We start from the raw sequence: 112990 nt of genomic DNA on the forward strand, positions 1-112990 counted from the left end.
CAGCAGCGGGATGCCACGGTCCAGCAGGCGGCGGGCGCGCTGCAGCAGGGTGTGCAGCGTGGGGTCGCCGCTGTCCAGCGCCGCCAGCGCGTCCTGCGGCGGCGCTGCGGGCAGGGCCGGGCTGGGCCGCGGCGCCTGGCGCGGGGCGCGCTGGACCTGCAGCCACAGCCAGTCGCCGCGGCAGCGCCGCAGCCGTCTGGGCCGGCCGTCGCGGGCCATCTCGGCCAGGGTGTCGGGGGCCAGCTCCAGCAGCTCGGCCAAGGGCAGGGCGCTGGGGCCGACCAGGCCCAGGGCGGCGCAGGCGGTGCGGTCGGCAGCGGCCAGCAGGCCGTCATCGTCCAGCGCCAGCCGGCCTTCGGCCACCGAGCCCAGGCCCTCGGCCTGTTCGTGCACCGCCAATAGCCAGGGGGCCGTGCAGCGGGTGGCGAACAGGCGTTGCTCGACCATGCGGGCGGCGGCGCGCGCCAGGCCCAGGGTGTGCGGGTGCCAGCGGCGGCGCTCGCCGGAAATGTCCAGCACGCCCAGCAGCCGGCCATCGGGGGCATGGATGGGCGCGGCAGCGCAGCTCAGAAAGCCGTTGCGCGGCAGGTAATGCTCGCCACCGCGCACCAGCACGGCCTGGCCCTCGGCCAGCGCGGTGCCGATGGCATTGGTGCCGCGCCATTGCTCGTGCCAGCTGGCCCCCGGGCGCAAGGCCACGCGGGCGGCGCGGTCGGCAAAGCCGTCGTCGCCCAGGGCTTCGAGCAGGGTGCCCCGGGCATCGGCCAGGATCACCAGGCTGCTGCTGCCCTGCACCTGCTGCTGCACGAACTCCAGCACCGGCCGCGCCTGGGCCAACAGATCGCCGCTGGCGGCGCGGGCGCGGGCCAGCTGGGCGGCGCTGGCATGTGGGGCGCTGGCGGGCGCGGCGCCCAGGGGCTCCAGGCCGAAGGCGCGGCTGCGCCGCCAGCTTTGCGCCAGCAGCGGGTGCAGCAAGCCTTCGCCCAGCTCACCCTGCTGTTCCAGCTGCCGGCGCGCCAGGGCCAGGTGGTGGGCGGGCGGTCCGGTGTCGATGACGGCCATGGGGTCTCCGATCGTTGTGGGCAGGCTAGGGCGCTGGGGCGGCCTCGGCCAGGGTTTGAGCCGTTCGGGCAGGGGCACTGTCCCGTTTTGGGACGCTGTGCCAGCGCCTGGAACAGAGCGACCCATTGCAGCGCCACCGGCTGACGCGCGGCTTGCGCCTTTGTGCTTGAAACGCTCGACCCAAGCCCTGGCACGGACCCTGCAAAGGCAGCCCCAACCGGGCGGGCAGATCGCGGCCACCGTCCGGACCCTCCACCTGCTTCCGCCGCCTCAGGAGACCCGCCATGCTGTATGCCCAACCCGGCGCCGCCGGTGCCCCGCACGCCTTTGCCCCGCGCTACGACAACTTCATCGACGGCCGCTGGCAGCCGGCGGCCGACGGCCGCACGCTCGAGGTCATCACGCCCATCAGCGGCAAGGTCTACACCCAGGTGGCGCGCTCGGGCGAGATCGACATCGAACGCGCGCTCGATGCCGCCCACCGCGCCGCGCCGGCCTGGGGCGCCACGCCACCGGCCCAGCGCGCCCAGGTGCTGCTGCAGATCGCCGACCGCATCGAGGCCAACCTGGAACGCCTGGCCTATGCCGAGACGGTGGACAACGGCAAGCCCATCCGCGAAACCCTGAATGCCGACCTGCCGCTCGCGGCCGACCACTTCCGCTACTTCGCCGGCTGCCTGCGCGCGCAAGAAGGCGCGCTGAGCGAGATCGACAAGGACACCATCGCCTACCACTTCCACGAGCCGCTCGGCGTGGTGGGGCAGATCATTCCCTGGAACTTCCCCATCCTGATGGCGGCCTGGAAAGTGGCGCCCGCCCTGGCGGCCGGCAATTGCGTGGTGCTGAAGCCCGCGGAGAGCACGCCGGTCAGCATCCTGCTGCTGACGGAGCTGATCGCCGACCTGCTGCCCCCGGGCGTGCTGAACGTGGTGAATGGCCTGGGCCGCGAGGCCGGCCAGGCTCTGGCCGCCAGCCGCCGCATTGCCAAGCTGGCCTTCACGGGCAGCACGGCCACCGGCCGCCACATCGCCCAAGCCGCCGCGGCCAACCTGATTCCGGTGACGCTGGAGCTGGGGGGCAAGAGCCCGAACATCTTCTTTGACGACATCGCCGCCCAGGACGACGCGCTGTTCGACAAGGCCATCGAGGGCCTGGTGCTGTTCGCCTTCAACCAGGGCGAGGTCTGCACCTGCCCGAGCCGGGCGCTGATCCAGGCCTCGATGTACGACCGCTTCATGGAGCGGGCCCTGAAGCGCGTGGCCGCCATCAAGCAGGGCAACCCGCTGGATACCGAGACCATGATGGGCGCGCAAGCTTCGGCCCTGCAGCTGGACAAGATCCTCAGCTACCTCGAAGTGGGCAAGCAGGAAGGCGCCAAGGTGCTGGCTGGCGGCGCGCGCGCCCAGCTCGGGGGCGAGCTGGCCGAGGGCTATTACGTGCAGCCCACGCTCTTCCTGGGTCACAACCAGATGCGCGTGTTCCGCGAGGAAATCTTCGGCCCGGTGCTGGCTGTGACGACCTTCAAGGACGAGGCCGAGGCCCTGCGGATCGCCAACGACACGCCCTACGGCCTGGGCGCCGGGGTGTGGACGCGCGACGGCAGCCGGGCGTACCGGATGGGTCGCGCCATCCAGGCCGGCCGGGTGTGGACCAACTGCTACCACGCCTACCCGGCGCATGCGGCCTTCGGCGGCTACAAGGAATCGGGCATCGGCCGCGAGACCCACAAGGCCATGCTGGAGCACTACCAGCAGACCAAGAACCTGCTGGTGAGCTATAGCGACAACCCGCTCGGCTTCTTCTGAGCGGGCGTCTTGACTTGAAGTGCAGTTGAACTTGCAGGCTGGCGGCCCTTTCCTTCCTGAACCGGATTGCCATGAGCCACCCGCCTGCCCTTCAAGCGATTGACCACGTTCATGTTCATGTGCGCGACCGCGCCGCCGCCGAGGCCTGGTACGCCCAGGCCCTGGGCCTGCGCCGCCTGCCCGAGCTGGCGCATTGGGCGGCCGACGGCGGGCCGCTGACGCTCAGCGACCCGGCCGGCGTGCTGCATCTGGCACTGTTCGAGCGCCCGGTGCAGCCGCACCACGCCACGCTGGCGCTGCGTGTGGATGCGGCCGGCTTCGCGGCCTGGCGCGCCCACCTGGCCCAGGTGCTGGGGCAGGCACTGAAGGTGGTGGACCACCGCGAGTCGATCTCCATCTACTTCACCGACCCGGACGGCAACCCCTTCGAGATCACGACCTATGAAGTGGCGTGAGATGAAGCTCGGCCAGCATGCCGCGCCGCGAAGCACCGGCGCGCTCGATCGTGGGCAGCGCCAGCGGCAGCCGGCGCCGGCCCAAGCCCATCGCCCCGACCCACGGCGGACAAAAGCCTGTCCAGGCGCTTAGCGGTACCTCTCCGGCTCCGGCGAATCCGTCGGTTCCTTCAGCACGCGCGCCATCGCCGTCGGCATCGGCAGGTTCAGGTTGACGTTCTGCGGCGGCACCGGGCTCTGGAACCAGCGCTTGTAGAGGCTGTGAATCTCGCCGCTGCGAAACAGCTGGCGCAGGGCCTCGTCCACCAGCTTCTTGAATTCCGGGTCGTTCGGCGGCAGGGGCAGGCCATAGGGCTCGACGGACAGGGCCAGCTCCGAGACGCTGTAGGCCTCGGGCTTGCGGGCGCTGGCCAGCAGGCCGCGCAGCAGCACGTCGTCCATGGCGAAGGCCACGGCTTGGTCGCTGTCCAGCAGGCGGATGCTGTCCACGTCGTCCAGCCCGGCCAGGATGCGCATGTTCAGGTTGCGCTCGCGGTTCAGGTCCTGCAGCAGCTGGATGCTGGTGGTGCCGATGGTGCTGGCCACGGCCAGGCCGCGCAGGGCGTCCACATCGGGAATCGGGCGGCTGCGCTTGGAAAGCAGGCGGCTTTCGGCCACGAAGTAGGTGAGCGAGAAGCCGACATTGCGGGCCCGCTCGGCCGTGTTGGTGGTGATGCCGCACTCGATGTCCACCGTGCGGTTGGCCACCAGGGGCAGGCGCGTGCCGCTGGTGACGGCCATCAGTCGCACCTCCAGATCGGCCAGGCCGGGCTGACGGCGCAGGTGGTCGATGACGCGGTAGCAGATGTCCATCGTGAAGCCGATGGGTTGCAGCTGCGCGCCCAGGTAGGAAAAGGGTACCGAGGCGGTGCGGTAGCCCAGGGTGATGACGCCGGAGTGGCGCAGTTTGGCCAGCGTGGGGGAGGGCGACTGTGCCAGGGCGGAGCCCATGGCCAGACAGAGCAGCAGCGCGCGAAGAACCATCTCGACAGCTTCCCCAAAAGTGATGCGGCCCCGGCATGAGGCCGGGGCCGTGATTGTCAGCGTCGGAGCGCAGGCAGCCGTCCCCGCGGCAGCCGCCTGCGCTCCGCCCTCCCTGCTGCGCTCGAGGCTTTAGAAGTTGTGGCGCAGGCCGCCCGCCACGGAGCGGAAGTCGCCGCCGTACACGCCGGCCTTGCCGTCGTCCACCTTGGTGAAGAAGGCGTACAGCTTGGTGCGCTTGCTCAGGTTGTGGTTGATGCCCAGGGTGTATTGGGTGGCGTCGCTGTCGTTCACGCTGCCCACCTTGCCGGCGCGGCCGACGTTCAGGTGGAACTCGTTGGCCCCCGCCACATACATGCCCACCAGGCGCACATTGGTGCGGCTGCCCTTGACGCTCCAGGCGTCGTCGTCGCGCTGCAGGTAGCCGCCGAAGCCCAGATTGCCGGCCATGTAGAAGGCGCGGAAGGCGGCTTGGGTGGCGTCGCCGTTCTTCTCGTAGCCAGCGCCCAGCTGCAGGCCGCCGACGGTGTAGTTCCAGGCCACGTCGTAGCTGTTGTTGGCGCCGCCTTCCTTCAGCGAGGTGGCCAGCTCCAGGCTCATGCCTTGGGCCATTGAGGGCAGGCGGTAGGCGATCTTGTTGCTGTTGCGACCCACGTAGGCGTAGAGCGCGTCCGAGGAGGTGCCGGTGTCGTGGTTGTGGTTGCTGATGTAGTCGGCGGTGGCGTAGTAGGCCTCGCTGGTCATCTGGCCCAGACGCAGCGTGCCGAAGCTGCCGCTCAGGTTCACTTCGGCCTGGCGGCCCCAGTAGGTGGCGGCGGCGGCACCGGTGTCGGCGCTCAGGCCCGATTCGAGCTGGAAGCCGGCCTTCAGGCCGCCGCCCATGTCCTCGCTGCCCTTCAGGCCCCAGCGCGAGCTGTTGTTCTGCAGCACGTTCTTGGCCGAGGCGCTGCCGACCTTCTGGTTCTCGACGCTGAGGTTGATGCGGCCGTAGACGGTGACCGAGGACTGGGCCTGGGCGGCGCCGGCCAGCAGGGCGAAAGCGGCCAGGGCGGTAAAGCGGATCTTGTTCTGCATGGTGTGCTTGTTGTGGAAGTTGGAAAAGGCGCTCAGCGGATGACGGCCAGCGCGTCGCGCTTGCCACCGTTGTAGGTGTAGAGGGTCAGGGCGCCGTTCTTGATGTCGCCCTTGTTGTCGAAGCTGATGGTGCCGGTGACACCCTTGTAGCCCTCGGTCTTGGCCAGCACGGGCAGGTACTTGGCGGGGTCGGCGCTGCCGGCCTTGACCATCGCGGCCACCATGACGTTCACCGAGTCGTACACATAGGGCGCGTAGACCTGCACCTCGGTGTTGAACTTGGCGCGGAAGCGGTTGTTGAAGTCGACCATCGCGGTCTTGGCCTCGCCTTCCACACCACCGGCCTCGGCGCAGTACACCTCGGCATCACCCATGGTGCCGGCGGCCAGCTTGGGCAGCTGGGCCGAGCAGATGCCGTCGCCGCCAATCATCTTGGCCTTGATGCCGAGCTGCTTCATCTGGCGCAGCATCGGGCCGGCCACGGCGTCCATGCCGCCGAAGAACACCACGTCGGGGTTCTTGGCCTTCAGCGTGGTCAGGATGGCGCTGAAATCGGTCGCCTTGTCGTTCGTGAACTCGCGGCCGACGATCTTGCCGCCGGCGGCCTTGACGCCCTTCTCGAATTCGTCGCCCACACCCTGGCCGTAGGCGGTGCGGTCGTCGATGACGGCAATGCTCTTGCCTTTGAGCTGCTGCACGGCGTAGCGGCCCAGCGTGCCACCCAGGTGCACGTCATCGGCCACCACGCGGAAGGTGGTCTTGAAGCCCTGGCGGGTGTACTTGGGGTTGGTGGCCGAGGGGCTGATCTGCGGGATGCCGGCGTCGCTGTAGATCTTGGAGGCCGGGATGGAGGTGCCGCTGTTCAGGTGGCCCACCACGCCGTTGACCTTGTTGTCCACCAGCTTCTGCGCGGCCGAGGTGCCCTGCTTGGGGTCGCCGCCGTCGTCTTCGGCCAGCAGCACCAGCTTGACGGGCTTGCCGCCGATCTGCACGCCCTTGGCGTTCAGCTCGTCGATGGCCATGCGGGCGCCCAACTCGTTGTCCTTGCCCAGGTGGGCGATGGCGCCGCTGGTGGGGCCGATGTGGCCGATCTTGACGACTTCCTGGGCCTGGGCGGCGTAGCTGAAGGGCAGGGCCAGCAGGGCGAGGCCGACGGCGTTGAGCGACAGGCGACGCGACGCGCCGTGGGGGGTGTGTTGCATGGGATAGAGCTCCTCAGTTGGATGGGGTGTCGCCACACAGCGCGACTGGGGCCCATTCAGCAGCGTTCGTGCCAGCTTCTGTTTCCGCTTGTATTTCCCTTTTGCAACAAGAACTTACGGTTCCCGGTGGGGTGAAACCTGGGAATCACCCGGAGAGGGTCAACCAGAGCTGGCGTGTCAGGCGCAACACGGCACGCAGGCCCGGACCGTGCAGGAATTCGCACCCGCATGGCCGCCGCCAGGGCGCACCCTGCCCAGAGCGGCTGCGCGCGCATGGAATTTGCAGTGATGGAGCTTTGCTACATGTAGTTTGGCTACACGACGCATGACTTTTCCGGGCTGTCGTGCAAACTGAAAGGGTTAACAAGCAAAGGGAATACCCTTGAAATGTGCCGAAATGGCCACGACACCAAGGGTTCCACCCGAGCGGAACGCGTCGCTTCGGGATGGTCTGTAATCTAGTTTTAGTACAGAATTTGTTTCGTTCCGACCCGAATGGTGCGCGATGGCAAGGTGGGCTTGACCACGACGCGCCGATCCCCCACAGCCTAGGAGTGCGAAGCATGAAGAGTTCGAGCGGCGGGCGTGACCTGTTCAAGGTCAACGCGATCACGGCCGGTTGCCTGGTGGCCTTGATGGCCGGAGGCGTTCAGGCGCAAGAGGCACAGAAGCTGGACACCGTGGTCGTCACCGGTATCCGCAAGGGCATCGAAGACGCGATCTCGGTCAAGAAGAACAAGGACAGCATCGTCGAAGCCATCTCGGCCGAAGACATCGGCAAGCTGCCGGACACGACCATCGCCGAAGCCCTGGCCCGACTGCCTGGCGTGACCACCCAGCGCACCCGCGACGGCAAGGCTTCGACCATCAGCATCCGCGGCCTGGGCCCGGACTTCAACGGCTACCTGCTGAACGGCCGCGAACAGACCAGCACCGGCGACAGCCGCGCTGCTGATCTGAGCGTCTACCCGGCCGAGCTGATTGCCGGCGCCACCGTCTACAAGACCGGCGACGCCGCGCTGCTGACCGCCGGTCTGGCCGGCACCATCGACAACCGCCTGATCGACCCGCTGGCCTTCAAGAACCGCGTGATCGCTGGCGCCGTCGAGAAGACCGAATCCGGCCGCGGCCTGGAAGTGCCCAAGGGCACCGGCAACCGCTACAGCCTGAGCTACATCGACCAGTTCGCCGACCGCAAGATCGGTGTGGCCCTGGGCTTCGTGCGCGCCGACGGCACCGCCTTCCAGCAGACCCGCGGCGGCTGGGGCACCGGCACCGTGGACGCCACCCTGGCCGGCGGTGGCACCGCCACCGGCGTGAAGATCCCCGACTGGGGCAATGGCGTGGACTTCAAGAACCGCCGTGTGGAAGACGAGCGCACCGGCGTGGCCGCCATCCTGTCGTACAAGCCGAGCAAGGAGTTCCACACCCAGCTCGACGTCTTCTACGCCAAGATCGACAACTTCGCCAAGGAAGCCCGCATCCAGGGCGGCCTGAGCGGCCCGATCACCAACGCCACCGTGCAGGGCGGCGAGGCCATCAAGGGCACCTTCCAGCTGGGCGCCAGTCCCAACGGCCTGATCAACCGCCACGAGTCGATCTTCCAGGACGACACGCTGAAGTCGATCGGCTGGAAGAGCAAGTTCATGTTCGCCCCCGACTGGGCCGCGACCGTGGACCTGAACCACAACAGCGCCGAGCGCATCGAGCGCAACATCGAGGCCTACGGCGGCATCCTGGCGGCCGACACCCTGACCTTCGACCGCAGCGGCGGCGGCGCGCCCCAGTTCACCCTGGGCCGCAAGGCCGAGTACACCAACCCCTCGTCGGTCTTCATCCGTGACCAGAGCGGTTGGAGCGGTGTGAACGGCCTGCCCCAGGCCGGCTACTCCAAGGGCCCGACCATCAAGGACAAGGTCAAGGGCCTGCGCGTCGACGTCGACCACAGCATGGAAGGTGCCTTCACCAACCTGCAGTTCGGCCTGGCCCTGAACAAGCGCACCAAGGACCGCATCACCGACGAGGGCGTGATCGCCTCGGTGGCCGGCAATGGCGGCCAGCCCTTCGCCTATCCGGCAGGCTCCTACGTGGAAGCCAATATCGGTGGCACCGGCTTTGACATGCTGACCTTCGATCCGCGCGAGACCCTGTGGGAAGGCGCGCGCATCATCCGCAAGTTCAACGACGACATCCTGTCGAAGACCTGGGGCATCGAAGAGAAGGTCACGACCGCTTTCGTCAAGGCCGATCTGGAGACCGAGCTGGGCTCGATCCCGGTGCGCGGCAATATGGGTGTGCAGTTGGTGAATACCGACCAGTCGTCCACCGGCTACCGCGCCAACATCGGCTCGGGCGTGGTGCTGACCAACCCGGCCATTGGCCTGAGCAAGGACGGCAAGAAGTACACCGACCTGCTGCCCTCGATGAACCTGTCGGGTGACCTGGGTTCGGGCAATGTGCTGCGCTTTGCGCTGGGCCAGCAGATCGCCCGCGCCACGCTGACCGACCTGCGCAACTCGGCCGCCATCTCCGAGGACAAGGAGTGCGGCGCCACCCAAGGCGGCGTCTGTACCGATCCGACCTATGGCCGCTTCATCGGCTCGGCTGGTAACCCGCACCTCAAGCCCTTCAAGGCCTGGGCGCTGGACCTGTCGTACGAGAAGTACTTCGGCACCAAGGCCTATATGAGTGCCGCGGTGTTCTACAAGAAGCTCGACAGCTACATCACCACCAGCACCAACCTGTCGTACGACTTCACCCGCGAAGCCCAGGCCCTGAACCTGCAGCGCCCGCTGAGCGGCTCGTACACCGGCATCTTCACCAGCACGGTGAACGGTGATGGCGGCCGCCTGAGCGGCTTCGAGATCGCGGCCTCGGCCCCGTTCTCCATGATCAGCTCCTGGCTCGACGGCTTCGGCGCGAACTTCAGCTATTCGGACACGAGCAGCTCGGTCAAGCTGCCCAATCTGCTGGGTCTGAACCCGAACCAGCAGGTGCCCGCCGGCAACATGCCGCTGCCGGGTCTGTCCAAGAAGAACGCCAAGATCACGCTGTACTTCGAGCGTTGGGGCTTCAGCGCCTTCGTGGCCAAGAACTACCGTTCCGACTACGTCGGCTCGGTGGCGAATGACGCCATCGGCGGCTACCCGACCCCGCGTCTGATCGACGGCTCCAGCTGGGTCTCGGCCCAGGTCGGTTACGAGTTCCAGGACGGCCCCGCCAAGGGCCTGGCCATCCGCGTCGAGGGCAACAACCTCAACAAGCCCGTATACCGCCAGCTGCGCGCCGATGGCTCGGTCGAGAACGAGAACAAGACCGGTGCGGACCTGATCCTCAAGTTGAGCTACAAGCTCTGAGCCTGAGGATTTCGTAGGTCACTTCAGGCCCCCTGCCTCCGGGTGGGGGGCCTGTTCATTGGAGGAGACGAAACGTGGAAGCTCTCAAGGACATCGTCATCGTGGGTGGCGGCACGGCGGGCTGGATGACGGCCGCGGCCCTGTCCAAGGTGTTGCGCGGCAAGTACCGCATCCGGCTGGTGGAGTCGGACGAGATCGGCACCGTCGGCGTGGGCGAGGCCACCATCCCGATGATCAGCCTGTTCAACCGCATGCTCGAACTCGACGAAGACGAGTTCATGCGCAAGACCCAGGCCTCGTTCAAGCTCGGCATCGAGTTCGTCAACTGGGGCCGCCTGGGCGACCGCTACATCCACGGCTTCGGCGTCATCGGCCAGTTCAACTGGACGGTGGACTTCCACCACTACTGGCTCAAGCAGTGGCAGGCCGGCAAGGCCAAGGAGCTGGCGGCCTATTCCATCAACACCGCCGCCTGCCACGCCAACAAGTTCATGCGCGCGCGCGCCGACATGCCCAATTCGCCGCTCGGGCAGATCGCGCACGCCTTCCACTTCGATGCCTCGCTGTATGCCAAGTTCCTGCGCGGCTATGCCGAGGAGCGCGGCGTCGAGCGCATTGAAGGCAAGATCATCGAAGTGCAGCAGCGCCCGGGCGATGACCATGTCACGGCGGTGCAGCTGCACAACGGCCAGCTGGTGGAGGGCGAACTCTTCATCGACTGCTCGGGCTTCCGCGCGCTGCTGATCGAGGGGGCGCTGAAGACCGGCTACGAGGACTGGTCGCACTGGCTGCCCTGCGACCGCGCCCTGGCCGTGCCCTGCCTCTCCAGCGCCGAGCTGACCCCCTACACCCGCGCCACCGCCCGCCAGGCCGGCTGGCAGTGGCGCATCCCGTTGCAGCACCGTGTGGGCAACGGCCATGTGTACTGCAGCAAATTCATCAGCGACGACGAAGCCGCCGCGGTGCTGCTCAGCAACCTGGACGGCGCCCCGCTGGCCGAGCCACGCCCGATCAAGTTCCTGACCGGCCGGCGCCGCCAGACCTGGAACAAGAACGTGGTGTCGATCGGGCTTTCGAGCGGCTTCCTGGAGCCGCTGGAATCGACCAGCATCCACCTGATCCAGATGGGCATCGCCCACCTGCTGACCTACTTCCCGGCGGCGGGTTTCAGCGATGCCGAGCGCGACCGCTACAACCGCACCATGGAGCAGGAATTCAACTGGGTGCGCGACTTCATCATCCTGCACTACAAGGCCACCGAGCGCACCGACTCGCCGTTCTGGAACTACTGCCGCACCATGGACGTGCCGGAGTCCCTGAGCCAGCGCATGGAGCTGTTCCGCAGCAGCGGCCGGCTCTACCAGGAAGGCGACGAACTGTTCCGCCCGATCAGCTGGTTGCAGGTACTGCACGGGCAGCGCGTCGAAGCCCAGAGCTACCACCCGCTGACTGATCTTTTGCCTGAGCCGGAGATCCAGGAGTACCTTGATGGCGTGGCCGATGTGATCCAGCACTGCGTGGACGTGATGCCCACCCACTCGGCCTTCATTGCCGAGCACTGCGCGGCCCCCAAGCTCTGAACCCCTGCCCAAGGAGAGGAACAAATGATTCGTTGGACGCTTTCGCTGGCTTCGGCCGCACTGGCTGTCTTGCTGGCGGGCTGTGCCGCCCCGGCCGCGAAGGAAACGGCCACGCTGACCTATGAGACCAAGCCCGAGGGCGCCAGCCTCTTTGAGGCGGGTCAGCCCATCGGCATGGCGCCGCAGACGCGCAGCTACAAGCTGGAGGCCGGCGCCAGCACCATCAAGACGCCCGAGGTCACGGCCGTCTGGCCCAGCGGTGCCAAGACGGGCTTCTACACCTTCCTCAAGCCTGGCGCGGACGACATGGCCACGCTGGAGCGGCCGTCCAAGGCCCCCGACCTGCAGAAGGATCTGGACCATGCCGCCAAGGTGGTGGCCGGCAAGGAGGCCGAGCAGCGCCGCCTGAAGGAAGAGGCCAAGCGCGAGCAGACCCGCAACTCGGCGCGTTGCCAGCAGCAGCAACAGAAGGGCCAGCAGGTCGCCATCAGCGACTGCTGACGGCATTTGCCCGATGCTGCCGCTGCCACGCCCGGCCTCGGGCAGCTTCTTCAACCCGCAGGCCCAGGTGCGGCGCCTGCCCTTGGGCGACGGCCAGTACGCCTTGGTCATCGACGACGCCCTGGCCGAACCCGAGGCGCTTGTGAACTGGGTGGACGACCATGTCTTCGAACCTGCCGAGGACAACGCCTACCCCGGCCAGCTCATGCTGGCGCCGCCGCCGCTGACCGAGAGCCTGGACGGGCTCTTCATGCAGAAGGTGCGGGGCGCTTTGGGCGGGCGCCGCACCGTGGAGCGTTACGCGCGCTTCAGCCTGGTGACGCAGCCGCCGCAGGCATTGCGCCCTTGCCAATGGCTGTGCCACCGCGACCGCGTGGCGGCCGACCCGGGCCGGGTGCTGTTCGCAGCCTCGGTGCTCTATCTGTTCCCCGACCCCCGGCTGGGCGGAACCCGCTTCTTCCGCCCGCGCTGCAGCGCCGCAGAGCTGGAGCGGCTGCTGGCGGACGCCCAGGAACTCGACGGCCCGGCCTTCCAGGCACGCTACGGCATTGCCCCCGGCTACATGGGGGCGGGCAATGCCTACTTTGAATGCACTGCTGAAGTGGCGGCGGCCTGGAACCGCCTCGTTTTCTACGACGGTGCTGTGTTCCACTCCGCGGTGATCGAGCGGCCGGACCTGTTGAGCGAGGATGCCCGGCAGGGGCGGTTGACCCTGAACGGCTTCTACGCCTGCACCCGCGCCCTTGCATGAAACCTGCCGCCTTCCTGCTCCTGTTGCCGGCCCTGGCTCTGGCCCAGGGACCGACCCGCACCGTCGAGATCGAGTGGGGCGATGCGCGCCGCTTCGAGTCCGAGCAGACCCTGGCGCCGGGTCACACCGTGGAGGCCTGCACCCCGCTGGAAAAGACCCAGCAGGTGCACTGGACCTTCCATGCCGATGGCAACCTCAGCTTTGCGCTGTTCCACCGCATCGGCAAGCGGCCCATCTACGCCGAGCGGCGGCAGCGCACGCGCAGCCTGCAGGGGGCCTTCAACCCCCAGCAGGCGGTGCGCCACTGCTGGTCCTGGACGAACGCGGGGTCGCAAACCGTGCAAATGGCCTTCATGTTGCGGCACTGATTGGGGTGAACCATCAGCCGAGGGCGCTTGGGGTCGGGCACACAATCCACCGTGCAAGTCGCCGTCGCGCCAGACGACGGGCCGCCTCCGGGGCGGTGCAACGAGAAGCGGCTGCATTCGGGTGAGGGCCAGACCCTGAGAGTGAACGCATGCGGAGTTGGATTGGTGGGACCTTGTTGGCGCTGTGCGTGGGGCTGGGCGGAATGCCCGCAGCCTCGGCTTCGAGCTGCAAGCAACTGCGCGCCTCCGGCAACCCGCAGTACCCACCCTATCTGTGGCGCGACCCGGCCAACGAAGAGGTGCTGGTCGGCGCCAATGCCGAACTGATGGCTTGGCTGTCCAAGGAAATCGGCATCCCCATCGAGGTGCGCTTCGTCGGCCCGTGGAGCCGTGTGCAGGAAGAGGCCCGTGCCGGCCGCCTGGACCTGCTGGCGGGTGCGTTCTTCACCCTGCCGCGCACCGAGTTCATGGACTATGTGTACCCGCCGTTCCGCGAGACGCGCTCGGTGGTGATGGTGCGCGGGGACAAGAAGCTGAACTTCAAGCGCTGGGACGATCTGATCCCGCACCAGGGCATCACCGTCATCAACAACAGCTTCGGTGAACAGTTCGACCGCTTCGCGGCCGAGAAGCTGCGCATCACCAAAGTGGCCAGCCTGGAGCAGGCCATCCGTATGGTGGAGCTGGGGCGTGGCGACTACCTGCTCTATGAAGACAGCCCGGCCGATGCCTATCTGGCACGCATGGCGGTGCAGGGCTTCCGCACGCTGATGCCGGCGGTGGCGCAGGAACAGCTCTACGTCACCCTTTCGCAGCGGTCGGAATGCAACAGCCCGGAACTGCGCGGCGCGCTGACGCGGGCCATGTACAAGCTGCAGCGCGAGCGCCTGATGCCGGAGTTCGTGGCGCGCGCAGTGAAACGCTGGCAGGCCGAAGGGGCCGCAGCACCCAAGCCCTGAGTCTGCTATCGCACCCCGTAGCGGGCCCAGATCCGTTCCTGGGCTCCATTGCGCTGCAATGCGGCGTGCGCCTGTAGCAGACGCTGGCGCTCGTCTTCGCTGACGCCACCGCTGGCGGCCAGCCAGACCTCGCCGGATTCCAGCGTCAGGCCGACCTGCAAGCCGGCGGGGTCGCGGCCGCTGAGGCGGGCGTTGTAGAGGTTGACGAGGTCGCCGCCGTAGATGGCGTCGGCCATGCCGTGTTCGAGCATACGCAGCATGTCGTCCACGCTCGCAGCCTGGGCCACCCGTTCATCGGCAAAGCCATGGCGGCGCAGCTGGGCCAGATTGGGCGAGCCGCGCAGCACCACCAGCTTGCGGCTGCGCGCCTGCTCCACCGTGTCCACCCGGGGCTCTCCGGCCCGGGTGATGAAGGCGAAGTGCTGCACGTGCAGCTTCACCAGCCACTGGTACTGCGGTTCGCGCTCGGGGGTGCGCGTCAGCGGCAGGATCAGGGTGCGCGGCTGGGCCAGGGCCATCTGCATGGCGCGCGCCCAGGGGAAGAACTGCACCTTCACCGGCCAGCCGGCCTGGGCCATCAGCGTCTCCGTCAGCTCCACCAGGAAGCCCGGCCGGTCCCCCTGGCCTTCGATGGCGAAGGGCGGCAGGTCGCCGGTGACGACCTGCAGCGGCGCGGGGTCGGCCTTCAGCGCAAAGGGCAGGGCAGAGAGTCCAAGCAGCAGGTGGCGACGGTCCGGCATGGTGCGTGCAGCAATGGCAGGCACCCATTCTGGCCGCCGCAGGCCGGCGGGCTGGGGGGTCTTACACCAAGCCCGGCCAGTGGTCCCCGCCCGCTGCCTGCCAGCGTTGCAGCAGGGTTTGCAGCAGATCGGCCGGCAAGGGGCCGGCTGCCAGCGCGGTCTGCGCGCTGCGCAGATTGCCCATGCTCTTGGTGCCCAGCAGCAGGCTGCTCACGCCGGGCTGGAAAGCGGCGAAGCGCAGCGCCAGCTCGGGCCAGGGCAGGCCGAAGTCGGGCAGGGCCAGGGCCTGCCAGCGGTCAAAGTAACTGCCCTCGCAGAAGTCGTCCGGGCGCTGTGGCTTGGCCCAGGCCAGGCCGGCCAGGGCGCGCTTGACCAGCACGCCCTTGGCCGTGGGCAGCTGCGCAGCGTTGGCCCGGTCCACCAGGCTGAGGCTGCACTGCACGCTGCCGAAGCGCGCATCGGCCAGCGCGTGTGCGAGTTCGGCGTTCTCGCCCGAGTAGGCGGCCACGCGCAGCTTGCCGGCGCGCACGCAGTCGTGCAGGGCCTGCGTCACCTCGCCGCGTTGCAGCACGTCCAGCGGGCAGCTGTGCAGGTGGCCGATGTCGATCCAGTCGGTGCGCAGCAGCTTCAGGGCGCGTTCCACGCCTCGGACGATGCAGTCGTAAGTCCAGTCCGGCACACCCTCGACGCCGTAGCCGAACTTGGTGCTGAGCACGAACTCCTGGCGGCGGCCGGCCAAATGGCGGCCGATGCGCTCCTCGCTGCGGCCATAGCCGCGTGCGGTGTCGATCAGGTTGATGCCGAGGTCCAGCACGCCATTGAGCAAGCGGCCGATCTCGGCCTCGTCTTCAAGACCATCGAAATGCATGGCGCCGAAGCCCAGCGGGCTGACGGCGAGGCCGGTCTGGCCAAAGGGTTTGGGGCTCATGGCGTCGAGATCAGCAGGCGGCCGAACAGCGGCGGCAGGGTCAGGGTCAGCGTGCCGTTGGCGGCGCTGCGGGGCTTCAGGCTGGGGTCCAGCAGGTCTTGCCAGCCCGAGCCGGCGGGCAGCTGCAGCCTGACCTCGCGCGGCTCGCGGGCGTTGTTCATGGCCACCAGGGCCTGGGTGCCGCCCAGGGTGCGGCGCAGCACGACCACCTCATCCGTCAGCAGCAGCGGGGCCTCCAACGTGCCGCGGCGCAGCACGGCGTGCTGATGGCGCAGGGCCAGCAGGCGCTGGAACTCGGCGCGCAGGGCCAGGTCGGGCTGGCCACCTTCGTCCGCCCACGGGTAGGGTGCGCGGTTGTAGGGATCATCGCCACCGCCCACGCCCACTTCGTCGCCGTAGTAGACGGTGGGGGCGCCGGGGAAGCCGACCTGGAACAGCAGCGCGAGCTTGAGGCGCTGCTTGGCCTCAAGCAGCTTGGCCGGGTCCTCCGCGGCGTCGGTATGCGGGTTGCCGTGGATGCCGAAGTGGTGCAGCGCGCGCGCCTGGTCGTGCGTGGAGAGCAGGTTCATGTTGGCGTGCAGCATGGGCGCGGGGTAGGCCTCGCGCGTCAGCTCCAGGCTGGGGATGATTTGCCGTGCCTTGCCGCCGGCCGCGTAGTCGAGCACGGCGTTGCGGAAGATGTAGTTCATCGTCGAGTCGAACTGGTCGCCGAGGAAGTACTTGCTGGCGTCGAACCAGGTCTCGGCCACGGTCAGCGCGTCCGGCTTGGTCTGCTTGACGGTGGCCGACCACTGGCGCCAGAAGTCGTCCGGCACCCAGGGGGCCACGTCCATGCGCCAGCCGCTCGAGCCGGCCCGGAGCCAGCGGCGCGTCACCGAATCGGCATCGCGGTAGGCAAAGCGGCGCCAGGCCTCGCTGGCCTTGTTGAGCTCGGGCAAGTCCTTCACGCCCACCCAGCCCTGGTACTGCTCGTTCGGGTCGCTCTTCGTGGTATCGAACAGGAACCAGTCGTAATAGGGGCTCTGCGGGTTGGGTTTGCCGCCCGCAAATGCCCCCGCACTCGCGCCGTCCTTGCCACCAAAGTTGCCGAAGCGGTCGAAGTAGGGCGAGTCCGAGCCGACATGGTTCAGCGAGGTGTCCAGGATCACCCGCAGGCCGCGCTTCTTGGCCTCGCGCGCCAGACGCTCGAAGTCGGCGTTGGTGCCGAAGCCGGGGTCGATGCGGTGGTAGTCGCCGGTGTCGTACTTGTGGTTGCTGGCGGCCTGGAACACCGGGGTCATGTAGAGGGTGTTGGCGCCCAGGGCCTTGATGTCGTCGAGCTTCTCGATGATGCCGGCGAGGTCGCCGCCGAAGAAATCGTTGTTATGCACCGCGTCACCCGCCTCACCCGGGCGACGGGGTTTCTCAAGCCAGCGCGCGTGGCGCTCGATGTCATGCGTCTGGTAGCGCTGGCGGCCGGGCTGCGGGTCGTTGGCCTTGTTGCCGTTGCGAAAGCGCTCGGGGAAGACGTAGTAGTAGACGACGTCGGCGGCCCACTCGGGCACGCGCAGGTCCTTGAGGTGGATGGTCTGGCGGTAGCGGCGCACCTTGGCCAGGTTCTCGGGCAGGCGTTCCACCACGCCCGGGCCCATGCTGCCGCGCTCGCGCGTCCAGTAGACGCTGTCCTTGTTGTTCTGCAGCGCGTAGCGCCCCTGCTCGGTTTCGACTTCGAACCAGTAGCCGTAGATGCCGATGTCGGCGAAGCGGTACTCGCCCTCGAAGCGGCTGCCCAGACCGTGCGGCTTGGGCAGCAGGGCCACGCGGGCCAGCGGTTCGTAGTGCAGGCGTTCCTGGTTGCCCTCCAGCTGGCGGCGCTCCACCACCAGGTGCACCGCCCGCAGCCCCGGCACCTCGGCGGTGACGGCAAAGCGCAGCGTGCTGCCCAGGGGCTGGGCGCCGAAGGGGGATTTGTGCGCGAGCTGGCGCGAGTCGAAGCGCAGGCTCAGGGCCACGGGGTCGGTGATGGGCGCCTGCACCACGTCCGGCGCCGTCTTCGGGCCCAGCTGCAGCTGGGGCCGGCCTTCGGCGTCAAAGCGCAGGCTCAGCGTGTGCTCGCCCTCGAATTGGCGCACCAGGTTTGCATGGCCGCCCTGTGCCACGGTGGCCGGAGCGCCCTGGGCATTGGCCGCCACGATGCTGGCGGGGCTCCAGTCGGCGTCGGCAATCTTGAACTCGTGCCGGTTGTTGAGCTGCAGGTTCAGCACCCAGGCGTCGCAATGCCAGCGGAACTGGTAGTCCTCCAGCGCGGCCCAGTTGTTCATGCTGCCGCGCAGGAACAGTTCGGACGCGGGCTTGGGTGCGGGGCGGCAGTCGGCTTGGGCGTTCATGCCAAACAGGCTGCTGAGCAGCAGGATGAAAAGGGCTCGCATCGGGGTTGGCTCACTTCACACGTTTGTAGGCGCTGTAACCGCCGCCGGGGCTGAGTTCCGGTACGAGGACTCGCACCTCGTGTGGCGCCAGCGTGAGGTGCAGCAGGCCGGTGCTGATCTGAGTCTTCTGCCCAGTCAATTGGTCCACCAGCATCCAGATGTTCATCAACTTGGAGTTGCCCAGCATCACGGTCTCGGTCACAGCCTCCTTGGCCGGATTGGCGACCACGATGACGGTGTCGCGCGCGCGGTCGGTGTGGCGCTCGAAGGCGAACAGGCGCTCGGCGGTGACGGGGCGGTAATCGCCCACGCGCAAGCTGCGCTGGGCCTTGCGCAGGGCAATGAGCTTCTTGGTCCAGACGTAGTCCGGGTTGTCGTCGCGCACCTGGTCCCAGCGCATCGGGGCGCGCATCTCGGGGTCGTCGCCGCCGCTCATGCCGAGCTCGCTGCCGTAGTACAGATTGGGCGCGCCGGGCAGGGTGAACTGCAGCAGCTGCGCGAGGCGGCGCTGGGCGGGGTCGGGCAGGGCGGTGGCCAGGCGCGGGGTGTCGTGGTTGTCCAGCATCAGCCAGCTCTTGAGCAGGTTGTCGACACCGCTCTCCGCCACCATGCGGTCCACCATGCGCTGGGCCAGCGCAGGCGAGAGCCGCCCGTCGGCCAGGCGCAGCAGGATCTCGCGCAGCGTGAAGTTCATGACGCCGTCCACCGCCGGGAACCACTCCTTCGGGTAGTTGGCGATTTCGCCCACCACCAGGGAGCCGGGTTTCTCGGCGTGCGCGGCTTGCGTGAGCCCGTGCAGGAACTCGAAGCCCATGTCCACCGCCACGTCCAGGCGCCAGCCGTCCACGCCCTCGCGCAGGTAGCTGCGCACCACGGAGTCCTTGGCGCGGAACACATGGTCCTGCACGGCGGGGAGCTCCAGGTTCAGCTCGGGCAGGTTCTCGGCCAGCCACCAGATGCGGGTGCCGCTCTGGTATTGCGGCCCGAAGTAGAACCAGTCGCGATAGTCAGAGCCCCCGGCCGCTTTGCGGCCACCCCCCGAGGGGGTTCGCGCCGGCCTTGGGGCGGCCCGGCGGCCGACGCGCTCGGCCAGGTGCTTGGCCTCGGCGTCCTTGAACCTGGGTGCATTGCGGCCCATGTGGTTGAACACGCCATCCAGCACCAGCTTCATGCCGCGCGCGTGCAGGTTCTGCGCCAGTGCCTTCACATCGGCGCGGGTGCCGAACTCGGGCGAGACGGCGGCGTAGTCGAAGGCGTCGTACTTGTGGTTGGTGTAGGCGAGGTGGATGGGGTTCAGGTAGAGCACATCCGCGCCGAGCTGCTGCACATGGTCCAGCCTGGCCGTCAGGCTTTGCAGGTCGCCGCCCCAGAACTCGATCTCATGGCTCCAGAGCTTGGCCTCGGGCAGGTACTGGCCGCGCTTCGGCGTTTCGTCCCAGCGCCGCAGGATCTTGGGCGCGGGGTAGAGGTGGCGCTTGGCATCCAGGTTGGCGGGTGGAGCAAAGCGGTCCGGCAGCACTTGGTAGACGATGGCGCCGTTGCGCCAGTCCTTCTCGCGGGCTTCGAAGCGGCCCTTGAGTTCGGCGTCGTATTTGTTGGCGGGGCCTGCGTGAGCTTGGGTGGCGATCGCAGTGAGGGCGGCGAGCAGGAGTGTCTTCATGGTCCGTTGTTCCTCGAAAGACCCCGCCGGGATGCCGCCCCGGCAGGCGGGTCACTTTCTTTGCTGCGCCAAAGAAAGTGACCAAAGAAAGGCGCTCAATGCGCACAGTCGCCCTAGGGGCGAACGGTGATGGCGGTGCTTGGGCTCACACTGGCATGAGCCCTCATCTGACTTCGACGGTTAGGACGACGAAGGCACCCGGAGTACCGGTCGTCCTGGGCAGCGAGGACCATGGCCGCTGCGCTCCGAAGAACAGACCCCCAACCCGCGTTGACGGATCGACCTCCGCTCATTGGGGATCCCGTCATCGCAGAAAGCCCGCGATGGTTTGCGTGGGTCTAGTCGGCCGGTACCCCGGCCAGCTTAGCGGGCAGGTTTTCGCAGTCCTAGGAGGGGTGTGGGAGCCATGTGAGCCGGACGTGCAGTCGCGGCCGACCCTAGGTCGGCTGCGTGCATTCAGCGCCTTTCTTTGCCCCGCGTTTCTTTGGCGCAGCAAAGAAATGCGGGTCGGGGTGTGGGGTTGAAGACCCCACGGGCTGCCACACGAAAACACAATCAGCCCTTGACCCCACCCGCCGTCAACCCCGACACGATCCACCGCTGCGCCATCAAGAACACGAGCGTGATCGGCAAGCCGCTCAACACCGCCGCCGCCGCGAAATCACCCCACAAGAAGCGCTGATCGTTCAGGTAGTACTTGGAGCCCACCGCCAGCGTGAGGTTCGATTCCTCGCGCAGCAGCACCGAGGCCACCGGGTAGTCAATGATGGTGCCGATGAAGGCCAGCACGAACACCACCACCAGGATGGGCACGGCCATCGGCAGCAGCACGTGGCGGAAGGCCTGCCAGTGCGTGGCGCCGTCGACCTTGGCGTTCTCCTCGATCTCCACCGGGATGGTCTCGAAGTAGCCCTTGATGGTCCAGATGTGGGTGGCCACGCCGCCCAGGTAGGCCACGATCAGGCCGGCATGGGTTTCCACGCCCAGCCAGGGGATGTAGGCGCCGATGGTCTCGAAGATCGCGAAGATGGCCACCAGCGCCAGCACCACCGGGAACATCTGCAGCAGCAGCATCGACGACAGCAGCCCGCCCTTGAAGGGGAACTTCAGGCGCGCGAAGGCGTAGGCGGCGGTGGTGGAAATCATCACGATCAGCGCCGCCGAAATCGTCGCCACCTTGATCGAGTTCCACAGCCAGCGCAGTACCGGGAAGGGCGGTTGCACCAGGGCGCCGTCCGGCCCTTGGAAGCTGATGCCCAGCGCCAGCTTCCAGTGTTCGAGCGAGATCTCGGTCGGAATCAGGCTGCCGGTGGCGAAGTTGCCCGGCCGCAGCGAGATGCTGACCACCGCCAGCAGCGGGAACAGCGTGATGGCGATCAGCACCCACAGAAAGGCATGGGCGGCGAAGGTGCGCCACTTCTGGTTCTTGCTTTGAACGATGGCCATTAGCGTGCCCCCGAAGCATTGGCGCGCGTCAGGCGCAGGTTGATGATCGACAGCACCGCCACCAGCACAAAGATCAGCGTCGAGATCGCCGCGGCGAGGCCGAAGTCCTGGCCCGAATCGCGGAAGGCGATGCGGTAGGTGTAGGAGACCAGGATGTCGGTCTGCCCGGCCGGCAGCTTGGTGTTGAGGAAGTCGGGCCGGCCGTCGGTCAGCAGCGCGATCAGCACGAAGTTGTTGAAGTTGAACGCGAAGGCGCTCACCAGCAGCGGCATCAGCGGCTTGACGATCTGCGGCGCGGTGATCTTGAAGAAGTTCGTCAGCGGCCCGGCGCCGGCCAGCGCGCTGGCCTCGTACAGATCCGCCGGGATGGCCTTCAAGAGGCCGGCGCAGATCAGCATGATGTAGGGGTAGCCCAGCCAGGTGTTGACGATCAGGATCATCGACTTGGCCAGGAAGGGGTCGGCAAACCAGGCCGGCTTGATGCCGAACAGGGCGTCCAGGATCGCGTTGATCTCGCCGAAGTTCTGGTTGAACAGACCCTTGAACACCAGGATGGAGATGAAGCCCGGCACCGCATAGGGCAGGAAGAGCAGGGTGCGGTAGGTGGTGCGAAAGCGCAGGCCTTCCCAGTTCAGCAGCACGGCCAGGCCCATGCCCACCGCGGTGGTGAAGACCACGGTCAGCAGCGCGAACACCACGGTCCAGATGAAGATGGAGACGAAGGGGCCGCGGAAGTCGGCATCGCCGAACAGGCGGGCGTAGTTCTTCCAGCCCACCGCCACCTTGAAGCCGGGCTGCAGGCGCTCGCCGGCGGCGTTTTCGAAGAAGCCGGTGTCGCGGTTCGGGGCGTAGCGGGTGCCGGTGGCGGTTTCGGTAACGGAGCCGTCCGGGTTCGCCGTCCACACCGGCTGCCGCGGCGCGAAGGCGCGCACGCCGACGTAGTGCAGCGCAGGCCCGCCCTCGGGCAGCTGCAGCGCCAGTTCGCGCAGCACCTTGCGGTGTTCCAGCACTTCCTTCAAGCCCAGGGACTGGTTGACCGCGTAGCTGGCCTCGGCCGGCGTCTTCATCGTGATGACGGGCGGCAGCTTTGCGGTGCGCAGCGCCAGCGGGCCGGAGACGTAAGCCGGCGCGCCGTCCACCGTGCGGCGCAGCACCAGGCGGAACTCCTGGCCGTCGGCGTGCAGCTCGCTGATCAGGGCCTGGTCCTCGTCATGCGCGGTCTGCTTGAGCAGGTAGTCGCGCGAGCGCTCCTCGGTCAGCAGGTTGCTACTGGAGTAGTTCGTGAAGCCCAGCTGCGCCGTGTAAAGCAGCGGAAAGGCCACGAACAGCAGCATGCCGGCCACGCCCGGGAACAGGTAGCGGTAGGCGAAGCTGACGTTGGTGCCGTAGATGACGAAGGCGCTGGCGAACAGGGTCAAGAGGCCCAGGCCCAGCAGGTACTGGCCGGTGGCGACGACGCTGAATACCAGGTAGAGCGACGCCAGCGCGGCGGCGCCGGTGAGCAGCCAGCGGCCCCAGGCGGGCAGGCCGGTGGCGGGGCGGGGCAGGGTGGCGGCGCTGTTCATCGGACCACCTTCATGCGGGCAGCGGCGCCGTCCAGCGCATCCTTGGGCGATTGCAGCCCGTTGGTGATGGCCTCCAGTGCCGCGTCCATCGCGGTCCAGAAGCGGCCGACCTCGGGGATGTTGGGCACGGGGCGGCCGGTTCGGGCGTTTTCCATGGTGGCGCGGATGTTGGGGTCGGCCGCCAGCTCGGCGTAGAAGGCCTTGTTGGCGGGCACGCCCAGAGGCACGTCGGCGTTGACGACCTTGAGCTGCTCGGGGCGCAGCAGGTGGTTTTCCAGGAACTCGCGCGCCACGTCTTCGAGCTTGGAGCTGGCGCTGACCATGCAGCCCAGCACGCCCACAAAGCTCTGGCTCGGTTGCCCGGGCACCACGGCAGGGATGGGTGCAACGCCGAAATTGATCTTGGCGCGGCGTGCGTTGTCCCAGGCCCAGGGGCCGCTGACCATCATGGCGACGCTGCCGCGTGCAAAGCCCGCTTCCATCTCGGCGTAGCGCGCACCCTTGGGCATCACGCCGGTCTTGACCAGGCGGTCCAGCATCTCGGCGCCCTGCACCGCGCCCGGGGTGTTGACGCCGACCTGGGTGGCATCAAAGTCACCTTTGGCGTTCTTGCCGAACACGAAACCGCCCGCGCCGGCCAGCATGGGCCAGCTGAAGAAGCTCTTGTTGAAGTCCCACAGGATGGCCTTCTTGCCCTGCTTGGCCAATTTGGCGTCCAGCGCGATGACCTCGTCGAAGCTGGCTGGCGGCACCGCCACCAGGTCCTTGTTGTAGATCAGGCCATTGGCCTCGATGGCGATGGGGTAGCCCCAGAGCTTGCCGTTGTAGCGAAAGGCCTCCCAGGCGCTGGGTTCGATCTCGTCGCGGATCGCCTTGGCCGGGCGCAGCGGCACGATCAAGCCGGCCTTGGCCCATTCCCCCACGCGGTCGTGCGGCCAACAGAAGATGTCCGGGCCCTTGCCCGCCCCAACAGCCTGCTGGAACTTTTCCGGTGCGCCCTCGGGGTGCTGCACGTCCACCTTGACGCCGCTGAGCTTGGTGAAGGCGTCACCCACGCGCTGCAGGCCGTTGTAGCCCTTGTCGCCGTTGATCCAGACCAGCAACTGCAGGGGCTCGGCCCGCACCGCGGGCAGAGCGGCGGCCAATGCGGCCGCAAGCAAGAGGCGCTTCATGCGGCCGCCTTCTCATGGCGGGCGCCCAGGCGCGGGAAGGCCTGGCCCTGGGCATCGAACAGGTAGGCGGCGTCGGCCGGCAGGTGCAGCTTCAGCTCCTGGGCGCTGCGGATGCGCGAGCGGCCATCGAATTCGCAGGTCAGCGCGTCTTCCACGCCCGGGTAGGCGCAGTAGGCGAAGGTGGCGCCGCCGAGCGACTCCACGAAGGTCACCGTGGCCGAGAGCATGTTCGATTCGCTGGGCTGCAGCGTGAAGTGCTCGGGGCGCACACCCAGCGTGAGTTTGTCGCCGGGCTTGGCACGGCTGGCGTCCACATGAGCTTCGATGAGGGCGCCGCTGGCCAGCCGCACCGTGGCGCGCAGGTCGTTGCCGCTCACCAGTTCGGCCTCGATGAAGTTCATCTTCGGGCTACCGATGAAGCCCGCCACGAACAGATTGCAGGGGTGCTCGTACAGCTCCAGCGGGCTGCCCACCTGCTCGATCTTGCCGGCGCTCAGCACCACGATGCGGTCCGCCAGGGTCATGGCCTCGACCTGGTCGTGCGTCACATAGACCATGGTGGTCTTCAGGTCCTCGTGCAGCTTGGCGAACTCGTAGCGCATGCGCACGCGCAGGGCGGCGTCCAGGTTCGAGAGCGGTTCGTCGAACAGGAAGACCTCGGGCTTGCGCACGATGGCGCGGCCGATGGCGACGCGCTGGCGCTGGCCGCCGGAAAGGTCCTTGGGCTTGCGGTCCAGCAAGTGGTCGATGTGCAGGATCTTGGCGGCGTGCCGCACCGAGCGCTCGATCTCGTCCTTGGGCACCTTGGCCAGCTTCAGGCCGAAGGCCATGTTGTCGTACAGATTCATATGCGGGTACAGCGCATAGCTCTGGAACACCATGGCGATGCCGCGCTCGGCCGGCGGTACGTCGTTCACCAGCCGGCCGCCGATGCGCAGCTCGCCGCCGGTGATGTCTTCCAGGCCGGCGATGGTGCGCAGCAGGGTGCTCTTGCCACAGCCCGAGGGGCCGACGAAGACCATGAACTCGCCGTCACGGATCTCCAGGTCAATGCCATGCAGGATGCGCACGTCGCCGTAGGCCTTGGTCACTCCTTTGAACTGCACATCCGCCATCGTGGTCTCCGTGGGCGCTGGTACGGGGGTGCGCCGCTTGTTGGTGGGGCCAATATACCGAGGCAAATGTAGTTTCACAACATTGGCAACCCGTAGTCTCCGTGCCGCATCCATGCAGACTCTGCGAGAGATGTTGGCAAAATCCGGGTTATCCCGATGTAGTCAAACTACACGCGGCGCGGCGACTCGGCGATACTGAGTCCACGCCGCCGCGGCTTGCTGCGTCCTGAGTGCAGGGTGCGCGCGCCGCGGTGATCTTGCCCACGGCCCCGCTGCAAGCGATAGGGGCCTTCACGCGGTTGATTCCCATGCACGTGACGACGGCCCCCATGTCCACCACCCAGCGCACCCGTCTGCAATCCGCCTTCAAGGCCGCCCTGGCCGCCGAACTGGCCCAGGCCCCCTTGGACCGCGACAGCGCCCTGCGCGCCGCCGCCACGGCCTGCCGCGCAGTGCTGTCCGAGCGCTGGGCCAAGACCCAGGCGCAGGACGCCAAGCGCGGAGCCAAGGCCAAGACGCGCCGCGTGCACTACCTGTCGATGGAATTCCTGATGGGCCGCGCGCTGCACAACGCGCTCGCCGCCCTGGGTCTGACCGACACCCTGGCCGAAGCCCTGGCGCCGCTGGGCCTGCAGCTCTCCGACGTGCTGGAGCGCGAGCCCGACGCCGCGCTGGGCAATGGCGGCCTGGGCCGCCTGGCCGCCTGCTTCCTGGATTCCTTCGCCGAACTGGGCCTGCCCAGCTTCGGCTACGGCCTGCGCTACCAGTTCGGCATGTTTGCCCAGGGCATCACCGAGGGCCGCCAGGTGGAGCGCCCGGACGACTGGCTGCGCCTGGGCACGCCCTGGGAGCAGCCGCGCCCCGAGTGTCGCTACACCGTGCGCTTCGGCGGCCGCGTGGTGGTGGAAGGCGGCCAGCGCCGCTGGGTGGGCGGCGAGGAGGTGGTGGCGCAGGCCTACGACTTCATCGTGCCCGCGCACCACAGCGAGCGCGTCTCCACCCTGCGCCAGTGGCAGGCCAGCTCGGTCAAGCCGATCGACTTCGAGGCCTTCTGCCGCGGCGACTTTGAGGGCGCCAACCGCCACCGCGTGGCGGCCGAGGCGCTGAACTGGGTGCTCTACCCCGACGACAGCACCGACGCCGGCCGCGAACTGCGCCTGAAGCAGGAGGCTTTCCTGGTCAGTGCCACGCTGCAGGATCTGATCGCGCGCCATCTGCGCGAGTTCGGCAGCCTGCAGGGCCTGGGCCGCGCCAATGCCATCCACCTGAACGACACCCATCCGGCCCTGGCGCCCGCCGAGTTGATGCGCCTGCTGCTGGATGAGCATGGCCTGGGCTGGGACGAGGCCTGGGCGATCACCCGTCAGGCGGTGAGCTACACCAACCACACCCTCATGCCCGAGGCGCTGGAGACCTGGCCGCTGCGGATGTTCGAAGCCCTGCTGCCGCGCCATCTGGAACTGATTTACGAGATCAACCAGCGCTTCCTGGACGGTGTGAAGGCCCAGGTGCCGGGCGACACCGCGCTGCTGCGCCGCGTCTCGCTGATCGACGAGGGGCCTGAGCATGGCGGCGGCGAGCGCCGCGTGCGCATGGCCGCGCTGGCCGTGGTGGCCTCGCACCGTGTCAACGGCGTGGCCCAGCTGCACTCGGACCTGTGCGTGCAGACAATCTTTGCCGGCTACGCCCGTCTCTTCCCGCAGCGCTTCCACAACGTCACCAACGGCGTGACGCCGCGCCGCTGGCTGATGCAGGCCAACCCCGGCTTCTCGGCCCTGCTGGACGAAACCCTGGGCGAGGGCTGGCGCACCGACCTGGGCGAGTTGGCCAAGCTGAAGAAGAAGGCTGGCCAGGCCAAGCTGCAAAAGGCCTTCCTGGCCGTCAAGCAGGCCAACAAGGACAAGCTCGCGGCGCGCATCCGCCAGGAGCTGGGCTTGGTCGTCAACCCCACCAGCCTCTTCGATGTGCAGATCAAGCGCATCCATGAATACAAGCGCCAGCTGCTCAACATCCTGCACGTCATCGCGCGCTACCAGGCCATCGTCGCCAACCCGCAGGCGGACTGGGTGCCGCGCACGGTCGTGATCGCCGGCAAGGCCGCCTCGGCCTATCACATGGCCAAGCTCATCATCCAGCTGGCGCATGACGTGGCCCGCGTGGTTAACAGCGACCCGCGCGTGGGCGACAAGCTCAAGCTCGCCTTCCTGCCGAATTACGGCGTCAGCCTGGCCGAGACCATCATCCCGGCCGCCGACCTCTCCGAGCAGATCTCCACCGCCGGCACCGAGGCCAGCGGCACCGGCAACATGAAGTTCGCCCTCAACGGCGCCTGCACCATCGGCACCTGGGACGGCGCCAACATCGAGATGGCCCAGCACATGGGCGTGGACGAGATGTTCGTCTTCGGTCTGCGCACCGAACAGGTCGAGAGCATCAAGGCCCTGGGTTACGACCCGCGCCTGTATGTGGAAGAGAACCGCCAGCTCAAGGCCGTGATCGACGCCCTGGGCGACGGCAGCTTTGCCAACGGCGACACCCAGCGCTATCGCGCCATCGTCGACAAGCTGCTGCAGGTGGACAACTACCTGCTGATGGCCGACTTTGCCGACTACGTGGCAACCCAGGCCAAGGTGGACGAAGCCTTCCGCGACCGTGCGGCCTGGGCCGAGCGGGCGCTGAAGAACGTGGCCGGCATGGGCTGGTTCTCGTCGGACCGCACGATTGCCGAGTACGTTGAGCGCGTCTGGTCGGTGGACTCCTTGGCCTGACCATGCTTTCCGCCGCCGCGCTCGAGGCCCTGCAGCAGGGCCGCCATGGCGATCCCTTCGCCGTGCTGGGCCCGCACGCGGAAGTGGGTGCGGTGTGGCTGCGCGCCTTTCTGCCCGGGGCGCTGCAGGTGCAGCTGCTGCTGCGGGGCGCGGTGAAGGAGCTGCCACGACGCGCCGGCAGCGATCTCTTCGAGGCCGCGCTGCCGGCCCACCCCGGCCACGATTACCGGCTGCAGGTGCGCTGGTTTGACGGCAGCGAATCCACCCAGGCCGACCCCTATGCCTTCGGTGCGCTGCTGAGCGACGCCGAGCTGGCGCGCTTGCGCGACGGCAACGAGCCCCGAGCCCACGAGCTGTTGGGTGCGCACCCGCTGCAGGTCCAGGGCATCGAGGGTGTGCGCTTCGCCGTCTGGGCGCCGAACGCGCAGCGGGTCTCGGTGGTGGGGCCGTTCAACGGCTGGGACGGCCGCCGCCACCCCATGCGCCTGCGTCATGAGGCGGGGGTTTGGGAGCTCTTCATCCCGGGCCTGCAGCGCGGCGATCTCTACAAGTACGAACTGCGCACCCATGAGGGCGTGCTGCTGCCGTTGAAGGCCGACCCCTACGCCTTGGCCGCCGAGCTGCGCCCGGCCACGGCTTCAAAGGTGCAGGGCTTGCCGCCCCAACGCGCGCTGCCGCCCGAGCGCGCGGCGGCCAACCGGCGCGACTCGCCGATCTCGGTCTATGAGGTGCACCCGGCGAGTTGGAAAAAGGCTGGCGAGCGCTTCCCCACCTGGGACGAACTGGCCGCCGAGCTGATTCCCTATGTGCAGGGCCTGGGTTTCACCCATCTGGAACTGCTGCCCATCAGCGAGCACCCCTTCGATGGCTCCTGGGGCTACCAGACCCTGGGCCTCTTCGCCCCCACGGCGCGCTTCGGCCCGCCCGAGGGCTTCGCCCGCTTTGTGCAGGCCTGCCATGCCGCGGGCCTGGGTCTGCTTCTGGACTGGGTGCCGGCCCACTTCCCCATGGATGCCCATGGCCTGGCGCGCTTCGACGGCACGGCGCTCTTTGAGTACGCCGACCCGAAAGAGGGCTTCCACCGCGACTGGAACACCCTGATCTACAACTTCGGCCGGGCCGAGGTGCGCAGCTTCCTGACCAGCAGCGCGCTGTTCTGGGTGGAACGCTTTGGTGTGGACGGCCTGCGCGTGGACGCCGTGGCCTCGATGCTCTACCGCGATTACTCACGCCCCTACGGCGAATGGGTGCCCAACCACCAGGGCGGGCGCGAGAACCTGGAAGCCATCAGCCTGCTCAAGCACGTGAACGAGCAGGTCAGCCTGGCCGGTGGCATCACCGTGGCGGAGGAGAGCACCGCTTTTCCTGGCGTCAGCCGGCCCACGTTCGAAGGCGGCCTGGGCTTCCACTTCAAGTGGAACATGGGCTGGATGAACGACACCCTGCGCTACATGCACCAGGATCCGGTGCACCGGCGCTGGAACCATGGCCAGATGAGCTTCGGCCTCGTCTACGCCTTCAGCGAGAACTTCATGCTGCCGCTCAGCCACGATGAGGTGGTGCACGGCAAGGGCTCGCTGCTGGACAAGATGCCGGGTGACGCCTGGCAACAGTTCGCCAACCTGCGCGCCTACTACGGTTTCATGTGGGGCCAGCCCGGCGCCGGCCCCCCCCCCCGCCCCCCCCCCCCGCGGGCGGCCGCCGCCTGGTGCAGGACCTGAACGTGCTGTACCGCGCCGAGCCGGCGCTGCACCGCCTCGACTGCGAACCTGCCGGCTTCGAGTGGCTGGTGGCCGACGACGCCGACAACTCCGTGCTGGCTTGGCTGCGCCACGACAGCCAGGGCCGCATGATGATGGTGGTGTGCAACCTCACCCCCGTGCCGCGCGAGGGCTACCGCATCGGCTGCCCGGGCGCGGCCTGGCGTGAGCGGCTCAACACCGACAGCGAACACTACGGCGGCAGCAACCTGGGCAATGGCAGCGGCCCGCTGACCGTGGAGCCCATCCCCGCCCATGGCCGCAGCCACAGCCTGGCGCTGACGCTGCCGCCCCTGGCCACTGTTTTCCTGAGCCCTTGCTGATGCGCCTGCCCGACCAGCTCCAACCCGGCCGCGTGGCCCCCCTGGGCAGCGCGCTGCGCGATGACGGCGTGAACTTCGCGGTGTTTTCCGAGCACGCCACCGCGGTTGAGGTCTGCCTGTTCGATGCCGAGGGCCAGCGCGAGCTGCGCCGCTACCCGCTGCATGGCCCCGAGGACGGCATCTGGCACGGCTTCCTGCCCGGCGCCCAGGCGGGCCTGGTCTATGGCTTGCGCGCCCACGGGCCCTACGAGCCCGAGCGCGGCCACCGCTTCAACCCGCACAAGCTGCTGCTGGACCCGCAGGCGCGCGAGATCGTGGGGCGCTTTGGCTGGCGCGCCGAGCACCATGGCTATGTGCTGGGCGACCCCGAGGGCCCGCGCAGTTTCGACGCGCGTGACAACGCCCTGCACGCGCTGAAAGCCCGCGTGGCCGCCGCGATGCCCGGCCCCGACCCGCGCGCCAATGCGCCGCACCACGCCACTGCGGATCTGGTGATCTACGAGGTCCACGTCAAAGGCTTCACGCGCCAGCTGCCAGCGGTGCCCGAGGCCCTGCGCGGCACCTATGCGGGCTTGGCGCACCCCGCAGCCATCGCGCACCTGAAGCGCCTGGGCGTCAACGCCGTCGAGCTGCTGCCCATCCACTACGCCATCGACGAGCCGCATCTGGCCGACAAAGGCCTGCCGAACTACTGGGGCTACAACTCGCTGGGCTTCTTCTGCCCCGACCCGCGCTGGGCGCACGCCAAGGACCCGTCCGACATCCGCGCCGAGTTCCGCGCCATGGTGCAGGCCCTGCACGCCGCGGGCATCGAGGTGCTGCTCGACGTGGTCTACAACCACACGCCCGAAGGCAACGAGTTCGGCCCCACGCTGCACTTCCGCGGCCTGGACAACCGCGCCTACTACCACCTGCAGGCCGACGACCCCAGCCGCAACGAGAACTGGACCGGCTGCGGCAACACCCTGAACTGCGCCCACCCGCGCGCGGCCCAGCTGGTGCTGGATTCGCTGCGCTGCTGGGTGCAGGAATACGGGGTGGACGGCTTCCGCTTCGACCTGGCCCCGGTGCTGGGGCGCACGAAGCAGGGCGGCTATGACCCGCAGGCGGCCTTCTTCACCGCGCTGCGCCAGGACCCGGTGTTGGGCGCGGTGCATCTGATCGCCGAGCCCTGGGACGCCGGGCCGAACGGCTACCAGGTGGGCCACTTCCCCGGGCGCTTCCTGGAGTGGAACGACAAGTACCGCGACGCCGCACGTGGCTATTGGCTCAACACCGGCGTGAGCCGCGGCGAATTCGCGCGCCGCTTCGCGGCCTCCAGTGACGTCTTCCACCACGGCGGCCGTCGGCCCACGGCCAGTGTCAACTTCGTCAGCTGCCACGACGGCTTCACGCTGCGCGACTTGCTCAGCTACAGCCGCAAGCACAACCACGCCAACGGCGAGGACAACCGCGACGGGCGCGACAACGAGTTGTGCGCCAACCTGGGCGCCGAGGGCCCGAGCGACGACCCGGCGATTGCTGAGAAGCGCCGCCGCCTGCAGCGCGCCCTGCTGGCCACGCTGGCCTTCTCTCAGGGCACGCCGATGCTCAATGCCGGCGACGAGTTGGGCAATACCCAGGGCGGCAACAACAACGCCTACTGCCAGGACAACCCGACGACCTGGCTGGATTGGGCGTCTGCCGATGCTTCGCTCATCGAGTTCGTCGGGCGCTGCTTTGCCTTGCGTGCCGAACTGCCGCTGCTGCGCCATCCGCTCTGGTTCACCGGCCCGGGGGCCGGACAGGCCCATGTGCATTGGCTGCGGGCGGATGGGGGCGAGATGCAGGCCAGTGATTGGCAGGTGGGCGGGGAGGGCGCGTTCGCCTGTGCCCTGCACGCCGGACCCATGCCTTGCGAGCGCCTGCTGCTGTGCTTCAACCCGGAGGGGGAGGGGCGGCGGTTTGTGCTGCCCGGCGGTGCGTGGGAGTTGTTGTTGGACTCCAGCGTTTGCTCCTGCTTGAGCGGTGGCGCTATTGAGGTCGCGGCGCATGGGCTGGTGCTGTTGAGGGGCGTTGATGGCCCGGCGTGAAAGCCCGCAGGGGCTTCACCCCTGCACCCGAGTTCCTTTTCTTTGCTTCGCCAAAGAAAAGGAACCAAAAGAAAGGCGACCCCGATGCCTACGCCCCTGGCTGCGCCAGGGGTGCCCTGCGCTGCTCAGAACCCAGGGCCCGCGCAAAACTCGCTGCGTTCGCGGAGCTCACTCCGCTCAGACAGTTGCGCGAGTCAGTTCACAAGGCGTGCCTGCGGCACGCGGCCCTGGGTTCTTGCGCTGCTCGGCTTGGCATAGGGGGAACTCCAAACAGCCGAACAGCCAGCAGCCGAATACCGAACAGCCCGGACTTCAACCAACGCGCCGTTTCCCGGCTGTTGGCTGTTCGGCTGTTTGGGCTGCTGCCCCTATGCGTTGCCGAGAAGCGCAGCTTGGCTGGGCAGCGTGCGCCAGCACGCGTTCTCTTCAAACTCGGCCCGACTGTCTGAGCGGAGTGAACAAATTGAACGCAGCGAGTTTCGGGCCGGCCCAGCCAAGCGAGCATCGCAGGGGACTCCTTGGCGAAGCCAAGGGGCTGCGCATCGGGGCCGTGTTCTTTGCCTACTTTCTTGCACGAGCAAGAAAGTCGGTCGCCTGCCGGGGCGAAATCCCGGCGGGCTGTGTCGATCTGAACCTACCAGCTAAAGAGCGCTGACATGAACCTCAACCAACGCGCCAGCGGCGTCCTGCTCCACATCACTTCACTCCCCGGCCCCCACGGCATCGGCGACCTGGGCCCCTCGGCCCTGCACTTCGTCGATTGGCTCGAAACCGCCGGCCAGCGCGTGTGGCAGCTGCTGCCCACCACGCCCATCGGCCCGGGCGATTCGCCCTACCAGTCGGTGTCCGCCTTCGCCGGTAGCCCGCTGATGGTGGCGCTGGAGCCGCTGGTGGAAGCCGGCTGGCTGCCGCAGCCGCAGCCGCCGCAGTTCCCCGCGCATCAGGTGAACTTCGCCCAGGTCGTGCCCTGGCGCATGCAGCAGTTGCGTGCCGCGGCGGCCGGCTTCTTCACCAAAGCTACGGAGGCGCAGCGCCAGCAGTACGCCGCCTGGGCGCAGTCGCAGGCCAGCTGGCTGGACGACTACAGCCTCTTCATGGCGCTGGAATCCGCCCATGGCGGCAAGTGCTGGTGGGACTGGGCGCCCGAGCTGCGCAGCCGCAAGAAGGCGGCACTGACCAAGGCCCGCAAGGAGCACGCCGACGAGATCGCCTTCTGGTGCTTCGTGCAGTGGCAGTTCGACGTGCAGCTCGCCGCCGTCAAGGCCTACGCCAATGGCAAGGGCATCGCCATCATGGGCGACCTGCCGATCTTCATCGCCCACCACAGCGCCGACTGCTGGGCCGCGCCCGAGTTCTACGAGCTGGATGCCAACTTCCAGCCCACGGTGGTGGCCGGGGTGCCGCCCGACGCCATGAGCGCCGACGGCCAGCGCTGGGGCAACCCGCTGTACCGCTGGGACAAGATGGCCAAGGACGGCTTTGCCTGGTGGACGGCGCGCGTGCGCCGCGCCCTGGCTCAGGCCGATGTGTTCCGCATCGACCACTTCCGCGGCTTTGCCGGCTACTACGAGATCCCGGCCAGCTGCCCCACCGCCCAGGAAGGGCAGTGGGTGCCCGGGCCGGGCAAGGCCCTGTTCGATGCGATCGCCAAGGAGCTGGGCCCGCTGCCCATCGTGGCCGAGGACCTGGGGCTGATCACGCCCGACGTCATCGAGCTGCGCGACGGCTGCGGCTTCCCGGGCATGAAGATCCTGCAGTTCGGCTTCGGCGCCGAGGGCGACCACGAGTTCCTGCCGCACAACTACGCGCGCGAAACCATCGTCTACACCGGCACGCACGACAACGACACGGTCAAAGGCTGGTGGAACGCCGCCAGCCCGCGTGAACGCGAATACGCTGCCTGCTACCTGGCCTGCGGCGCGCACGATGTGCACTGGGCCATGATCCGCGCCGCCGCCAACTCGGTGTCCAACCTGGCGGTGTTCCCGCTGCAGGACATCCTGGGGCTGGACAGCGCACACCGCATGAACACGCCCGGTACCCTGGGCAGCAACTGGGGCTGGCGCTTCACATGGGACATGGTGGGGGCCGAGCCGGGGCGGGTGCTGGGCCTGATCACCGCCGCCAGCGGCCGCGGCCCCTTCAGCCTGCTGAAACTCCCAGTTTGAAAACGCTTTCAAGCCGCTGACAATGGCGGCCTGCCTGCCCGGGAATCGCCATGACGCCGTTTGATCTGTCCGTGCTGCTCTTCATGCAGCTCACCGTCATCCTGCTGAGCTGCAAGCTGCTCAGCTGGGTGTTCGTCAAGCTCGGGCAGTCGCCGGTGGTGAGCGAAATGATTGCCGGCGTGCTGCTGGGGCCCTCGCTGCTGGGTCTGCTGGCGCCGGGCCTGAGTGCCGCGCTGTTCCCGCCGGCGAGCAAGCCGATCCTGTTCGCGCTGGCGCAGATCGCCTTGGCGCTCTACATGTTCCTGGTCGGCTGCGAGTTCGACCATGGCCTCATCAAGGGGCGGGTGGGCAAGGCGGCGTCGGTGTCGGTGGCCGGCATCGCGGCACCCTTTGCACTGGGCGCCGGCCTGGCCTGGTTCCTGGCCGGCCGCGAAGACCTGTTCCCCGCCGCCACCGAGCCCTTCCAGGCCATGCTTTTCCTGGGCGCGGCCATGTCCATCACCGCCTTCCCGATGCTGGCGCGCATCATTCATGAGCGCGGCCTGACCGGCACGCCCCTGGGCGCGCTGACGTTGGCGGCCGGTGCGGTGGACGACGCGGCCGCCTGGTGCGTGCTGGCCGTGGTGCTGGCCAGCTTCAAGGGCCAGGCCTCGATCGCCGTCTGGGCCATTGGCGGCTCCATCGTGTTCGCGCTGGTGGTGCTGGGCCCGCTGCGCCTGTTGCTGCCGCGCTTGATCGGCAAGGTGGAGGGCGAGCTGAACAGCACCCAGCTGGTGCTGATCCTGGCCCTGCTGATGCTGGCCGCCTGGTGCACCGACATGATCGGCATCTACGCCGTGTTCGGCGCCTTCCTGCTCGGCCTGGCGATGCCGCGCGGTGCCGTCACAGACAGCCTGCAGCGCCAGTTGATGCCGCTGACCACCGCCTTGCTGCTGCCGACCTTCTTCACCTACTCCGGCCTGAACACCCAGATCAATCTGCTCAGCAGCCCGGAACTCTGGGGCCTGGCCACGGTGGTGCTGCTGTGCGCGGTGCTGGGCAAGGGCGGCGCCTGCTACGCCGTGGCGCGCTGGCAGGGCATGGACCGCTCGGAAGCGGCGGCCGTGGGCAGCCTGATGAACGCCCGCGGGCTGATGGAGCTCATCATCCTGAACATCGGCCTGCAGGCCGGCCTCATCACGCCCACGCTGTTCACGGTGATGGTGATGATGGCCATCGTGACCACGCTGATGGCGACGCCGCTGTTCAACCGGGCCTACGGGCACCGGCAGATGAGGGTGCAGCTGGCGGTTTAGCGCCCAGCCGAGGCTACAGTCGCGCCCCGCGCGGGCTTGGGGTCCGCCAGGAGTCCAGATGTCCTTGCCCGTCCAGCCCGTCAGCGTCCAGCTACCCGAAGACGAGATGCGAATCCGCTTTGAGGCCGACGAAACCATCGTGTTCGCGTCGTCCTCCGGGCACTGCAATCTGGATTGCAGCTACTGCGTGGCTTCGCCGGTGGTCAAGCTGCAACCCTCCCTCGACTACGACGACCTGATGTTCCTGAAGGAACGCGTCGGCGGGCGGGTCTTCTTCATCTTCTCGGGCCGCGGCGACTTTTTCGCTGGCTACAAGAAGTCTGATCGCCTGCTGGCCCGTCTGCTCGAGAACGAGGATGTGTCCGTGGCGTTGGACATCAACGGCGTGGTCATCCACTGCTTTCCAGAGCTGACGGTTGCCCAGCGCGCGCGTGTGCGGCACGTCAATCTGACCTTCCACTATCGCCAGCTCAAGGAGCACCGCGCCCTCGAGGTCTGGCGGCGCAATGCCCTGACGCTGCTGCAGCTGCACGACAACCCGGATTTCTTCGTCAACTTCATCCTGGCCCCTACCGAGAGCGAAGACTGGAACGAAGCGCTCCATTGGTATCGCGAGCACTTGTTTGCGGCGTTTCCGAAGCGCTTGGTGCTGATCAACGACGTGCTGACGCCCTTTGGTGCGGAGCAGGAAGCCCGCCTGAGGGCGCTGCAGCAGGCGCATGCCGACCTCCTTTACACCGTGCGGCGCGGAAATTTCGCCAGCCTGCTGAGTGCCTTCGACCATGTGTCCTGCCCCGCCGGGCAGAGCTACTTCCGCGTCTGGAACGATGGCGCGGTGGAGGCCTGCCCGAACGTGGCCGAGTTGCGCCACCATGGCAACCTTAAGCACCGTGAGTTCTGGCCGCGCACCGAGCCCTTCCTGTGCGGCGATGTGCGGCATTGCGACTGCTACCACATCGCTTCGTCGGGGCGCATGCAGTTCTTTAAAGGCGGTCTGCCGCCGGGTGCGAACCGGGTGATCCCGCTCCAGCCCGCCTGATCAGGTCGCTTCGGCCGCCGCCGCGCCGGCAGGCGCGCGCAGCACCTCGATCTCAAAGCGGAAGCAGCTGCCCACGCCGGGGCTGCTTTCCACCGCGATGCGCCCGCCCATCAGGCCCACCAGGCGCTGGGCGATCGACAGGCCCAGGCCGGTGCCACCGAAGCGCCGCGCGATCGACACATCGGCCTGCGCATAGGGCTTGAACAGCGCTTCCTGCTGCGCCGGCGTCATGCCCGGGCCGGTGTCCGTCACGGCCACGGCCAGGCGCAGCGCCGCGCCGGGCGCCACCATCAGCTCGGGCCAGTCGGCGCGCTGGATGTCCACCCGCACCTCGCCCTTGGCGGTGAACTTGATGGCATTGCCCACCAGGTTGACGATGACCTGGCGCAGGCGCAGCGCGTCGCCCAACAGCTGATGCGGCACGCCGGGTTGCACGCGCGCGGCCAGCTTCAGGCCCTTGGCATGGGCCTGAGGCAGCAAGGGCTGCAGCGCGTCCTTCAGGCAGTCGTGCAGGGCGAACGGCGCCTGCTCCAGGCTGATGCCGCCGGCGTCCAGCTTGGCCAGGTCCAGGCTGTGGTTCAGCAGCTCCAGCAAGCCACGGCCGGATTGCAGCGATAGATCGAGCAGCTTGCGCTGGCGCTCGTTCAGCTCGCTGCCCAGCACCAGCTCGGTCAGGCTGATGACGCCGGCCAGCGGCGTGCGCATCTCGTGCGCCAGGTGCGCGGCCAGATCGGTCTGGGCTTGGGCGCGGGCCTGGGCTTGGCCAAGCTGGCGCTCGAGCTCGATGCGCTGCTCGATGAGCTCATGCACGTCCTGCCCGCTCAGCAAGCCCTGAGGGCCCTTGGCCTGCGCACCCTCCAGAGGGCGCAGCTCCAGCTGGTACCAGCGCGGCCCGCGCGGTTCGTGCAGCAGGGCCAGGTGGCGCCAGGTCTGGTTGGCTTGCAGCTGGCCCAGGGCTTCGGCGGCCCGCGGGGCATCGCCCAGCAGACGGGCCAGGGCGCTGACCTGGGTCCAGCCGCTCAAACCCGCCAGCACGGCCTCGGCCAGGGCATTGGCCTCGACCACGCTGCCGCTGCGCGCGTCCACCACGGCCAGCAGGCCGGGGGCCTGGTTCCAGAGGGGGGGCAAGCTGGGCATGGCCGCTTTTTACACGCTGGCTCAGCGGCTGGCGCGCACCCGTCGCAACTCGTCGAGGATCAGCAGGGCCGCGCCCAGGGTGATGGCGCTGTCGGCCAGGTTGAAGCTGGGGAAGGCCCAGCCGGCCCAGTGGAACTGCAGGAAGTCCACCACATAGCCATGCCACAGGCGGTCGATGCCATTGCCCACGGCGCCACCCAGGATCAAGGCGAGCGCGCTGGCGAACAGGGTCTGGCTACCGTGGCGGCGCAGCATCACCGTGATGAAGACCGCCGCGGCCACCGCCAGGCCCGTGAAGAACCAGCGCTGCCAGCCTCCGGCACCGGCCAGGAAGCTGAAGGCCGCCCCAGTGTTGTGCGCACGCACGAGGTTGAAGAAGCTGGTGACCTGCTTGCCCTCGTGCAGCTGGAAGGCGCCCAGGATCAGCACCTTGGTGAACTGATCCAGCACGATGACGATGGCCGCCAGCAGCAGCCAGCGCCACCAGTTCGGAGCGGGGGCCGCCATCAGGCGTGGCTGCGCGCTTCGCCAGCGCCGTGCAGGTTGTCGTCGCAGCGGCCGCAAATGGCCGGGTGCTCGGGGTTGCGGCCCACATCGGCGCGGTAATGCCAGCAGCGTTCGCACTTGGCTGCGCCGCTGGGCGTGACCTCGACGGCCAGCGCCGTGCCCTCGACCAGTTCCACCTTGGAAACGATCAGCACGAACTTCAGGTCGTCGCCCAGTGAGCGCAGCGCGGCCAGGTCAACGCCCTCAGCCGTGAGCTTGATCTCGGCCTGCAGCGACGCACCGATGCCGCCCGCGGCGCGCACGGCTTCAAGCGCCTTGTTGACCTCGGCGCGCACGGCCAGGATGCGATTCCACTTGGCGATCAGCGCTTCATCGGGCGCGGCAAAAGCCCAGAACTGTTCTTCGAACAGGCTGCGGCCGGCGCCGGCCACGCCGGGCTGGCCGGCCTTGGCGAACAGCGGCCAGGCTTCCTCGGCGGTGAAGCTCAGGAAGGGCGCCATCCAGCGCAGCATCGCGTGCGTGATCTGCCACAGCGCGGTCTGGGCCGAGCGGCGTGCCAGGCTCTTCGGCGCGGTGGTGTAGAGCCGGTCCTTCAGCACATCCAGGTAGAAGGCGCCCAGGTCCTCGGAGCAATAGACCTGCAGCTTGGCCACCACGGGGTGGAATTCGTAGGCCTCGTAGTGGCCCAGGATCTCGGCCTGCAGCTGGGCGGCGCGGGCCAGCGCGTAGCGGTCGGCCTCGAACAACTGATCGGCCGGCACGGCATCCACCGCGGGGTCGAAATCGCTGACGTTGGCGAGCAGGAAGCGCAGGGTGTTGCGCACGCGGCGGTAGCTGTCCACCACACGGGCGAGGATCTTGTCGTCGATCGCCAGGTCGCCCGAGTAGTCGGTGGCCGCCACCCAGAGGCGGATGATTTCGGCGCCCATCTTCTCGGCGACCAGCTGCGGCGCCAGGGTGTTGCCGAGCGACTTGCTCATCTTCTTGCCCTGGCCGTCCACGGTGAAGCCATGGGTCAGCAACGCCTTGTAGGGCGCACGGCCGTGCAGCGCGCAGCCCAGCAGCAGGGCCGAATGGAACCAGCCGCGATGCTGGTCGTGGCCTTCAAGATAGATGTCGGCCTCGGGGCCGGTTTCATGGGCCAGGCCGGCGTGGCTGCCTTTGAGCACATGCTCGAAAGTCGAGCCGGAGTCGAACCAGACCTCGAGGATGTCGCTGCTCTTGGCGTAATTCGCGCCGTCGGCACCGATCAGGTCCTCCGGCGTCAGCCGGCTCCAGGCCTCGACGCCGCCGGCCTCGACGATGTCGGCCGCGCGGTCCAGCAGGGCCATGGTGTCGGGGTGCAGGTCGCCGCTGTCCTTGTGGATCAGGAAGGGCAGGGGCACGCCCCAGGCGCGCTGGCGGCTGATGCACCAGTCCGGCCGGTTGGCGATCATGTCGCGCAGGCGGGCGCGGCCGTTCTCGGGGTAGAAGGCGGTGGCATCGATGGCGGCCAGGGCGAGCTCACGCAGGGTCTGCGTCGGCTGTTCCTTGGCGAACACGCCCTCGGTGCCTTTGTGCGCGGCGTCCATGCGGATGAACCACTGCGAGGCGGCGCGGTAGATCACCGGCGTCTTGTGGCGCCAGCAATGCGGGTAGCTGTGCGTGATCGTCTGCGTGGCCAGCAGGCGATCGGCGGCCTGCAGGGTGTCGATGATGACCGGGCAGGCCTTCCAGATGTTCTGGCCGCCGAACAGCGGCAGGTCTTCGGCATAGCGGCCATCGCCCTGCACGGGGTTCAGGATCTGGTCATGGCGAAGGCCATGGTTCATGCAGGAGAAGAAGTCGTCCAGGCCATAGGCCGGCGCGCTGTGCACGATGCCGGTGCCATCCTCGTCGGTGGCGTAGTCGGCCAGGTAGACCGGCGCGGTGCGCGCGTAGCCGGGGTCGGTGCTGGCCAGCGGGTGGTGGAAGTGCAGGCCGGCCAGGGCCTCGCCGACGCAGGTGGAGACGACTTCTCCTTCCAGCGCCCAGCGCTTCAGGCAGTCCTCCACGCGCGCCTGCGCCACGATGAAGTGGCCCCTCGGGGTCTTCACCAGCGCGTAGCGCAGCTTGGGGTTCAGGTTCAGCGCCTGATTAGCCGGCAGGGTCCAGGCGGTGGTGGTCCAGATCACCGCGCTGGCCTCCACCGGGCTTTCGAGCCCGAAGGCGGCGCCCAGCTTGGCCGGCTCGGCCGTGGGGAAGGCCACGTCCAGGGTCTGGCTCTTCTTGTCGGCGTATTCGATCTCGAATTCGGCCAGCGAAGAGCCGCAGTCGAAGCACCAGTACACCGGCTTGAGGCCGCGGTACACGAAACCACGCTCGATGACCTTCTTGAACGCGCGGATCTGGCCGGCCTCGTTCTTCGGGTCCATGGTGGCGTAGCGCCGCTGCCAGTCGCCCAGCACGCCCAGGCGCTCGAAGCCCTGACGCTGCAGGGCGATCTGCTCGGTCGCGTAGGCACGGCTCTTGGCCTGCATGTCGTCACGGCTGAGGTGACGGCCATGCGCCTTCTCGATCGCGTTCTCGATCGGCAGGCCATGGCAGTCCCAGCCCGGCACATAGGCGGCGTCAAAGCCCATCAGCTGGCGGCTCTTGACCACCATGTCCTTGAGCACCTTGTTGACGGCATGGCCAATGTGGATGGCGCCGTTGGCGTAGGGCGGGCCGTCGTGCAGCACAAACTTGCGGCAACCCTGGCGCGCGGCGCGCAGAGCCTGGTAGAGCTCGCCGTCCTGCCAGCCCTGGATCCAGCCCGGCTCGCGCTTGGGCAGGTCGCCGCGCATCGGGAAGGGGGTGTCGGGCAGGTTCAGGGTGCTGCGGTAGTCAGGCGTACTCATGGCGGGTGTGCGGCGGCGGCCGCAGAAGCAGGGATGGATCGGCAGGAGGGCAGGGCGGCCTGGTGCGGAACCAAAGGGCCGCAGCCGATCAAATTCGGTCGCGCGTGGTCTGGCGGCGTTCGGCGGCGTGACCGTCGAACCAGGCACGTGCGGCGGCCACATCGGCCGCAATGGCGGCCGTCAGGGCATCCAGCCCTTCGAAACGGGCCTCGTCACGCAATTTGTGCAGCAGTTCCACGCGGGCGAGTCTACCGTAGCCCCCCTCCAGCCCCAGGTGTTCGGGCCAGTCCAGGCAGTGCACCTCCAGCAGCATGCGGCCGCTGTCGTCCACCGTGGGCCGGTAGCCCAGGCTGGCCACGCCGGGCAGGGGTTCGGGGCCCAGGCCATGGGTCTGCACCACGAAGATGCCCTGCGCCGCCGGCTTGGGGTGCTGGAAGCGCAGGTTCAGGGTGCGGAAACCCGGGCCCAGCTGGCGCCCCAGCTTGGCGCCGTGCAGTACGTGGCCGGAAACGGAGTAGGGGCGACCGAGTAGGGCCTGTGCCCGCTCCAGATCACCCGCGGCTAGGGCCTCGCGCACGGCCGAGGAGCTGACGCGCAAGCCATGCACCTCGTAGCTCATCATGCGCGCCACATCGAAGCCGAACTGGCTGCCGAGGGCATCCAGCGTGGCGTAGTCGCCTTGACGCTTGGCGCCAAATCGGAAGTCGTCACCCACCAAAACGTAGCGGGCGCCCAGGCCCTGGGCCAGCACTTGCTCGACGAAATCACGGGGCGACAGCGCGGCGAGCTGCGCGTCAAAGCGCAGGATCACGACCTGATCAATGCCGCAGCGCTCCAGCTCGGACAGCTTGTCCCTCAGGGTTGCGATGCGGGCCGGCGCCAGTTCGGGCTTGCCGGCCAGACGGGCAAAGTAATCGCGCGGATGGGGCTCGAAGCTGAGCACGCAACTCGGCACGCCACGGTGCTGGGCTTCATTGCGCAGCAAGGCCAACATGGCCTGATGGCCACGGTGCACGCCGTCGAAGTTGCCGATCGTGAGCGCGCACGCTGGCGCGATGGAGGGGTGGTGGAACCCGCGGAAGACCTGCATGGCGCGGGATTATGGTCGCCGCCCGTGCACCCGCCGAAAACGAACAAGCCGCCCGGTGGGCGGCTTGTGCAGCGGTACTGGGTGCAATCAGGCTTGCTTGCGACGGCGGCCGGCCCAAAGGCCCAACGAGGCCAATCCCACCAATGCCAGCGAAGCAGGTTCGGGCGTTTGATTGCCCGGCGGCGGCACCTTCACGCTGCCAGTGACGGAGAGCAGCTTGAAGTAGTCATTGCCCGCGCACAGCGACTTGTCGACTTCAGTACCGCTGCTCTTGGTGCAGGTGCCACCGAAATTGGCGTTATAGGCCGACACCAACCACCAGCTTGAGGTCACGCCAGTGGAGATGGTGAGGTTGCCGCCCGATCCCGACGGCGCCAAGTCATTGACATCGGCGTAATTGCCAACCAAGGTCCAGCCCGAACTGCCGCCCATCATCCCGGCTGCAGTTTGGCCGAACAAAGTGCCCCCATTGTTCGTGGCATTGATCGGGGCACCACTGCCAGTCCAGGCGAACACGCTGATGTCAGCGTCGGTGTCCGACCAGCCAATGCTCAGCGCGCTCAGGCTGATGCTGTTGGAAAACTTGAACAGCACGGCGTCGGTCAGACCGTTGTTGTCGATCGCGTGCTCCGGGTTGGTGCCTTCTCCGGGGTCAGTGGAGCCTGACTTGCCGTTGTTGACCCCAAAACCACCGCTGTAGGCCGTCAGCGCAGCAGTGGCCCAAGTGGAGTCGGAATCCGAGTTCGAGTAGGCGCGAACGGTGGCTTCGATGCCATCCTTGGTTGCTTTGCAGGAGTTGCCCATCGCACTGCCATCGCCAACGGCGGCACAAGTGCCATCCGAACGAGTCCAAGTCGTAGCAGCCAGGCTCGGGAGGGCTGCGGCTGTGAGCAACACTGCTGCTGCCAGCTGGGCAATTCGCATATTGGATTTCATCTTGGTTCTCCGTGTCTTAAGCGGGTGGCTTGCGCCTTTTCTGGTTTTAAGCAGATTCCGCGCCATATACAGATTTATCTTTTTGAATCAACGACTTCTGAATTTTCTAGGGGCCGTCATTGCTTCGATTGAGGGGGACTGTAAGGTTTTGCGACGCCAGGCACAGCCCTTACTTGAGGGTGTTGGCCAGTTCGCGGGCCGCGACCGCGCTTTCCAGCCCCGTCGGGTTCACGATTGCGGCTTGAATTTCCAGCTTCGCTTCGGCGCGCCGCCCTAGTGCTGCCAGCACGGCGGCCAAGTGGTATCGCACCTCGGCGTTGTCTGGCATGCGCAGCCGCACATCGCGAAGGAGCGTCAGCGCCCGTTCGGACTGCTTGCCCAGGTGCAGCGCCCAAGCAAAGGTATCCAGAGCGAATGCATTCTGCGGGGCGGCCTTGACGGCTTGCTCTGCCGCAGCGATGGCGCCGTTGGTGTCCCCTAGCCGCAGACGCGTATTGGCCAGGCTGTTCAGCGCGACGGAGTGTGAGGGCCGCAGCTTGACCAGGCGTTGGTAGACAGTCGCAGCTTCCGCAAACATCTGTCGGCTGGCCAAATGATCGCCCAGGGCCAACAGCATTGAGGTGTCTCCCCCATGCTTGAGCAGCCAGGTGTCGGCGAACTCTCGTGCACCGCGTCCGCCGTCGTGTCGGGCCAGATGCAAGAACAGCCTCATGGCAGTGGCCGTGCTGGGCTGCAATTCATGGGCCTTGCGAAGTGCAGCCAGCGCCGCTTCAGGCCGCTTGCGCGCCATCGCCACATCGGCTGCCAGCAGGTGGGTGAGCGCGAGTTTGGGCTGAATTTCCAGCAGCACGCGAGCTCGAGCCTCGGCACTGTCGATCGCGCCATCCCGCAGCTCAATGCTCGCCATCAGCAGCAAACCTTGGATGTGCTTGGCATCGGTGCCCAGGACCTTGCCCAAGGTGTGGCGAGCGTTGGCCAGATCGCCAGCTGCCACTTGCAGGCCGGCGATTTCCGCCAAGATGTCGGCCTCAAAGCCGGCCAGACGGCTTGCTTCCAACAGCGGCGCCTTGGCGCTGGCCAAGTCGCGGTTCGCCAGGTGGCTGCGGGCCAGCGCAATCAAGGCGGGTACGCTCTGAGGGGCCTTGATGCTCAGCGCCCGAGCGACCTGGACTGCCTTGGCCGCGTTCTCGCGCCTCAAATGAAAGTCGATCAGAGTGAAGTCAGGCCGCAGTTCTCGGGGGCGCGCCAGCAGAATGGCCTTTTCGAGCAGGCGCTCCACCTCTGGCCACTGCTGTTCCATTTGCGCCAGCGAGGCCAGTTCCAGCAACGGCTCAACGGCGTTTTCATCGGCCTGCTGCAGAGCCTGCAACCGGGCTTTCGCTGCGGCCAGATTGCCGAGCTTGGCATCCAGACGCGCCAAGCCAACCTGGGCTTGCGCCATGCGCGGATCCAATTGCAGTGCCGTTTCATAGGCGCTACGGGCGGCCTTGGCATCGCCCAACGCGGACTTCACCAGGCCCATGGCCAGGTGCAAATTGGCTTGCTTGGGCCTGGCTTTGAGCAGGTTCTGCAAGATCGGCAACGCCTTGCCCGGCTGCTGCTGACGCAAATAGATCATCACCAAGGAAAAACCCACCTCGCCCTGAGCGGGGCTGCGAGACCAGACCTGTTCCAGTTCTGCTTGGGCGGCATCGAACTTGCCGGCTCGCAACAAGGATTGGCCGAGCACGGTCCGCAGCTGCAGTGCCTCGCGTCCAGCCATCGCTTGCTTGAGTAGCTGGGCCGCCTTTTCGTGCCGGCCTTGCAGGCTGTGGCCGGAGGCCAGCAGTGCCAAGGCTTGGCTGTCTCGCGGCTGCAGACGCAGGTAACTCTCAAGCATCACGATGCCGTTTTCGACCTGATCTTGCGAGAACAACACTTGGGCCAGCAGCTTGGCGGCCGGGCTGCGCGGTTGCTGCTTGACCAAGGTTTCCAGCAAGGGCTGGGCCTTGTTGAGCTGCCCCAGGCTGTGGTGGGCCAGGGCGCCCAGTAACAGCAGTTGCGGGCGGTAGCGCAAGAACTCGATCGACACCGGGTCCAGGAGGTCAGTCACCTCGCGCATCGCTTGCAGGGCCGAGTCGCGTTCGCCCGTGTCTTCGGCCAGCAGAGCCCGCAGGTATGCCGCCCGCGGGTCGCGTGGGTGGGATTGACGCAGGCTGTCCAGATCTTTGCCTGCCGCGGCGAGCTGCCGTTGATCGATATAGAGCCCTGCGCGGGCCACCAGAGCCTCGAGGTGCTTGGGGTCCAGGTTCAGTGCCTTGGAGTACGCCGCCAGCGCATCTGCCATCTTGCCGCGCACATGCAGCACGGAGCCGAGCAGGTAATGTCCCTGGGCATTGCCTGGTTCGAGCTCGATGACCTTGTTGGCTGCCAGTTGGGCCTCGCTGAACTGGCCGCCGCGCAGGCGCAGCGGCACCTCGGCGGCCCAGCTGTCGGTCGTCGCGGGCAGCAGTTGGCGCGCCTGGGCGATGCTGGCCAGAGCCTCGCGCTCGCGGCCGAGATCGCTCTCGGCTTGGGCGCGGACAAGGTGTAGTTCGGCTGCGCGCGTCACTGGTAGCCCATTGGGGCTGAGCTTGGGGTCCTCCAGCAGCACGGCGGGCTTGCCCTGGTCCAACAGCGCACGCGCCAAGGGCACGACGACCTCGGACGGGCTGGCGCCCAGCCGCAACGCCTCCTGCAGGGCAACTTCCGCGGCTGCCGGGTTGCTGTCTTCCAGCAGGGCCTTGCCCAGCAGGATGTGGGCCGGCAGCAATTGCTTGTCCTGCTGCAGCGCGTTCTTCAGCTGGATGATGGCGCCAGATACATCACGTGCCTCATAGCGCTTGAGCGCGTCTTCCAGATAGCGACCCGCCGCGCGGGGGTCCTGCGCCTGGGCGGTGCCCAGCACGGCACCCAGTAAAAGAGCGGTGATCAGTGGACGAACGCGAAGGCTCATGGGGCAGGTTCGGCAGCAGGGCGGCGGATGATAGGTGCGGGGCGGGGCATCAGAAGCGCTTGTCCAGAGTGAGCGTGTCGTTCTCGCGCTTCATCTGGAAGCGGCTCAGGAAGCTGTTGCCGAGCAGCGCCACCGGCATGGAGGACATCAGCACCATGGCCTCGACGCCACCGACCTCGACTTCGCCGATGCGCACGCTGTCCAGCGTCAGCACATAGGCTTGAGCGACACCGTTGGCGGTGCGGGCCTGGATGCGCTGTCCGTTCTGGTAGCGCAGGCCCATGCGGCGGGCGTCGTCGATGCCGATGGCCACGTTCGTGGCGCCGGTGTCGACCAGAAAGCGCACGGAGTGCCCGTTGATGCTGCCTTGCGTGACGAAATGGCCGCCTTCACCGGCCGACAGCACGATGCGCTTCGGCGCCAAAGCGGCGCGCTGCGCCACCGGAGCAGCGCCCAGACGCAGTTGCAGGCGCTGGCCGTCCACCTCCACTACCGCCAAGTCATCGCCGACCTCGATCAGCTTCACGCCTTCGACGGTCTGCCCTAGGCGCACCGTCTTGACCTGACCCTGGATGACCAGCAGCGCGGCGGACCTGCCGAGGCTGCCGTTCAGGCTGACGTTGGGTGCCGCCGCTGCGCCGGTGGCAATCAGCAGGCTCAGCAGCAGGGCGGCACGCATGGGGCTCAGTCGCGGAAGTTGTTGAAGCTCAGCGGCGTGTCGTCGATCTCTTTGCGCAGCAGGGCGATACAGGTCTGCAGCACGTCCTTGTCCTTGCCGGTGATGCGCACGGCATCGCCCTGGATGGCGGCCTGCACTTTGAGCTTGCTGTCCTTGATCTTGGCGACGATCTTTTTGGCGAGGTCGGACGGGATGCCGGCGCGCACCTTCCAGGTCTTGCGCACCTTGTCGCCGCCCAGCTTCTCGATCTTGCCGTCGCGCTCGAAATAGGTCAGCTCGACCTTGCGCTTGGTCATCTTGTCGATCAGTACCGCCTCCAGCTGTTCAAGCTGGAAGTCCGAATCGGCGGTCAGTTCGATGGTGGCGTCCTTTTCCTTGCCCTTTTGTTCCACCTGAGCCCCGGTGCCCTTGAAGTCGAAGCGCGTGTTGACTTCCTTGGCGGCGTTGTCCACGCCATTGCGGATTTCAACCAGATTGGGTTCGAGGACGGCGTCAAAAGAAGGCATGGTGCGAATTCGATTCGTAGAAGGGGACCAGAGACAATTCTCGGCGATGCCAACCCCTTCCCCCGCCCCCCAGATCGAGTGCGACGTCGATCTTCGTCCGTACAACAGCTTCGGCCTGCCCGCGAAGGCGCGCCGCCTGGTTCGCATCGGCTCGGACGCCGACTTGCACTGGGTCGTCAACCACCCCGACTGGGGCCGCGCCAGCAAGTTCATCCTTGGCGGCGGCAGCAATCTGGTGCTGACCAAGGACCTGCAGCCGCTGGTGCTGAAGGTCGAGGTGCCGGGGCGACGGATCTTTGACGCCGGCGCCGACTGGGTCGTCGAGGCCGGGGCGGGCGAGCGCTGGCATGAGTTCGTGCGCTGGACCCTGGAGCAGGGCGCGCCCGGGCTGGAGAACCTCTCGTTGATTCCCGGCACCGTAGGCGCGGCGCCGGTGCAGAACATCGGTGCCTATGGGGTCGAGGTCAAGGATCGCTTCGAGAGCCTGGACACGCTGGACCTGATGAGTGGCCGCGTCGTGACGCTCGGGCGCGAGGCCTGCCATTTCGGCTACCGCGACTCGGTCTTCAAGCAGCATCTGGCCGGCCGCAGCGTGATCCTGCGCGTGCGCTTCCGCCTGCCCAAGGCCTGGCAGCCAGAGCTGGAGTATGTGGATTTGCAACGCGCTGCCGAGCAGGCCGGGGTGAAGGAGCCGACGCCCGAACAGGTGTCGGACTGGGTCTGTGCGATCCGCCGCGCCAAGCTGCCCGACCCGGCCGTCATCGGCAATGCCGGCAGCTTCTTCAAGAACCCCATCGTCAGCGAGGCGGTGTGCCGCGAGGTCATCACCCGCGACCCGCATCTGGTGCACTACCCGCTGCCGGACGGTCGCTTCAAGCTGGCCGCTGGCTGGCTGATCGATGCCTGCGGCTGGAAGGGCAAGTCGGTGGGTGGGGCCGGCGTGTACGAGAAGCAGGCCCTGGTGCTGGTGAACCGGGGCGAGGCGCGTGGCGGCGAGGTGCTGACCCTGGCCCAGGCCATCCAGGCCTCGGTGTTCGCGCGCTTCGGCATCCGGCTGGAGCCCGAGCCGGTGGTCGTCTAAGGGCGCACCCAGTCCACGCTGTTGATGGACTGGGGCAGGGCCTGGTGCTGCGCGCGTGGGCGCGGCGCCTTGGCAGTGCCGTCAGTAAAGGCGTCCAGCCACTGCCAGGCCGGCAGCAGGCGATAGCGCCCGGGGGCGGAGAGATCCCAGGCCGGCGCCAGATCCACTACCACCTGCCGGCGCGCACCCGCGCCGAGCAGGAAGTAGTCCGTCGCTTCGGGTTCGCCGCGCTTGAGCTGGGCCCCTTGGTAGGCCAGGGCGCGGCCCTCGTGTTCGATTTGCAGCCAGCGCGCCCACCAGCCCGGTTCGAAGGGCGTGCCCCAGCGCAGCAACCACAGAGCCTGCGCACCGGGGTTGTGCAGGCGCACGCGCAGACGCTGGCCAGGGCGGGACCATGTCAGTTCGCAGTTCAAGACGGGGAGGGCTGAGGCCGGCATCGATACACAGCCTGCCAGAAACAGGCAGCGCCTACGCGTGATCAGGCACGGGCAGGCGCTGCGCATGGGGCGGAGCCGATCAGTTCTGACGCGGCGTGTTCTCGGCGAAGTACTCGTGGTTGTCCGAGTTGTTCAGCGCCTTGATGGGGTCGGTGATCGCCAGCTGCTTGGCGGCCGACTGGCCGTAGGCCCAGTCGTCGGTGCCAGCGATGACGGTGAAGTGCATCATCTCGTGCACCAGGGTGCCGCCCTTGGAGTCCGTGCCCGTCATCGGGGCGTTCCAGAAGGCGCCGCAGACATAGATCTTGTAGGGCTGGTTCGGGTAGACGTAGGCGAAGGTGCCTTTCTTCTTGCAGCTGCAGTCCAGGGTCAGAGCCTGGGTCTGGAAGGCGTCGCGGGCCTTAACGAAATGGTCACGAGCGGTAGCCCAGTTACCGCTGCTGTAGGCGCCGAACCAGCTCGTGTAGCGCGCCGTGGCCGAGCCGCTGCCGCCCAGGTAGCTGGCCGATTCCGAGGCGTAGTTTGTGGCGGCGGTGACGGCCTGCTGCAGGCTGCTGATCTGTGAGGACGAGCAGCGGCCGGTGTAGCTCAGACCGGCCGCGGCCGGCTGCACCAGGCTGGGCAACGGGCCGCTGCTGGCCGTGACCTTGCCGCTGCGGCCTTCCAGCCACAGGTACAGGGGCTCGGACTTGAGGGCCTGGGCCGGCGAGTTGGCGTGGCCCTTGGCGGCGTAGCGAATGGCATAGCGGCCATTCACGCTCAGGTCATAGGTGCCAGTGAGCTCGACGCTGTAGTTCAGCGTGGCGCCGGCTTCGAGCTTGAGATGGTCGCCGGCTTCGGGCTTGGTCCGCTTGATGATGGCGCCGTGGTAGCTCACGCGCTGCCCGTCGCGTTCGATCTGGAACAGCGGGCCGTCGATGTCGTCGCTGGGCAGCTGCCAGCTCAGCAACTGCACAGGGTGGCGGCAGGTGTTGGTGACGGCCACGTCCACCTTGACGTCCACGTCGCCGCGCAGCACCGGGGTGGTACTGTTCAGACGCACGTCCACGCACTGGCCCGGCGCGGCGAGGGCGCCGGAAGAGACCAGGGCGGCCACCAGGCCGCCGCTCACGAGTTTCCAAGTCGTCATGGGGATTCCTGCGCGCCGCAACGACGCTCTGTCTTGAAGAGGCGCGAATTGAAACTTCGTGCAACGGCAAGACAGCTTCGGAATCTCCCTAGATCCCGCGCAAGTCCGGGGCGGGAAGACCCTCTCGGGCCTTGTGCTTACATGCCCACGTAGTTCGGTCCGCCCCCGCCCTCAGGGGTGATCCAGACGATGTTCTGGGTCGGATCCTTGATGTCGCAGGTCTTGCAGTGCACGCAGTTCTGGGCGTTGATCTGCAGGCGGTCGCCGCCGTCCTCGTTCTTGACGAATTCGTACACGCCCGCCGGGCAGTAACGGCTCTCGGGCCCGCCGTACTTGGCCAGGTTGGTGGCCACGGGCACGGCGGCGTTCTTCAGCGTCAGGTGGGCCGGCTGGTTTTCCTCGTGGTTGGTGTTCGAGATGAACACCGAGGAGAGGCGGTCGAAGCTGAGCTTGCCGTCCGGCTTGGGGTAGGCAATCGGCGCGCACTCGGCCACGGGGCGCAGGGCCTCGTGGTCGGCCTTGTGGTTGTGCAGGGTCCAGGGCGGGCTGGCCACACCGATCTTGGGCAGCAGCCATTGCTCGATGCCGGTCATCAGCTGGCCCACCGTCTTGCCCTTCTTGAACCAGAGCTTGAAATTGCGGGTCTGCTGCAGTTCTTCGTTCAGCCAGCTCTTCTCGAAGGCGGCGGGGTACTCGCTCAGTTCATCTTGCGCGCGGCCGGCGGCCAGGGCGGCGGCGGCGGCCTCGGCGGCCAGCATGCCGCTCTTGATGGCGGCATGGCTGCCCTTGATGCGCGCGGCGTTCAGGTAGCCGGCGTCGCAACCCACCAGGGCGCCGCCCGGGAAGACGGTCTTGGGCAGCGCCTGGGGCGTGCCGTTGTTGATGGCGCGCGCGCCGTAGCCGATGCGCTTGCCACCTTCGATGTGCGCGCGGATGGCCGGGTGGGTCTTCCAGCGCTGCATTTCCTCGAAGGGGCTCATGTGCGGGTTCTGGTAGTCCAGGCCGATCACAAAGCCCAGGGTGACCTTGTTGTCTTCCAGGTGGTAGAGGAAGCCGCCGCCGAAGGTGTCGTCCACCATCGGCCAGCCGGCGGTGTGCACCACCTTGCCGGGCTGGGCCTTGTCGGCCGGGATCTCCCACAGCTCCTTGATGCCGATGGCGAAGGTCTGCACGTCCTTGCCCTCGGTCAGCTTGTACTTGGACAACAACTGCTTGCCCAGATGGCCGCGCGCACCCTCGGCAAAGATCGTGTACTTGCCGTGCAACTCCATGCCGAGCTGGAAGGCGTCGGTGGGCTCGCCTTCCTTGCCGATGCCCATGTTGCCGGTGGCCACGCCCTTGACGCGGCCCTGCTCGTCGTACACCACTTCAGCGGCGGCGAAGCCGGCAAAGATCTCCACGCCCAGGCCTTCGGCCTGCTGGGCCAGCCATTTGGTGACGTTGGAGAGGCTGACCACGTAGCAGCCGTGGTTGTGGAAGTTGCGCGGCACCAGCCAGTCGGGCGTGCGGGTGTGGCCGGCCTCGCTCAGGAACAGGATGTCGTCGCCGCTCACCGCCTGGTTCAGCGGGGCCCCCAGCTCCTTCCAGTTCGGGAACAGCTCGGTGATGGCGCGCGGGTCCATCACGGCGCCGCTGAGGATGTGCGCACCGGCTTCGGAGCCCTTTTCGAGTACCACCACCGAGATTTCGGGGTTGATCTGCTTGAGGCGGATGGCCGTGGCCAAGCCGGCCGGGCCGCCGCCGACGATCACGACGTCGTACTCCATCGATTCACGGGGACCGAATTGGGCAAGGATCTCGTCGTTGGTCATGGCGATGCGGGGGGGTTCTCAGAGGCGGCGGATTCTAGGGAGCCCAAGAATAAAACGAACGGTCGTGCTTTTTTCTTAGAGGCAGAGCCCCAGAAGCACTGCGGGAAAGCCCCGTGCTAACGTGCCCGCACGCCCTCTAGCAGGGCCTTCCACAGGACAAGAACCATGAGCTATTCGATCGATCTGTCGGGCCGCGTGGCCCTTGTCACCGGCGCTTCCAGCGGTCTGGGCGCGCAGTTCGCCCGCACGCTGGCTAAGGCGGGCGCCGCCGTGGTGCTGGCCGGTCGCCGGGTGGAGCGTCTCAAGAGCCTGCGCGCCGAGATCGAGGCCGAGGGCGGCGACGCCCATGTGGTGACGCTGGACGTGACCGATCTGACCTCCATCAAGGCCGCCGTGGCCCATGCCGAGACCGAGATGGGCACGCTCGACATCCTGGTCAACAACTCCGGTGTCTCCACCAGCCAGCGCATCGTCGATGTGAGCGAGCAGGACTGGGACTATGTGATGAACACCAATCTGCGCGGCGCCTTTTTCGTCGCCCAAGAGGTGGCCAAGCGCATGCTGGCGCGCGCCAAGGGTGCGGCGCCCGGCAGCTTCACCGGCGGGCGCATCGTCAACATTGCTTCCATGGCGGGCCTGCGGGTGCTCAGCCAGATCGGCATCTACGCCATGAGCAAGGCCGGCGTGGTGCACATGACGCGCGCGATGGCGCTGGAGTTCGGCAAGTACGGCATCAATGTGAACGCCATCTGCCCGGGTTACATCGACACCGAGATGAACCACCACCACTGGGAAACCGCGCATGGCAAGCAGCTGATCGACATGCTGCCGCGCAAGCGCGTGGGCCAGCCGCAGGATCTGGACACGACCCTGCTGATGCTGTGTGCCAATGAGAGCCGCTTCATCAATGGCGCCATCGTGCAGGCGGACGACGGATTCGGTGTGTGAGCGTGCAAGTTCGTGACCTGACGCCTATCGAGGCGCGCGTGCTGGCCGTGCTGGTGGAAAAACAGCACACCGTGCCCGACAGCTACCCGCTCTCGCTCAACACCCTGACCCTGGGCTGCAACCAGAAAACCGCGCGCGAACCGGTGATGAACCTCGGCGAGCCCGAGGTGCTGGAGGCGCTCAACAGCTTGAAGGACCTGAGCCTGGTCTACGAGGTCAGCGGCAGCCGGGTGACGCGCTTCGAGCACAACCTCAAGCGCGTCTACGGCGTGCCCGGCCAGGCCGAGGCCCTGCTGACCGTGCTGATGCTGCGCGGCCCGCAAACGGCGGCCGAGTTGCGTCTGAATGCCGAGCGCCTGCACCGCTTTGCCGACATCTCTTCGGTCGAAGGCTTTCTGGAGGAACTGGCCGAGCGCGAGCCGCCGCTGGCCATCAAGCTTCCGCGTGCCCCGGGCGCCCGTGAGGCGCGCTGGGCCCAGTTGCTGTGCGGGCCGGTGGAGCTGCCGGCCGCCAGTGCCTACGTGGCGCCCGCCGCGGCGCGCGATGCCGAACTGGAGGCCCTGCGCGCCGATGTGGATCAACTCAAGCGGCAGGTGGCGCGGCTGATGAGCGAGCTGGGGCTGCAGGAATGAGCGCGCGCGCCTGGACGGCCGAATGCGTGAAGCGGATCGAGGCCGATTTCCAGCGCAGCGCCGACACCCATCTGATTCCTCTCGAGCTGCCCGCTTTCCCGGGTATCGACTTCTATCTGAAGGACGAGTCCATCCACCCCAGCGGCAGCCTCAAGCACCGCCTGGCGCGCTCGCTCTTCCTGTACGCGCTGTGCAATGGCTGGCTGCGCGAGGGAGCGCCGGTGGTGGAAAGCTCCAGTGGCTCCACGGCGGTCAGCGAAGCCTACTTCGCCCGCCTGCTCGGCCTGCCCTTCATCGCCGTGATGCCCGCCACCGTCAGCGAGGCCAAGCGCCGTGCCATCGAGTTCCAGGGCGGGCGCTGCCATCTGGTAACCGACCCGACCCAGGTCTATGCCGAGGCGGCCCGCCTGGCGCTGGAGGGGGGCGGCCACTACATGGACCAGTTCACCTACGCCGAGCGCGCCACCGACTGGCGCGGCAACAACAACATCGCCGAATCCATCTTCAAACAGATGGAGCGCGAGCGGCACCCGGTGCCGAGCTGGCTGGTCTGCAGTGCCGGCACCGGCGGCACACTGGCCACGCTGGGCCGCTTCGTGCGCTACGGGCGCCATGCCACGCGGGTGTGTGGGGCAGATGCCGAGCGCTCGGTGTTCTTCGAGCACTACCAATGCCGCGACGCCGGGCTGACGATGGACTGCGGCTCGCGCATCGAGGGCATCGGCCGCCCGCGCGTCGAGGCCAGCTTCCTGCCCGATGTGATGGACGCGATGGTCAAGCTGCCGGATGTCTGGTCGGTGGCGGCCATGCGTGTGCTGAGCGACTGGCTGGGCCGGCCGGTCGGGCCTTCCACCGGCACCAATCTTCTGGCCGCGCTGGCCTGCGCGCGCAGCATGCTGGGCCAGCGCGGCTCCATCGTGACCCTGCTGTGTGACAGCGGCGAACGCTACCGCGACAGTTACTTCGACGCTGGCTGGCGCGCCAGCGCTGGCCTGGCCTGCGAGGCCGAAACGGTGGCCCTGGGCGAATGGGTGGCGGGCGGCAGCCTGCCGCCGGAGCTGGCGCAGTCCTGGCAGTGCGCCGGGGCGCTGGCCTAGGGAGGCCGCGTGCGGCGCCGCAGCCTGCTGGGTAGTGCCCCGCTGCTGGCGCTGGATGTGGAAGCGCAGCAGAACGAACTGCTGCTCGTCAATGCACCCTATCCGCCCTTCGTGCTGGAGGCGGGCGACCCGATGGGCGAGGGGCTGGACGTGGACATCGCCCGCGCGGCTCTGGCCCGCAGCGGATACCGGCTGCGGGTGGAGCTGGTGCCCTGGCGGCGTGCCCTGCAGATGCTGGAAGCCGGCGAGGCCGATCTGACCACCACCATCAGCCTGAGCGGCGAGCGCGAGCGCTTCCTGCTCTTCAGCGAGGGCTACCGGCACAGCGTGCGCTACCACTTCTACAGCCGGCGCGGCAGCGGCCTGCGCATCGAGCGCCTGGAGGACCTGGCGCAGGTCAGCCTGGGCTACTCGGCGGGCTTTTTTTACCCGCCGGCCATCAAGCAGGCAGTGGGGCGCAGCCTGGTTGAGGGGCGCGACCTTGGCGTGACCGTGCGCATGCTTCATGCGGGTCGTTCGGACCTGATCGTCGTCAACCACTTGGCCGGGCTGTGGACCATCCGCCGTCTCGGCCTGGAGGCCGACCTGGAGCGCCAACCCTTCAGCTACAGCAGCGGCAGCCCCACCTACATGGCCCTGAGCCGCCGGCGCCACGAGGACGGAGCCCTGCTGCACACATTGAATGAGGGGCTCCGGGCGCTGCAGAAAGACGGGACTCTTGCACGGCTCGAGGCGCGCTACTTGCCTCCGTGAAATCCGCAATGGCTATGCTCCAACCCTGGGAGTAAGCGATGCGGATGCGATTGAAATTCTGGCTGGTGGCCTGGCTGACGCTGGGTGTGATGGTGTGCGTGCAGGCGGCCGAGCTGCCGCGCCAAGGTCTGGTGATGGCGCTCGGGGGCTCGGTGCGCTTCGACAACCAGGCCGTCTGGACCCGCTTCATCCAGGAGGCCGGCGGCAAGGGCGCGCGCATCGCCATCTTCGCCACGGCGGCCGGCAACCCCGACCGCAGCGCCCAGCGCCTCAAACGCACGCTCGAACATTACGGCGCCGTGTCCGAGATCATTCCAGTCGCCCCGCGCCTCAAGGGCGTGGACTGGAAGAGCCTGCGCGACGACCCGCGCCTGGCCGAGCGCGTGGCCACTATGGACGCTGTGTTCTTCACCGGCGGGGCGCAGGCCCTGATCGTCGACACCCTGCAGCCCGACGGTCAGCCCAGCCTGATGTTGCAGGCCATCCGCAAGGTGCACCAGCGCGGCGGCGTGGTGGCCGGCACCAGCGCCGGTGCGGCAGTCATGAGTGCCTGGATGTTCCGCGACGCCCCCAACACGCTGGCCGTGCTCAAGGGTCAGTTGCGCGAGGGTCAGGAGATCGACCGCGGCCTCGGTTTCGTGGGGCAGGAACTGTTCATCGACCAGCATTTCTTGCGCCGCGGCCGCATTGGCCGCCTGCTGCCGATGATGCATGCCAAGGGCTACCGCTGGGGCCTGGGCATCGAGGAGGACAGCGCCGCGCTGATCTGGGGCAGCCAGATCGAGGTGGTGGGCGCACGGGGCGCGCTGCTGGTGGACCTGAGCAAGGCCGAACGGGATGAGCGTCTCGGCCCCTTCAATCTGCGCGGCGCACGCCTGAGCTTCCTGGATCGCGGGGATCGCCACGACTTGGCCACCGGCGTCACCACGCCCTCCGCGCCGAAGCTGGCCGAGCAGCGCATCGACCCCAATGCGCCGGACTTCAAGCCCTATTTCGACCAGGAACCCTTCTACCCCGACATCCTGGGCGACAACGTCATCGTGCGCGCCATGGTGCATCTGGTGGATGGGCGCGAGCGTGAGCTGCGCGGTCTGGCCTTCAATGGCAGCGAGCTGCGCGGCCTGCCGGCGCCCAAGCCGCTGCGCGCCGCGCGCGCGGACGCCCCCAAGCCCGAAGAGCTGGGCTTCGAATTCCGGCTCTACGTGTTGCCCGAAACCCTGGGCTACTACACCGGCGCCATGGGCGGTGAGGACTACACCGTGATGCGGGTGGGCCTGGACGTGATGCCTGTGCGCATGCAGGTGCCGCTCTACCAGCCCTGGCCGGCCCAGAAGGCGCTGAGCCGCAAGGGCGCCGCGCCCGTGCCCGAACGCATGAAGGGGGCGCAGGCCGCCCGCCGCAACGCCGGATGACGCGGCTGCGCCGAAGCGTGCTGGGCTGGGGCGGTGCTTTGGGGCTGGCCCCCTGGCTGGCCCCGGCACCGGTGCATGCCCAGGCACGGCGCCTGCTGCTGGTCAGCCACGTGCTGCCGCCCTACACGCTTCCAGAAGGCAGTGCCCTGGGCCCGGGCATCGACGTGGACTACGCCCGGGCCGCTTTGCGTGCGGCCGGCGGCCAGTTCGAGCTGGAGGTGTTGCAAGTGCCTTGGCGGCGCGCGCTGCAGATGTTGGAACTGGGCGAGGCGGACTTCACCACTTCCGTCCACATCACCGACGAGCGCGCGCGCTACCTGTCCTTCAGCGAGACCTATGGCGCGAGCGTGCGTCACTACTTTTTCGGTCGGCGCGCCGAAGGCCTGAAGGTCCAACACCTGGACGAACTGGCTGGCTACCGCATCGGTGTGGTGGCAGGGCATGCCTTTCCCGAGCCGCTGACGGCCGCCCTGGGAAGCCGCCTGGAGCGCGCCAAGGACCTGCCGACACTGCTGCGCATGCTGGTGGCCCAGCGGGTGCAGCTGGCCGTCGGCACCGATTTGCCAATCACCTGGACGATCCGAGAGCTGGGCCTGCAGTCCGAACTGGAGCAGCAGCCCCTGGTGCACGATTCCGGCCGGCGCACGCAGATGGGTTTTTCGCGCGCCCGTCCGGGGCATGAGCAGGCGCTCGAAGCCATGAACCGCGGCCTGCGCCTGCTGGCGCGCGGCGACAGCTGGAAGCGCCTGGAAGCGCGCTACCTCGGCGCCTGAGGCGCCGGGGCGGGCATGATGCCGGCGGCTGCACCACCGGGTCAGTCCGCTTGGCGGGCCCCGTCACCTGCGCTCCACTTCCATCGCCCATGAGCCTGCTTTCGCGCCGACAGCTGATGTCCGTTCCCCTCAGCCTGGGAGCCGCTGCCCCCTCGGCTACACCCGCCAGTACTTCCGCCAGCACTTCCGCCAGCACGCCGGCCCACGCGGCCACGCAGCCCGGCCCCGTGCTGGCCATTGGCGGCGCGCTGCGCCTGGACCACGCGGCCGTTTGGAATCGCCTGGTGCTAGAAGCGGGCGGCCCGGGTGCGCGCATCGCGGTGTTCGCCACGGCCTCGGAAAACCCGCAGCGCACCGGCGAGCGCATCGTCAACACCCTGAAGCGCTACGGCGCCCAGGCCGAGTTCATCCCGCTGGCGCCCAAGCTGCGCGGCGTGGACCTGGCCGCCCTGCGCGACGACCCGGCCCTGCTGCAGCGCATGGAGGGCATGCAGGGCGTGTTCTTCTCGGGCGGGGCGCAGGAGCTGATCACCGCCAGCCTGCAGCCCGGCGGCCAGCCGAGCCCCCTTTTGCAGGCCCTGCGGGCCTTGCAGTCTCGCGGCGGGCTGGTGGCCGGCACCAGTGCCGGCGCGGCGGTGATGAGCGAATGGATGTTCCGCGACGCCCAGGATGTGCTGGCCGTGCTCAAGGGCCGGCTGCGCGATGGCCATGAACTCGACCGTGGCCTGGGCTTTGCCGGGCCGCACCTCTTCATCGACCAGCACTTCCTGAAGCGCGGACGCATTGCCCGCCTGCTGCCGGCGATGTACGCCAAGGGCTATCGCTTCGGCCTCGGGGTGGAGGAGGACAGTGCGGCGCTGATCCGCGGCGGGGAAATCGAAATCCTCGGCTCGCGCGGTGCGCTGCTGGTGGACCTCGGGGCTGCCAGCCGCTCGCTCGGCCGGCCGCATTTCAATCTGCGCGGTGCGGCGCTTACCTACCTGGACCGTGGCGACCGCCACGACCTACACAGCAACACCACCACTCCCCACCCGGACAAGCTGGCTGGCCGCATCGACCCGCGCGCCGTCGACTTCAAGCCCAGCGTGGGGCGCGTGCCCTTTTTCCCGGACATCCTGGGCGACAACGCCATCGTGCATGCCATGGCCCTGCTGCTGGACAGCCCCGAGCAGGAAGCCAAGGGTCTGGCCTTCAATGGCCGCGCCCTGCTGGAGCGCAAGGCCGTTGCGGACGACGGCGGCCACGATCCCGACCCCACGCTGGGCTTTGAATTTCGCCTCTACAAGGGCCCCGACACCCTGGGCCACAACACCGGCGCCTGGGGCGGCGACGACTACTCGGTGCAGCGCGTCTATCTGGACGTGACCCCCGTGCGCCTGCAGTCGCCGCTCTACCGGCACCTGAAGACCTGAACCGATGCGCCTCCAAGAACACCCACTGCACGGCAGCGCCAGCGGCACCCGCCGCGTCGTCACCTCGCTCCATTACGGCCAGGGCTCGCGCCGCGCCCTGCTGCAGGCCAGCCTGCACGCCGACGAAGTACCCGCCATGCTGGTGGCCCAACACCTGCGCCGCCGCCTGGCCGAGCTGGAGCAGCAGGGCCGGTTGCTGGGCGAGATCGTGCTGCTGCCGGCCTGCAACCCGCTTGGCCTGGGCCAGCAGATCTGGGGCCGGCACCAGGGCCGCTTCGAGCTGGACAGCGGTCACAACTTCAACCGCCACTACCCCGACCTCGTCGACGAGGCCCTGCAGCGCACCGCCGGCCGCCTGGGGGCCGATGCCCAGGCCAACACCGCGCTGTTGCTCCAGGCCATGCAGCAGGCCCTGGCCGAGCGCCGCCCGCAGACCGAGCTGCAATCTCTGCGTCAGATCCTGCTCGGCCTGGCGCTGGGCGCCGAGGTGGTGCTGGACCTGCATTGCGACAACGAGGGCGTGATGCACCTCTACAGCACCCCGCAGCAGGCCGAACAGACCGCCCAGCTGGGCCAATGCGTGCAGGCCCGCCTGGCCCTGCTGGCCAACGAAAGCGGCGACGCGCCTTTTGACGAGGCCTGCTCCGGCCCCTGGCTGCGCCTGCAGCAAACCCTGGCCGGCCGCCACCCCGTGGCGCTGGGCTGTTATGCGGCCACGGTGGAGCACCGCGGCGTCTGCGACGTGCGCCACGAACTGGCGGCGCAGGATGCCGAGGGCCTGCTGCAGTTCCTCGGCCTGCAGGGTTTCATCGCCGGCATGGCCGCGCCGGCGCCCTGGGATTGCCCGCTGCGGCCGCTGGCCGGCTCCATGCCCATCACCACGCCGCATGCCGGTGTGCTGGTCTACCACGCCGAGCTGGGCGCCGAGTTGCGGGTGGGTGACTTGATCGCCGAGCTGATCGAGCCGGTGAGCGGAGAATCCACGCCCTTGCGCAGCCCGGTGGACGGGCTGCATTACGCGCGCGAGCAGCAGCGCTGGGTGCAGGCCGGGCAGTCCATCGCCCGCGTGGCCGGCACCGAGGCCACCCGCACCGGCAAATTGCTTTCAGCCTGAATCAGAAGAATCTATGCAAAGCCTGACCGTCGAAGACCTGCACAAGAAGTACGGCGACCGCGAGGTCTTGAAGGGCGTGTCACTGGCCGCCAAGCCGGGCGATGTGATCACCCTGATCGGCTCCAGCGGCTCGGGCAAGAGCACCTTTCTGCGCTGCATCAACCTGCTCGAGCAGCCCCACCAGGGCAAGCTGAAGCTGGGCACGGAGGAACTGCAGCTGGTGCCCGACCGCGACGGCAGCCTCAAGGCCAAGGACGCCAAGCAGCTGCAGCGCTGGCGCGCCCGCCTGGCCATGGTGTTCCAGAACTTCAACCTCTGGGCCCACCGCACCGTGCTGGAAAACGTCATCGAGGCGCCGGTGCATGTGCTGGGCCAGCCCAAGGAACAGGCCATTGCCAAGGCCGAGGCGCTGCTGAACCGCGTCGGCGTGGCGCACCGCAAGGACGTCTACCCGGCCCAGCTTTCCGGCGGCGAGCAGCAGCGCGTGGCGATTGCCCGCGCCCTGGCCGTTGAGCCCGAGCTGATGCTGTTCGACGAACCCACCTCGGCCCTCGACCCCGAGCTGGTGGGCGAGGTGCTGAAGGTGATGAAGGACCTGGCCGCCGAGGGCCGCACCATGATCGTGGTGACGCACGAGATGGGCTTTGCCCGTGAGGTCAGCAACCACACCCTGTTCCTGCACCAGGGCAAGGTGATCGAGGAAGGTCACCCCAAGGATATCCTCGTTAACCCGAAGAGCGAGCGCCTGAAGGCCTTCCTCAGCGGCGGCCTGAAGTAGGCGCTACTTGCCGCCCAGCACGCGCGCCGGCAGGAAGAGCAGGGCGCGCAGGGCGGCGAACAGGGCTTCCACGCTCAGGCCGATCAGCCGGAAGGGCAGGCTGATCAGCCAGAGGATGGGCCAGAGCACCAGCGCCAGCAGGGCCAGCGGCCAGCAGAGCACGAAGAGCAGCAGCCAGAGCAGGAACTTGAGCATGGCCGCAGCCTACGCCGGGGTGGCGGGTGTGCGGGAGGTCATGCAGGGCTGAGTTGGGCCTGCAGGGCGCGCCGAGCGGCCTGGGCCCACGGGCTGGGCTGCTGCGGCGGCATGGGCAGCCGGCCGGCCGCAGGCGCCGGCAGCGCCCACTCGGCGCAGGCATGCACGAGCTTGATCACATGCTCGTCGTCCTGGGCGCCGGCGGCTTCGAAGTAGAGCGGCCAATCGGTCGACTCAGCAGACTCGGATTCGGGCGCGGCCGGCTCACCCGTCCAGCGGCTGGCCAGCAGCGCGGCGGCGGCATCGATGGCAAAGCGCCGCACCACCTCCTTCGGGCGGGTCACATAGGGCAGCAGAACGCGCAGGGCGCGGCTGCCTGTCACCCCATGCAGCAGGGTGAAGTTCCCACTGGCTGCATAGGCGCGGGCCAGCCACTCGGCCAGTTGGCGCAGGCCATCGGCCGGGGCCTGCAGCTGCAGGCGGGCGGCAACCTGGGCAAAGCCTGGTGTGGCGGCCCAGGCCTGCATGCGCTCGTCGATCAGCCCGGCGGGCGGCGCGGCGGGGGCGGGCAGGGCGCGGATGGCAGCGAGCCAATCGTCCAGCGCCAGATCGGGCGTTGGCAGCGGCTGGCGCCACAAGGGCGCGTGCTGGCTGGCCCACAGGCCCAGGGCGAGTGCGAGCTCGCCGCTGTGGCCGCTCTGCCAGGCGTGCGCGGTGCGGATCAGCAGATGAAAGGCCATCGAGGCGCCGCCGTCCAGCAGTTCGGGCAGCGTGGCCTGCAGCAGGGTCTCGGCGGGCTGCCGGTCCAGTTCGGCATCGAAATGCGCCACCAGCAGGGGCAGGGCCTCGGCGCGGCCGCGCAGCGCGCGCCAATCGGGCAGCAGGGCCGGCGCGGGCCAGGGCAGCACCAGGGGTTCGAGTTCACGAACCTGGGCTTCGCTGAAGGCCTGCAGGCGTTCGCTCGAAGCCCCCAAGGCCCACAGCGCATGCTGGGCCATCGGCAGGTGCGAGACCAGGCGACCCTGGTAGAGCGGATGCCAGGCGGCGCGGCCGGCGCTGAGCAGGGCATGCAGGGGGTGCTGGGCGTTGAGCGACATGGTGCTTGCAGGTGGAGGGTGAGGTCACGCACTCTGCAAGCTCAAGTGAGCTTCAAGTCAAGTGCAAAATGCCAGCGCAGCCCCACAAGGAGCGCGACATGCAAGACGGTGAGGGCGCCAGCTGGCTGGCGATTGGGGAAATGGCGCAGCGTGCCGGCCTGGCGGCCAGTGCCCTGCGCTACTACGAACAGCAAGGCCTGATTGCCGGCGGGCGCAGTGCCGGCGGGCGGCGCCAGTACCCGCGCCATGTGCTACGGCGCCTGGCCTTCATCCGTGCCGCGCAACTGATGGGGCTGACGCTGCCTGAGATCCGAGCCGCCCTGGCCAGCCTGCCCGATGAACGCACGCCCACCAAGGCCGACTGGGAAAAGCTTTCGCGCCAATGGCTGCCGCTCATCGAGGCGCGCATGGCCGAGCTGCAGCGCCTGCACGACAAGCTGACCGGCTGCATCGGCTGCGGCTGCCTGTCACTCAAGGCCTGCAAGCTCTATAACCCGGACGACCAGGCGGCGGCGAAGGGGGCGGGGGCGCGCTACTTGGCAGGGGATTTGCCGGGGCTGTGAACGGAAGCGAATGTGGCCGAGTGCTTCGCTGTGGGTATCGCTGTTGGCATCAAACTGCCGGACATGGGGCCGATGCGCGCTGCATTCGGCCGCAGGCGCGCTGAACCGCAGCCCTGCTGCAGGTGAAATCGATGGCTCCGCAGGCACCAGGCGTCAAGGTACGGATCCGATTTCTGGGCCATGGCGGCCGTCCGGTGACCGAGCGGCAATGGCTGAAAGCCCTGCTGCCGGCCGCCTGGGACGAGCCGGCCCGCATGCAGATCCGAGCCTTGGCCGCGCAGCACCTGGCCCTGTTCAACGCCGATCGGGTGTTTGTGTACCCGATCGCGCTCGATCTGATCCGGACTCGGTTGCTGGACCTGGGCCTGGGCGGGCGCTTCCAACACTTCGCCTGGGAGCTGCCGGTCCAGGCGATCCCGCCACTGTGCGAGCACTGTCTGGCCTGCTGGCTCGGCAAAGCTCCGGAGCCGCCCGCCTGCTTCAGCCAGGGGTTGGCCCGGGTGTTTCGCTCCCCGCATTGCGGCAGCCTGATGCTGGACGACCCGCAGGCCGGCAAGGCGGGCCTGCGGCAGTTCATCAGCGTGCCGGAGTCTGCGCAGCGTTTCGGGCTGACCCCGGGAGCTGGGATGGGGCCCTAGTTCAAAGTCAGCGCGGGGGCGTAGCTGGCACCCTTGAGCATGGCCTCGCAGGCGAGCCGGGCGGTGCTGCCGATGCCGTAGCCGACCAGCAGCTGGGTGCCGGCATAGGCGCTCAGGTCGGTGTCCACCGGCACGACCGGGGCGCTCATGGTGGGGGACAGCGGCCCCAGGTAGGCGGCCGGCATGGCGGCGCAGCCGCTGAACAGGCTCCATTGCCCGCCCGACCAGGCCCAGATGTCGCTGCCCATTGCCGGGGGCAGCAGGGCGGCGACAAAGAAGCCACCCGTCAGGCCCACCACGGCCGGCGGCAGCGTGGCGGAAAGCTGCAACTGCCGCGCCTGCAGCGGGCCTTGCGACCAACTGCCGGGCTGCGGTGCGCCGGTGCCCACCAGGGTATAGAACTCGGTGTCCGCCGGTACGGGCAGATTGATGAAGCTCTGGCCGTTGCACTGAAAAGGTGCGGCATCGCGCTCGGCGCGGGAAATGACCAGCTCGGCGCGGCTGCCCACACCGCGCGCCTGCAAGGCGGCGAAGGCGGTGTCGCTCAGCGCTTCGATGTAGGACACATGGCGCATGGCGCCCGGCGTGTTGACGCGAATGGCCACGTCCGACCAGGTCATGCGGCCGGCATGCTGGCCCAGGGCCTGGCCTTCCACCACGCGCTGGCCCGCTGCATAGGGGCCGTTCAGCGCGACGTGGAACAGGATGACGGTGAAGTCGGGCTGCGCGTCCGGACGGATCTGCAGCTGGCTGCCGGCGAACTCCGGCTGGACCGCGGTAATCGTGCCGCTGACGGGCGCCAGCACGGCGGTGCTCGCGTCGGGGCCGATGAAGTAATGCTTCATCGAGCGGCAGCGCTCTACGTCGTCCGAGTAGTCATGCCCCGCACTGGAACGGAACTTGGACAGCTGCACGATTCTGGAGAGGTCGATGTAGTGGGTGTGGATGAAGCGTGGCACGCCCAGTTGGTCGAGGTCGTAGGCCGCGTTCGCGCTCAGCGGCAGCGCCAGCAGCGCGGCGCACAGTCGCAGAGCGCAGGAGGGCCTCAAGGCTGCGGCCGCCTGAGCAGCCAGGACAGGCCGATTGCCAGGCAAAGCGCAAACAGCAAGCCGCTCCAGATCTCGTAGGGCAGGCCGAGCAGGCGGTAGGCACCGGCTTCGTTGCAGTTGGCGGTGATCATGAACACCGCCGGGAAGCGCTCTTCCAGGTCGAAGAACTGGATGATGCGATCCGCCGCGCCCATGGCGCAGCTCTCGGATTGCGCCGCCACTTCATGCTGGTAGGTGGCCGCCACCAGACCGGAGACGGACAGCAGCACCAGCGGCACCGCCACCACCCGCACCGCCACTTCGCGCGCCGGGCTGCGCAGCAGCAGGGCCAGGCCGCCGCCCAGCAGGCAGACGGCCGAGATGACGATGAAGAGGGCGCGCTGCAGGATGCACCAGGGGCAGGGCTTGACGCCGTAGACATGCTGCGCCACCAGCGCGCCGCCCACCGCGGCCAGGCAGGCCAGGCCGAGCAGGACGAGCAGGCGCGGGTGGTGGTTCAGCCAGCGCACAGCGGCCATCAGGCCAGCTCCGCAATCATGTCGATCTCGACGCAGGCGCCCATGGGCAGCTGCGCCACGCCATAGGCGGCGCGGGCGTGGGCGCCAATCTCGGGACCGAAGATCTGGCCGATGAGCTCCGAGCAGCCGTTGGTCACCAGGTGGTGCTCGGTGTAGTCGGGCGTGGAATTGACCAGGCTCATCAGCTTGACGATGCGCTTCACACGGCCGAGGTTGCCGCCGCAGGCGGCCTGCAGCGTGCCCATCAGGTCGATGGCCACCGCCCGCGCAGCCTGCTGGCCGGTGGCGGTGTCCATGTCCTTGCCCAGCTGACCGACCCAGGCCTTGCCGTCCTTCTTGGCGATGTGCCCGGAGAGGAAGACCATGTTGCCGCTGCGCACGAAGGGCACGTAGGCGGCGGCGGGGATGGCGACCGGGGGCAGGGTGATGCCGAGTTCGGCAAGGCGGTCGGCGATGGCTTGGGTGGGCATGGTGAAACCTCGAACGGGAAAGGGAGCGGGCGGCATCGTACTGGCCGGCCGCCCTCAATCCGGCAGGCTCAGCACCACCGGGCCGCGGCCCAGGCCTTGTTCCACGGCCTCGTGGGCGGCGGCAATCTCGGCCAGCGCGAAGCGTTGCGGCGGCAGATGGCGCAGTGCACCGCTCGCCAGCTGGATCGCGGCCTGGCCCACCGCGCCCGCTCCGCCCTGCACCCGCACGGTGTGCCGGCCAGGGGCGTGGGGCCGCCGTGCACGGCCTCCCAGGCCGTCAGCGCCGGGATGCCCAGGCAGGCGCCGACTTCGAGAGCAACGGCCTCCGGCAAGGGGTGCACCAGGGCTTCGGGCAACGGCAGCTCGCAGGGCTCCAGCACCTCGCGCGCCGGGCCGGGTCGGGTGTAGCGCATGGCCTTCATGCGCGCGGCTCCCAGAGCACGTTGACGATCTGCCAGCGCCCCGGCTCGGTTTCGCTCAGCTGCAGGTAGTCGATCCACTGCTCGGCATCCACGCGCAGGCTGGCCGCGCCGCGGAAGACATCCAGCACCTTGACCTCGCGGCGCGCAGTCTCGGGCTGCTGGCCGGCGCGGCTGCGCGTGGCCTGCACCAGGCCGAGCGCGCCGATGTGCTCGACGCGGCGGCGCCCATCGGGCAGGCGCTTGAGCACGCGCTTGGCCAGGTCGGGATGCAGCGCGCGCTCCATGCGGGCGGCGTCGCCGGAGTACCAGCCCTCGATGTAGTCGAGCGCGGTGGCGACGAGTGGGGCATGGGCCGGGTCGGCAGCGGCGTACGCGCTGCTTGCCAGCAGGGGGCTGGCGGCTAGCATCTGGCGGCGTTTCATGGCGTCGGAAGCGATGGAAGTGACGAGGGGCGCGAGCCTCCCATGCGCCGTCCCGGCTGTGAAGTACGCAGTTTTTTGTGCCTAGGTTCCCTGTAAGTCACCATGCCCAAGCTCGCTGCCGCCCCGCCCACCGACCTAGCCTGGAAGTCCTGCGCGGTCTCCACCGCGCTGGAGGTCATGGGCGGGCGCTGGAAGGCGGTGATCCTGTTCTACCTGCTCGGCGGCACGCGCCGCTTCAGCGAGATCCAGCGCTACCTGCCGGGCGTCAGCCAGCGTGTGCTGACGCAGCAGCTGCGCGAGCTGGAGGCCGACGGCGTGCTGCATCGCGAGGCCTACCCGGAGGTGCCCCCGCGGGTCGAGTACTCGCTCACCGAGTTCGGCCGCAGCCTGCGCGAACCCCTGCTGGCGCTGCGCGACTGGGGTGAGCGGCACCGCCAGCAGGTGGCCGCCCTGCGTCAGCCTTGAAAGCCCCGGCCTGGCAGCCCGGTGCCGCGCTGGCCCTGCTGCTGGGCCTGCTGGGTGGGCTGGCGGGTCTGCAGTTCCTGCCGCGCCTGTTGCTGCCGGCTGAGCATGCCGGCTTGCTGGCCGCAGCGCTGGGCCTGGGCGTTTGGGTGGGGTGGAGCCGCCCTGGCCGCACGCCCATGCTGCTGATGCTGGGTGTGCTGCTGGGGCTCTCGTGGGCGCAGCAGCGCGCCAGCTGGCGCCTCGCAGATGTGTTGGCCCCCGCGCACATTGGCCAGCCGGTCTGGGTGGAGGCGGAGGTGGATGGACTGCCGCAGGCCCTGGCCGGCTACGGCGGCGTGGGCGGCTGGCGCCTGCCGCTGCGGCTGCTGGAGCGGCCCGGTGGCGTGCCCGAGCAGGTCTCGGTGAGCTGGTTCCCTGGTGCGGGGCGCGAGCAGGCGCCGCGGGCGGGTGAGCGCTGGCGTCTGCAGCTGCGCCTCAAGCCGGTGCACGCCCTGCAGAACCCCGGCCTGCCGGACACCGAGCTGTGGCTGCTGGAGCGCGGTGTGCGCGCGCAGGGCTCGGTGCGGGCCGGCGAACGCCTGGCGGCGGCGAGTGCCTGGAACCTGGCCGCCGCCCGCGAGCGCATCCGCGCCGCCATCCAGGCGCGTGTGAGCGAGCCGCGCGCCCGTGCCGTGCTGGCTGGCTTGGCCATTGGCGACCAAGGCGGCATTGCCGCTGGCGACTGGGCCCTGCTGCGCGACACCGGCGTCGTTCACCTCTTTGCCGTATCGGGGTTGCATATCACTTGGTTCGCCTGGCTGGCGGCCGCCGGGGTGCACGCGCTGTGGCGGCGCAGCGCCTGGCTGTGCACGCGCTGGCCGGCGCCGGCCGCGGCGCGCTGGCTGGGCCTGGCGGCGGCGCTGGGCTATGCGCTGCTGGCGGGCTGGGGCGTGCCGGCGCAGCGCACCGTGGGCCTGCTGGCCGTGCTGGTGCTGCTGCAAAGCAGCGCGCGCATCTGGCCCTGGGCGCTGGCGCTGAGCCTGGCCGGCGCGGTGGTGGGCCTGGCCGACCCCTGGGCGCTGGTGACGCCGGGTTTCTGGCTCAGCTTTGCCGCCGTGGCCCTGCTGATGCAGGCGGCCCCCGCCGAGGACGAAGCCACCGCGGGCTGGCGGCGCCTGCCACAGCTGGCCTGGCAGGGCCTGCGCGTGCAGTTGCTGGCCAGCGCCGGCCTGGCGCCGCTCACGCTGATCTTCTTCGGGCAGGTCTCGCTGGTCGGCCTGCTCACCAATCTGGTGGCCGTGCCCCTGGTGACTTCCGTGCTGGTGCCGCTGGCCCTGGGGGGGCTGCTGCTGGCCCCGCTGTGGCAGCTGGGTACCTGGGGCGTGCAGGCCCTGTTCGCCGGGCTGGAATTGGCCCAGCGCTTGCCGGGTGCGGTGTGGTGGGCGGCGCAGGCGCCCTGGTTCATCGAGGCCCTGGCCCTGCTGGGCGTGGCGCTGGCCCTGCTGCGCCTGCCGCGCGCTGTTCGCGCCCTGGGGCTGGCGCTGCTGCTGTCGCTGCTCTTGTGGACGCCGGCGCGGCCCGCGCCCGGCCGCTTCGCGCTCACGGTCATCGACGTCGGCCAGGGCAGCGCCGCCTGGGTGCAGACCGCCGGCCACGCACTGCTGTTCGACGCCGGTCCACGCTGGGGTGGCGACAGCGATGCCGGTGCGCGGGTGGTGCTGCCCCTGCTGCGCGCCGCCGGCGTGAACCACCTGGACGCGCTCGTCATCAGCCACGACGACGCCGACCACAGCGGCGGCGGTGCGAGCGTGTTGGCCGGCCTGCCGGTGGCCGCGCGCTGGGGCTCGCTGCCGCCGCGGCATGTGCTGCAGCCGGTGCAGCCCTGCCGTGCGGGTCTGGCCTGGGAGTGGGAGGGCGTGCGCTTCGAGTGGCTGCACCCCGGCGGGCCAGGCGAGGCCGCGGCGCGCGACAACGCGCGTTCCTGCGTGCTGCGCGTGCAGGACGCCGCCGGCCAGGCCCTGCTGCTGACGGCAGACATCGAGGCCGCCCAGGAGCGCGAGCTGCTGCAGCGCGCGGCGCCGTTGCGCGCCACCGTGCTGCTGCTGCCCCACCATGGCAGCAAAAGCAGCAGCAGCGCGGAGTTCCTGGCCGCCGTGCAGCCGCAACTGGCCTTTGCCCAGGCTGGCTTCATGAACCGCCACGGCCACCCGGCCGCGCCGGTGCGCGAGCGCCTGGCCGTGGCCGGGGTGCCGCTGCTGACCAGCGCGGAGTGCGGCGCCTGGCAGTGGCTCAGCAGCCAGCCGCCCGGCCCGCAGGGCTGCTGGCGGCTGCAGCGGCGCCGCTACTGGCTGACGGCGGCACCGGCTGGTGCGCTGGACGACGAACCCGACTGATTCCCGCCCAGCGCGCTCCGCGGGGAAGCCAGCGCCAGGGCGCCCGCTGCAAGGGTGGGGGGGCCTCGCTGTGGGGCTGTCAGGAACTCTGCAGCTGGCGGGCGCGCTGCACGGCCTGGGCGCGGCTGCCCAGGGCCAGCTTGGCGTACAGGCGGTTGATGTGGGTTTTGACCGTGGCCAGGGACAGATGCAGCTGGTGGGCGATCTGCTCGTTGCTGAGCTGCTGGCCGATGAATTGCAGCACCTGCCATTCGCGCGCCGTCAGGTCCGCTGGCGGCGCCCGGGTGGCGATCGGTGCTTGCGGGCCGAGCAGGCGCTCGATGAGGGGCTGCAGGCCGGCCAGCAGGGCGGGCGGGGTGGCGGGTTGGCGCTGCAAGCTGTGCAGCAAGGGCAGGGCCGGGCCGGCCAGCCAGAACAGGTCCAGCACCTCGGCGGCCGGGTGCTGCAGCCAGGCTTGCAGAGCCGCGGCATCGCCCCTGGCCAGGGCCTGCACCAGGGCCAGGCGTTGTTCCAGCCTTTGCAGCTGGCGTGCGGCCAGGGTGTTGCGCAGCGCCTGCAGCTCCGGCAGGGCCGGGCCCTGCAGCAGGCGGTGGCCGGCGGCCAGCACCTGGCTCTGCAGGCCGTAGAGGTCGTCGGCGGGCTCGGCGGGCTCGCAGGGCGGCAAACCCCGGCCCTGGCTGCTCTCCAGCCAGGCCAGCTCCAGCCGCCACTTGCGCGGCAGGTAGCGCAGCAGGGCGGTCTGGCGCAGGGCCAGTAGCTCGGCGCTCAGGCCTTCGCGGGGGCCATCCACCAGGGTCCGCAGGGCCGCCAGGGCCTGGCTGGCAAAGCCCTGGCTGGGCGGGGCGGGCTGCGGGCCCTGGCTCAACGCCAGGCGCCAGGCCAGGCGCTGCAGGGAGTCCCAGGCGGGCAAGTCGGTGGCTTCGGGGCATTGCGCCACCAGGGCCTGGGCGTGCGCAAGGGCCGCGGCGCGGGGTTCGGGCTGACCCAGCTCGTCGGCGCAGCGCGCCAGCAGGTGCAGGGCGTCGAGTTGCAGCAGGGGCAGGTGGTCGCGATCGGTCTCGCGCAGCAGCTGCTGCACCAGGGGCAGGGCGCGTGCGGGGTGGCCGCTTTCGAGTCAGGCGAAGCCGAGCGCAAAGCGCGCGTGCAGGCACAGCGGGTGCTGGGGGTCGCGCGCCTGCAGGGTGTCGAAGGCCTGCTGGGCATGGCGCAGGGCGTCGGCCGGCACGTCGTACATCTGGGCGCAGCGCGCCTCCACCAGGTGCTGCAGCGCGGCATCGGCCAGCGGGGCGCTGCGACCCAGGCGCTCGGCCTCGTGCGGCAGGCGTTCGGCTTCCAGCAGCCACAGGCGCTGCAGGGCCTGTCGTTCGGGCGGCGCCAGCCCGAGCGGCGCGCCCGCGCGCAGCGCCTCGCCCAAGGCGGCGCGGCCGGGTTGCCACAGGCGGGCCCAAGCGGGGGTGTCCAGGGTGGGCAAGATGGAGTGGGGTGGAAAGTGCTGGGCGCGATTCAACCCTGGGGGTGGACGCGCGCACGGGCCGAAGTTTTCAGAATTCTCCCGTGCCCGACTCTCCGACTGCTGCCGTGACCCTTCTTGACGAACAACGCCAGGCCGCCCAGCTGGCCTTTGCCGCCAGCGGCGCCGAACTGCGCGTGGGCGACCCCGCCGCGCTGCCCTGGCCGCTGCCGGCGCTACGCACCGGCCAGGGCCTGCAGGTGCGGCAGCACATCGACTCCGGCTTGAGCGCCACGATCGAATGCGTCGAGGCCGACGGCCGGCTCTGGTGCGTCAAGCGCGCGCGGCCGCAAGCACGGGTGCGCAACGTCGATGGCCAGACCAGCTTCCTGAACGAGGTGCAGCGCCGCGCCGACATCGAGGCGCTGAAGCGCCGTGACCCCGGGCGCTGGGGCGCGCTGGTGGACACCGCCTATGCCGACTACCGCGCCGGCCTGATCGTCTCGCCCTGGATCGAGGGCGGCGCGGTGTGCGAGTGGGGCGAGCGCACGCTGGGCCAGCTGTTCGAGGCCGCCTGCGCCCTCTGGCTCGAAGGCCTGTTCGAGTGGGATCTGTGCGCCGGCAACCTGCTTGACGACGGCCAGCAGCTGCGCCTGTTCGACTTCGGCTACTGCTACCGCTTCGACCCGCTGCGCCAGTTCAACAGCGCCGGCCGCGGCGACGACCAGCCGCTGTTCCACCCCGCCGAGCGCTTCGAGACGCGCTGCTACAGCGCCCTGCTGCTGCAGCTGGAGCGCACGCAAGGCCAGGCCGCCGCGCTGGCCGCCTTCCGGCGCGCCAAGCAGGCCGCCCTGCCGGCCTACGCGCGCATGCGTGCCGCGGTGGCGGCGCGCGGCGCCAGCGCGGCGGTGCTGGATTGGCTGGATGCGATCTGCACGCGTTGGCGCGAGGCCCTGCGGGGCGATGCCGAGGCGCTCTACCTGGCCGAGGCCTGGCGCTCGCACCGCCTGGATCTGGACGACGACCTGCGCGGCCAGAGCTGCACCCCCACCACCTTGGCGCGCGCCGACTGGCTGCTGGCCACGGCGCAGGCGCACCCTAAGGCGCTGCGCGAGGCGCTGTTCTGGGGCGAGCAGGCGCTGAGCCCGGCGGCCCTGCAGGCGCATTTGCGGGCGCTGCGGGCCGACGCCGAGCGGTTTCAGCTTGGGCGGGGGGTAGCAGAGGCGCAAACCCCAAGCTGAGCCCGCCGCCTAGAACCGGTAACCCAGCTCCAGCAGCGCGTAGCGGCGCGGCAGCGGCAGGTCGTAGGGGATGCTGCCCGGGGCCGGGCTGGGCTCGCGTGCGTCGGCGTCGGCCAGGTTGTTGAGCAGCAGGCTGGCCTGCCAGCCCTGCAGCGCGCTGCGGCGCCAGTGCAGGCCCAGGTCGGCCAGCGTGTAGTCGGCCAGGGCGGGGCGGGCATCGCCGGCGGCGCGGGCGCGGCCGGCGATGTGGCGGGCCTGCAGGCTGGCGGCCCAGTCGCCGTTCAGCCGTGCCTCCAGGGCCAGCTTGGCCATGCGGCGCGGGGCATCGGCCGAGCGCAGGCCGGTCAGGCGGTCGCGGCTGATCTGCTGCGACCAGCTCGCGTCCACCCGCCAGGCCGGGCCGGGCTGCCAGCGTGCCTCGGCCTCGAAGCCATGGCCGTCCTGGGTGCCGAGGTTCTGCGTGGTGGCGCCGGAGCTCGGGTCGGCATGCGGCACCAGGCGCAGGATGTCGTGCATGCGGTAGCGGAACAGGTTCAGGCGCAGTTGCAGACTGCGGTGGGCCTGCCAGTCGGCCGTCAGCTCGGTGGTGGCCATGTGCTCGGGCCGGGCGTCGGGGTTGCCCAGGTTCACCGGGTTGTTGATGTTGTGCAGCTCGGCAAAGCTGGGCGCACGGAAGGCGCGGCCGTGCAGGGCCTTGAGCGTGAGGTCATGGCGGGCATCCCACACCAGGGCCAGGCGCGGGTTGGTGGTGTGGCCGAAGTCCGAATAGCGGTCGTGGCGCAGGCCGGCGGTCAGGGTCCAGTCCTGCGCCAGCTGCCATTCGTCCTGCAGGGCCAGGAAATGCAGGTCACGCTGCTGCGGCGTCACGTAAGGGCCGCTGGCCGAGACATCCACCAGGCTGCCCAGCGGCACCGGGAAGCTGCCCACCCCGGGCAGCACCTGGAAGTTGAAATTCTTCACTTCACGCGTGGCGTAGAGATCGCTGCGGCGCCAGCCCGCCAGCAGACGCAGGCGGTGTTGGGCCCAGCCGCCATAGAGCAGGCTGCCCTCCAGATCGTGCACACGGCTGTTGCGCCCCGGGCCGCCCAGCATGCCCTCAGGGTAGAGGCCGCCGAAGGCGCCAGGCGGAAAGAGCTGGTAGAGCGAATCGATCTGGGTGTGCGTGATGCTGGCATGCAGCTGGGCGTCCCAGTCGGGCAGCCAGCCACTGTGCTGCCAGTCCAGCGCCAGCACGGCGAAATCGGTATCGGCCCAATCGCGGTCGGACAGGGCCTGGGCCAGGCCGGGGCCGGAGCCGATGCCGCGGCGGCGCTTCAGGCTGGCCTGGGCCTGCCACTCCTGCCAACCCAGGCGGAGCTGCAGGTCGAGGTCGCGGTGCCGGGTGCTCATCGGCCCAGGCGCGCGCGAGGCCTGGGTGCCGAACGCGGCGTCCAGCCCGGTCTGGGCGTCCGCGCGGAGGGTCTCGGCCTGGCCGTCGCTGCGGCCGGCGCGCAGCCAGGCCAGCCAGGACCAATCGCCGCTGCGGCCGCTGTGACGCAGGCTGGCGGCGCGGGTGTCGAAGGCGCCAGCCTGCAAGCCGAGCTGGGTGCCGGGCTGCTCGCCGGCGCGCCAGGTGGTGATGGCGATGACGCCAGCCAGCGCGTCGGCACCGTACAGCGCCGAGCCGGGGCCGCGGATCACTTCCACGCGTGCCACCTGATCCAGCGGCATCGAGACCCACAGCTCCTCCGGGCTGCCGAGCAGGATGCTCTGGCGCCGCACGCCGTCGATCAGGATCAGCACCTGCTGGCTGAACTCGCTCTGCACGCCGCGCAGCTGGAAGCGCGGTTCGTTGATGTAGTAGGTGCGCGAGACATGCAGGCCGGGCACGCGCTGCAGCAGCTCGGTCAGGTCGGTGGCGCCGCTGGCGCGGATGTCCTCGGCCGTGAACACTGTGGCCACCGCCGGGGCGCGGCGCAGGCTTTGCTTGTTGCCGGTGGCGATGCTGACGGTAGCGGCGTCGCCATAGGCCAGGGCCAGCTCGTCGTCATCGGCGGCCAGCGCCGGGGTGCCGGCCAACAAAGCGGCGAATGCACAGCAAAGGGTTCTGCGGCTTGCCATTCAAAACCTCCAGCTGCCTTCCAGCGAGACGCTGCGCGGCGCCTGCGGCAGGTCGTTGACGATGCGACCCGGCGCCAGGCTGGGTTCGCGCACATCGGCATTGCCCAGGTTGCGAAGCTGCAGGGCCAGGTTCCAGGGCTGGGCCTGCGGGCTCCAGCGCAGCGCCAGGTCGGCGCTGAGGTAGCCGCGCAGCGGCGCGCGGGCGTCGCCGGCGGGGCGGGCGCGCTCACCCACTTGCAGCAGCTGCAGGCCTAGGCGCCAGTCAGGCGCGGCAGCCCAGTCCAGCCCCAGCAGGGCCCGCTGCTCGGGGGCGTAGCCGGGGCGCTGTCCGGTGGCCAAATCGCGCCCGCGCTGCCAGGAATAGCTGGCCTGCAGCTGCAGGCCGGGCAGCGCCTGCCAGCGTAGCTCGGCTTCGCCGCCGCGGCCGGTCTGGCCGCTGGTGTTGTTGAAGGTGGTGCCGGTGCCCGGGGTGTTGTTGGGCGTGGGCCGGATGATGTCTTGCATGCGGAAGCGGAACAGGTTCAGCAGCAGCTGCAGATCGCGTGCCGGCTGCCAGTGCAGGGCCAGTTCGCTGGTGGCGATGGTTTCGGGTTTGACGTTTGGATTGCCGCGCGCCACCGGGTTGGTGATGGAGTAGAGCTCGGCAAAGCCCGGAGCACGGTACGCGCGGCCGTGCAGGGCTTTGAGCGTGAGGTCGTGGCGGGCGTTCCAGACCAGCGCCAGGCGCGGGTTCGTTGTGCCACCCACGTCCGAGTAGTTGTCGTGACGCAGGCCGGCGGTTAACAGCCAGTCAGGTGCCAGTTGCCATTCGTCCTGCAGGTAGAGGTGGTGGTGGCGGCGGCTGTGCGGCAGCAGGAAGGGGGTGCCGCTGTTGCTGAAGACGGGCTGCGGGATGGGCAGGCCGTTTGCGGCGTAGCTGAAGTTGCGCCACTCTGAAGTGCGGTACATGTCCAGGTCTTCGGCGCCGGCGCCCAGGCGCCACTGATGGCCGCGCCAGGCCGACCAAGCCAGAAAGCCATGCAGGCGCCAGCGCCGCTCCCAGGTTTCAGGCGCGCCGATCATGCCGTCGGGGAAGCTGCCGGTAGGGAAGCGCGCGCCGGGCGGAAAGATCTGCAAAGGGCGCGGAAACAGTTGCTGATAGGCCTGGAAGTCCAGCGTGGCGCCGGCGCCCAGGCCCTCGCGCAGCTGGGGCTCGCTCCAGCCCAGTTCGGCGTTCAGGCGGCGCGTGCGCTCCAGCGATTCCGGGTCCAGCGCCAGGGCGATGCCGGCGCCGCTTTCAAAGTCGCGCTGCAGGGCCTGGGTGCGCAAGCGCCAGCGCTGCCAGCCCAGCTCCAGGCCCAGGGTGGTGGCGCGGTTGTGCAGGTTCAGCGTGCCGGGCGCCAGGCTGGCCCGGCTGCCGAAGGCGGCGTCGTTGGCGCTTTGCGCGTCACGCTCGATCTGGGCCTCAAAGCCATCGGTTCGGCGCTGGTGGGCGTGCACGGCGTAGTCCCAGTCACCCTGGCTGCGGCCGCTCTGCAGCCACAGCTCGCGGCTGCCAAAGCTGCCGCCACGCAGGCCCAGCTCGCTGCCGTTGAGCTGGCGCCCGCCCTTGGTAATCAGGTTGATCACGCCGGAGTAGGCCTCGGCGCCGTACAGCGCCGAGCCCGGCCCGCGCAGGATCTCGATGCGGGCCAGGTTGTCGATCGGCAGGCCGCGCCAGCCGGCAGAGCCGCGGTCGCCGCGGCTGCTGGTGGTCAGCGGTTGGCCGTTCCACAGCAACAGGATCTGTTGGTTGTACTGGGAGTACAGCCCGCGCATCACCCACAGCGGCACGTAGAACGAGGCGTGGCGCGAGACATGCAGGCCCGGCACCCGGGCCAGTACGTCTTCCAGGTCGGTTGCGCCCATGGCGCGCATGTCTTCGGCGGTGATGACAGTGGCCACCGCCGGCGCCTGGCGCAGGCTCTGCGGCGCCCCGGTGGCGATGCTGATGGTGGCGCTATCGCCATAGGCCAGGCTCAGCTCGTCATCCTGCGCCGCAGCGCCCGCGCCCAGCAGGGCGGTGCAACAGATCCAGATACGCATCACGCCTCCTTGCCGCTGCGCTGCGGCGCCACGCGCGGCAGGGTCAGGATGACTCGGGTGCCGGCTCCTGGCGCACTATCCACGCTGACCCGCCCGCCCAGCAAGCCGTTCACCAGGGTGTGCACGATCTGCATGCCCAGGCCCGAGCCGCCCTGGCCGAACTTGGTGGTGAAGAAGGCCTCGAAGACGCGCAGGCGCACGTCCTCGCCCATGCCATGGCCGTCGTCGGAGCAGACGATCTGCACATGGTCCTCGCCCCAGGCGTGGCATTGCACCTGCAACACGCCACTCGGGCGGCCTTCGAAGCCGTGCAGCAGCGCGTTCTGGGCGACGTTGGTGATGACCTGGCCGAGCGGGCCGGGGTAGCTGTCCAGCTCCAGGCCGGGGTCCAGCTCGGTTTCGATGCGGTAGGGCGTGGCCTTGAACATCGGCCCCAGGCTGCCCAGGATCTCGCGCAGCACTTCGTCGGCCTTGAACTTGCGGCGCATCTCGGTGGTCTGGTCGATCGCCAGCTGCTTGAAGCCGCGAATGATGTTGGCAGCGCGCTGCACATTGCGGTGCACGAGCTCGGACGATTCCACGCCATGGTCCAGCCCGCCCTGCAGCTCGGATTTGCGCAGCTGGCCGGCTTCAAAGCGGGTGCGCAGGTGGCGCTGTTCGGCTTCCAGCGCGGTGGCGGCGATCAGCGCATTGCCCAGCGGCGTGTTGAGCTCGTGCGCCACCCCGGCCACCAGGCTGCCCAGCGAGGCCAGCTTGTCGCTCTCCACCAGCTGCTTCTGCGCTTCCTGCAGGGTGTCCAGGGCCTGCTGCAGCTCGGCATTGGCGCGCGTCAGCGAGAGCGTGCGGTCGTTCACCCGCTGCTCCAGCGTGGCGGCGTGGCGGGCCAGCTCGTCGTTCTTGGCCTGCAGCTCGGCCTCGCGCTGCTCCAGGGTGTCCATCATGCGGTTGAACACCTGGGCCATGCGCTGCAAGTCGCGCGGGCCGCGCGGGCGGGCGCGCAGGCCCGGCCCGGTGCTGCCGGCCTGGGTCATCACCTCGGCCAGCTCGCCCAGCGGTTCGGTCAGGCGCAGCGTGAGCCGGCGCAGCACCCACAGCAGCAGCAGGGCGCAGGCCAGGGCGACAGCGAAGTTCACCAGCACCAAATGGCGCGTCAACTGGGTGAGCGCCTGCTTGCTGAGCGTGATGCGCACCTGGCCCAGCAGCTCGGAGCGCGCCGCCTCGGCCTCGAAGGGGCTGGCCTCGCCCGCCTGGGTACGCACCGGGGCCACGAAGCTCCAGGCTTCGTCGCTCTCGGCCTCCAGGTAGGCGCTCTCGGGCAGGTTGAGCGGGCGCGAGGCCGCCAGGGCCGGCGCCTCGCCGCGCGCGGCGAGCAGCTCGCCGCTGCCCAGCAGCAGCTCGAAACGCAGCATGTCCGGGTAGTAGAAGGCGCGCTCGATGGGCGCGGCGGCGTTGTCAGGGCTTTGCGTCAACAGCGCCAGCTGGCTCTGCTGGGCCAGGCCGACGGCCAGGCTCAGGCCCTGCTGGCGCAGGTTCTCACGCACGCGTAGCGAGCCCTGCCAGGAGCTCAGCAGGGCCGAGAGCGCGGCGATCAGCACCACGCCCACGCCCACCGCCACCGTCAGCTGGCGGCGGAAGGTGGTGCGGCGCAGGCGCGCCAGGGGCTGCAGCAGCGGGTTCATCGTTCAGGCAGCAGCAGGTCGTAGCCGCGTTGCAGCTGCGGGTTGAGGTCCAGCCCCAGATGGCTGGCGGTGCGGGTGTTCAGCGCGGCCTGCACCTCGCGCAGCGCGCGCAGGCCGCGCGGCGCGCTGGCGCTGCGGGCCAGCAGGGCGGTGGCGGTCTGGCCCAGGCTGCGGCCCAGCTCCAGGTTGTTGGGGAAGAGCGAGAACAGCGCGCCGCGCCGCACATGGGCCAGGTTGCTGGAAAAGAGGGCGATGTTGCGGTCCCAGCATTCCTGCAGCACCAGGGGCAGCACGGTGGCTTCGTCCACGGTGGCGGGGTCTTGAGGCAGCCACAGGGCGTCCTGCGCGCCCGCCTGGCCAAAGAAGTCCTGGTAGGCACGCAGCGCCTGCTTCAGGTCGTCCACTTCCAATGCGCGCAGTTCCAGCCCGAGGGCGCGCGCGGCGTCCTGGGCCGGGCGCATCAGCCAGCCGCTGTGGCGGCCGCTGTACACCACGGTGACGCGGCGCACCCCCGGCAGCAGCGCACGCAGGCGCTGCAGCAGCAGTTGCGGGTCGGGCGTCAGGCTGTGCAGGCTGGTGGCGCGCTGGTCGCCTTCGGCAGGGCTGATGATGCCGCCGCCCACCACGTCGACGCCGGCTTCCAGCGCCAGCGCCACGCGCAGGCCGGCGCGGCCCAGGGCCACCACCACGCGCGGGCGGCGCCGCTGCAGCTCGGCCGCCAGCCCGGTTTGGGCGCTGGCGTCGGACTGAACCGGCACCAGCAGCTTGTCGCTGCGCACGGCCAGGCGTTCGTCAATGCCCTCGACGATCTTGCTGAACACCGAACGAAAGGGCTCGCCGATGTCCGGATAGATCACCGACACCGGCGCATCGGCCGCCCAGGCCGCACCGGTGCCGCCCGAGCCGCCTGTGCCCAGGAGCAGGGCAGCGCGCAGCAGTCCGTCACGGCGGCGCAGTCCAGGGCAGGGCGGAGGGGCGGAATTCGGCACAGGAAGGCAGCCTACCGCGTCCGTCGGCCCGCTTCGGCGCCGCCGCGCCTTGATGCGCATCAAGCCCCATGGCCCGCACAGGGGGCTCGGGCCGTGCCAGCATCGCGTCCTGCCGTTCACCACCGGGTTCACCATGCAGCTGCACTTCCTCGGCGCCGCCGACACCGTCACCGGTTCCCGTCACGCGGTCGACCTGGCCGGCCGGCGCATCCTGCTCGACTGCGGCCTGTTCCAGGGCTTCAAGACCTACCGCGAGCGCAATTGGGCGCCGCTGCCGCTGCCGGCGGATTCGATCGACGCCGTGGTGCTCAGCCACGCCCATTTGGACCACAGCGGCTGGTTGCCGGTGCTGATGCAGCAGGGTTTTCGCGGGCCGGTGATCGCCAGCCCCGCCACCTGCGCACTGGCCGAGGTGCTGCTGCTGGACAGCGCGCACCTGCAGGAGGAAGACGCCCGCCGCGCCAACCGCGGCGGCTGGAGCCGGCACCGCCCGGCCAAGCCCCTCTACACGGTGCAGCAGGCGCGCAAGGCGCTGCAATTGCTCAAGCCCCTGGCGCCGGGGCGCACCGCCAAGGTGGGCGGCGTGCAGGTGGAGCTCAAGCCCGCCGGCCACCTGCTGGGCGCCAGCAGCGTGCGCCTGCAGGCCGGGGGCGCCAGCCTGGTGTTCTCGGGCGATCTGGGCCGTGGCGACGACCTGCTGATGCCGCCCCCGCAGCCCCAGCTGGAAGCGGACGTGCTGCTGATCGAGAGCACCTACGGCAACCGCCTGCACCCGCTGCAGGACGTGCAGGCCCGGCTGGGCGAAATCATCCGCACCGTGGTGCGCCGCGGCGGCTCGGTGCTGCTGCCAAGCTTTGCCGTGGGCCGCGCCCAGGCCCTGCTGCTGGTGCTACAGCGCCTGCGCCAGTCCGGCGAAGTGCCGGAGGACCTGCCCATCGTGCTGGACAGCCCGATGGCCCGCACCGCCACCACGCTCTACCAGCGCCATGGCCGCCTGCTGCGCGTGCCGCCGCGCGAGGTCGCCAACCTGACCGACGGCGTCACCCTCATCGAGACGCCGCAGGAATCGCAGGCGCTGATGCGCTCGCGCTGGCCCAAGGTCATCATTTCCGCCAGCGGCATGGCCACCGGCGGGCGTGTACTCGGCCACCTCAAGAACATGCTGCCCAATCCGCGCCATCACGTCGTCTTTCCCGGCTTCCAGGTGGCTGGCACGCGTGGCGCGCAGCTGGTGGCGGGGGCGGCCTCCGTCAAGATGTTCGGGGAGTACGTCGCCGTGAAGGCCGAGGTCACCCACCTCGAAGGCTTCTCGGGCCATGCCGATGCCGACGGCCTGCTGGCCTGGCTGCGCCAGTTCCACCAGCCGCCCGAGCGAACCTTCGTGGTGCACGGCGAACCCGACGCGGCCGACGCGCTGCGCCTGCGCATCCAGGACGAATTGGACTGGCGCGTCACCGTGCCCGAGCAGGGCGCGCGCATCGATGTTTGAGCCGCAGGCCCTGATTGGCCTGGGCGTGGCCGTGGGTGGTGGCCTGCTGATTGGCCTGGACCGCGAGCGCCGCAAGGAAGAGCGCGGCGGCGACGCCGGCCTGCGCAGCTTCGCCGTCGCCGGCCTGACCGGCGCCCTGGCCCAGCACCGGCCCGAGCTGCTGGCCGTGGGGGCGCTTTTCATCGCCGTACTGGCCGCGCTGGCTTACTGGCGCAACCCCGGGCGCGACCGCGGCATGACCACCGAGCTGGCGCTGTTCGCCACCTTCCTGATCGGCGTGCTGGCCGTCAGCCAACCCGCGCTGGGTGCGGCCTGCGCCGCCGGCCTGGCCCTGCTGCTGGCCGCGCGCGAGCGCCTGCACCGCTTCGCCACCCTGGGCCTGAGCGAGCAGGAACTGCACGACGGCCTGCTGCTGGCCGCGCTCACGCTCATCGCCTTGCCACTCATCCCCGCCGGCCCCTTGCCCTGGCTGGGTGGCATCAGCGCGCGGCCGCTGGCGGCCCTGGTGCTGCTCATCATGGCCCTGCAGGCCGCAGGCCAGGTGGCGATGCGCCGCATGGGCGCCGATGCCGGCCTGCTGATCTCGGCGCTGTTCTCCGGCTTCGTCTCCAGCACCGCCACCATCGCCTCGCTGGGCAGCCGCGCGCGCGCCGAGGCGGGCCATGCTGCCGCCCTGGCGCGCGGCGGCGCCATGTCCACCGTCGCCACCTGGCTGCAGGCCCTGGTGATGGTGACCGCCCTGGCTCCCGCCGCCCTGCCCACCGTGGCCCTGCCAGTGCTGCTGGGCGCCGCCAGCGCCGCCACCCTGGCCCTGCTGGGCCGCAACGGCCAGCACCTGCCCGCGGTGGCTGAAAAAGGCAGCGCCCTGCGTCCACGCGAGGCCCTGCTGGTAGCCGTCTTCCTGGCCGGCGTGGCCTGGGCCGTCACCCAGGCCCGCGCCGCCTTCGGTGCCGGCGGCCTGCTGGCTGGTGTGGGTGTCAGTGCCCTGGCCGATGCCCACGCCCCGGTGGCCTCCCTTGCCGCCCTGCACGCTGCCGGCCAAATCCCCGCACCTTTGCTGCTGCAGGGCGTGCTCCTGGCCATCGGCGCCAACAGCCTGACGCGCATGGTGGTGGCCTGGGTGGCCGGTGGCTGGGTGTATGCCAGAAGGGTGGCGGCGGCCCTGGTGGGGAGCTGGGGGCTGGCGGCGGTAGCGGCTTGGGGTTTGAGCCGGCTCTGAAGGCATGCGGCAACCAGCGCTTGCCAAAGTCGCGCACCGGTTGCCTTTCTGCAGCATCTTGTGCCAAAGCGTTCTGTTCGCCATAAGACAAGCCGTCGATGGCAAGTCCACTGCCGCGGGGCTTCCGTAGCAGCTCTTCGGCCGTCAAGTCTTGGCTCGCGGTTCCCAGGGCTCGCTGCGTTGAGTGCCGGCCGCTGTCTGCGTGCCTTCGCCGGATGACTTCCACCTTGTTGCGTCCTGAAGTGACGCACCTCCAGCAGGCTCAATGGCTGGGCAGCATCCGCATGGCCTGTCCGCCCAGCTTTCCCTTTCTCACCGCGCTGCCGATCGATCTGGGCACGTACACCCGCAAAGTCACCTTGCCCGGTGTGCTGGTTCCAGAGGGCGGAGTCATGGATATCAGCAGCCCGCAGGGTGGCACCGTCACCGAAGTGCTGGTCATGGAGGGCGATGAGGTGCAGGCTGGCCATGCGCTGATTCGCCTGCGGGCCGAGCGCTAGTTGGCCGGATGCGAACTGGGCCAGTTGCGGGCCGCTGCTATGGCGCAGCGTCGCCCGAGCATGCAAGTCGAGCTACGACACCGGAGGCGCATGCGCGCCTGGTAGGTCTGCACCTCCAGCAGGCCGCGCAGCCACGGCGGGCGTCAACGCCGAGGCGCAGAGGTAGTGATCGCTCTGCGCCAGGGCAGTCGTCATCTCAGGGGGTTTGACCGGCCTTGCGCAGCTGCCCCAGGCGCTCGCCCAGGGTGATGACCGCCAGCGCGTAATAGGCCGAGCGGTTGTAGCGCGTCAGCACATAGAAGTTGCGGCTGCCCAGCACATAGGTGGGAGGCGCCACGCCGCCGTTCTCCAGCTGCACCAGGGCCCAGGGGCCGGGGTGGGGCAGGGCTTGTGGCGGCGTCAGGCCGGCGGCTTCCAGCGTGGCGGCGCCCCAGGTGGGGTCGATGTCCGGTGCCAGCAGGCGCGCGCGCTCGGTGGCGTCGGCCGGTGGCTCGGTGTAGACATGCGTGGCCAGGCCGGCCTGCCAGCCATGGCGGGCCAGGAAATGCGCCACCGAGCCGATCGCGTCGGCCGGGTTGCCCACCAGGTCGATGTGGCCGTCGCCATCAAAGTCCACCGCATAGCTGCGCCAGCTGCTGGGCATGAACTGACCGTACCCCATGGCGCCGGCAAAGCTGCCCTTGAAGCTGAAGGGCTCGCGCGCCTCCTGGCGGGCCAGCAGCAGGAACTCGACCAGCTGCTCGCGGAAGAAGGGCGTGCGGTCGCTGCGGCCGCCGGGGAAGTCGAAGGCCAGGGTGGCCAGGGCGTCGAGCACGCGGAAGTTGCCCATGATCTGGCCGTAAAAGGTCTCCACGCCCAGGATGCCCATGACGATCTCGGCGGGCACGCCGTAGTCCTTCTCGGCGCGTGCCAGCGACTCGGCGTTCTGCTCCCAGAACTGCAAGCCGGCCTGCAGGCGACGCGGTTCCACGAAGCGGTCGCGGTAGGCGGCCCAATCCTTGGCCTGGCCGGGGGGCGCGGGCAGGATGAACTGCGCGGCGCGCGGCTGGTACTGGGCCTGACCCAGCAAGGCCAGAAGCTCAGCCTCGTTCCAGCCGGCCAGCGGGGCACCTGGGCGCGCTTGCGTTTGCAGCCATTCGCGCACGTCGCTGCGCTCGGCGTAGCGGCCGGGCTTCATGCCGTGGGCGGGCTGTGCGGCAACGGAGAGCGGGGTCGGAGTCCGGGCGGGGGCGGCTTTTTTCTTGGGCGCCGCCAGAGCGGGGCTGAGCAGCAGGGCGCCGGCAAGGGCAAGGGTGAGGGCGGGTGCCAGGGGCAGGGCAGGGAACACGAAAACGATCAGGAAGACGGCGAGGAAGGGGGCGGAGTGTCGCCCAGGCCTCTGGGCAGGCTGCGCTGCAGGCCCCGCCACCAGGCCTGGCGCCAGCGCAGCGCCTGCCAGGGGCCGAGCTCGGCCTGCGGGCCGTAGCGGCGCTGCTCCAGCTGGGCCAGCTGGGCCTGCAGCGCGGCGGCGCGCGCGCCCCAGTGCTGGCCGGCCAGAGCGGCCCAGCGCAGTGGGGCCTGATGGGGCTGGGCCTGCGTCAGGCCCGCGCGCTGCAGCGCCTGCAGCGTGCGCTGGTGCAGCCGCACCCAGGGGTTGTGCTCGTGGGCGCGCCAGCGCATCCAGGCCAGGGCACCTAGTGCCAGGCTGCCGATGGCGATGGCCACCGCGTGGCCCAGCGCCGTCCAGTCGGCCTCCTCGAAGCCGAGGCGGCGCAGCAGGTCGAACTGCTGGTCGCGTGCATAGCCCAGCACCCACTGCTGCCACTGCAGGTCCAGCGCCTCGCCGATGCGACGCATGCGCGCCCACAGGGTGGGGTCGATGGCGTCCAGCGCACCCTGCAGGGCACCTGGCGGCGGGCTAAGTCGAATGCCGCGTTCCACTCGCTCGGGGGCCACAGCAGCTGTGGGGTCCGCGCGTTGCCAGCCCACCAGGGGCTGCCAGTACTCGATCCAGGCATGGGCGTGGCTGTTGCGCACTACGGCCCAACCGTCCTGCAGTTGCGGGTCCACGCCCTGGTAACCCGTCACGATGCGCGCCGGCACCCCGGCCGCACGCAGGGCCACCACGGTGGCGGCTGCGTAGTGTTCGCAGAAGCCGGCGCGGCGGTCGAACCAGAATTCGTCGATCAGGTGCGGGCTGAGTTCGCCGTATACGCCAGGGGTCAGGGTGTAGCGGAAGGGTTCGTGGCGAATGTGCGCGAATAGCACCGCTACCAGCTTGTCCGGGCTGCGGCCCTGTGCCTGTTCGCGCGCCCACGCCGTCATGCGCGGGTTCAGCCCGGGCGGCAGGCGGCGCGCCGGGCGCAGGCTGGCGTGCTCCTCAAAGGGGCCGAGTCGGCTGCCGCGCGCGTAGGCCTGGTGCTCCAGGCGCAGGCGTTCGGTGATGGGGCGGTTGGCGATCCAGCTTAGCTCCGCGCTGCGGCGCAGGCTCAGGTTCGGCGCGTTGGGGAGCTGCCAGCGTTCGCCAGGCTGGCCGGGGCCGTGCTCCAGCACCGGCAGCAGAGCCACCCGCTGGGGCTCCACCAGCATTTCGTAGCGCAGCGCGGGCTCGGGGCCTGGCTGCCAGGCCTCGGGGGGCAGGGGCACGGCGCTGGGAGGGAGGGCGCGCCAGGTCAGTCCGTCGAAGTCAGTCAGAACTGGGCCGCGGAAGTAAACCTGCTGCAGCGGCGGCAGGCGCTGGTTGTCCAGGGTGCGTAGGCGCAGGTTCACGGCTTCATCGCTGGCCAGGGTGGCGACTTGGCCGAACTCCATCTGGTCAGACAGTCCGGTACCTGCCGAGGCGCCGGGCACGCCCCACAACGGTGCCATGCGCGGGAACAGCAGGAACAGCAGCACCATCACCGGCAGGCCGTACAGCGTGGTGCGGGCGGCCTCGCGCGCGGCGATCTTCAGATGCGGCTGGCCCAGCGGCATCTGTGCCAGCACCAGGCTGGTCAGCAGGCCCCAGACCGTGGCCACCGTCCATAGCGCCACCCACAGCGCCTGCGAGTGCAGGAACTGCGTCAGCACCAAAAAGAAGCCGAGGAAGAAGACCACGAAGGCGTCGCGCCGCTTGTGCATCTCCAGCAGCTTCAAGGCCATCAGCAGGGTCACCAGGGTGAGGCCCGCATCCCGGCCAACCAGCACGCCATGGCTGATCTTGGCCGCCGCACAGGCGCTCGCCAGGATCAGCATCAGCAGCCAGCGGTTCGGCAGCGGCCGCGCGCCCCAGGCCAGCCAAACGCGCCAGCCCAGCAGCAGCAACAGGCTGGCGCCGGCCCAGAGCGGGATGCGCAGCAGGTGCGGCGCCACGGTCATGGCCACCACGCCGACGAGGAAGAGCGTGTCGCGGGCGTCGCGGCTCAGGCGCTGCATATCAAACCAAGGCCAGGCGTTCCAGCGCCTGACGTCGTTGCTCGGCGCCCTGACCGGGTGGCAGTTCGTAGCCGGGCAGGCGCAGGCCCCAGTCCTGGCCGTGGGAGTCGGCTGCCAGCACCCAGGCTGTCAGGCGCTGCCAGCGCTTCTCGGTCTCCAGCCCCTGGGTCTGCGCAGCTTCCAGCCAGCGCTGGCTGCCGCGCAGTGCGGCGCCGCGTTCCACCACCCAGAGCGGGGCATTCGGGTCGCTGGCCTGGGCCTCGCGCTTCCACAGCACATCGCGCAAGCGGTCGCCATCGCGCCAGCCGCGCAGCTGGTGGAAGTCTTCATCACCCTGGCCGCTGCCGGCCTGCGGCGGGCCTTCGATGGCGCTGCCGGTCGGCAGGGGCGGGCAGGGAGTTTCCGCGGCCGGGTAGACCCATTGCTTGCTGGCCGGGCGCCAGTAGCTCCAGGCCACGAAAAGGCCAAGCGGGAAGCGGGTTTCGATGCGCAGCAGCGGCAGCTCGTGCAAGCCGCGGGCCGGCGCACGCCAGGCCAGGCGCAGCTCGGCGTGCCCTTCGGCCGGCACATCCACCCAGGCCAGCGTGGCGTTCTCGGCCTCGGCCAGGCGCAAGCCCACGCCAAAGCGCGCTCGGTCCGGGTTGTGCAGGCGCACCGCCAGCGGCAGGTCCTGGTCGGCATGGCCGGGCTCGGGCGGCTGCAGGGCCAGGCGCAGGCCGCGCAGGTTGGCGTGCGTGGTGTGCATCGAGGCCAGCCCGGCGCCACAGAGCAGGAAGGTCAGCGCGTACCCGAGGCTGAGCTGGTCATTGATCGAGGCCACCAGCAGCACGGCCTGCGTCAGCAGGAAGGCCGCGCCGACCCGGGTGGGCACGATGTAGAGATTGCGCTGGGTCAGCAACTGGTCGTCGCGGGGCGGGTGGCGGGCGCTCCACCACCGCTTCCACCGTTCTCGCCAGCGCTGCTGGATCCAGTTCACGGCAGCGGCACCGCCTCGACCAGGGCGCGCACCTGCTCCACGCTGCCGCGGCCCGAGCCGGCGCGCGCCTTCAGCCGGTGCGCCAGCACCTGCACGGCCACCGACTGCAGATCCTCGGGAGACACATGCGCGCGCCCGGCCAGCAGGGCCTTGGCACGCGCGGCGCGCAGCCAGGCCAGGCCGGCGCGGGGCGAGAGCCCCTCCACGAACCACTGTCCACTGCGCGTCGCGTCCAGCAAGGATTGCAGGTAGTCCAGCAGCGCCGGGCTGACATGCAGCCCCCGCGCCAGTGCCTGGGCGGCCTGCAGCTGGGTGGGGCTCATCACGGCCTGCAGCTCGGCCAGCTGCTCGCGGCTGTCGCGCCCGCTCAGCAGCTCGCGTTCGGCCGTGCGGTCCGGGTAGCCCAGGCGGATGGTCATCAGGAAGCGATCCAGCTGCGACTCGGGCAGTGGGTAGGTGCCCAGCTGCTCGCTCGGGTTTTGCGTGGCGATGACGAAGAAGGGCGAGGGCAGGGCGTGGCTCTGGCCTTCGATGGTGACCTGGCGCTCCTCCATCGCCTCCAGCAGCGCGCTCTGGGTCTTGGGGCCGGCGCGGTTGATTTCATCGGCCAGCAGCACCTGGGCGAACACTGGGCCGGGCTTGAAACTGAACTGGCCGGCACTGCGGTCGAATACGTTCACGCCCAGCAGGTCCGAGGGCAGCAGGTCGGCGGTGAACTGCACGCGCGCAAAGCGCAGGCCCAGGGTCAGCGACAGCGCCTGCGCCAGCGTGGTCTTGCCCACGCCGGGTAGGTCTTCGATCAAGAGGTGCCCACCCGCCACCAGGCAGGCCAAGCAGTCGGCCACCTGGGTCGGCTTGCCCTTGATCACCGTGCTAATCTGGTTTTGCACCTGCTGCAGCAGGGCCGTATCCAATGAGGGTGAGTGCATCGCCCGCACCTTAGCAAAGTCTTGAGCACCGCGTTCTTCACCCATCCGTCCTTCCTTCTGCACCAGATGGGTTCAGGGCACCCGGAATGCCCTGAGCGCCTGGAGGCCATTGCCGAGGCGCTCGAAGCCACCGGCCTGATCGAACACCTGGCCCTGCAGCAGGCCCGGGCCGCCAGCTGGGACGAGCTGGCCCTGGCGCACGACCCGGACTACCTTGCCGAGCTGCGCGAACGCCTGGCGGCCGTGACCCAGGTGGTGCAGCTGGACCCCGACACCGCGGCCAACCCGCACACGCTCACCGCCGCGCTGCACGCCGCCGGCGCGGCACTGCAGGCCACCGAGCAGGTCATCAGCGGCCAGGTGCGCAACGCCTTTTGCGCCGTGCGCCCGCCAGGCCACCACGCCATGCGCGCGCGCGCCATGGGCTTTTGCTTCTTCTCGAACCTGGCGGTGGCAGTGCGCGCCGCGCTGCGCCGGCACGGCCTGAAGCGCGTGGCGGTGATCGACTTCGACGTGCACCACGGCAACGGCACCGAGGACGTGCTGGCCGACGACCCCAGCGTGTTGATGGTCGGCCTGTTCGAACACCCGCTGTACCCCTTCAGCGGCGTGCCGCCCCGGGGCGGCAACATGCTGAACCTGCCGTTTCCGGCGCACACCGGCTCGCAGGAAATCCGCGAGGCCATTCGCGCGCACTGGCTACCGGCGCTGGAGCGCTACAAGCCCGAGATGCTCTTCATCTCGGCCGGCTTTGACGCCCACCAGCTCGACCCCCTGGGCCTGCTGCGGCTGACCGAGGTGGACTACGCCTGGATCACCGAGCAGCTGGTGGATGTGGCCGCGCGGCATGCGCAGGGCCGCATCGTCTCCTGCCTGGAAGGCGGCTACCACCTCCATGCCCTGGCGCGCAGCGTCTGTGCCCATTTGCGCGTGCTGGTGCAAGCCGGCGGCGTGTCGATTTGATTGAGAGCTTATGAATGATTGGATGAACCAGCTGGACCACCGCGGCGTGGGGCTGGAAGCCCTGGCCCTGGCCCTGCTGCTCGCGGCCGTGGGCCTGCTGGTGTGGCTGCTGGCGCGGCGCTACCGCGAAAGCTCCCAGGTGCTGGTGGGCCAGCATGGCTTTGACGGGGCCCTGTTCCCGGTGCTGGCACTGGGCGGCGCTTATGCGCTGAACAAGCTTTGGCCGCTGCTGGGCGCCAAACCCGTGCTGCTGAAGCTGGCCCTGCCGGTGCTGATCAGCCTGCTGGTGATCCGCGTGGTGGTGCGCATCCTGCGCGCCGCCTTCCCGAGTTCGCGCTGGGTGCATGTGGGCGAGCGCTGGGTCAGTTGGTTGGCCTGGGGCGGCTCCATCCTCTGGATCACCGGCCTGTGGCCGGCGGCCATGGAGGAGCTGGAGGCCATCAGCTGGAAGCTCGGCGGCAGCACGGTCAGCCTGCGCAGCCTGCTGGAGGCCGCCGTTTCAGTCGCCTTCGTGCTGGTGGGTACGCTCTGGCTGTCGGCCGTCATCGAGGCGCGCCTGCTCAAGGCCGCCACGGAGGACCTGAGCGCGCGCAAGATCATCGCCAACCTGGTCAAGGCGGCGCTGCTCTTCGTCGGCTTGCTGCTGGCGCTCTCCAGCGCCGGCATCGACCTCACCGCACTGGGCGTGCTGGGCGGCGCGCTCGGCGTGGGCCTGGGCTTCGGCCTGCAGAAGCTGGCCAGCAACTACGTCAGCGGTTTCGTCATCCTGGCCGAGCGCTCGCTGCGCATCGGCGACATGGTCAAGGTCGATGGCTTCGAGGGCCGCATCACCGACATCAAGACCCGCTACACCATCGTGCGCGCACTCAATGGCCGCGAGTCCGTGGTGCCCAACGAGCTCTTGATCACGCAACGCGTCGAGAACAGCTCCTTGGCCGACCCCAAGGTGGCGCTGACGACCCAGCTGAGCATCGGCTACGACTCGGACGTGGATCAGCTGCTACCCCGGCTCCAGGCCACCGTGCAGGCCGTGCCGCGCGTGCTCGCCGACCCGCCGCCCGCCGTGCAGCTCAGCAACTTCGGCGCCGACGGCCTGGATCTGCAAGTGGTGTTCTGGATCGGCGACCCGCAAAACGGCAGCGGCAGTGTGCGCAGCGACGTCAATCTGGCGCTGCTGCGCCTGCTGCGGGAGCAGGGCATCGAGATTCCCTTCCCGCAGCGGGTGGTGCACCAGCGTTGAACGTCGGGCTCAATAGGGCCGCGAGGTGCTCGCAGCAATCAGCAGACCAGAGGGGCCTGGCTCGCACAAACCCGGAGCGCGCCGCGCGGCCGCTTGTGGTGGGATGCGGCATGGTTTTGGGACCCCTTCTGTGCTGCGCCGGTACCTGCTGATCCTGTTCCTGCTGTTCGGTTCTACGGCCCATGCGGAAACCATCGCCTGGGCGGTGGCCGATGGCCCGCCCTTCCATTTGCCGGGTAGCGTGCCCAAACCGGCGCGCCCGGTGGAGCTGGGTGAGGGCGTGAACGACCTGCTGATCGCCTACCTGGCCGAGGAGCTGCCGGGCTTTCATCACCGGTTGGAGCACCTGTCGCGCCCGAAGATGTGGCGGCTGATGCAGGCCGGTGAGCCGATCTGCTATGTCGATGCCTTCAAGACGCCCGAACGCCTAGGCTTCGCCTATTTTTCGGCCGTGACCGTCGGTGTGCCCCAGGTGCTGGTGACGCGGGCCGGCACTCCGGGGCTCGAAGGAGAGCAGGTTCTGAAGGAGCTGCTGCAGCGCAAGGATCTGCGCGGCGTGTTCGAGATGGGGCGCAGCTATGGCGCGCACCTGGATCCGATGCTGGAGGCGGCGAAAGTCTCGCGCCAGCCGCTGCCCAGCTCCGCCCAGGTGCTGCGCATGCTGGAGGCCGGGCGCATGGACTATCTGGTCGAGTACCCGATGGCGCTGCAGTACTACGTGGAGCGCCTGAGCCCGGCGCCGGAGCTGGCGTTTTTCGATCTGTTCGAGGAGCGCGACCCGCCACCCGCCTACGTGGCCTGCACACGCTCCGCCTGGGGCAAGGGCGTGATCGAGGCTGTGGATGGCGCCATTCGCCGCCTGGCCCTGCGCCCGGAGAGCCGGCGCGCCTTCCTGCGCTGGCTGCCGGCGGATGTTCGCCAGGCCCATGGCGCGCGCATCGAGCGCTTCTACCGTGAACGTGCGCTGCAGCGTGATGTCGAGTAGCGCAGCGTCTGGGCCAGCGTCTGGGACAGCTCGGGCGGCCCGGTCCGGCGGGCTGAATGCCACCGTCTTTCACATCCCCGTCTGCCCGTTCTCGCAGCGGCTGGAGATCCTGTTGCAGCTCAAGGGGCGGCCCGATGCGGTGCGCTTCGAGCGCGTGGACATCACGCGCCCGCGCTCATCCGAGCTCTTGGCGCTCAGCGGCGGGAGCAGCAAGCTGCCGCTGATGCGCCTGGAAGACGGCACCGTGCTGCGTGAGAGCCTGGTGATCCTGCGCTACCTGGAGATGGCGCTGCCCGAGCTGCCGGTGGCACGGCAGGATGCGCGCGCGCATGCGCTGGAGAACCTGCTGGTGTGCGAGGAAGGGCGCCTGGGCGATGCCGGCTACCGCTACGTGATGAACCAGGACCCGGCGCGGCGCGAGGAACTGCGCCTGGCACTGTTGGCCGTCTATGCGCGCCTGGACGAGGCGCTGCGCCAGCACAACCCGGACGGCCTTTGGCTGTTCGATTCCTTCGGCTGGGCCGAGACCGTCTTCACGCCCTTGCTGCAGCGCTTCTGGTTCCTGAGCTACTACGAGGGCTTCGAGCTGCCGACGGACCCGGCCTATGCACGCGTGCGCCGCTGGCAGGACGCCTGCCGGGCTCACCCCGCTGCCCACCAGGTCAGTGAGGAGGAGATCGTGAAGCTCTATCACGACTACGCCCGCGGTGCTGGCAATGGCGCGCTGCTCCCCGGGCGTGAGCGCTCGTCCTTCGTCTTCGAGCCCGATTGGCGCAGTCGCCCCTGGCCGCCCCGAGACAAATGGGGCCCTGCGCCCACGGACGCCGCGCTGGGCCTACTGACCTGAACCGCTGGTCAGCCCGCGGCGGGCACGATCAGCACCACCCGCCGGTTCTGGGCACGGCCGGCGTCGGTCTGGTTGCTGGCAATGGGGCGGCGCTTGCCGAAGCCCTGCACCTGCAGGCGCTCGGGCGGCAGCCCGGCCGCCAGCAACACCCGCGCCACGGCTTGGGCGCGCCGCTCCGAGAGCTGCTGGTTGAAGGCCTCGGAGCCAATCTCGTCGGCATGGCCCTCGATGCGGCAGTGGGCGAACTCCAGGCGCACCAGCGCGCGGCCGATGCGGTGCAGCTTGATCATGGCCTCGGAGCCCAGGCTGTCGGAGCCGAACTCGAACTGCGATTGCGCGCCCAGGTCCAGCAGCCAGCCTTCCTCGGTGCGCTGGAAGCCGAGCTGGCGTAGCGGCTCGTAGACCTCGACCGGCGCGAGCGGCAGGCCGGCGCCGGTGGGCTCGGTCGGCAGCGGGGTGCTGCAGGCGCCCAGAGCCAGCAGCAGGGCGGCGCCCAGCGGGCGGAGGGTGCGCAGGCGCAATTCAGGCCGTGGCTTCATCGGTCAATTCCCTGGGCGAGGCCCGGCGGGCCCGCTTGTTGGCATACATGGCTTCGTCGGCGCGCGCCAGCAGGGCGTCGACATCGGCGCCATCACTGGGGTAGATGGCCCAGCCGACGCTGACGCTGGGCTGCAGGCTGAGCTGCGCATCCACCGGCAGGGGCGCCTGCATGGCGGCCTGGATCTTGGCCACCAGCAGCGGCAGGTGCTCGCGTTGCAGCAGCGGCTCCAACAGCACCGCGTACTCGTCGCCGCCCAGGCGGGCCACGCAGTCGCTGTCGCGCAGCGCCCCACGCAGGCGCGCTGCCACTTCCTGCAGCAGGCGGTCGCCGATCGCATGGCCGTGCAGGTCGTTGACGCGCTTAAGGCCATCGGCGTCGATGAAGAGCACGGCCAGTTCGTGTTCCCCGGCGGCGCGTTCCAGCGCGCCGGCCACCTCCTGGCGGAAGCGGGCGCGGTTGGCCAGGCCAGTCAGCGTGTCGCTGAAGGCCTCGCGGCGCAGCAGCTGGTTGTGCTGCGCCAGCAGCTCCTGCTGGCGCAGCAGCGCCGCCTCGTGCGCCTGCACCATGCCCAGCAGGGCGTTGAAGTCCTCGGCCAGCGCGTGGAACTCTTCGATGTCGGCGCCGGGGGCGCGGCGGTCGAAGGCGCGGTCGGCGCGGATGCTGCGCGTCAACCGCCGCATGGTGTCCAGCGGCGTGGTGATCTGACGCTCGACCCGCCGCGCCAGCGCCAGCACCAGGCCGGCTGTGCCGGCCACGGTGGCCAGGGCCACGCCCAGGTAGGCGGCCAGCAGCCAGAGCAGGGGGGCGGCACTGGTCTGCACATGCACGCGGCCGCGCCCCGGGTCTTCGGGCAGCACGGGAGCCTGGGCCTGCAACGGCAGCCACTGCGCCAAGCCGGCCTCCAGGCTGCTGGACCAGCCGCCGGCGCGCTCGACCGCAGCGAACACCCGCCCATCGCCCAGCTCGATGCGGATGGCGGCCAGTTCCTCACGGTTCAGCACCGCCTGCATGGCCTCGCGTGCCGCTTCGGCATCGCGGAAGGTCACGGCCGCCTCGACGCTATAGGCCACGGTGCGGGCCAGCAGATCGAGATGGCGCTTGGCCTGCGCCTGCAGCACCGCCAGCGAGCCCAGCGCCCCCAGGCCGCCCACGCACAGGGCGGTCCACAGCGCGGCGCTGCGCAGGCCGCGGTGCAGGGTCTGTTCGAGCGTGCGCCTCATGCCGTTCTCATGCTGCCGGCTTGCGCGCCCGCGTCAGCAGCAACACGCGCGGATTGACGCGCAGGCCGCTGCGCGCCAGCGCGTCGGTATTGATCTCGAAGGCGGGCTGGCCGCGCCCCTCGCCGAAGCAGACGGCGCCGCCAAGGGTGCAAAAGCCTGCCCCGAGGCCCAAGGTCAGCACGGGACGCTCGGCGTTCTCCCGCAGGGCCTGGGCCTGGCGCTCCTCGGTCCAGCCTTCGAAGAGCATGGCGTCACAGCTGGCCGGCAGCTCGGCGTCCACCGCCACTTCACGCAGGCTCAGGCGACTACTGAGCGGGTGCTCGGGCAGGGCGGCCGCCAGCGCCTTGGCTTGCGGGCCGCCGGCACTGACGCACAGCAGGTCCGGCGGGCGCGGCCAGCGGGTGAACTCCAGCAGTCCGAGGGCCAGCGCCGCCACGCCAGGCCGATCGGGCGCAGCCGCCTCGGCGGCTCGCGCCGGGCCCAGGGCCAGCGGGCCCAGCAGGAAGCTGACCTGCAGGCCCAGCAGGAGCGTGACGCGCCGCATCAGCAACCGACGGGAGCGACTCCTCAGGCGCTGGCGATGGGAATGCCGGCGAACTCGCCCTTGGCGATGCGTTCCTTCCACAGCGCCGGCGCGGTGTTGTGGACGGATTCGCCCGTGGCATCCACCGCCACGGTGACGGGCATGTCCTGCACCTCGAACTCGTAGATGGCTTCCATGCCCAGGTCGGCAAAGCCCACCACCTGGGCCTGCTTGATGGCCTTGGCCACGAGGTAAGCGGCGCCGCCCACGGCCATCAGGTAGGCGCTCTTGTGCTTGCGGATGGCGTCGATGCCGGCCGGGCCGCGCTCGGCCTTGCCCACCATGCCGATCAGGCCGGTCTTGGCCAGCATCATCTCGGTGAACTTGTCCATGCGCGTGGCGGTGGTGGGGCCGGCCGGGCCGACGACCTCGTCGCGCACCGGATCGACCGGGCCGACGTAGTAGATGACGCGGTTGGTGAAGTCCACCGGCAGGCTCTCGCCCTTGGCGAGCATGTCCTGAATACGCTTGTGCGCGGCGTCGCGGCCGGTCAGCATCTTGCCGTTCAGCAGCAGGGTCTCGCCGGGTTTCCAGCTCGCCACTTCCGCCGGCGTCAGGGTATCGAGGTTGACCTTGCGGCTCTTGTTGTAGTCGGGCGCCCAGTGCACGTCGGGCCAGAGGTCCAGGCTCGGGGCATCGATGAAGGCCGGGCCGCTGCCGTCCATGGTCACGTGGGCATGGCGGGTGGCGGCGCAGTTCGGGATCATGGCCACCGGCTTGCTGGCCGCATGCGTGGGGTAGGTCGCGATCTTGATGTCCAGCACCGTGGTCAGGCCGCCCAGGCCCTGGGCGCCGATGCCCAGCGCGTTGACTTTCTCGTACAGCTCGATGCGCAGTTCCTCGAGCTTGTTCTGTGGGCCGCGGGCCAGCAGCTCGAACATGTCGATCGGCTCCATCAGGCTCTGCTTGGCCAGCAGCATGGCCTTCTCGGCCGTGCCGCCCACGCCGATGCCCAGCATGCCCGGCGGGCACCAGCCCGCACCCATCTCGGGCACGGTCTTGAGCACCCAGTCGACCAGGTCGTCGCTGGGATTCATCATCTTGAACTTGCTCTTGTTCTCGCTGCCGCCGCCCTTGGCGGCGACGTCGATGCTGAGCTTGTCGCCCGGCACCAGGGTCATGTGCACCACGGCGGGTGTGTTGTCCTTGGTGTTCTTGCGCGTGAAGATGGGGTCGTCCAGCACCGAGGCGCGCAGCTTGTTGTCGGGGTTCAGATAGCCCTTGCGCACGCCCTCGTTCACCGCGGCCTCAATGCCATCGTCAAAGCCCTCGAAGCGGCAGTCCATGCCGATTTCCAGAAAGACGTTGACGATGCCGGTGTCCTGGCAGATCGGACGGCGCCCTTCGGCGCACAGGCGGCTGTTGGTCAGGATCTGCGCGATCGCATCCTTGGCGGCCGGCGAGGCCTCGCGCTCGTAGGCACGCGCCAGGTGGGCAATGTAGTCGGCCGGGTGGTAGTAGCTGATGTACTGCAGGGCGGCGGCGACGGTTTCGATCAGGTCGTCGCGGCGGATCACGGTGGGCATGCGAGGGCTCCTGGCGGGGCATGACTGGGGTAACCCCGGGAGTTTAGGTGGCGCCCTGTGCAGGCCCCGTTCAAACCCCTCGTTCAGAGGTTTAGCTGCATCAAGCCTGGCCCCTCAAGCGGCCACCGCGGAACCGGCTTTGCCGGGCCGCTGGCGGCGCCCCCTGGGGGGAGGCGCCGAAGGCGCTTCGGGGGGCATGCCCAAAGCCCGACAGCCTCCTACACCCCCGCGCCGGCTTCCTCGTGCTCGCTGCGTTCGGGCGCCGCTTTGGGCAGGCGCAGGCGCATCAGCGCGCCTTGGTTGGGTTCGCTCACCACGTCGATGAAGCCGCCCAGCAGCTGGGTGACGATGTTGTGCACGATGTGCATGCCCAAGCCGGTGCCGCCGCGGCCCAGCTTGGTGGTGAAGAAGGGGTCGAAGATGCGCTTGCGCGTGTTCTCGTCCATGCCCCAGCCGTCGTCGCGCACGGTCAGCTCCACCCAGTCCGGGTTGTCCGTGGCGTGCACGCAGGTCACCTGCACCTGGCCTTCGGGGCGGTCGTGCAGGCCGTGCACGCGGGCATTGATGAGCAGATTCGTCAGTACCTGGCCCAGCGAGCCAGGGAAGCTGTTCATCTTCAGCCCGTCCTCCAGCTCGGTGTGGATGACGAAGGGGGTGTGCTTGAAGCTGGGCTCAACCATCACCAGCACGTCCTTGACCATGCCGGCGAGGTCGAACTCACGGCGGGCGTCCTGGGTCTGGTCGATCGCGACCTGCTTGAAGTCGCGCACCAGCTCGGCGGCCTTGCGGACATTGCGCTGAAGAATGTCTTGGCCGCGGCGTGTGTCGGCCACCAGGTTCTCGAGCTGGCTGCGGCGCAGCGGCTGGCCGGATTTCATGGCCGAATCCAGCTCACCCCAGCGGTCTTCGAGCGAGGTCACCACCGTCATGGCATTGCCGAGCGGCGTGTTCAGCTCATGCGCCACACCGGCCACCAAGCGGCCTAGTGAGGCGAGTTTTTCCGACTCGACCAGTTCCTTCTGCGCCGTCTTCAGCTGCAGCATGGCGCGGGTCAGTTCCTGGTTGGTCTTGGTCAGCTCGGCGGTGCGCTGCGAGACCTGGTCTTCGAGCGTGTTGGCATGCTGACGCAGTCGGTCGAAGGCCTCGATCAGCGCCAGGCGCATGCGCTCCATGGCCTGGCCCACGCGGGCGATCTCATCATTGCCCTCCACCGTCACCGGCGTGCCCATCTGACCCGAACCGAGCTCGAAGGCGGCCTTGGACAGGCGCTCCATGGGGCCCAGCACGCGGCGGCGTAGCAGCCACAGGATCATGGCCATCGAAAGGGCGGCCACCAGCAGGGTGCGGCCGGCGGCCTCGTAGAGCTCGCGCTGGGCGCGCTCCAGCAGGGGCGCCGCGCTCATCGTCACGCTCAGCTGGCCGATCTGGCGGCCCTCGCGGTCGATCGGCTTGGTCAGCGTGCGGGCCAGTTCGGGCTGCGGGTTGGGGCGGTCCCGCTGCACGAAGGCCTTGGTGTTGTTGGCTTCGGTGACGATGACGGCGATGAAGCGCGGGTCGTCGAACTGCGCTTCGACCATCGGCGTGGCGAGGTCGGGCGAGACCTGCCAGATCGGCTCGGCCAGCGAGAGCGAAAGCACCTGGGTGCTGCGCTCCAGGTCGCGCTTCAGGTCTTCCATCACCGTGCGGCGCGTGACCTGGAAGTCGTAGAACAGCACCAGCGCGCTGGGCGCCAGCAGACCCAGCAGGAGGGTCAGGATCACGGCCCAGCGGAGTGAATTGGAAAAGGGCATGCGGCTTGACGGGTGGCTGCGCGCGATGTTGCCAGTATTCACCTTCGCGACGACACCAGGATACCCGCAGCGATCAGGGCAAACGCCAGGGCATGAAAGGCGCGCGGCATGCTGCCGATCAAGGCAGCGCTGAGCAGGGCGGCGAACAACGGGGTCAGGTTGATGAAGAAGCCGGTCAGGTTCGGGCCGGCTTCGCGTACGCCCAGGCCCCAGCAGCGGTAGGCGATCAGGCTGGGGCCCACAGCGATGTACAGCAGACCCAGCAGCACGGTGCCACTCCACTGCACGGGAGGCGCGCCGGCCGCCTGTTCGGCCACGCTGCCCAGGCCGGCGAAGACCAGCCCGAACAGCGCCTGCGCGGCCAGCAGATCGGCCCAGTTCCAATGCGCCAACCCCTTGGGCGCCCGTGCCAGCAGCCAGGAATAAAGCGCCCAGGCCAGATTGGCCAGCAGCATCAGCACGTCGCCCTGCACGAAGGCGACCTGGTGCAGGCGTTGCCACTCGCCCTGGCTGATGACCACCGCCACGCCCAGCAGCGAGAGCAGGGCGCCCAGGCCCTGGCGCAGCGTGGGCCGCACGCCGAAGGCCAGCAGCCCCACCAGCAGCATGGAGAGCGGCAGGCTGGCGGCGATCAGGGTCACGTTCAGCGGGCCCGAGCTGTGCAGGGCGCGGTAGAGCAGAGCGTTGTAGAGCCCCATGCCCAGCAGGCCGGTGCCGGCCAGCCAGCGCCAGTGCTGAGCCAGCAGGCTGCGTTCGCGCCACAGCTGCTGGGTCAGCGGCAGCAGCAGGGTCAGGGCCAATGACCAGCGCAGCAGGTTGAGCAGGGCCGGGGGCATGGCCGGCACCAGCAGCTTGCCCACCACGGCGTTGCCGGCCCATAGCAAGGGCGGCAGGCTAAGCAGCAGGGCCAGGCGGGGGGTCAGGGCGTGCGGGGCCGTCATGGGCCCGCACTGTGCCCTTATTCGCCGGGCTCCAGCAGCCAGACCTGCGCGCCCCAGGCTGGCAGCACGCCGGCCGGCAGGCTGGGCGCGGCCTCGGGCCAGACGCGCACGGCGCGGGCGTCGCGCTCAGGCCGGTTCAGGCTCTGCGGCTGGGCGCTGTAGTTCAGCGCCACGAGCAGGGTTTCACCGCCGCTGCGCCGCAGGTAGCTGAGCACCGGCCCTTCCACCTGCACGCCCTCGTAGCTGCCTGAGCGCAGCGCGCGCTGCTGCTGGCGCAGGGCCAGCAGGCCGCGGTAGTGGTGGAAGAGCGAGTTCGGGTCCGCGCGCTGGGCCGCGGCGTTCTGGGTCGCGGCATTGGGGGCGGTGGGGCGGAAGGGCGCGGCGGCGCGCGTGAAGCCGGCGTTGGCGCTGCCGTCCCAGCTCATCGGGCCGCGGATCGGGCCATCGCCAGGCAATTGCGTCACGCCGCCCAGGCCGATTTCCTCGCCGTAGTAGATGAAGGGAATGCCGGGTTGGAGCAGGTAGCTCGCGGCGGCGAGCTTGTAGCGCGCCTCATCGCCCTGCAGCTGATCCCAGATGCGCGCACCGGCAAAGATGTCGTGGTTGGCCAGCATGGTGGCCATGCGGTGCGGGCGGGTCTGGAAGAAGCGGCCGATCTCGCCCACGGTCTCGGCCTTGCCCTGCACGGCCTGCAGGATGGCGCGCTCCAGCCCGAAGGCAAAGGCCGAGCCGCAGACCTCCGGCCGGCTGTAGGCCTGGGGTTCGGCGGTGGCCTCGCACACCGTGTAGCGGCCCGGGTAGGCGCTGATGGCGTCGAACAGGCGCTTGGTCAGGCGGCGGCTCTCGGGCTGGTCGTTCCAGTCCTTGGCGTTGTTCTCCACCAGATGCGGCACGGCGTCGAGGCGGAAGCCGTCGAGGCCGCGGTTGAGCCAGAAGCGCAGATTGCTCAGATGCCAGTTGAAGACCTCGGCCTTCTTCAGGTTGAAGTCCGGCATGTGCGGGCCGAAGGTGCCGAAGTAGTGCCCCTTGGCGTCCGGCGGGGGCTTGGGCAGGTCTTTCAGTTCGCCCGGCCACTCCCAGGGCTTGGCGGCTGCCCAGTACCAGGGGTTCTTGCCCCAGATGTCCCAGCCCTGCGGCGCCTCCTCGCTCCAGACGAACCAGTCGCGATGCGGACTTTGCGGGTCGGCCCGTGCGGCCTGGAACAGAGGGTGCTCGTGCGAGCTGTGGTTGACGACGTAGTCGATGATGACGCCGATGCCGCGCGCATGGGCCTGACGCAGCAGCTCGTCGAAGTCTTCGAGCGTGCCGTAGTCGCGCTCGATGGCGCGGAAGTCGGTGGTCGCGTAACCATGGTCGTGGTCGGCGCTGGCCGTCACCGGCATCAGCCACAGGCCGGTCACGCCCAACTCCTTCAGATAGTCCAGCCGGCTGGTCAGGCCGCGCAGATCGCCCACGCCGTCGCCGTCGCTGTCCTGGTAGGCGCGCACGAAGATTTCCATGAAAGCGCCCTGGTGCCAGTCGGTGGCCAGGCCGCTGGGGCGCGGCTGCGGGGCCACGGCGCTCAGGTCCACCGCCCGGGGCGGCGCGGGCTGCTGCGGCGTTTGCGCGCAGCCGGTCAGCAGGGCCAGCGCGATCAGGCAGGGGCGCGGATTCATGGTTGCTCCTTCAGAACCAGCAGGCTCTGCGGCGGCAGGCTGAGGCTGATGCGGCCATTGGCATCGGCCTGCAGATCGGCCCCGCCGGCGGGCCACAGGCTGCGCAGTGTGGCGCCGGCGCGCGCGCCGCTCCAACTGGGGTTGACGCTGCTGCGACCGAAGTTCAGCAGCACCAGCACCCGCTCGTTGCCCTGCACGCGCCAGTAACCCAGTGCCGCGCCCTGGGCCTGCGCCTGTTCCTGGCGCCCCAGCAGCAGCGCGCTTTCGCTGCGGCGTAGGGCCAGCAGCGCCTTGTAGTGGTTGAGCAGGGAGGCCGGATCGGCCTGCTGCAGCGCCACGTTGTGCGTGGCGGCGTTGGCCGCTAGTGCGCGGTAGGGGCTGCGGGTGGAGAAGCCGGCCGCCACCGGGTCCGCGCTCCAGCTCATCGGGCTGCGCAGGCGCGGGTCCCCGCTCAGCCCGGCGCCGCCTGCCATGCCGACTTCCTCGCCGTAGTAGATGAAGGGTGTGCCCTCGCGCAGCAGGTGGCTGCTGGCGGCGAGCTTGAGGGCCGGCAACTGGCCGCCCAGTTGGTCGTAGGTGCGCTGGCCGGCGAACTCGTCGTGGTTGGAGAGGAAGGAGGCGACCTGGGTGCCGCTGGGGTAGGCGGCGATGCGTGCCACGGCGGCGGGGTCGGACTGGCTGACGGCGCGCATCAGGTCGGTGCTCAGGTCAAAGGCAAAGGCGCGCCCGCAGGATTCGGCAAAGGCACGCGACGCGGCGGGCGCTTCGCAGACCATGAAGCGGCGCTGGTAGCCGCCCACCAGGGTGGCGATGTCGCGCATCAGTGCATGGTTCTCCGGCTGGTTCTCCCAGGCACTGGGGCCGTTCTCCACGAGCAGGCCCACGGCGTCGAAGCGGAAGCCGTCCACGCCGCGGTTCAGCCAGAAGCGCAGGTTGTTGCGGTGGAAGCCCAGCACCTCGGGGTTGCGCAGGTTCCAGTCGGGCATCTGGTCCCAGAACGGGGCGTAGTAGGCGCCGTTGGCGGTCAGGCGCCAGGGGTTGGCGCCGAACACCTGCCAGCCGCTGGGGGCGGGGTTTTGCCAAAGGTACCAGTTGCGTGCGCCGGCGGCCGGGTCTGTGCGCGCCTGCAGGAACAGCGGGTGCTGCGCGGCGCTGTGGTTCAGAACGTAATCCAGCACCACGCCGATGCCGCGCGCGTGCGCCTGGCGCAGCAGCTCGTCCAGGTCGGTCAGGCTGCCGTAGGCGGCTTCGATGTCGCGGTAGTGCGTGACGGCATAGCCATGGTCGCCGTCCTGGCTGCGCGCAATCGGCATCAGCCACAAACCGCTGATGCCGAGTTCCTTCAAGTAGTCGAGCCGGCTGATCAGACCGCGGAGGTCGCCGATGCCGTCGCCATCGCTGTCCTGGTAGCTGCGCACGAACACCTGCATGAACCCCCCTTGGGTCCAGGCGGCGGGCAGGGGGCTGCCGGGGTCGGCGGTGGTGACCTCGCCCAGGTCGGGAGCCTGCGGCAGGGGCGGTGGGGATGGGGCAGGGCTGGGCGCCGGGGCGGGTGGGGGGGCTGGAGGGGGCGTGCTGCCGCCTCCGCCGCCCCCGCAGGCGGCCAGCAGATGGAGCAGGGCCAGCAAGGCCGGCAAGGTGCGATGTACGCGCCGCAGCGGGGTGTTGGATGGGCTCATAAGTAGCAAAACTACATTTATGGGCGGGAGTATCCAGATCGGCAGATAGAAGGCAAGCGGGCAATTGCCAAGGAACGTTTGGCGCCACTCGGTGGCAAGATGTAGTGCAAATACATGTGCTGGGGCAGTCATGAGAGTGAATGGGATCGTTGGAGGCCTGTGGCTGATGGCCAGTGCCGCCGCGCTGGCGCAGCCTGACTTGCAGGCCTGCGAAGACTCGGCGCCGTGGGCACACACGCTGGAGGCGGCCAAGCGGCCGGCCGGCGATGCGCGGGCGCACTGGCTCGACGCCCAGCGTCTGTGGTGGCCAGGCGCCGGCGGGGCGGCCCGCTTCGAGCTGCAACACCAAGGCCAACCCGTGCTGGAGCTGCAGCGGTATGCCGAGGCCTGGCCCGCCGAGCTGCAGGCCCGCACCCGCCACCTGGGCGCCGGGCAGGCCCTGCGCCTGCCTACGGGCTGGGGCCCTGAGCGCGCGCGCGAACTGCTGCGCGGCGAGCTGCAGCTGGTGCTGCGCGATGCCCAGGGGCAGGAGCTGGCGCGCAGCCGCGTACAGAACCCGCTGGCCATCGATGCCCTGTTCCCGGCCGCCAGCGTACGCAGTTACGGCGTGAGCTTGAGCGCGCATGCCACCGCCGGCCGGCTCTGGGCGCCGAGCGCGCGCCGGGTCGAGGTTTGCCTCTATCCCGGTGCCCAGGCGGAGGCCGCACGGCGCCTGGATGCGCAGTGGGAACCCGAGTCCGGCAGTTGGCAGTGGCAGCTGCCCGAGCGCCTGGGGCGGGGCTGGACCTACCGCTATCTGGTCGAGGTCTGGGTGCCGGGGCAGGGCTGGGTGCGCCAGCGCGTCACCGACCCCTACAGCGTCAGCCTGACGGCGGATTCGGCACGCTCCGCCGTGCTGGACCTGAACGATCCTGCCACCCAGCCGCCGGGCTGGGCGGCGGCGCAAAGCCAACCGCGTCCGGCCAAAGCTCTGCATGAGCTGGTGATCTACGAACTGCATGTGCGCGACTTCTCGCTCCAGGACGCCCGGGTGCCCCTGGCTGAGCGCGGCCGCTACCTTGGCTTCACCCACCCGCGCAGCCACGGCATGCAGCATTTGCGCCAGCTGGCGCGGGCCGGGGTGACGGATGTGCACCTGCTGCCGGTGTTCGATCTGGCCACCGTGCCCGAGCAGGGCTGCGTGCAGCCCGTGGTGCCGGCCGCTGCGCCGGACAGCCCCGCGCAGCAGGCGGCGGTGATGGCCGTGAGCGCCCAGGACTGCTTCAACTGGGGCTACGACCCCTTCCACTTCAACGCCCCGGAGGGCAGCTTTGCCAGCGATGCCATGGACCCCGCCGTGCGGGTGCGCGAGTTCCGCGCCATGGTGCTGGCCTTGCAGCGCGCGGGCCTGCGCGTGGGTATGGACATGGTCTACAACCACACCGCAGCCAGCGGGCAGCACCCGAAATCGGTGCTCGATCGCATCGTGCCCGGGTACTACCAGCGCCTGAATGCCGTGGGCGAGGTGGAGCGCAGCACCTGCTGCGACAACACCGCCACCGAGCACCGCATGATGGCCAAGCTGATGAGCGACTCGGTGCTGCTGTGGGCGCGCGCCTACCGGCTCGACTCCTTCCGCTTCGACCTGATGGGCCACCAGCCGCGTGCCGAGATGCTGGCCCTGCGGCAGCGCCTGCGCCGCGAACTGGGGCGCGAGATCCAGTTCATTGGCGAGGGCTGGAACTTCGGCGAGGTGGCGAATGGCGCGCGCTTCGTGCAGGCCAGCCAGCTCAGCCTCGCCGGCGACGGCATCGGCACCTTCAGCGATCGCGCCCGCGACGCTGCCCGCGGCGGCAGCTTCGGCGCCGTGGCCGAGATCATGCGCAGCCGCGGCTGGGTGCATGGTCTGGACGACGAGGCGGCGCGGCGTGCTGCCAGCCTGCTGCGCCTGGGCCTGGGCGGCACGCTGCAGGACCTGCAGGTGCCCGATGCGACCGGGGCGCTGCGCCGCGGCGCCGAGATCGACTACGGCGGCCAGCCGGCGGGCTACGCCGGCCAGCCCGGCGAGGCCGTGGCCTATGTGGAGAACCACGACAACCACACCCTGTTCGATGCCCATGTGCTGAAGTTGCCCCTCGGCACGCCGATGGCCGAGCGCGTGCAGGTGCAGACCCTGGCCAGCGCGCTGGCGCTGTGGAGCCAGGGCGTGGCGTATGTGCATGCCGGCCAGGAGCTGCTGCGCTCCAAATCCCTGGACCGCAACAGCTACGACAGCGGCGACTGGTTCAACCGCCTGGACTACAGCCTGCAGGACAACGGCTTTGCTGCCGGCCTGCCGCCCAAGCCGGACAACGGCGCCGACTGGGAGGCCCTGGCGCCCCTGCTGCGCGACCCCAGCGCCAAGCCCACGCCGGCCGACATCCGGCAAGCGCGCGACCAGTTCCTCGATCTGCTGCGCATCCGTGCCAGCTCCAGCCTGTTCCGCATCGGCAGCGCCGCCGAGTTGCAGCGGCGGCTGCGCTTCCCCGCCGCACCGGCGGGGCAGGAGGGCCGGCTGATCCTGGTCGACCTGGACGGTCGAGACTGGCCCGGTGCGCGCTTTGCAGGCCTGCGCCTGGTCTTCAATGCCGGGGCGGACGCCGCCGAGCTTGCCGATGACTCAGGCTGGCGCCCGCATCCGGTGCACCGCCGGCCCGAAGCGGGCGACCGCCGCATTGCACTCGAAGCGAGCAGGGCGCCCGCCGGCCGCCTGCGCGTGCCGCCGCGCAGCGCCGTCGCCTTCGTGCGCTGAGGGTTTGTGCCAGCCGGTGCCGATGCCTTCCGCCACTCGGCAAGGCGAAGGGGGCGGCCTATGCTGGCCCGATGTCCTTGACTACCCGGCCCCTGGCACGCCGCCAGCTGCCCTTGTTGCTGCTGGCCGCTTGCAGCACGGCCCCGCAGGCGCCTGAGGCCGCGCTGTTCGATGACGCGCGCTTCCGGCCCGCCACGCTGCGCACCGACCGCGCGCAGGTCTTTGAGCTCAGCGCGGCCATGCGCAGCTTCCTGCAGCGCGACATGGCCAGCTCGCTGCGCCTGAACGGCCCGCGCCGCGGCCTCTTTCTGGCTCTGCGCGACCATGGCTACCTGCAGCTCGACTACGACGCCAGCGTGACCCGCAACGCCGCCGAGGCCTTCGAGGCGCGCGCCGGCAACTGCCTGTCCCTGGTGGTGATGACCGCCGCCTTTGCGCATGAGCTTGACATCAGGGTGGGCTATCAGTCGGTGCAGATCGACGAAGTCTGGAGCCGCAGCAGCAACTTCGTGCTGCTCAGCGGCCATGTGAACCTCACCCTGGCGCCGGGCATGCGGGAGATCGGCAGCAGTCACTCAAGCGGCGGCACCATGGTGATCGACTTCGTTCCAGTCGACGAGGACGCCAGGGTGCGCGCGCAGAACCTGAGCGAGGACACCATCGTCGCGATGTTCATGAACAACCGCGCCGTCGAGCGCATGGAGCAGGGCGACCACGACAACGCCTATCACCTGCTCAAGGGCGCCATCCGCGCCGATCCGGGTTATCTGAACGCTTACAACACCCTGGCCGTGCTGTACCGGCGCCTGGGCGTGAACGAGCTGGCCGAGCGCAGCCTGCGTTTCGTGATGCGGCACGACCCGCGCAACGTGCAGGCGCTCTCCAACCTGGTGCTGGTGCTCAAGGCCCAGGAGCGCAAGGTCGAGGCGCAAGCCGCGGAAGTTGAGCTGCAGCGCCTGCAGCCCCGCACCCCCTTTGCGGATTACGAGCGTGGCCTGGCGGCCGCCAAGCGTGGCGACTGGCTGGCGGCACGGCGGTACTTCGAGCGCGAGCTCAGCCAGGTGCCGCATTTCCACGAGCTGCACTTCTGGCTGGCACGCACCTACTACGAGCTGGGCGAGCGCGAGCTCTCGGCCAAGCACATGAAGGAAGCGCACGACCAGGCGCTGACGCTGGAGAGCCGCCAGCGCTATGCGTACAAGCTCGAAGTGTTGCGGCGACCACGGCCCCAGCCCACGCTGCGCGGCGGGGAATGACATCATGCGGCCCTCGCACAGGAGGCCCCATGTTGAAAGCAATGCTGAGCACCCCCCTGCTGGCCCTGGCCTTTTCGGCCACGGCGGCGGATCTCCAAGTGTGGGTGCTGGATCGCGAGGGCAAGCCCTTGAAGGATGCCGTGGTTGTGCTGGAGAGCTCGGCGCCGGGCGCGCGTCCGCCGGCCAAGGCCGAGATCACGATCAGCCAGGAAAAGATGAAGTTCGTGCCCGCGGTCAGCGTGGCCCAGGTCGGTACCAAGGTGACCTTCTCCAATCTGGACCGCTGGGACCACCATGTGCGCGGCGGCTTGGCCGGCCCGGGTGGCGTGTACCTGGACCCGACGCAGGGTTACGCCTTCCGGCTGGCCGGTCAGAAGGCCGGGCAGCCCCCTTCATCTCACCAGCGCAGCTACACGCAGACGGGTCCGCAGTTGCTGGGCTGTCATTTGCATGGCTCGATGCGCGGCCACCTCTACATCACCGATTCACCCTGGGCGGCTGTCAGCGACGAAGCCGGCAAGGCCCAGCTGAGCCAGCTGCCGGCGGGGCCGGCGCGGCTGCGCGTCTGGCACGGCGACGAACTGGTTGAGACACCGCCGCAGACGCTCACCGTCGCCGAGGGCATGGCTCCCATCAAGGTGGCGACCCAGGTGCAACCCAAGCGCGCCAAGGCAGCGGAAAAGAGTCCTTACGACTATTGAAACAACAAGGGCGCCTGAGGCGCCCTTGTTGTTTCAGCCGATGCGGCCGATCAAGAGCCACTCCATGAGTGCTTTCTGCACGTGCATGCGGTTCTCGGCTTCGTCCCAGACCACGGACTGCGGACCGTCGATCACTTCTGCTGTGACCTCTTCGCCCCGGTGCGCCGGCAGGCAGTGCATGAAGAGCGCGTCGGGCTTGGCCGCCGCCATCATCTCGGCGGAGACGCACCAGCGCGCGAACGCGGTCCGGCGGGCCTCGTTCTCGGCCTCATAGCCCATGCTGGTCCAGACGTCGGTGGTAACCAGATCGGCGCCGCGGCAGGCTTCGAGCGGGTCGTCGAAGACCTTGTAGCAGTCGTCGCGGCTGATGCCGGCCACTTCGCGATTCACCTCATAGCCGCTGGGCGTGCTGACATGCACGGTGAAGCCGAGCAACTCCGCCGCCTGCAGCCAGGTGTTGGCCATGTTGTTGCCATCGCCCACCCACGCCACCACCCGGCCCTTGAGGGCGTCCATGTCCACATTGCCGCGCGCATCCATGCCGCGCGCTTCCAGCAGCGTGAACAGGTCAGCCATGATCTGGCAGGGGTGGTATTCGTTGGTCAGGCCGTTGATGACCGGCACCCGCGAATGCGCGGCAAAGCGCTCGATCTTGCTCTGCTCGAAGGTGCGGATCATCACCAGGTCGACCATGCGGCTGATGACGCGCGCGCTGTCCTCGATGGGTTCGGAGCGGCCGAGCTGGCTGTCGCCGGTGGTCAGGTGCACCACCGATCCGCCCATCTGATACATCCCGGCCTCAAAGCTCACACGCGTGCGCGTGCTGGCCTTCTCGAAGATCAGGGCCAGCGTGCGGTCCTGCAGGGGCTGGTATTTCTCGTAGTTCTTGAAGCGGCGCTTGATGATGGCGGCGCGTTGGAACAAGTAGCCGTAATCTTCGGCCGTCAGGTCCTTGAACTGCAGGTAGTGGCGCAGGGCGGTCTTGATCATTGCGACGCCTCCGCGCAGAAGTCCTTGATCAGCGGAATCAGGCGGGCGGCAATGTCGTCCACTTCGGCAGCGCTGACGATCAGCGGGGGCAGCAGGCGCACCACGCGCTCGGCCGTCACCGAGATCAGCAGACGGCTTTCCAGCGCCCGCGTCAGCAGCACGCCGCAGGGGCGCTCCAGTTCGATGCCCAGCATCAGGCCCTGACCGCGGATCTCCTTCACACCCGCCACGCCAGCCAGGCCTTCGCTCAAAGCGGCTTTGAGGCGTTCACCCATAGCGCCGGCATGCGCACACAGGCCGTCGGCCTCCATGATGGCCAGGGTTTCCACGCCGGCGCGCATGGCCAGCGGGTTGCCGCCAAAGGTGGTGCCGTGGTTGCCGGCGGTGAGCACGCCGGCCGCGCGCGGGCCGCAGACGATGGCGCCCACGGGCACGCCCGAACCGAGGCCCTTGGCCAGCGGCATCACATCGGGCTGGATGCCCGCCCATTGGTGCGCAAACCACTTGCCGGTGCGGCCGATGCCGCACTGCACCTCGTCCAGCATCAGCAAAAGATTGCGCGCATCACACAGGCGACGCAGACCTTGCAGGAACTCGACGCGGGCCGGGTTGATGCCGCCTTCGCCCTGAATGGTTTCCAGGAAGATGGCGCTGATCTGCGGATGGGCATCCAGCAGCGCCTCGACCTTGACCAAGTCATTCAGCGGTGCGCGCACGAAGCCCGGCACCAGGGGCGCGAACCCCTCCTGGATCTTGGGATTCGCCGTGGCCGAGAGTGTGGCCAGCGAGCGGCCATGGAAGGCGCCCTCGAAGACCATGGTTTCGGGCTTGTCGAAGCCGCGCTGGTGGCCGAACTTGCGCGCGATCTTCAGCGCGCCTTCGTTGGCCTCCAAGCCGGAGTTGCAGAAGAACACGTTGGTCAGGCCCGACAACTCCACCAGCTTGGCGGCCAGCTTTTCCTGCAGCGGCGCCTGGTAGTAGTTGCTGGTGTGGATCAGCTTGGCGACCTGATCCTGCAGCGCCGGTACCAGGCGCGGGTGGCCATGGCCCAGCGTATTCACGGCGATGCCCGCGAGCGCATCCAGATACTCCCGGCCCTCGGTGTCCCACACTCGGCAGCCCAGCCCATGCGACAGGGCGATGGGCAGGCGACCGTAGGTCGGCATGACGGGGGGCGGCGCGGCGGACATGGGCAACTCCTGTGAGGGAAAGCAAAAGAGGGGCGCCGATTATGGGGTGCTGCACCGCAGCAACAAGATGCGGGAAGGCACAATCCCGCCCTTTGTGCGACCGCGCAGCAGTACGCCCCCATGAGCGCCAAACCCCGCGAAATCTTCATCCAGGGCATCACCCTGGATGGCCGAACTTTCCGACCCAGCGACTGGGCGGAGCGTCTGGCCGGGGTCATGTCCTGCTTCCGGCCGCCCGGCAGCCGTGCGGCGCTGGGTTCGCACATCCGCTACTCGCCGTATTGCGTGCCGCGGGTCATCAACGGCATCAAGTGCGTGATCGTCAATGAGGCCCTGAAGGACGTGGAACCCAAAGCCTGGGAATTCGTGCTCAGCTTTGCGCGGGACAACGGCCTGAACGTGGTGGACGCCTGTTTGTTGCCGGAAGATCGCGACAGCACCACCTGACCCACCCGCCATGGCCGAGAGCTTGTCCGTACCCCAGGAAGCGCCGGACAGCCGGTGCGATCGCTTGTCGCCCACGCTGCCTCGCAATTGGGTGCTGCTGGGTGGGGTCGGGCGCGAGTGCGCCCGCTGGCCCGAGGCGCCGCAGGTGCTGCTGCAGCAATTGCGGCGGCTGGAGCCCGCAAGCCAGCTACGCCTGCTGGACCTGCCCGGTACCGGCCGGCGCTGGCAGGAGCGCAGCCCTTCGCATGCGGGCGAGTTGGTGGACGGCCTGCGTGAGCGGGTGCAGAACCTGGAGGGGCCGATCGGGCTGGTGACGAGTTCGGTGGGCGCGGCGCTGGCCACCGAGTGGGCGCGCCGGCATCCGCAGGATCTGGCGGCACTGGTGCTGGTCAGTCCCGTGCTGCGTCCGTTCACGCCGCTGCTGCGGGCGGTGCGCCCGAGCCTGTGGCCGACGCTGGCGGCCTTGCTGATGGGGCGCCGCTCCCCCTGGGCGCTTGACGAGCGCCTCTTTGCCAGCACCACGAACCTGCGCGCCGACGTCATCGGCCTGGACAGCGAGTGGCGCCGCCTGCGCGACGAGCACCCCGTCAAGCTTCGCAATGTCTGGGCGCAGGGCCTGGCGGTGTGGCGCTACGAGGCCAGCCGTCGTCGGCCGCATGGCCGCGTGCTGCTGCTCGCGGGCCGTGCCGATCAATGGTTTGATTGGCGCATTTCCCAGGCCATCAGTCGCGCCTGGGGTGCCGCACTGCGCGTCCACCCGGAGGCTGGGCACGATTTGCTGCTGGATGACCCGGACTGGGTGGCGCGCTCGCTGGCCGAATGGCTGCAGCCCGTGGGTCAGGCCGGCTGAACTAACTGGGCGCCAGAAACAAAAAAGCCCGCCAGAGGCGGGCTTTTTGCTTGCACCCGGTCGGGACCGTGTGGTCAGGCGCCGAGCGCCTTGATCTTGGCCGACAGGCGGCTCTTGTGACGGGCAGCCTTGTTCTTGTGGAAGATGCCCTTGTCAGCGATCGAATCGATCACGTTCTGGGCCAGCTTGAACAGCTCGGCAGCCTTGGGCTTGTCGCCGGCGACCACAGCCTTCTGAACGTTCTTGATGACGGTGCGGAAGTGCGAGCGCAGCGCGGTGTTCTCGGCATTGCGCTTGACGTCCTGGCGGGCGCGCTTGCGGCCAGAGGCCAGGCGGACGGTCTTTTTCTTGGCTTTGGACGAAGTTGCCATTGCTGTATTTCCGGTTGATCCGTAGGGTGCAAAGCACGCGAGTATAGCAAGAACTCTGGGCAAGGCCAGGTTTTCCATGTCGTCCAGACATAATCCGCGGCCCCATCGGGTGGATTTGAAACCTTTCGCGCGGATTTCCGCCTCCTCAATGAATTTGTTGCGCGCCGCCGGCTCCGTTTCGGCTTTGACCCTGGTTTCCCGCATCACCGGTCTGATGCGCGAGCAGATGGTGTCCATCCTGTTCGGAGCCAATGCGCTGACGGATGCCTTTCTCGTGGCCTTCCGCATTCCGAACATGCTGCGGCGCCTGTTCGCGGAAGGGGCCTTCTCCCAGGCCTTCGTACCGGCCCTGGCGGCCGAGCGCGCCGCCCAGGGCGACGAGGCGACCCATCGGCTGGTGGACGCGACGGCCACCGTGTTGGTCTGGGCCCTGCTGGGGGTCTGTGTGCTGGGCGTGCTGGGGGCGCCGCTGCTGGTCTGGCTGATGGGCGGTGGCTTGAAGGGCGAGGCCCGTCTGGCCGCGATCGACATGACGCGCTGGATGTTTCCCTACATCGGCTGCATGTCGCTGGTGGCGCTTTCGGCCGGCATCCTCAACACCTGGAAGCGCTTTGCGCTGCCCGCCTTCACGCCGGTGCTGCTCAATGTGGCGGTGATCGCCTGCGGCTGGGGTCTGGCAGGCCCCCTGGAGGCGCGCGGCTGGCCCGGCATCTATGCCATGGCGGTGGGGGTGATGGTGGGCGGCCTGCTGCAGCTGGGGGTTCAGCTGCCGGCACTGAAGCGCCTGGGCATGCTGCCGCGCATCGCCCTGCGTCCCGCGGGCCTGCGCGCAGCCTGGTTGCATGCCGGCGTGCGCAAGATCCTGGCGTTGATGGCGCCGGCCCTGTTGGGCGTGGGCGTGGCCCAGCTCTCGCTGATCATCAACACGCAGATCGCCACCCATATCGGACCGGGCGCCGCCACCTGGGTCAGCCTGGCCGATCGCCTGATGGAGTTCCCGATCGCCCTGGCTGGCGTGGCCTTGGGTGTGGTGTTGACGCCCTTGCTGTCCGATGCCAAGACCAATGGGCAGGGCGCGGAGTTCTCGGGTCTGATCGACTGGGGTCTACGCCTGGTGCTCCTGCTGGGTCTGCCCTGCGCGCTGGCTATGGGCTTGTTTGCCGAGCCCCTGGTGGCTGTGCTCTATCACTACGGTGACAAGTTCAGCGCTGCCGACGTGGCGCAGACCGCCCACGCGGTGCAGGGCTATGGCATCGGCCTGCTGGGCCTGCTGGCCATCAAGATCCTGGCGCCGGGCTTCTTTGCTCGCCAGGACACCCGCACGCCGGTGCGCATTGCCGTGGTCGTGCTGGTCTTCACCCAACTGATGAATGCAGTCTGGGTGCCGATCCTGGGCGCTTCGGGTCTGGCCCTGTCTATCGGTCTGGGCGCGCTCCTCAACGCCGTTTGGCTGCTGATCGGACTGCGCCGCGCCGGCGCCTACCAGCCTGCGCCGGGTTGGCTCGGCTTTGGCCTGCGCCTGCTGCTGGCCACGGCCGGCATGGGCCTTCTGCTGGGGGCGCTGGCCTGGCAACTGGATTGGATCGGCATGGGCAAATGGCTGCGAGTGGGTTGGATGGCACTCAGCCTCGCGGGCGCGGCCCTGCTGTATTTCGTTCTGCTCTGGATGCTGCGCCTCAATCTTCGTGAGTTGATGGCGCGGCGCGCTTCCTAGAATCCGCGGCCTTTTTCAGGAGCGCCGATGAGCACCATGCCCCTCAAGCTGTCCCCAGCGCAGCGCCGTGTGCTGGCCTGGCTGGGCCTGGGGGCCTTGCTGATCCTGCTGCTCTGGCTGCTCGCGCCGGTGCTCTCGCCCTTCGTGGCGGCAGCGGTGCTGGCCTATGCGCTGGATCCGCTGGTCGATCGCCTGGCACGGCGCATGCCGCGCGTGCTCGCGGTGGTGCTGGTGGAGGTGGTGGTGATCCTGCTGCTGCTGGCGGTGGTGCTGCTGATCGTGCCCATCCTCTCCAAGGAGCTGCCGCTGCTGAAGGCGCAGATTCCCGCGCTGGCTGCGCGTCTCAACGAGCAGCTGGCGCCGCTGCTGCAGCGCTGGGGGCTGTCGGCCAGCCTGGATGTGGCGGCGATCAAGGAGTTTGTCATCAAGCACCTGGGCGCCAACGCGGACGACATCGCCGGTGCGCTGCTGGGTTCGGTGCGCATCGGCGGCTCGCTGCTGCTGGCGCTGATCGGGAATCTGGTGCTGATCCCGGTGGTGCTCTTCTACTTGCTGCTGGACTGGCCGCAGCTGCGCGAGCGCGTCTGGGCCCTGGTGCCGCCGCGTGCGCGGGAGTCAGCCGCTTCCTTCATGGGCGAGGCCGACGAGATGCTCGGCCACTACCTGCGGGGCCAGCTGCTGGTGATGGGCGCGCTGGCGCTGTACTACACGGTGGCGCTGGCGATTGCCGGCTTCGATCTGGCCTTGCCGCTCGGGGTGTTCACCGGCCTCGCGGTCTTCGTGCCCTATGTGGGTTTCGGCCTGGGTCTGGTGCTGACGGTGCTGGCGGCCGCCCTGCAGTTCACCAGCTGGTATGGGCTGCTGGCGGTGGCCGCGGTGTTCGGCATCGGCCAGCTGCTGGAGAGCTTTGTGCTCACGCCGCGCCTGGTGGGGGAGCGCATCGGTCTCTCGCCGCTGATGGTGATCTTCGTGCTGCTGGCCTTCGGGCATTTGCTGGGCTTCGTCGGCATCCTGGTGGCCCTGCCGCTCAGCGCCGTGGGGCTGGTGGCCTTGAAGCGGGCCCACCACAGCTACCTGGCCAGCGGCCTGTACCGCGGATGAAGCAGCTGCCGCTGGACCTTGGCCCCGAGCCCGACCAGCGCCTGGCGCGCTTCGTGGTCGGTGCCAATGCCGAGCTGCTGGCGCACCTGCAAGGCCTGAGCCCGGGCGAGCCGCCCACCCTGATCTGGGGCGGGGCGGGCAGCGGCAAGACCCATCTGCTGCATGGTCTGGCGCGCCAATGGCGCGAGCAGGGGCAGGCCGTGGCCGCCTTCGACGCCGGAGCGCGTGGGCGCTGGGAGCTGGCGCCGGCGGTGCGTCTGGTGCTGATCGATGACGTCGACCGGCTGGATGAGACCCAGCAGCACCAGGCCTTCGCGCTCTTCATCGAGGCGGTGGGGCAGGGCGCCACCGTGGTGGCCACCAGCCGCGCCCCGGCGGTGGATCTGCCGCTGCGCGAAGACCTGCGCACCCGCCTGGGCTGGGGCCCGAGCTTCGCGCTGCAGCCGCTCGATGAAGGCGCCTTGCGCGAGCTGCTGCTGCAGGACGGCCTGCGCCGCGGCCTGCAGCTGCCGGCCGAACTGCTGGACTACCTGCTGCTGCGCTTCGCCCGAGACCCCGCCCACCTGATCCCGCTGCTGGACCGCTTGGACCAGTACGCGCTGCGCCTCAAGCGCGCTCCCACCGTGCCGCTGCTGCGGCAGATGCTGAATGAACCTGACCCTGTTTGACCTGGACGGCACGCTGCTGCCGATCGATTCCGACCATGCCTTCGGCGAGTTCCTGGCCGAGCAGGG

General features: G+C 69.1%; 95 protein-coding genes and 1 pseudogene (1 of these 96 cut by a window edge). 45 read left to right on the forward strand and 51 right to left on the reverse strand.

Annotated elements, in window-relative coordinates; all coding sequences use genetic code 11:
* Positions 1 to 1062: sigma-54-dependent Fis family transcriptional regulator (locus tag ACE3QP_RS03900; RefSeq protein WP_374433709.1), on the reverse strand; the 1062-nt coding region annotated here is incomplete at its 3' end.
* A gap of 284 nt (positions 1063 to 1346) precedes the next feature.
* Between ACE3QP_RS03900 and ACE3QP_RS03905 the strand changes: the two genes are divergently transcribed.
* Positions 1347 to 2867, forward strand: coding sequence for an aldehyde dehydrogenase family protein (locus ACE3QP_RS03905; RefSeq protein ID WP_374433711.1), 1521 nt, complete (start codon positions 1347 to 1349; stop codon positions 2865 to 2867).
* 71 nt (positions 2868 to 2938) lie between these two features.
* Positions 2939 to 3322, forward strand: a complete 384-nt coding sequence (locus ACE3QP_RS03910) for a VOC family protein (protein WP_374433713.1) — start codon at positions 2939 to 2941, stop codon at positions 3320 to 3322.
* Positions 3323 to 3451: 129 nt separating this feature from the next.
* Here ACE3QP_RS03910 and ACE3QP_RS03915 read toward each other — a convergent pair whose 3' ends face one another.
* The 3 genes from ACE3QP_RS03915 to ACE3QP_RS03925 form a co-directional block, all read right to left on the reverse strand.
* A complete protein-coding gene (locus tag ACE3QP_RS03915) occupies positions 3452 to 4345 on the reverse strand; it encodes an amino acid ABC transporter substrate-binding protein (protein WP_374433714.1) in 894 nt (297 codons plus the stop codon).
* A 129-nt stretch (positions 4346 to 4474) separates the two neighbouring features.
* Entirely contained in the window at positions 4475 to 5416 is a 942-nt protein-coding gene (locus ACE3QP_RS03920; protein ID WP_374433715.1) for a porin, read from the reverse strand.
* A gap of 32 nt (positions 5417 to 5448) precedes the next feature.
* A complete protein-coding gene (locus ACE3QP_RS03925) occupies positions 5449 to 6618 on the reverse strand; it encodes a branched-chain amino acid ABC transporter substrate-binding protein (RefSeq protein WP_374433717.1) in 1170 nt (389 codons plus the stop codon).
* Positions 6619 to 7181: 563 nt separating this feature from the next.
* On the opposite strand from ACE3QP_RS03925, the gene ACE3QP_RS03930 reads away from it, so the two are divergent.
* From ACE3QP_RS03930 to ACE3QP_RS03955, 6 genes are all read left to right on the forward strand, one after another.
* Positions 7182 to 9974 (forward strand): TonB-dependent receptor, encoded by a 2793-nt coding sequence (locus ACE3QP_RS03930; protein ID WP_374433719.1) that lies wholly within the window; start codon positions 7182 to 7184, stop codon positions 9972 to 9974.
* Between the two features lie 74 nt (positions 9975 to 10048).
* Positions 10049 to 11554: a tryptophan halogenase family protein gene (locus tag ACE3QP_RS03935; protein ID WP_374433721.1), complete on the forward strand. Its 1506-nt coding sequence runs from the start codon at positions 10049 to 10051 to the stop codon at positions 11552 to 11554.
* A 24-nt stretch (positions 11555 to 11578) separates the two neighbouring features.
* Positions 11579 to 12055, forward strand: a complete 477-nt coding sequence (locus ACE3QP_RS03940; RefSeq protein WP_374433723.1) for a hypothetical protein — start codon at positions 11579 to 11581, stop codon at positions 12053 to 12055.
* Between the two features lie 13 nt (positions 12056 to 12068).
* The gene (locus tag ACE3QP_RS03945; RefSeq protein ID WP_374433725.1) at positions 12069 to 12806 is read left to right on the forward strand and encodes a DUF6445 family protein; all 738 of its coding nucleotides are present in this window, start codon (positions 12069 to 12071) and stop codon (positions 12804 to 12806) included.
* On the forward strand, positions 12803 to 13174 hold the full coding sequence (locus ACE3QP_RS03950) for a hypothetical protein (RefSeq protein WP_374433726.1): 372 nt from the start codon (positions 12803 to 12805) through the stop codon (positions 13172 to 13174). The genes ACE3QP_RS03945 and ACE3QP_RS03950 overlap by 4 nt, the downstream gene beginning before the upstream one ends.
* Before the next feature lie 149 nt (positions 13175 to 13323).
* Positions 13324 to 14133, forward strand: coding sequence for a substrate-binding periplasmic protein (locus ACE3QP_RS03955; RefSeq protein ID WP_374433728.1), 810 nt, complete (start codon positions 13324 to 13326; stop codon positions 14131 to 14133).
* Positions 14134 to 14138: 5 nt separating this feature from the next.
* Here the strand turns inward: ACE3QP_RS03955 and ACE3QP_RS03960 are convergent, their stop codons facing one another.
* The 8 genes from ACE3QP_RS03960 to ACE3QP_RS03995 all read right to left on the reverse strand — a co-directional run bounded on the left by ACE3QP_RS03960 (position 14139) and on the right by ACE3QP_RS03995 (position 25167).
* Positions 14139 to 14873, reverse strand: coding sequence for a substrate-binding periplasmic protein (locus ACE3QP_RS03960; RefSeq protein WP_374433730.1), 735 nt, complete (start codon positions 14871 to 14873; stop codon positions 14139 to 14141).
* Positions 14874 to 14934: 61 nt separating this feature from the next.
* Positions 14935 to 15801 (reverse strand): aldo/keto reductase, encoded by an 867-nt coding sequence (locus ACE3QP_RS03965; protein WP_374433732.1) that lies wholly within the window; start codon positions 15799 to 15801, stop codon positions 14935 to 14937.
* Positions 15798 to 18209, reverse strand: a complete 2412-nt coding sequence (locus tag ACE3QP_RS03970; protein ID WP_374433733.1) for an alpha-amylase family glycosyl hydrolase — start codon at positions 18207 to 18209, stop codon at positions 15798 to 15800. The genes ACE3QP_RS03965 and ACE3QP_RS03970 overlap by 4 nt, the downstream gene beginning before the upstream one ends.
* Positions 18210 to 18219: 10 nt before the next feature.
* Positions 18220 to 19869: an alpha-amylase family glycosyl hydrolase gene (locus ACE3QP_RS03975; protein ID WP_374433735.1), complete on the reverse strand. Its 1650-nt coding sequence runs from the start codon at positions 19867 to 19869 to the stop codon at positions 18220 to 18222.
* Between the two features lie 555 nt (positions 19870 to 20424).
* On the reverse strand, positions 20425 to 21315 hold the full coding sequence (malG, locus tag ACE3QP_RS03980; RefSeq protein WP_374433737.1) for a maltose ABC transporter permease MalG: 891 nt from the start codon (positions 21313 to 21315) through the stop codon (positions 20425 to 20427).
* Entirely contained in the window at positions 21315 to 22880 is a 1566-nt protein-coding gene (gene malF, locus ACE3QP_RS03985) for a maltose ABC transporter permease MalF (RefSeq protein ID WP_374433739.1), read from the reverse strand. The genes malG and malF overlap by 1 nt, the downstream gene beginning before the upstream one ends.
* The gene (gene malE / locus ACE3QP_RS03990; RefSeq protein ID WP_374433740.1) at positions 22877 to 24052 is read right to left on the reverse strand and encodes a maltose/maltodextrin ABC transporter substrate-binding protein MalE; all 1176 of its coding nucleotides are present in this window, start codon (positions 24050 to 24052) and stop codon (positions 22877 to 22879) included. Before malE ends, malF begins: the two co-directional genes overlap by 4 nt.
* Positions 24049 to 25167, reverse strand: coding sequence for an ABC transporter ATP-binding protein (locus tag ACE3QP_RS03995; protein ID WP_374433742.1), 1119 nt, complete (start codon positions 25165 to 25167; stop codon positions 24049 to 24051). The genes malE and ACE3QP_RS03995 overlap by 4 nt, the downstream gene beginning before the upstream one ends.
* A 329-nt stretch (positions 25168 to 25496) precedes the next feature.
* Here ACE3QP_RS03995 and ACE3QP_RS04000 point away from each other — a divergent pair, with 329 nt between their 5' ends.
* The 6 genes and pseudogenes from ACE3QP_RS04000 to ACE3QP_RS04025 all read left to right on the forward strand — a co-directional run bounded on the left by ACE3QP_RS04000 (position 25497) and on the right by ACE3QP_RS04025 (position 36592).
* Positions 25497 to 27935: a glycogen/starch/alpha-glucan phosphorylase gene (locus ACE3QP_RS04000; RefSeq protein ID WP_374433744.1), complete on the forward strand. Its 2439-nt coding sequence runs from the start codon at positions 25497 to 25499 to the stop codon at positions 27933 to 27935.
* Between the two features lie 2 nt (positions 27936 to 27937).
* Positions 27938 to 30018, forward strand: a pseudogene (gene glgB, locus ACE3QP_RS04005) (1,4-alpha-glucan branching protein GlgB).
* Positions 30018 to 32090, forward strand: coding sequence for a glycogen debranching protein GlgX (gene glgX / locus ACE3QP_RS04010; RefSeq protein ID WP_374433745.1), 2073 nt, complete (start codon positions 30018 to 30020; stop codon positions 32088 to 32090). The pseudogene glgB and the gene glgX overlap by 1 nt, the downstream one beginning before the upstream one ends.
* 656 nt (positions 32091 to 32746) lie before the next feature.
* The gene (malQ, locus tag ACE3QP_RS04015; protein ID WP_374433747.1) at positions 32747 to 34258 is read left to right on the forward strand and encodes a 4-alpha-glucanotransferase; all 1512 of its coding nucleotides are present in this window, start codon (positions 32747 to 32749) and stop codon (positions 34256 to 34258) included.
* Positions 34259 to 34308: 50 nt separating this feature from the next.
* Positions 34309 to 35553, forward strand: a complete 1245-nt coding sequence (locus ACE3QP_RS04020; RefSeq protein ID WP_374433749.1) for a cation:proton antiporter — start codon at positions 34309 to 34311, stop codon at positions 35551 to 35553.
* 58 nt (positions 35554 to 35611) lie between these two features.
* The gene (locus tag ACE3QP_RS04025) at positions 35612 to 36592 is read left to right on the forward strand and encodes a hypothetical protein (protein ID WP_374433751.1); all 981 of its coding nucleotides are present in this window, start codon (positions 35612 to 35614) and stop codon (positions 36590 to 36592) included.
* Here the strand turns inward: ACE3QP_RS04025 and ACE3QP_RS04030 are convergent, their stop codons facing one another.
* From ACE3QP_RS04030 to ACE3QP_RS04065, 8 genes are all read right to left on the reverse strand, one after another.
* Positions 36593 to 37729 carry an ATP-binding protein gene (locus tag ACE3QP_RS04030; protein ID WP_374433752.1) on the reverse strand — a complete coding sequence of 379 codons (1137 nt, stop codon included), beginning with the start codon at positions 37727 to 37729 and terminating at the stop codon, positions 36593 to 36595.
* 21 nt (positions 37730 to 37750) lie between these two features.
* A complete protein-coding gene (gene lspA / locus ACE3QP_RS04035; RefSeq protein ID WP_374433754.1) occupies positions 37751 to 38236 on the reverse strand; it encodes a signal peptidase II in 486 nt (161 codons plus the stop codon).
* Complete coding sequence (ileS, locus tag ACE3QP_RS04040) at positions 38236 to 41094, reverse strand: isoleucine--tRNA ligase (protein WP_374433755.1); 2859 nt, start codon at positions 41092 to 41094, stop codon at positions 38236 to 38238. Before ileS ends, lspA begins: the two co-directional genes overlap by 1 nt.
* Before the next feature lie 88 nt (positions 41095 to 41182).
* On the reverse strand, positions 41183 to 42184 hold the full coding sequence (locus tag ACE3QP_RS04045; RefSeq protein WP_374433756.1) for a bifunctional riboflavin kinase/FAD synthetase: 1002 nt from the start codon (positions 42182 to 42184) through the stop codon (positions 41183 to 41185).
* Between the two features lie 87 nt (positions 42185 to 42271).
* Positions 42272 to 43120 (reverse strand): exosortase-dependent surface protein XDP1, encoded by an 849-nt coding sequence (gene xdp1, locus ACE3QP_RS04050; protein ID WP_374433757.1) that lies wholly within the window; start codon positions 43118 to 43120, stop codon positions 42272 to 42274.
* A gap of 169 nt (positions 43121 to 43289) precedes the next feature.
* Positions 43290 to 46094, reverse strand: a complete 2805-nt coding sequence (gene prsT, locus ACE3QP_RS04055) for an XrtA/PEP-CTERM system TPR-repeat protein PrsT (protein ID WP_374433758.1) — start codon at positions 46092 to 46094, stop codon at positions 43290 to 43292.
* Positions 46095 to 46143: 49 nt separating this feature from the next.
* Entirely contained in the window at positions 46144 to 46773 is a 630-nt protein-coding gene (locus tag ACE3QP_RS04060) for a TIGR02281 family clan AA aspartic protease (RefSeq protein WP_374433759.1), read from the reverse strand.
* Between the two features lie 5 nt (positions 46774 to 46778).
* Entirely contained in the window at positions 46779 to 47279 is a 501-nt protein-coding gene (locus ACE3QP_RS04065) for a YajQ family cyclic di-GMP-binding protein (protein WP_374433760.1), read from the reverse strand.
* A 46-nt stretch (positions 47280 to 47325) separates the two neighbouring features.
* On the opposite strand from ACE3QP_RS04065, the gene murB reads away from it, so the two are divergent.
* Positions 47326 to 48360, forward strand: coding sequence for a UDP-N-acetylmuramate dehydrogenase (murB, locus tag ACE3QP_RS04070; protein ID WP_374433761.1), 1035 nt, complete (start codon positions 47326 to 47328; stop codon positions 48358 to 48360).
* On the opposite strand, the gene ACE3QP_RS04075 is transcribed toward murB, so the two are convergent.
* From ACE3QP_RS04075 to ACE3QP_RS04085, 3 genes are all read right to left on the reverse strand, one after another.
* Positions 48357 to 48773, reverse strand: a complete 417-nt coding sequence (locus ACE3QP_RS04075) for a hypothetical protein (protein ID WP_374433762.1) — start codon at positions 48771 to 48773, stop codon at positions 48357 to 48359. The genes murB and ACE3QP_RS04075 overlap by 4 nt on opposite strands.
* 103 nt (positions 48774 to 48876) lie before the next feature.
* Positions 48877 to 49926, reverse strand: coding sequence for a M35 family metallo-endopeptidase (locus ACE3QP_RS04080; RefSeq protein ID WP_374433763.1), 1050 nt, complete (start codon positions 49924 to 49926; stop codon positions 48877 to 48879).
* A gap of 137 nt (positions 49927 to 50063) precedes the next feature.
* Positions 50064 to 51737, reverse strand: coding sequence for a 4Fe-4S dicluster domain-containing protein (locus tag ACE3QP_RS04085; protein WP_374433764.1), 1674 nt, complete (start codon positions 51735 to 51737; stop codon positions 50064 to 50066).
* Between the two features lie 165 nt (positions 51738 to 51902).
* Here ACE3QP_RS04085 and ACE3QP_RS04090 point away from each other — a divergent pair, with 165 nt between their 5' ends.
* From ACE3QP_RS04090 to ACE3QP_RS04130, 9 genes are all read left to right on the forward strand, one after another.
* Positions 51903 to 52685, forward strand: coding sequence for an SDR family oxidoreductase (locus ACE3QP_RS04090; RefSeq protein ID WP_374433765.1), 783 nt, complete (start codon positions 51903 to 51905; stop codon positions 52683 to 52685).
* Positions 52673 to 53317 (forward strand): YceH family protein, encoded by a 645-nt coding sequence (locus tag ACE3QP_RS04095; RefSeq protein ID WP_374433963.1) that lies wholly within the window; start codon positions 52673 to 52675, stop codon positions 53315 to 53317. The genes ACE3QP_RS04090 and ACE3QP_RS04095 overlap by 13 nt, the downstream gene beginning before the upstream one ends.
* A complete protein-coding gene (locus ACE3QP_RS04100) occupies positions 53314 to 54414 on the forward strand; it encodes a PLP-dependent cysteine synthase family protein (RefSeq protein WP_374433766.1) in 1101 nt (366 codons plus the stop codon). Before ACE3QP_RS04095 ends, ACE3QP_RS04100 begins: the two co-directional genes overlap by 4 nt.
* Positions 54415 to 54423: 9 nt before the next feature.
* Positions 54424 to 55167 carry a substrate-binding periplasmic protein gene (locus tag ACE3QP_RS04105; protein ID WP_374433767.1) on the forward strand — a complete coding sequence of 248 codons (744 nt, stop codon included), beginning with the start codon at positions 54424 to 54426 and terminating at the stop codon, positions 55165 to 55167.
* A 38-nt stretch (positions 55168 to 55205) separates the two neighbouring features.
* Positions 55206 to 56579, forward strand: a complete 1374-nt coding sequence (locus tag ACE3QP_RS04110) for a cyanophycinase (RefSeq protein WP_374433768.1) — start codon at positions 55206 to 55208, stop codon at positions 56577 to 56579.
* Positions 56576 to 57352 carry a substrate-binding periplasmic protein gene (locus ACE3QP_RS04115; RefSeq protein ID WP_374433769.1) on the forward strand — a complete coding sequence of 259 codons (777 nt, stop codon included), beginning with the start codon at positions 56576 to 56578 and terminating at the stop codon, positions 57350 to 57352. Before ACE3QP_RS04110 ends, ACE3QP_RS04115 begins: the two co-directional genes overlap by 4 nt.
* Before the next feature lie 116 nt (positions 57353 to 57468).
* Entirely contained in the window at positions 57469 to 58764 is a 1296-nt protein-coding gene (locus ACE3QP_RS04120) for a cyanophycinase (RefSeq protein ID WP_374433770.1), read from the forward strand.
* A gap of 4 nt (positions 58765 to 58768) precedes the next feature.
* Positions 58769 to 59878: a succinylglutamate desuccinylase/aspartoacylase family protein gene (locus ACE3QP_RS04125; RefSeq protein WP_374433771.1), complete on the forward strand. Its 1110-nt coding sequence runs from the start codon at positions 58769 to 58771 to the stop codon at positions 59876 to 59878.
* Positions 59879 to 59891: 13 nt separating this feature from the next.
* Positions 59892 to 60656, forward strand: coding sequence for an ABC transporter ATP-binding protein (locus tag ACE3QP_RS04130; protein ID WP_374433772.1), 765 nt, complete (start codon positions 59892 to 59894; stop codon positions 60654 to 60656).
* Between the two features lie 3 nt (positions 60657 to 60659).
* On the opposite strand, the gene ACE3QP_RS04135 is transcribed toward ACE3QP_RS04130, so the two are convergent.
* Positions 60660 to 60851, reverse strand: a complete 192-nt coding sequence (locus ACE3QP_RS04135) for a hypothetical protein (protein ID WP_374433774.1) — start codon at positions 60849 to 60851, stop codon at positions 60660 to 60662.
* A gap of 38 nt (positions 60852 to 60889) precedes the next feature.
* Complete coding sequence (locus ACE3QP_RS04140) at positions 60890 to 61948, reverse strand: questin oxidase family protein (RefSeq protein ID WP_374433775.1); 1059 nt, start codon at positions 61946 to 61948, stop codon at positions 60890 to 60892.
* Between the two features lie 98 nt (positions 61949 to 62046).
* Between ACE3QP_RS04140 and soxR the strand changes: the two genes are divergently transcribed.
* Positions 62047 to 62511 (forward strand): redox-sensitive transcriptional activator SoxR, encoded by a 465-nt coding sequence (gene soxR, locus ACE3QP_RS04145; RefSeq protein WP_374433776.1) that lies wholly within the window; start codon positions 62047 to 62049, stop codon positions 62509 to 62511.
* A 131-nt stretch (positions 62512 to 62642) separates the two neighbouring features.
* Positions 62643 to 63149: a hypothetical protein gene (locus ACE3QP_RS04150; RefSeq protein ID WP_374433778.1), complete on the forward strand. Its 507-nt coding sequence runs from the start codon at positions 62643 to 62645 to the stop codon at positions 63147 to 63149.
* Here the strand turns inward: ACE3QP_RS04150 and ACE3QP_RS04155 are convergent.
* From ACE3QP_RS04155 to ACE3QP_RS04175, 5 genes are all read right to left on the reverse strand, one after another.
* Complete coding sequence (locus ACE3QP_RS04155) at positions 63146 to 64198, reverse strand: hypothetical protein (RefSeq protein WP_374433780.1); 1053 nt, start codon at positions 64196 to 64198, stop codon at positions 63146 to 63148. The genes ACE3QP_RS04150 and ACE3QP_RS04155 overlap by 4 nt on opposite strands.
* Positions 64195 to 64716 (reverse strand): disulfide bond formation protein B, encoded by a 522-nt coding sequence (locus tag ACE3QP_RS04160; protein WP_374433781.1) that lies wholly within the window; start codon positions 64714 to 64716, stop codon positions 64195 to 64197. The genes ACE3QP_RS04155 and ACE3QP_RS04160 overlap by 4 nt, the downstream gene beginning before the upstream one ends.
* A complete protein-coding gene (locus ACE3QP_RS04165; RefSeq protein WP_374433782.1) occupies positions 64716 to 65186 on the reverse strand; it encodes a RidA family protein in 471 nt (156 codons plus the stop codon). The genes ACE3QP_RS04160 and ACE3QP_RS04165 overlap by 1 nt, the downstream gene beginning before the upstream one ends.
* A gap of 54 nt (positions 65187 to 65240) precedes the next feature.
* The gene (locus ACE3QP_RS04170) at positions 65241 to 65414 is read right to left on the reverse strand and encodes a hypothetical protein (RefSeq protein ID WP_374433784.1); all 174 of its coding nucleotides are present in this window, start codon (positions 65412 to 65414) and stop codon (positions 65241 to 65243) included.
* A 190-nt stretch (positions 65415 to 65604) separates the two neighbouring features.
* Positions 65605 to 66030, reverse strand: a complete 426-nt coding sequence (locus tag ACE3QP_RS04175) for a nuclear transport factor 2 family protein (protein WP_374433785.1) — start codon at positions 66028 to 66030, stop codon at positions 65605 to 65607.
* A 102-nt stretch (positions 66031 to 66132) separates the two neighbouring features.
* Between ACE3QP_RS04175 and ACE3QP_RS04180 the strand changes: the two genes are divergently transcribed.
* Both ACE3QP_RS04180 and ACE3QP_RS04185 read left to right on the forward strand, forming a co-directional pair.
* Positions 66133 to 66495: a winged helix-turn-helix transcriptional regulator gene (locus ACE3QP_RS04180; RefSeq protein ID WP_374433787.1), complete on the forward strand. Its 363-nt coding sequence runs from the start codon at positions 66133 to 66135 to the stop codon at positions 66493 to 66495.
* Positions 66492 to 68867 (forward strand): DNA internalization-related competence protein ComEC/Rec2, encoded by a 2376-nt coding sequence (locus ACE3QP_RS04185; protein ID WP_374433789.1) that lies wholly within the window; start codon positions 66492 to 66494, stop codon positions 68865 to 68867. Before ACE3QP_RS04180 ends, ACE3QP_RS04185 begins: the two co-directional genes overlap by 4 nt.
* A gap of 79 nt (positions 68868 to 68946) precedes the next feature.
* On the opposite strand, the gene ACE3QP_RS04190 is transcribed toward ACE3QP_RS04185, so the two are convergent.
* Positions 68947 to 69945: a response regulator transcription factor gene (locus ACE3QP_RS04190; RefSeq protein WP_374433790.1), complete on the reverse strand. Its 999-nt coding sequence runs from the start codon at positions 69943 to 69945 to the stop codon at positions 68947 to 68949.
* Positions 69946 to 69981: 36 nt separating this feature from the next.
* Positions 69982 to 70338, reverse strand: coding sequence for a hypothetical protein (locus tag ACE3QP_RS04195; protein ID WP_374433792.1), 357 nt, complete (start codon positions 70336 to 70338; stop codon positions 69982 to 69984).
* A gap of 107 nt (positions 70339 to 70445) precedes the next feature.
* On the opposite strand from ACE3QP_RS04195, the gene ACE3QP_RS04200 reads away from it, so the two are divergent.
* Positions 70446 to 71558: a hypothetical protein gene (locus ACE3QP_RS04200; protein WP_374433794.1), complete on the forward strand. Its 1113-nt coding sequence runs from the start codon at positions 70446 to 70448 to the stop codon at positions 71556 to 71558.
* Positions 71559 to 71567: 9 nt separating this feature from the next.
* Here the strand turns inward: ACE3QP_RS04200 and ACE3QP_RS04205 are convergent, their stop codons facing one another.
* Genes ACE3QP_RS04205 through ACE3QP_RS04220 form a run of 4 tightly spaced genes read right to left on the reverse strand, consistent with a single transcriptional unit; the run spans position 71568 to position 78390 of the window.
* The gene (locus ACE3QP_RS04205; RefSeq protein WP_374433795.1) at positions 71568 to 73619 is read right to left on the reverse strand and encodes a TonB-dependent receptor plug domain-containing protein; all 2052 of its coding nucleotides are present in this window, start codon (positions 73617 to 73619) and stop codon (positions 71568 to 71570) included.
* 39 nt (positions 73620 to 73658) lie between these two features.
* Complete coding sequence (locus tag ACE3QP_RS04210; protein ID WP_374433797.1) at positions 73659 to 75722, reverse strand: TonB-dependent receptor plug domain-containing protein; 2064 nt, start codon at positions 75720 to 75722, stop codon at positions 73659 to 73661.
* Entirely contained in the window at positions 75722 to 77401 is a 1680-nt protein-coding gene (locus tag ACE3QP_RS04215) for an ATP-binding protein (protein WP_374433799.1), read from the reverse strand. The genes ACE3QP_RS04210 and ACE3QP_RS04215 overlap by 1 nt, the downstream gene beginning before the upstream one ends.
* Positions 77398 to 78390 carry an ABC transporter substrate binding protein gene (locus ACE3QP_RS04220; protein ID WP_374433801.1) on the reverse strand — a complete coding sequence of 331 codons (993 nt, stop codon included), beginning with the start codon at positions 78388 to 78390 and terminating at the stop codon, positions 77398 to 77400. The genes ACE3QP_RS04215 and ACE3QP_RS04220 overlap by 4 nt, the downstream gene beginning before the upstream one ends.
* A 133-nt stretch (positions 78391 to 78523) precedes the next feature.
* Between ACE3QP_RS04220 and ACE3QP_RS04225 the strand changes: the two genes are divergently transcribed.
* From ACE3QP_RS04225 to ACE3QP_RS04235, 3 genes are all read left to right on the forward strand, one after another.
* The gene (locus ACE3QP_RS04225; protein ID WP_374433803.1) at positions 78524 to 79879 is read left to right on the forward strand and encodes an MBL fold metallo-hydrolase RNA specificity domain-containing protein; all 1356 of its coding nucleotides are present in this window, start codon (positions 78524 to 78526) and stop codon (positions 79877 to 79879) included.
* Positions 79872 to 81098: an MgtC/SapB family protein gene (locus ACE3QP_RS04230; protein ID WP_374433805.1), complete on the forward strand. Its 1227-nt coding sequence runs from the start codon at positions 79872 to 79874 to the stop codon at positions 81096 to 81098. The genes ACE3QP_RS04225 and ACE3QP_RS04230 overlap by 8 nt, the downstream gene beginning before the upstream one ends.
* 215 nt (positions 81099 to 81313) lie before the next feature.
* Positions 81314 to 81598: a biotin/lipoyl-binding protein gene (locus tag ACE3QP_RS04235; RefSeq protein ID WP_374433807.1), complete on the forward strand. Its 285-nt coding sequence runs from the start codon at positions 81314 to 81316 to the stop codon at positions 81596 to 81598.
* Between the two features lie 196 nt (positions 81599 to 81794).
* Here the strand turns inward: ACE3QP_RS04235 and mltB are convergent, their stop codons facing one another.
* From mltB to ACE3QP_RS04255, 4 genes are all read right to left on the reverse strand, one after another.
* Positions 81795 to 82775 carry a lytic murein transglycosylase B gene (mltB, locus tag ACE3QP_RS04240; RefSeq protein ID WP_374433808.1) on the reverse strand — a complete coding sequence of 327 codons (981 nt, stop codon included), beginning with the start codon at positions 82773 to 82775 and terminating at the stop codon, positions 81795 to 81797.
* A gap of 158 nt (positions 82776 to 82933) precedes the next feature.
* Positions 82934 to 84991: a transglutaminaseTgpA domain-containing protein gene (locus ACE3QP_RS04245; protein ID WP_374433810.1), complete on the reverse strand. Its 2058-nt coding sequence runs from the start codon at positions 84989 to 84991 to the stop codon at positions 82934 to 82936.
* A 1-nt stretch (position 84992) separates the two neighbouring features.
* Complete coding sequence (locus tag ACE3QP_RS04250; RefSeq protein ID WP_374433812.1) at positions 84993 to 85967, reverse strand: DUF58 domain-containing protein; 975 nt, start codon at positions 85965 to 85967, stop codon at positions 84993 to 84995.
* Positions 85964 to 86896 (reverse strand): AAA family ATPase, encoded by a 933-nt coding sequence (locus ACE3QP_RS04255; protein WP_374433814.1) that lies wholly within the window; start codon positions 86894 to 86896, stop codon positions 85964 to 85966. Before ACE3QP_RS04255 ends, ACE3QP_RS04250 begins: the two co-directional genes overlap by 4 nt.
* Positions 86897 to 86917: 21 nt before the next feature.
* Between ACE3QP_RS04255 and ACE3QP_RS04260 the strand changes: the two genes are divergently transcribed.
* From ACE3QP_RS04260 to ACE3QP_RS04275, 4 genes are all read left to right on the forward strand, one after another.
* Entirely contained in the window at positions 86918 to 87859 is a 942-nt protein-coding gene (locus tag ACE3QP_RS04260) for a histone deacetylase family protein (protein WP_374433816.1), read from the forward strand.
* Positions 87860 to 87881: 22 nt separating this feature from the next.
* Complete coding sequence (locus ACE3QP_RS04265) at positions 87882 to 89099, forward strand: mechanosensitive ion channel family protein (RefSeq protein WP_374433817.1); 1218 nt, start codon at positions 87882 to 87884, stop codon at positions 89097 to 89099.
* A 130-nt stretch (positions 89100 to 89229) separates the two neighbouring features.
* Entirely contained in the window at positions 89230 to 90084 is an 855-nt protein-coding gene (locus tag ACE3QP_RS04270) for a TIGR02285 family protein (protein ID WP_374433819.1), read from the forward strand.
* Positions 90074 to 90931 carry a glutathione S-transferase family protein gene (locus ACE3QP_RS04275; protein WP_374433967.1) on the forward strand — a complete coding sequence of 286 codons (858 nt, stop codon included), beginning with the start codon at positions 90074 to 90076 and terminating at the stop codon, positions 90929 to 90931. Before ACE3QP_RS04270 ends, ACE3QP_RS04275 begins: the two co-directional genes overlap by 11 nt.
* Positions 90932 to 90939: 8 nt before the next feature.
* Here ACE3QP_RS04275 and ACE3QP_RS04280 read toward each other — a convergent pair whose 3' ends face one another.
* From ACE3QP_RS04280 to ACE3QP_RS04315, 8 genes are all read right to left on the reverse strand, one after another.
* Complete coding sequence (locus ACE3QP_RS04280; RefSeq protein ID WP_374433821.1) at positions 90940 to 91470, reverse strand: OmpA family protein; 531 nt, start codon at positions 91468 to 91470, stop codon at positions 90940 to 90942.
* Positions 91454 to 92692, reverse strand: coding sequence for a diguanylate cyclase domain-containing protein (locus ACE3QP_RS04285; RefSeq protein WP_374433823.1), 1239 nt, complete (start codon positions 92690 to 92692; stop codon positions 91454 to 91456). Before ACE3QP_RS04285 ends, ACE3QP_RS04280 begins: the two co-directional genes overlap by 17 nt.
* A 7-nt stretch (positions 92693 to 92699) precedes the next feature.
* Positions 92700 to 93236, reverse strand: coding sequence for a YfiR family protein (locus ACE3QP_RS04290; RefSeq protein ID WP_374433825.1), 537 nt, complete (start codon positions 93234 to 93236; stop codon positions 92700 to 92702).
* 23 nt (positions 93237 to 93259) lie between these two features.
* Positions 93260 to 94801 carry a fumarate hydratase gene (locus tag ACE3QP_RS04295; protein ID WP_374433827.1) on the reverse strand — a complete coding sequence of 514 codons (1542 nt, stop codon included), beginning with the start codon at positions 94799 to 94801 and terminating at the stop codon, positions 93260 to 93262.
* A gap of 218 nt (positions 94802 to 95019) precedes the next feature.
* Positions 95020 to 96561 carry a sensor histidine kinase gene (locus ACE3QP_RS04300; protein ID WP_374433829.1) on the reverse strand — a complete coding sequence of 514 codons (1542 nt, stop codon included), beginning with the start codon at positions 96559 to 96561 and terminating at the stop codon, positions 95020 to 95022.
* Positions 96562 to 96629: 68 nt separating this feature from the next.
* Positions 96630 to 97532 (reverse strand): DMT family transporter, encoded by a 903-nt coding sequence (locus ACE3QP_RS04305; protein ID WP_374433830.1) that lies wholly within the window; start codon positions 97530 to 97532, stop codon positions 96630 to 96632.
* Positions 97533 to 97549: 17 nt separating this feature from the next.
* A complete protein-coding gene (locus ACE3QP_RS04310) occupies positions 97550 to 99187 on the reverse strand; it encodes an alpha-amylase family glycosyl hydrolase (RefSeq protein ID WP_374433832.1) in 1638 nt (545 codons plus the stop codon).
* Positions 99184 to 100866 (reverse strand): alpha-amylase family glycosyl hydrolase, encoded by a 1683-nt coding sequence (locus ACE3QP_RS04315; protein ID WP_374433834.1) that lies wholly within the window; start codon positions 100864 to 100866, stop codon positions 99184 to 99186. The genes ACE3QP_RS04310 and ACE3QP_RS04315 overlap by 4 nt, the downstream gene beginning before the upstream one ends.
* A gap of 166 nt (positions 100867 to 101032) precedes the next feature.
* Here ACE3QP_RS04315 and ACE3QP_RS04320 point away from each other — a divergent pair, with 166 nt between their 5' ends.
* The 3 genes from ACE3QP_RS04320 to ACE3QP_RS04330 all read left to right on the forward strand — a co-directional run bounded on the left by ACE3QP_RS04320 (position 101033) and on the right by ACE3QP_RS04330 (position 105593).
* Positions 101033 to 103636, forward strand: a complete 2604-nt coding sequence (locus ACE3QP_RS04320) for an alpha-1,6-glucosidase domain-containing protein (RefSeq protein ID WP_374433836.1) — start codon at positions 101033 to 101035, stop codon at positions 103634 to 103636.
* A 71-nt stretch (positions 103637 to 103707) separates the two neighbouring features.
* Positions 103708 to 104892, forward strand: coding sequence for a tetratricopeptide repeat protein (locus tag ACE3QP_RS04325; protein ID WP_374433838.1), 1185 nt, complete (start codon positions 103708 to 103710; stop codon positions 104890 to 104892).
* Between the two features lie 29 nt (positions 104893 to 104921).
* On the forward strand, positions 104922 to 105593 hold the full coding sequence (locus ACE3QP_RS04330; RefSeq protein ID WP_374433840.1) for a plastocyanin: 672 nt from the start codon (positions 104922 to 104924) through the stop codon (positions 105591 to 105593).
* A gap of 33 nt (positions 105594 to 105626) precedes the next feature.
* Here ACE3QP_RS04330 and argF read toward each other — a convergent pair whose 3' ends face one another.
* Complete coding sequence (argF, locus tag ACE3QP_RS04335) at positions 105627 to 106583, reverse strand: ornithine carbamoyltransferase (RefSeq protein WP_374433841.1); 957 nt, start codon at positions 106581 to 106583, stop codon at positions 105627 to 105629.
* Positions 106580 to 107773, reverse strand: a complete 1194-nt coding sequence (locus tag ACE3QP_RS04340) for an aspartate aminotransferase family protein (RefSeq protein WP_374433843.1) — start codon at positions 107771 to 107773, stop codon at positions 106580 to 106582. Before ACE3QP_RS04340 ends, argF begins: the two co-directional genes overlap by 4 nt.
* 120 nt (positions 107774 to 107893) lie before the next feature.
* Between ACE3QP_RS04340 and ACE3QP_RS04345 the strand changes: the two genes are divergently transcribed.
* Positions 107894 to 108220 (forward strand): DUF3579 domain-containing protein, encoded by a 327-nt coding sequence (locus ACE3QP_RS04345; RefSeq protein ID WP_374433845.1) that lies wholly within the window; start codon positions 107894 to 107896, stop codon positions 108218 to 108220.
* A gap of 10 nt (positions 108221 to 108230) precedes the next feature.
* On the forward strand, positions 108231 to 109070 hold the full coding sequence (locus ACE3QP_RS04350; RefSeq protein ID WP_374433847.1) for an alpha/beta fold hydrolase: 840 nt from the start codon (positions 108231 to 108233) through the stop codon (positions 109068 to 109070).
* A 74-nt stretch (positions 109071 to 109144) separates the two neighbouring features.
* Here the strand turns inward: ACE3QP_RS04350 and rpsT are convergent, their stop codons facing one another.
* Positions 109145 to 109441, reverse strand: coding sequence for a 30S ribosomal protein S20 (gene rpsT / locus ACE3QP_RS04355; RefSeq protein ID WP_198109389.1), 297 nt, complete (start codon positions 109439 to 109441; stop codon positions 109145 to 109147).
* Between the two features lie 148 nt (positions 109442 to 109589).
* Between rpsT and murJ the strand changes: the two genes are divergently transcribed.
* The 4 genes in view from murJ to ACE3QP_RS04375 are tightly spaced (at most 27 nt apart) and all read left to right on the forward strand, a layout consistent with a single transcriptional unit that may run on beyond the window.
* Complete coding sequence (gene murJ, locus ACE3QP_RS04360; RefSeq protein ID WP_374433849.1) at positions 109590 to 111155, forward strand: murein biosynthesis integral membrane protein MurJ; 1566 nt, start codon at positions 109590 to 109592, stop codon at positions 111153 to 111155.
* Between the two features lie 27 nt (positions 111156 to 111182).
* Complete coding sequence (locus ACE3QP_RS04365) at positions 111183 to 112256, forward strand: AI-2E family transporter (protein ID WP_374433851.1); 1074 nt, start codon at positions 111183 to 111185, stop codon at positions 112254 to 112256.
* Positions 112253 to 112924 carry a DnaA regulatory inactivator Hda gene (locus ACE3QP_RS04370; protein ID WP_374433853.1) on the forward strand — a complete coding sequence of 224 codons (672 nt, stop codon included), beginning with the start codon at positions 112253 to 112255 and terminating at the stop codon, positions 112922 to 112924. The genes ACE3QP_RS04365 and ACE3QP_RS04370 overlap by 4 nt, the downstream gene beginning before the upstream one ends.
* On the forward strand, positions 112905 to 112990 hold the start of the coding sequence (locus ACE3QP_RS04375; protein WP_374433856.1) for an HAD family hydrolase. Its footprint extends 583 nt past the window's final position; the window shows 86 of its 669 coding nt (coding positions 1–86); its start codon is at positions 112905 to 112907; its stop codon lies beyond the right edge, outside the window. The genes ACE3QP_RS04370 and ACE3QP_RS04375 overlap by 20 nt, the downstream gene beginning before the upstream one ends.

Source organism: Inhella sp., assembly GCF_041912635.1.
Classification (GTDB): domain Bacteria; phylum Pseudomonadota; class Gammaproteobacteria; order Burkholderiales; family Burkholderiaceae_C; genus Inhella.

Excerpts from the sequence above, each read along its gene's own strand:
- ACE3QP_RS03905 (WP_374433711.1), top strand. The coding sequence starts at position 1,347 with ATGCTGTATGCCCAACCCGGCGCCGCCGGTGCCCCGCACGCCTTTGCC.
- ACE3QP_RS03910 (WP_374433713.1), top strand. The coding sequence starts at position 2,939 with ATGAGCCACCCGCCTGCCCTTCAAGCGATTGACCACGTTCATGTTCAT.
- ACE3QP_RS03915 (WP_374433714.1), bottom strand. The coding sequence starts at position 4,345 with ATGGTTCTTCGCGCGCTGCTGCTCTGTCTGGCCATGGGCTCCGCCCTG.
- ACE3QP_RS03920 (WP_374433715.1), bottom strand. The coding sequence starts at position 5,416 with ATGCAGAACAAGATCCGCTTTACCGCCCTGGCCGCTTTCGCCCTGCTG.
- ACE3QP_RS03925 (WP_374433717.1), bottom strand. The coding sequence starts at position 6,618 with ATGCAACACACCCCCCACGGCGCGTCGCGTCGCCTGTCGCTCAACGCC.
- ACE3QP_RS03930 (WP_374433719.1), top strand. The coding sequence starts at position 7,182 with ATGAAGAGTTCGAGCGGCGGGCGTGACCTGTTCAAGGTCAACGCGATC.
- ACE3QP_RS03940 (WP_374433723.1), top strand. The coding sequence starts at position 11,579 with ATGATTCGTTGGACGCTTTCGCTGGCTTCGGCCGCACTGGCTGTCTTG.
- ACE3QP_RS03945 (WP_374433725.1), top strand. The coding sequence starts at position 12,069 with ATGCTGCCGCTGCCACGCCCGGCCTCGGGCAGCTTCTTCAACCCGCAG.
- ACE3QP_RS03950 (WP_374433726.1), top strand. The coding sequence starts at position 12,803 with ATGAAACCTGCCGCCTTCCTGCTCCTGTTGCCGGCCCTGGCTCTGGCC.
- ACE3QP_RS03955 (WP_374433728.1), top strand. The coding sequence starts at position 13,324 with ATGCGGAGTTGGATTGGTGGGACCTTGTTGGCGCTGTGCGTGGGGCTG.
- ACE3QP_RS03960 (WP_374433730.1), bottom strand. The coding sequence starts at position 14,873 with ATGCCGGACCGTCGCCACCTGCTGCTTGGACTCTCTGCCCTGCCCTTT.
- ACE3QP_RS03965 (WP_374433732.1), bottom strand. The coding sequence starts at position 15,801 with ATGAGCCCCAAACCCTTTGGCCAGACCGGCCTCGCCGTCAGCCCGCTG.
- ACE3QP_RS03970 (WP_374433733.1), bottom strand. The coding sequence starts at position 18,209 with ATGCGAGCCCTTTTCATCCTGCTGCTCAGCAGCCTGTTTGGCATGAAC.
- ACE3QP_RS03975 (WP_374433735.1), bottom strand. The coding sequence starts at position 19,869 with ATGAAGACACTCCTGCTCGCCGCCCTCACTGCGATCGCCACCCAAGCT.
- malG (WP_374433737.1), bottom strand. The coding sequence starts at position 21,315 with ATGGCCATCGTTCAAAGCAAGAACCAGAAGTGGCGCACCTTCGCCGCC.
- malF (WP_374433739.1), bottom strand. The coding sequence starts at position 22,880 with ATGAACAGCGCCGCCACCCTGCCCCGCCCCGCCACCGGCCTGCCCGCC.
- malE (WP_374433740.1), bottom strand. The coding sequence starts at position 24,052 with ATGAAGCGCCTCTTGCTTGCGGCCGCATTGGCCGCCGCTCTGCCCGCG.
- ACE3QP_RS03995 (WP_374433742.1), bottom strand. The coding sequence starts at position 25,167 with ATGGCGGATGTGCAGTTCAAAGGAGTGACCAAGGCCTACGGCGACGTG.
- ACE3QP_RS04000 (WP_374433744.1), top strand. The coding sequence starts at position 25,497 with ATGTCCACCACCCAGCGCACCCGTCTGCAATCCGCCTTCAAGGCCGCC.
- glgX (WP_374433745.1), top strand. The coding sequence starts at position 30,018 with ATGCGCCTGCCCGACCAGCTCCAACCCGGCCGCGTGGCCCCCCTGGGC.
- malQ (WP_374433747.1), top strand. The coding sequence starts at position 32,747 with ATGAACCTCAACCAACGCGCCAGCGGCGTCCTGCTCCACATCACTTCA.
- ACE3QP_RS04020 (WP_374433749.1), top strand. The coding sequence starts at position 34,309 with ATGACGCCGTTTGATCTGTCCGTGCTGCTCTTCATGCAGCTCACCGTC.
- ACE3QP_RS04025 (WP_374433751.1), top strand. The coding sequence starts at position 35,612 with ATGTCCTTGCCCGTCCAGCCCGTCAGCGTCCAGCTACCCGAAGACGAG.
- ACE3QP_RS04030 (WP_374433752.1), bottom strand. The coding sequence starts at position 37,729 with ATGCCCAGCTTGCCCCCCCTCTGGAACCAGGCCCCCGGCCTGCTGGCC.
- lspA (WP_374433754.1), bottom strand. The coding sequence starts at position 38,236 with ATGGCGGCCCCCGCTCCGAACTGGTGGCGCTGGCTGCTGCTGGCGGCC.
- ileS (WP_374433755.1), bottom strand. The coding sequence starts at position 41,094 with ATGAGTACGCCTGACTACCGCAGCACCCTGAACCTGCCCGACACCCCC.
- ACE3QP_RS04045 (WP_374433756.1), bottom strand. The coding sequence starts at position 42,184 with ATGCAGGTCTTCCGCGGGTTCCACCACCCCTCCATCGCGCCAGCGTGC.
- xdp1 (WP_374433757.1), bottom strand. The coding sequence starts at position 43,120 with ATGAAATCCAATATGCGAATTGCCCAGCTGGCAGCAGCAGTGTTGCTC.
- prsT (WP_374433758.1), bottom strand. The coding sequence starts at position 46,094 with ATGAGCCTTCGCGTTCGTCCACTGATCACCGCTCTTTTACTGGGTGCC.
- ACE3QP_RS04060 (WP_374433759.1), bottom strand. The coding sequence starts at position 46,773 with ATGCGTGCCGCCCTGCTGCTGAGCCTGCTGATTGCCACCGGCGCAGCG.
- ACE3QP_RS04065 (WP_374433760.1), bottom strand. The coding sequence starts at position 47,279 with ATGCCTTCTTTTGACGCCGTCCTCGAACCCAATCTGGTTGAAATCCGC.
- murB (WP_374433761.1), top strand. The coding sequence starts at position 47,326 with ATGCCAACCCCTTCCCCCGCCCCCCAGATCGAGTGCGACGTCGATCTT.
- ACE3QP_RS04080 (WP_374433763.1), bottom strand. The coding sequence starts at position 49,926 with ATGACGACTTGGAAACTCGTGAGCGGCGGCCTGGTGGCCGCCCTGGTC.
- ACE3QP_RS04085 (WP_374433764.1), bottom strand. The coding sequence starts at position 51,737 with ATGACCAACGACGAGATCCTTGCCCAATTCGGTCCCCGTGAATCGATG.
- ACE3QP_RS04090 (WP_374433765.1), top strand. The coding sequence starts at position 51,903 with ATGAGCTATTCGATCGATCTGTCGGGCCGCGTGGCCCTTGTCACCGGC.
- ACE3QP_RS04100 (WP_374433766.1), top strand. The coding sequence starts at position 53,314 with ATGAGCGCGCGCGCCTGGACGGCCGAATGCGTGAAGCGGATCGAGGCC.
- ACE3QP_RS04110 (WP_374433768.1), top strand. The coding sequence starts at position 55,206 with ATGCGGATGCGATTGAAATTCTGGCTGGTGGCCTGGCTGACGCTGGGT.
- ACE3QP_RS04115 (WP_374433769.1), top strand. The coding sequence starts at position 56,576 with ATGACGCGGCTGCGCCGAAGCGTGCTGGGCTGGGGCGGTGCTTTGGGG.
- ACE3QP_RS04120 (WP_374433770.1), top strand. The coding sequence starts at position 57,469 with ATGTCCGTTCCCCTCAGCCTGGGAGCCGCTGCCCCCTCGGCTACACCC.
- ACE3QP_RS04125 (WP_374433771.1), top strand. The coding sequence starts at position 58,769 with ATGCGCCTCCAAGAACACCCACTGCACGGCAGCGCCAGCGGCACCCGC.
- ACE3QP_RS04130 (WP_374433772.1), top strand. The coding sequence starts at position 59,892 with ATGCAAAGCCTGACCGTCGAAGACCTGCACAAGAAGTACGGCGACCGC.
- ACE3QP_RS04135 (WP_374433774.1), bottom strand. The coding sequence starts at position 60,851 with ATGCTCAAGTTCCTGCTCTGGCTGCTGCTCTTCGTGCTCTGCTGGCCG.
- ACE3QP_RS04140 (WP_374433775.1), bottom strand. The coding sequence starts at position 61,948 with ATGTCGCTCAACGCCCAGCACCCCCTGCATGCCCTGCTCAGCGCCGGC.
- soxR (WP_374433776.1), top strand. The coding sequence starts at position 62,047 with ATGCAAGACGGTGAGGGCGCCAGCTGGCTGGCGATTGGGGAAATGGCG.
- ACE3QP_RS04150 (WP_374433778.1), top strand. The coding sequence starts at position 62,643 with ATGGCTCCGCAGGCACCAGGCGTCAAGGTACGGATCCGATTTCTGGGC.
- ACE3QP_RS04160 (WP_374433781.1), bottom strand. The coding sequence starts at position 64,716 with ATGGCCGCTGTGCGCTGGCTGAACCACCACCCGCGCCTGCTCGTCCTG.
- ACE3QP_RS04165 (WP_374433782.1), bottom strand. The coding sequence starts at position 65,186 with ATGCCCACCCAAGCCATCGCCGACCGCCTTGCCGAACTCGGCATCACC.
- ACE3QP_RS04175 (WP_374433785.1), bottom strand. The coding sequence starts at position 66,030 with ATGAAACGCCGCCAGATGCTAGCCGCCAGCCCCCTGCTGGCAAGCAGC.
- ACE3QP_RS04180 (WP_374433787.1), top strand. The coding sequence starts at position 66,133 with ATGCCCAAGCTCGCTGCCGCCCCGCCCACCGACCTAGCCTGGAAGTCC.
- ACE3QP_RS04210 (WP_374433797.1), bottom strand. The coding sequence starts at position 75,722 with ATGCGTATCTGGATCTGTTGCACCGCCCTGCTGGGCGCGGGCGCTGCG.
- ACE3QP_RS04215 (WP_374433799.1), bottom strand. The coding sequence starts at position 77,401 with ATGAACCCGCTGCTGCAGCCCCTGGCGCGCCTGCGCCGCACCACCTTC.
- ACE3QP_RS04225 (WP_374433803.1), top strand. The coding sequence starts at position 78,524 with ATGCAGCTGCACTTCCTCGGCGCCGCCGACACCGTCACCGGTTCCCGT.
- ACE3QP_RS04230 (WP_374433805.1), top strand. The coding sequence starts at position 79,872 with ATGTTTGAGCCGCAGGCCCTGATTGGCCTGGGCGTGGCCGTGGGTGGT.
- ACE3QP_RS04235 (WP_374433807.1), top strand. The coding sequence starts at position 81,314 with ATGACTTCCACCTTGTTGCGTCCTGAAGTGACGCACCTCCAGCAGGCT.
- mltB (WP_374433808.1), bottom strand. The coding sequence starts at position 82,775 with ATGAAGCCCGGCCGCTACGCCGAGCGCAGCGACGTGCGCGAATGGCTG.
- ACE3QP_RS04245 (WP_374433810.1), bottom strand. The coding sequence starts at position 84,991 with ATGCAGCGCCTGAGCCGCGACGCCCGCGACACGCTCTTCCTCGTCGGC.
- ACE3QP_RS04255 (WP_374433814.1), bottom strand. The coding sequence starts at position 86,896 with ATGCACTCACCCTCATTGGATACGGCCCTGCTGCAGCAGGTGCAAAAC.
- ACE3QP_RS04265 (WP_374433817.1), top strand. The coding sequence starts at position 87,882 with ATGAACCAGCTGGACCACCGCGGCGTGGGGCTGGAAGCCCTGGCCCTG.
- ACE3QP_RS04275 (WP_374433967.1), top strand. The coding sequence starts at position 90,074 with ATGTCGAGTAGCGCAGCGTCTGGGCCAGCGTCTGGGACAGCTCGGGCG.
- ACE3QP_RS04280 (WP_374433821.1), bottom strand. The coding sequence starts at position 91,470 with ATGAAGCCACGGCCTGAATTGCGCCTGCGCACCCTCCGCCCGCTGGGC.
- ACE3QP_RS04285 (WP_374433823.1), bottom strand. The coding sequence starts at position 92,692 with ATGAGGCGCACGCTCGAACAGACCCTGCACCGCGGCCTGCGCAGCGCC.
- ACE3QP_RS04290 (WP_374433825.1), bottom strand. The coding sequence starts at position 93,236 with ATGCGGCGCGTCACGCTCCTGCTGGGCCTGCAGGTCAGCTTCCTGCTG.
- ACE3QP_RS04295 (WP_374433827.1), bottom strand. The coding sequence starts at position 94,801 with ATGCCCACCGTGATCCGCCGCGACGACCTGATCGAAACCGTCGCCGCC.
- ACE3QP_RS04305 (WP_374433830.1), bottom strand. The coding sequence starts at position 97,532 with ATGACGGCCCCGCACGCCCTGACCCCCCGCCTGGCCCTGCTGCTTAGC.
- ACE3QP_RS04310 (WP_374433832.1), bottom strand. The coding sequence starts at position 99,187 with ATGAATCCGCGCCCCTGCCTGATCGCGCTGGCCCTGCTGACCGGCTGC.
- ACE3QP_RS04315 (WP_374433834.1), bottom strand. The coding sequence starts at position 100,866 with ATGAGCCCATCCAACACCCCGCTGCGGCGCGTACATCGCACCTTGCCG.
- ACE3QP_RS04320 (WP_374433836.1), top strand. The coding sequence starts at position 101,033 with ATGGCCAGTGCCGCCGCGCTGGCGCAGCCTGACTTGCAGGCCTGCGAA.
- ACE3QP_RS04325 (WP_374433838.1), top strand. The coding sequence starts at position 103,708 with ATGTCCTTGACTACCCGGCCCCTGGCACGCCGCCAGCTGCCCTTGTTG.
- ACE3QP_RS04330 (WP_374433840.1), top strand. The coding sequence starts at position 104,922 with ATGTTGAAAGCAATGCTGAGCACCCCCCTGCTGGCCCTGGCCTTTTCG.
- argF (WP_374433841.1), bottom strand. The coding sequence starts at position 106,583 with ATGATCAAGACCGCCCTGCGCCACTACCTGCAGTTCAAGGACCTGACG.
- ACE3QP_RS04340 (WP_374433843.1), bottom strand. The coding sequence starts at position 107,773 with ATGTCCGCCGCGCCGCCCCCCGTCATGCCGACCTACGGTCGCCTGCCC.
- ACE3QP_RS04345 (WP_374433845.1), top strand. The coding sequence starts at position 107,894 with ATGAGCGCCAAACCCCGCGAAATCTTCATCCAGGGCATCACCCTGGAT.
- ACE3QP_RS04350 (WP_374433847.1), top strand. The coding sequence starts at position 108,231 with ATGGCCGAGAGCTTGTCCGTACCCCAGGAAGCGCCGGACAGCCGGTGC.
- rpsT (WP_198109389.1), bottom strand. The coding sequence starts at position 109,441 with ATGGCAACTTCGTCCAAAGCCAAGAAAAAGACCGTCCGCCTGGCCTCT.
- murJ (WP_374433849.1), top strand. The coding sequence starts at position 109,590 with ATGAATTTGTTGCGCGCCGCCGGCTCCGTTTCGGCTTTGACCCTGGTT.
- ACE3QP_RS04365 (WP_374433851.1), top strand. The coding sequence starts at position 111,183 with ATGAGCACCATGCCCCTCAAGCTGTCCCCAGCGCAGCGCCGTGTGCTG.
- ACE3QP_RS04370 (WP_374433853.1), top strand. The coding sequence starts at position 112,253 with ATGAAGCAGCTGCCGCTGGACCTTGGCCCCGAGCCCGACCAGCGCCTG.